Below are 112,267 nucleotides of genomic sequence, written 5' to 3' on the forward strand. Positions count from 1 at the left end.
TGTCATTTTGAACAAGTGAAATCCCAACGAAATAATTACTTAAAACTGAAAAAACAATACCTGGCAACAAAAAATTAAATATGTTATAAGTTGATAATTTACCGATTAACTCAGACATTTAAAAATCCCTCATCATGATTGGCAATATAATCACTAATTAAAAAATTACCCTCCCCGCTTAAAAAAACTACGGTGTTCTACGACAACACCGATGATGGTAATCGAAGTCTGGTCGGTACTGAGGGTTTCATGATCTTCGTTAAGAGGTACAAGCTCGAAGCGTGGCTGACCGTTTTCGTACTCACCACGGGATCGGTACTTTTTGAATGTTGCTTCTTCCTTACCATTGGAGGCGACCACGAAGTCCCCAGCCTTTGGAGCAATATCAGGGTCGACGATGACTAAATCACCTTCTTTAAACTGTGGAGCCATAGAGTCTCCACGCACCCAGAGGCCAAAACCGCAAGGGCCGAGTTCAACTCCCGCTACCACATATTCGACATTGCCATCGAAGGCAGTAGCCTGCTCGCACATCTCACGCCAGTTGCCCGCTTGGACATAGCTAAGAATCGGGATCCGTTTGCCCTGATAGATCACTGCTGGTTCGACGTTGTGATAACCGGGCAAGCTTGTCCCAGTGCTGCTTGCAGCATCGTCACCGAAAAGCAGCCATTCCGGCTTAACTCCAAGAATCTCAGCAAGCCTAACTAGGTTGTTACCTTTCGGCGAGGTGTCTCCTCGCTCCCACTGGCTGATAGAGACGCGGTTAATTCCCAGCCTTTTAGCCAAGGATTCTTGGGTCAAGCCGTGAACTAATCGTTGTGATTTTATGCGCGAATGTATGTTCATGTAAGTTATCTTACACAACGAATGCGTAGCTTTTACTTTCTTTTTTGGTAAGTTTTTGTTGCCTTCGCCCGCAAGCGATCTTACATTTACTTCCATTGAGTATATAAGCCCTGCCGAGAGAGTAAGAAAATGAAAAAACATGACGCAGTTCAGCATTATGGCAGCGTAGTCCAATTAGCTGCCGCCCTAGGTATCAAGCCGCAGTCAGTTTCGCAGTGGGGCGAGACAATCCCCCAAGGTCGCGCCTATCAGCTCGAATTGATGACCGGCGGTCAGCTTAAGGCTGACACCACCGCTCTGCCTGGCCAAGAGCGGGACACACAACGCGTCGCAACAACGGCTACCCCGGCTGATTTTCCGTGTGTGAAGCGAGCCATTGCCGCGGCAAACGCTCTATCTGGCAACGCTTCCTGACAATCCCCCCTGTGTTTGAACCCCCTAAGAAGGATTCATCATGACTACTCGAATCAAACCTATCCGCATCCCCAGTGATGTAAGCCAATTACCGCTTGATTACCCGTTTGGTGATCGGGTCAGCGAAAGCCTAGAGGAGTACGCCAAGCGCCAAGGCTTGACGATTGGAGCCGTTAAAAAGCGTGCCGACCGCGGCCAGTTGCCCATTTTGCAAGACGGCCCGGGCGCACCTCGCGAGGTCAATCTTTACGCCCTGTTCCTGAAAGCCCGTTATCAGGCTGAGCGCTACGTCACCATGACGCTCGCGTGAACCTACAGACACCATAACGGGTCAAGGAGAACTTCACATGTTTACGGATAGCCCCAACAAACATCCGCACTGGATCAGCGCATGCCAACGCTTTGCGGCCAGTCACAACATGGCCGAGATCGCCCAACTAACGGGCATGAATCCGCAGATCCTGCGCAACAAGTTAAACCCCGACCAACCTCACGAGCTGACGGTTGCTGAGTTGATTGCTATTACCCAGGCAAGTGAGAGGGATGAAACCCTGTTCGACGGTGCCCTGTTCTGCTGTGGCCTGACGGCCATTGCCATCCCCGAGCGAGAGAAGGGCCCGAGCCTGGCCCATCAGGTGATTGACACCACGGCCAAGGTGGCCGGACTCGGCGCACAGGCGCTGACAGTGGTGGAGAGCGGCCGCGTCACCAAAGGGCAGCGCAATGCGCTGGTCGGTGCTGCAACGGCAGCCATGGGCAACCTCGCCCTGCTGATCACCGAGATCGAGCACAAATACCAAGCCATTCCCTCTCTGTCTTGTGCGCTGGATATGGCGCGCATGGCGGCCGGGGCTTAGGAGAACCCATGAGACTGATTTGCCCCCACTGTGGTGCCCGCGCCAGCACTCGCACATCCATCCGGATGAGCCCGCTTTGCGGCATCGCCACTTATCAATGCAGCAATGTGGATTGCGGCCACACCTTCAAGGCGGGGTTCGAAATCATCGCAACCATCAGCCCCAGTGCCATGCCCAATCCGGCCATTGTGCTGCCCATTGTCCCGCGCAGGGTGAAAGAGGTGGCCCAGTGACCCCCTCACTGGCCGCCAAATTCTGCGCACAGGTGAAGGAGAAACCAGCATGCAACACACCCAACACGAACCCCGCAACATCGCCGGTCTGACCGCCGAGGAGCAGGTGTTGATGAATACCGCAGGCATTGCGCTGTTGCGGGAGCACCTCAATCGGGCAGGTTCAAACCTCGACGGTGATTGGCTTAATGCGCCCAAGACCAAGCGAGTCGCCATTTGCGCCATCGCTCGCCAGCCGTGGGATTCGCTGATGATGGCGACCCTCTCTGCCCTGCCCTATCAGCAGCGTGAGGCGATCCGCCTTGCGGTGATTGCGCTGGATTATCAGTCGCTGTTTCACAGCGGGTGTGATCCGAAGGTGTGGCACCCATCGGTGAAGGTGACCCCGGCTGAAGTGGCCGAGCGGAAGAAGAGAGAACAGGCCAAACGCCGGCAACTGGATCATGCGGTGAATGTCGCTGGCCAGATTGGCCAAGAAGGCCCGAGAGCAATCGGGCACTAAAAAGCCCGCTTAACGGAGCTGCAACTCCAAGCGGGCCTTTATCAACAACGTATGAGGAAGTCGACATGGCAACTTTAGCGATCCCCTGCGCACTGCGCAACCTTCGCATCCAGCAACGCAAGCTGACGGGCCGATATGGCGCCCGTCTGAGCCAACACCCGGACGGTGTGGCGCTGCTCGAGCGTTCCACCGCACTGGCTTGGGCTTCTCTGTTCAGCCGCATCAACCCCTGCACACCTCAACAAGGAGCCTGACCATGACCGCACAACCGACCCAAATCAATCTGCTCAACCACCATGCCGCCAAGCGCCTGCGCCAGTTGCGGGAACAGTTGAAGCTAAGCCGCCCGAAGTTTGCCGACCTGCTGGGTATTCCACCCACCACGCTCAAGAACTACGAGCTGGGATACCGCGAGATTGGCGGCGGTTTGTTCCTGCTGATTGCCAACCACCCGGAGCTGAAACGGCACATCGACTGGTTACTGACTGGCATCGCCACGCCGGAGGTGCAGCCATGAGACAGATCTTCCACCCCATATCGGAACAAGAAGCGCTAGCCGAGTTGCCGCGCCTTCAACAACGGCTGACCGCCAAAGCTCGCCCTGCCTCTTTTACCTATCGGGGGTCAGAGGGCAAATCCCTGTTAGTCCAGGCGCAGCAGTCATTGCGCTGGCACCAGCTGTTTCACCATCTCAATCGGAGGGCCCGCCCATGAGTGACGCCATCAAGATTGCCAACCAAGCTCCCAAGGTGATCGAGGGTCTGCTAGCCGAGATGTTTGCCGCACGCGCCGAGGATAACCGCATCGCCCTGGGCGCACTCTACTCGGGGAATGAATACATCCAGGTGCAACTGGTGGTGACCAGCAAGCCTGCGGATCTACTCGATGACGATTTGGTGATGGGGGATGAGGCATGAGCACCACGCTGTTCACCCTGGCCAGCCTGAAAGAGTGGCTGGCCCAGAACGAACCGAAACTGCTGCCGACAGCCCCGCTTTGCTGTGGTGGTGAACTCGGTATCTCGATCCGCATCGAGGCAGGCCATATCGCCATCGATGAGCCGGACTTTCAGGCAATAGATGAGGCATGCGATGAGCAACTTCGAACTGTTTGAGCTGGACGCACAACAAGAGCAGAGCGAAGCCGGCCCTGCACATATGCAACCCACCACACCGGTCAGCCAACTGACCACCCACTGGTTTGCCGCCCGCGCCGAGTTTATCGCTGCGGGCAGCGATGCCAGAGGCAACCGGGATCAGGTGGCCGAGCTGCTGGCGCTGGGTGCAATGCGCACCGTCTACTGGTTGGCCGCTGCAAATCTGGAGTTGGCACTAGCCCGGGAAATTGCCGAGTGGTGGGCCGAGTGCGCACCACTGCATGGACAGGGGGAGATCATCAAATGAGCCATGGACTGCAATGGGAGCTCACGCTCCTGCAAGATCGCTGGCAAGCCACCTACCGGGAAGACGAGGCACGGCTGCGCCTTTATCAGCGAGAGCTGGCCCATGCGCGCCGGCTACCTGCCCGCCCCCACGCCAGCATCAAACAGTTGCTGCGCCAATGTGCGGCCGCCCGCCGATTAAAAGAGCATGCCCAAATGAGCGTTCGTGGCTGCCAATCCCACATCAAACAGCTATCCGGTTATCTCTCTGCATGACCAGCAAGACCAAACGCCTGCCGCTGTCGAAAAGAACACTGCGGCAGCGCATCGATACCCTTTGCAACTCTCTGCCCGGCGTCAACTTTGACGCCGCTTTTGCTAGTGACCGCGGCCAGTACGATCTGATCTGGGCCATGCAACTGCTCGATGGGCTCTCCACCGAGTTGACCAAGAACCTGTTCAAGCAGTACATCCGCCGCCGCAAGGATTGCAGCTTTGCCCATTGCCGCTCTGCCAACATCTGGTTGAGGGAGCGAACCAAGTGGGTGCGGATGCAGCTCCAGACCATCCCGGTCGATCCGAAACAGATGCGCGATGACACCGGCCGCAAACAGATTGCCCACCAGTTCGCCAACCAGACCGCGGCCATTTACAAGAACATTGAACGAGGCATCAAAGAGGGTGCCGAAGCGGATCTGCTGCAGACCTGGGAGCTGATGCGCCAGCCTGCAGACCAGTGGGGGTTTATCGGCGATCTGCCGAAGTTCAAATCCGACGCGGTGCGGGATAACTGGATCCTGAGCGTGCTGGTGCGCCTGCTCTCTGCCAAGTGGTGGGAAAAGCGCGTCAACCGCTGCTGGGACAGACTGCAAGAGCATATCAACATTCTGCTCGGCAAAGTGCGCAAGGGTGTATCTGCTTATGTATCGAACGCCACCATGAAGGTGGTGCGCGAACGCAAGCGGGCCATGATGCGCTGGCTGGCCGAGTCGGAAGTGGTCAACGAGCAGTATGACCTGGTCGTGTCGATGAAGGATTGCTGGGAGGCCAGCAACGCCAACCCGGTGAACCGCCGCAACGAAATGATGGTGCGTGCTCGGGGGTTCAATGACTATGCCGAGGAGCAGGGTCATGTGGGGGTCTTCTTCACCTGGACAGCCCCTAGCCGCTTTCATGCCTGGACACAAAAGCACAACGGCAAAGCGGTAGAGAACAAGCGATATCAAGGGGCCACGCCGCGGGAAACCTGCGCCTATCTGGCCAAGCTCTGGAGCCGTGCCCGAGCCGCTCTCAAACGGTGGAACGCCCCCGTTTATGGATTTCGTGTTTGCGAGGCTCACCATGACGGCACCCCGCACTGGCATCTGCTGCTATTTATGCGCCCAGGAGATCGCAACCGGGTGATCGGCATCCTGCAACGCTATGCCCTGACCGATGACCACGAAGAGCTGGTGCGGGATATCAAAGACGCCCCACCCTTTACCGACTTTACTCCTCGCTTTGACTGGAAAGAGATAGACCCGGCCAAGGGGGATGCAGCCGGCTATCTCGCCAAATACATTGCCAAGAACATCGACGGCGCCTACCTGGACGATGACGAAGAGGCTGGCACCGCTGCCGATGAAGGTGCCCTGCATGCCGTGGCCTGGGCCAGTTGGTGGGGCATTCGCACCTTCCAGCAGATCGGAGGCGCTCCGGTAGGGGTATGGCGCGAGCTGCGCCGTATCAGCAACGCCAAGAAAAATGCCGAACTGGTTGGCCCACCAAAGCCAGTGCTGCAAGACCCGCGCTTTGAGGCGGCCCGATTTGCCGCAGATAACGGCATCTTTCGCTGCTACCTGCACGCCATGGGCGGCGCACTGGCAACCCGTGCCGAACACCCCATCAAGCTGGCCCACCTCATTGAGGAGCAGGCCAACAGCTATGGCGAAGACATCAAACGCCTAATGGGCATTACCTCCGCACGCTTTGGCATCAAGACCCGCCTGCAAGGATGGGAAGTGATGCCTGCAGGTACCTATGTTGCCAATAGAACAGCCGAGATTGCAGCGAGGGGGGTTGGGGTTAAGACGGGCGACAGCCCGGCACCTTGGAGCTCTGACAATAACTGTACGCGGCCGGATCCTGTGGCCTTCGCAGACCAGATCATGAGGGAACAATGGGGGTTATCGCCCTTCTCCATCGACCGATTGCGGGCTGGTGCCAGCGTCACGGCGGACGGTTTCACCCTCCGGCTGGAAAATGGCCAAGTAAAATCGAGCCGAGCAACCCCAAGCGAGCCAGATTGGCAGCTAGAAGGCCTGCTGCCTGACGAACAGGATCTGCTGGATGAGTACGCGGTACCGGAAGACGATCCGGACTGGCCAATGCTGGTTGAACTGTGCGGCGAAGTTTACCAAGCACAAGGCCACGCCGAGACGCATCGCTGGATCGAGATGCTGCCACAGCCCTATCAGTCAGAAATGTGGCGGGTGCTGGAGGGGCTGGATGTGCCGGAGTAGATGCAGGAGTGCGAGGAGTGAGGCATGAACAATCAGGAGGTCAAGCGACTAAATCTAGACACTAGTATTAGTCTGGTAATATCATATTCTGAGTATTTGTTCAGTATCAGCTACTAACGCAAGGCTGCATTATACAGGAGACTATATTTTCGTATTTACTCCGCCTTCCATCCAATCACTTTTATGTGTTTCAACCAAAATATTAATTGACAGAAAGGGCTGGTAAAAATTGGACTTCGCGAAAACTGCAAAAAAAAACCCTAAACTAAACGAGTTGTATCAAGAGATTAATGCTTGGAAAGTTATAGTTCCAGAAAAATCATTAGATAACGACAGCGCATGGGGGTCATATATCAATGATAACAACAATGCTGTAATCAGCTACGCCAAGACCGAAAATAAGGAATGTGCACTTGCTCACGAATTGCTTCACTTTTCCATCCAAAAGTCAGGTTATATTAGAATGAAGAGCTCCGCAACCACGCTTCAATCAGTTTTAATGAAGCGACTAGTTGATTGCCTAGATAATGAACTTCAACACCATCGTATGTATGCTCAATATCGTAGTCTAGGGTATACACCCAAGAGTTTCTATAATGATGCAGATTGTCTAGTTGCTCAATATCTTACAGACGTCTTAGATGGCAATAAAATGGAACCTCTAGAGCTTATTCCTGATTACATGACATTGATTGCCCCCGGTGGCTCATTAACCATGAAAGAAAAGCAGAAGTTCTCAGCTATGTTTCGGACCTCTACCTCGGCTCCAGAGGTTTTTGATACCATTGATGGAGCAATCAAGAAATGGACAGAAGCGGCTTCCCTAGATCAAAAATCGGTAGTCTCTTCTATCATATCTTCAATTCCAGGAGAACACTCGACGTGGATCGGTTTTGATAATGGTACAGGTTTTCCTGATTCAGGTTTTTTTGTAGGAAAACCTCTTACCAAGGAAGAGTTCGCTTCACACATGGGATGAAACTGCACATAACAATGTCTTCACTCTATGCCTTGGGCTGGCTTCGCCAGACGTGTTCAGTGGGCGCGTCGGCTAAGGTAGCCCTCGAATAATTTAGGGAACATCAACAAGGATCTCTATTGAGATCTCTGTTTTTGTGAACCAACTGCAGCCCCTCGGGCATTGGTGGCCCCATCAAGCTCAGCGCCAACTAGTTCATGGTCTTGGCAGAGGTGCTTAGAGTATGGGCGAACAACAAGGTTGTCCCCCAAATATGGCTGCACGAAGCATCGGTGCTCTGCCAAAGATGTGTATCAAGTGGAACACTTCACTATAAGCAGCTCGCCGAGCGCCGTGGTATAGCGGGGGCTTAACTGCTCCCGCTTCATCATCCATTCTCGAGTATCTTGGCCGCGGGCCGCGAAGTAGACCTTCCCCAACCGCCCCTGGTTGATCTTGTCGATGACCTGCATCAGCGCCTCGCTGCGTTGGGATGGATGCTGGTCGGCGAACAGGTCGCCCTGCTGCATGTTGGCGGGGGTGAAGTCGGCCAGCATGACGCCCCCTTTCTGGTATCGCTGCTCGTCGCGCCAGATGCGCGGGAGCAGCTCCGGGATCAGGGCCAGCAGCGCCCGGGTGTCATGGGTGGGCATCGCCAGCTTGGTGCTTACCTGGTTGCCGTAATAGGGCTCCCGATCGCTGAACGGGCTGGTGCGAATGAACAGGGTCACGTGCCGGCAGCACATCCCCTCCCCCCGCAGCTTCTCTGCGGCCCGTTCCATGTGGCCGGCCAGCGCCTGGTGCATCGCGCCGATCTGGGTGATGCGCTCGCCGAAGGAACGCGAGCAGATGATCTGCTGTTTGGCCTGGGCCTCTTGCTCCAGCTCGGCACAGGGGAGCCCGCGCAGCTCCTGCACAGTGCGCTCGACCACCACGCCATATCGGCGCCGCAGCGCCTTGGGGTCGGCAGCGACCAGGTCGGCCACCGTCTTGATGCCCTGCACCTCCAGCTTGGCGGTGAGCCGTCGGCCAATGCCCCATATCTCATCCACCGGGGTGATCGCCATCAGCCGGGCACGCCGCGCTTCATCCCGCAGATCCACCACCCCGCCGGTGGCTGGCCACTTCTTGGCGGCGTAGTTGGCGAGCTTGGCGAGCGTCTTGGTGGGGCCAATGCCGACCCCCACGGTCAACCCCGTCCACAGCTGCACCCGTTCGCGAATCTGACGGCCATAGGCCACCAGGTCGCCCGCCCACGACTCGCTCAGTTCGATGAAGGCCTCGTCGATGCTATAGACCTCCACTGCCGGGGCCATTCCCTCCAGAATGGTCATCACCCGGTTCGACATATCGCCATAGAGGGCGTAGTTGCTGGAGAACCAGACCCCGCCCATGGCCTCGAAAAACTGGCGGACCTGAAAGTACGGAACCCCCATCTTGATGCCAAGCGCCTTGGCCTCCGCCGAACGGGCCACCACGCAGCCGTCATTGTTGGAGAGCACCACGACGGGCCGCCCCTTCAAGTCAGGGCGAAACAGCCGTTCGCAACTGGCGTAGAAGTTGTTCACATCGACCAGGGCGACGGCGCAGCGCTTGTTCATGGGGTATCCATCTTGTGTACGACAAAGGCCACCACTCCGAAAATCTCCAGCTCCTGCCCATCGTTGAAATGGATAGGCTGATAGGCGGAGTTGCCAGGGAGCAAAGCCACTGTCGGTACAAGCTGCAGCTTTTTCACCGTGAACTCGCCATCAACCGCCGCAACCACCACGCAGCCGTGCCGAGCCTTGCGGCTGCGGTCGACGACCAGCAGGTCGCCATCGCGGATCCCGTGCTCGACCATGCTGTCACCGGCCGCCCGCACGAAGTAGGTGGCCGCCGGGTGGGCAATACACAGCTGGTTGAGGTCAATGGTCTGCTCGGTATAGTCCTGCGCCGGCGACGGAAAGCCGCAGGCCACCGGGGAGAGGAATAGGGGCAGCTCCAACAAGGGGGCATCAGGAGTGGGTTGAGCAAACATGCGGGATATCTCGATTTGCTGTATAAAAAAACAGTGTAGCAAACAGCCCGGAGAGGATCACCGTTCGGCATTTGGCTCCACATCCCCGAATGCCCGATGACTTTGCAACGCGCCCAGCAGATCCTGGCCGAGAAGCCCGGTCACGTTCAGCCCGCGACCCACAGTGACCGAGACTGGAACAGGTTGCTCCCCCATTTGCACCGCCAGCCTATGACAAAAAGTTGGTAATTGTGACCGGTCACGCACCATAGTGCGTGACCGATCATCTCCATACGGATAACATTGTGGGAGTATAAGTTAGAAAAATGATGGATTTCAGTTTTATAAAGCTGCAACTATCAATAAAACGTTTCATAATAATCAAAATTCAAATAGGCTAATAAAAAATGTTCGAGGAAGTATCAAATTCAATTAAGGCTTATCTGTATGAAAGAGCCGTTAGTCCATTGATGGGAGGTTTCATAATTTCATGGTGCATTTGGAATTACAAGCTTATATTACTTGTAATTTCCGAGACACCAACCCTAGAAAAATTCAGCATAATTAACGATAAGCTTTATTCCACATGGTTCGAGATAATTATCTACGGCCTAGCACTTCCTTTAACTACTACTGCTATATATATTTTTCTTTATCCATACCCTGCAGAGTATGTTTTTAGGTTTACTCAAAAAAGACAGCGCAGACTATCTAATATAAAAAGAGAAATAGAAGGAAGTACTCTACTCTCGATCGATGAAGCTAGAGAAATACGTCATAAACAATACATACTTGAAGAACAATACAACATTGAAATTGACAAAAAGAATAATGAAATTGAAAAATTAAAACAAGATATAATCACCCTAAGCAAAGAAAATAAAGCAACTGACATCGATGTCAGTCAGAAAAAAACAAGGTGGTTATCTGATGATGTTAACTTAAATGAAATAGAAGAAAAAATACTTGTTAACATAGAGAAACATAACATGAGTGAGAATGATATATTAAAAATGCTTAACAATGATGCCAGTGATACGGAAATAAAATATTACATCGGCTCATTAGAAGGTCATGGATTGATAACCCACGATAGAAATAACTCCATAGGTTATGATGTATATTCAATTACACACGAGGGACGAGCCTATATTGTTGAGATTTTAAATAAAGCAAAATGACTAGTTATTAACTAATAATTTTGGGACACCCACCTTTAGGGCTGGGGATTAATAAATAAAGATGGGTGTCCAAGTTTTTTCCCGATGCCCCTGCAGCGTGCCAGCACCTCCTAGCCGACAAGACCCGTCATGTGCAACCCGCCAACTGCGACTGGAACAGGTTGATTCCCCAACTGCCAACAGCAAAAAGTTGGTAATTGTGACCGGTCACGCACTCCAGTGCGTGACCGGCCATGCTCAAGAAGGTAACCTGTTAAGAAGAGCTAACTAAATCTAGTTATCTAGTTATCTAGTTATCTAGTTATCTAGTTATCTAGTTATCTAGTTAGTGCATTTTATATTTTATTGTGAGGTATTTTATTCTGCAAAACCTATCATTGAATCGGACATGAGCCTTTACATTTAGTAGAGAGATAAAAACAAGTGAATATATTCTGTAAAATAATAAACGACACACCCAAAGAAGAAAAATTTTCTGACGATATAAAACAAGAAAGTAAATATAAAAATGATTCGAATATATCTGACATAGATTTGAAAAAAATGTGCTTTGTTGAGTACAAAAGTCAAGCCTATGCATCCTTCTACAATACAGCGATGGAGAAGGACAAAAGTATATTAACATTATCTGTTGCTGGCATAGGTTTTTTGGTTACTCTTTTAAATATATCAAAAACAATAGGTTATGTGAATTATTCGATATTTATATTGGCGTCGCTATGCTTTTTGATTTCAATTTATTGTATTTTAAGTATATTTGACAAAAATGCTGATTACATGCTAGATATAGCTCAAGATAAGGATGTAACACTGAAAGAATACAAATTAAAAAAACTAGATAAGTGGGCAATTAGATCGTTTTATTTGGCGATTATATTATCAATTTTACTAGGGGTTTCAACATCCATTCCATTGTTAAGCAACGAGGATAATGACATGTCAGAAAATAAGCAACCAAAAACGACTTCTGAACTTAGTGTAACCACTGAAAGCTATAGCGGCTCTGTCTGTATTGGAGATAGTTTCGAAGGTATCTCTAATTTAGGTAAAAGTTTAAGTGGATTCAGTGGAGCCAGTTCGCTTCTAGCTCAGACAAACACTCAAGCCCGTACTCAAAGCACGACACCATCAAATACTGGTGGAGCTTCAGGGATGAAGCCTGATTTTTCCTCTCAGAAAAAGGACTAAAAAGCCAACCTTACGATGAAGAACGCGTGGGATTGACTTTACCGTTGCTTGTACGCGAACTTATCACAAACAGGTGACAACTAGATATGAAAAGATCTGACGGAAAATGAAGGATCTCAAAAAAGGATCTGCAAAGCTACACGCGGCCAGTGCTGGCGCGGGGAGCTGATACCCGCCCCCAGCCGTTCACCCGCATGATTTTCCACACATCAAGCGCGCAGGCGAGGCGGGGTCCCGATTGCGCGCGCAGGGTGTTGAGGGGCCTTTCGAGGCTCCGCTCATGCTCGCAGGTGCGCGTGAAGGATCTCGGGAGTGTGGTTACGAAGGGTTGGCCGACAGTGGCCTGTAACGCGACTGGTGAGCTCTGGCTGGATGGGAGCTCGGCCAAAACAAAGCCCCCTGGATAGGGGGCTTTGAATTAAATCATGGAGGAATTTGGAGGAATTCCAATTTGAAGATAGCCAAGGTTTTCAGCTTTGCACTGTCAGATCTGACAGTCGATAGGAGGTGAACCGGATTATCTCCTCCCCTGCCCACTCGTTGAACTGCGCAAAGTTCGCCTTCATGCTGTCGATCTCGTTGACGTCAAACACCTGGGCCGCCTTGGTCACATCCCCAAACCCGCCCGTATTGTTCGGTACGACCCCCATCAGTTGCGGCGGTACCCGATGGGCCGCCAGCTGGTCATCCCGGCTAACCCCCTTGATGGAGAGAAAATCATCCTTGGCCGCAATCTCGGCCACCGGGATTAGCTTCACCGAATCCGCCTTGCCACCCGGGGTGTAGAGCAGCAGGTTGCGGAAGTTGCCCGGCCCCTTGCTGTTTTGTAGCGCCGTCTTGAGCGCGGTGATGTCGCCCTCGTTCTGCAGGGCATCGCTGATGTGAAGAATGAACCCCGCATGACTGCCGTTCTCGTAGTAGCGACGGCGAAACAGGGTAGCCGACTCGTTGAGCAGCGCCGAGTTCAGGCTGGCCACATAGTCGGGGATGCCGTAAATCTCCTGGTTAACGTCCGCCTCCATCACATGCCCCACATCACCGGCGGGCAACTCCACCTCATCCCCAGGCCTTGGCACCCACCAGTAGCGATCCAGGTCGAGGGATCGGCGGGTGTATTTGGCCGGCATCTGGTCATAGCGCAGCGTGCCCCCCAGCCGGTTGCGTACCCGCTGCAGGTGAGCATTACCGAAGATCTCGTAGTCCATCACCAGCCCGGTGAAGGCGGCCAGGCTCAGTTTCGGATGAGGGATAAAACAGCCGCGCAAGATATTGCGCTTCACCTGGATGGCCGAGGCGTGATGCACCGCCGCCCGATAGACCCGCGCCAACCCGTGCAGGCTCAGGGGATGCTCATACCAGCGGCCGTTATGCATCGACTCCAGGTAATCGAACACCTCCCGCTGGGATAACACCGGGATAGCCTCCCCAAACGTAAACGCCTGCACACCGGCAGGCGAGTTGATCTGCTCACTCATCAGTAAATCTCCATAAAGCCGGAATTGGTGCCGGTCTGCCCCTCAAGGGGCTCGTGTAACAGGGCTTGCATGGTTGCCCAGGCAATATCGGCGTGGCTGGTCTCATCAGATCGGCTGGCCTCGAAGGTGGGCAGCTTGCCGCTTTGGGTTACGGCGCGGCGGATGCACATGAACGCCTGGGCCAAGTCGGTCCAGCCGCTGTCGAACTCCAGCCGCCCCTTGTTCATCACATCCTGCGCCTTCATCACCATCCGCATCTTCACGTTGGGGTTGTACTGAATGGCGGTCACCGCCGGATAAAACTGCTTCACCAGCTGATAGACCCCCTCCCCGATCCCGGTGGTATCGATGCCGATATAGGACACGTTATAGCGATCGCAGATGGCGCGAATGGATTTGGCCTGGGCGTCAAAGTCCATCCCCTGCCAGCGGTGGCGCTCCAACACCCGAAACTTGCCGCCGGGCACCAGTGGCGGGGCCAACACCGCGCAGCCGGCACTGTCACCTTTGCCCCCCTTGGCCGGGTCATAGCCGATCCACACTGCCCGGTTGGCCAGCGGCCGCAAGGTGTGGGGCTTGTAGTCCTCCCACACCAGCCAGCTGTCGACCATGCAGCGCTGCAGCGTCGCCAACGGAAACAGACTCTCGGTGTCATCCATGAATTCGCACATCAGCAGGTTGCGGTACTCATCCTCGGAATACTCCCTGCGCAGTTGATCCAGGTCGAACAGGTTGCAGCCGCCGCGCACCGCATCTTCCACCGTGACGATCTGCCGCCACTGGCCATCGGCGCACAGCTTGCCGGCAGACAGATTGGCGTGGCTCAGGTCAATCTCGACCCGGTCGGCCTTGGCCTTGCCGCGGTTAAAGTTGGCGCCAGACCAGAATCCATAAGCGGGATGGGAAAGGCTGGAGGGAGTAGAAATGTAGGTCTGGCGCCACTTCTTGTGCATCGCCATGCCGGAGGCCACCTTGCGGAACTCCAGAAAGCCGTGGATCCAGAAATACTCATCCATGTAGATGTTGCCGTGGTAACTCTGTGCGGTGCGGGCATTGGTACCGAGGAAGTAAAGGTGCGCCCCGTTCGGCAGCACCATGGGGTCACCTTTGAGCTCAACCCCCTCCTCCTTGGCAAACTGGATGATGTACTGCTTGAACATGTGGGCCTGCGCCTTGCTGGCCGACAGGAAAATCTGGTTGCGCCCGGTCACCAAGGCATCAATGAACGCCTCAAAGGCAAAGAAATAGGTCGCCCCGATCTGGCGCGACTTGAGCAGGTCGCGGATCCGGTACTCCTGCCCGGCCCGATACCAGACCCGCTGGTAATCGAACATGGTCGACTCAAACCGCTCGATGAGCCGCTCTTGCTGCTCGGGCTCCACCACGTTGCGCTCGGGGGCCTTCTTCGGCCCCTTGTTGCGGTTGGCCACCTTGGGGTTGAGGTCGGCCTCGTTGCCGCCGTTGCTGTACTTGTTGACCCGGGCGATACGCTCGAGCTGGCGACCCAGCAGGTCAATCTCTTTGAAGTCGCCGCCGCTCTTGGTCTCCTTCATTACCAGCTGGATCATGCGCGCCTCGATGGCGCTATCCACCCGGTCTATCGGTTTGATGTCCTCCCAGCCGTCGCGTTTCTTCCAAGTCGAGACGGTGCCCTCCGGCGTTTGCAGCAACTCGGCAATGGCGCGCAGCGGGTACCCCTGGAAGAACAGGTACATGGCCTGCCGTCTGGGGTCGAGATGAGGAAAGATGATGGGTGCTGTTGTCATGGCGCCAGTCTACCCAGCCGCTACTACCCCAAACGCCCCACTGCCAGTGTGTAGCGCCACCACACACTGGCCCCGGATTGCACGATCCCGCCGCTCACCCAGACCATAACCGCGACATCACTACCCAATTACCAAAGGGATCCCAGCACATGCCTAAGTCCAAATTCTTCCGTGTTGCGGTTGAGGGGGGCACCACCGACGGTCGCGCCATCACCCGCGAATGGATTGAGCAGATGGCCCAGCGCTACAACCAGGCCACCTATGGCGCACGGGTCAATATGGAGCATATTCGGGGCCTCGACCCCAACGGCTTGTTCAAGATGTACGGCGACATCACTGCCGCCAAGACCGAAGAGGTCACCATCGAAGGGGAACAGCGGCTGGCCCTGTTCGTCCAGATTGACCCGACGCCGGAGCTGATCGCGCTCAACAAGAAGCGCCAGAAGGTCTACACCTCCATCGAGATCCACCCCAACCTGAACGAAAAAGGGGCCTACATGATGGGGCTGGCCGTGACAGACAGCCCGGCAAGCCTTGGCACCGAAATGCTGCAGTTCTGCAGCAAGGCCGCGGTCAACCCGCTGGCCGACCGCAAATACCATCCGGAATGCCTGTTTACCGAAGCCCTCGAAACCGTCATCGAGTTTGAAGATGAGCAGGAGAAAGGCCCGGGCCTGCTGGAACGGATCAGCGCCATTTTCACCAGCCACAAGCAGCAATCGACCGCCGATTTCAGCGAGGTGCATCAGGCCGTCGAAGCCGTCGCCAAAGAGGTGACCAGCCTCGATACCGACCTGCAAACCAAGTTCAACGAACTGACTGCCCGGCAAACGGCGACCGCCAACGCCTTGGCCGACCTGACCACCCAGCTCGAGCGCCAGGAAGATTTCAGCCACAAGCGCCAGCCTGCCACCGGTGACGATGGAACCAAGCCAACCAACACCGATTTTTAAGGGACCCCGATAATGCGCAACGATACCCGTCAGCAATTCGAAAAGTACACCAGCCAACTGGCGAGCCTGAATGCCGTCAGCTCGGCCATGGTGCAATTCAGTGTCGAGCCCAGCATCCAGCAAAAGCTGGAAACCAAAATGCAGGAGTCCGTCGACTTCCTCAGCATGATCAACATCGTGCCGGTGGATGAACTCAAAGGGGAAAAGGTCGGCATCGGCATCAATGGCACCATTGCCTCTCGCACCGATACCAGTGGCGGCAAGGCTCGCGTCCCGTTCGACCCGACCGGACTGCAAAACACCAAATACGAGTGCGAAAAGACCAACTACGACACCAGCATCGGTTACGCCAAGCTTGATGCCTGGGCCAAGTTCAAAGACTTCCAGATCCGCATTCGCGATGCCATCGTCAAGCGCCAGGGCCTGGATCGCATTATGATCGGCTGGAACGGCAAACTCGCCGCAAAAGACACCGATCGCGTCCAGTTCCCCATGCTGCAGGACGTCAACATCGGCTGGATTGAGCACACCCGCCATGATGCTCCCGCCCAGGTGATGAGCGAAGGGGATGCGGGTACCGGCCATATCTACATCTACCAGCCCAAGAGTGAAGCCGACACCAAAGAGGGGGATTACGGCAACCTCGACGCGCTGGTGTACGATCTGGTCAACAGCAAGATCAAACCCTGGTACCAGGACGACACCGATCTGGTGGTGATCTGCGGTCGCAAGCTGCTGGCCGACAAATACTTCCCCATCCTCAACGAGACCCGAGACAACCAGAACAAGCTGGCCGGTCAGGTGCTGGTGAGTCAGAAGCAGATCGGCGGCCTGCTGGCGATCCGCGTCCCCTTCGTCCCGGAAGACACCCTGATCGTCACCCGCCTCGACAACCTCTCCATCTACTGGCAGATCGGCGGCCGCCGTCGCCACCTGGAAGAGCAGCCGAGCCTCGACCGCATCGTCAACTGGGAATCCTCCAACGATGCCTACGTGGTCGAGGATTACGACTGCATCGCCGTCGCAGAAAACATCACGCTGGGCGCCAAACCTGCGCCTGCAGGCGGTTAAGGAGCCACGATGACACCTGCACAACGACACACTGCCCGCATCATGGCCGCCCTGCAAGGGGCGGCCAATCCCGAGCAGGATCGCGCCGCCGCCAACCAGTACGAACTCCAGCTGATGCAGTTGGCCGAGCACCGCCGCACCCTCAAGGGTATCCAGAGCCTCGAGCGCAAGATTGACGCCAAACGCACCATGCTGGCCACCTACACACCGTGGATTGATGGCCTGCTGGCCGCCGATCGCGGTGGTCAGGATGACGTCATGGTGACCGTGATGCTGTGGCACCTCGACACCGGCGATCTGGCAGGCGCCCTGCCAATGGCTGATTACGTGATCCGCCACGGCCTCAATACCCCGGACCAGTACGAACGCACCGCCCCCACCCTCATCGCCGAAGAGGTGGCCGACACCGCCATCAAGCTGCAAGAGGCGGGCAATGGCCCGTCCCTGCCATTGCTCAGCAGCTACATGAGCATGCTGGCTGACTGCGACATCTTCGACCAGGTGCGCGCCAAGTTGCACAAGGCGGTGGGCCGCGCCTGTTATGCCGAAGGGCTCAAGGAGCAAGCGGCGGACCACTACCGCCGCGCCATCGAGCTGCACGACAAGGTGGGCATCAAGCGAGAACTGGAAGATCTGGTGCGCGAGATCAAAAAGGATAAAGCCGCCGCCGGCCAGCCCGCCAACGAACCGGCACCGCAGCCGGGCGCAGAGCCTCAATCCGAATCACAGCCACCCGAACAGCCTGACCCCGCCCCCGGCGAGGCCAGCTAACCGAGCGAACCCCGCACCCTGGGCGGCTCGGGCCTGACGAATGCCAGCGGCATACCGGACGGCCCGACCACCGCCCAACATGCGGCGCCACCTCACATCAGGAGCACCATGAGCACCGGATTTTTAGCCACCAACCCGACCCCGGCCGCCACAGAAGAGGGCGAGATCACCAGCGCCCCCTTCTGGCCGGCGATCTCGCTCTGCGCGCTGCGCGACACCGTCCGGCTCGATGGCACCGTCACCACCGCCCGCCTCACCCATGCGGTGATCGACGCCATCACCAGCGTCAACCGGGATCTGGCCCAGTGGCGCAGCGCCAGAGAAAGTGAAGGTCACGCCACCCTGGCCGCCGTCCCCGCCGAGCCCATCAACGGCGAATCGGTACATCTGCACAGCTACCGGCGCGCCGTCTACGCCATGACCCGCGCCAATCTGCTGGAGCGCTACACCGACTACAGCGCCACCGGTGACGGCATCAAAGGGGCCGATGCCAAAGAGATAAGTTCGGATGACCTCTACCGCGATGCCCGCTTTGCCATCCGCGACATCATCGGCACCACCCACACCACAGTGGAGCTCATCTGATGCAACTGCGCAGCCTGCAGGGCGACACCCTCGATCTCATCCTGTTTCGTCACTACGGCTACACCGCAGGCATCACCGAGCAGGTGCTCAACCTTAACCCCGGTCTGGCCGCGCTCGGCCCCATCCTGCCAACCGGCACCCTCATCAACATGCCAGCGGCCCCCACTCAGGCCGAACAGCCGCTGATCCAGCTATGGGACTGACTGTCATGCGACAAAAGAGAACACCGACATGAGCCGCCTCGACGACGAACTCGAACGACTGGCCAACATCAGCGAGCAGCAACTCGCTGCCCGCATCCACGCCGCCCGCATTGCGGGCACAGGCCCCCACTACTGCATCGACTGCGACGACCCGATCCCGCAGGAGCGCCGCGAGGCGATCCGGGGCTGCGAACGCTGCGCCGACTGCCAGACCATCCACGAATTCCAACTCGCCCGCCACTGCGGCAGCAAACGATAGGAGAGCACGATGCCAGAACCGATTTCCTCCAGCGCCGCAACCAGCACCCTCACCGGTCTGGCCTTGCTGTTTACCCTGCCCGGGGTAGATCCCTCCGTCGTGCTCGGCGCACTCACCGGCGCGGTGCTGTTTATCTCGGCCGCCGAAGAGCAGGGGCGCCTGCGCCGGATTGCCCTGTTTGTCGCCTCGTTTGTCAGTGGCCTGCTGCTGGCCGGCTTTACCTGCCAACTGCTGGAGGTACTGCTGCCCGCCAGCGTCCAGGTCAGCAATGCGATCGGCTCGCTGATCGCCTCAGCCATGATGGTGCGCCTGCTGCAGCTCATCATGCGCAATCAAGATCGGCTACTTGAAGCCTTGTTTAACAAAAGGGGGCAACCATGATCCCGACCACTCCGACCGGTGTGTTTATCTACACCGCCCTTTACGCCCTGATCTGCGCCGCCATCTTCCTGCGAGTCATGCTGTTTGACCGCAAAGGTGGCGAATATCGCGCCCTGCCCGCCTGGATGGCATGGCTGCTCTGCGTGCTGTCAGGCTCCATTCCGCTGCGCTTTCTGTTCGGCGGCATTCCGGTGCCAGATCCAGCCGCCTTCGGGCTTGCCCTCTTCCTGCTGTGCGCCGTGCTCAACACCCGCGGCTCTGTGCACCACCTGCTGCCCCGAGGCAAACCGTCCAGCACCGACCATGCCCGGGATATTTACCGGAGGTACCAACCATGAGCCTGAAAAAAGGGGATACCGGCACCGCCGTGGCAGACCTGCAACGCCGCCTCACCACCGCCGGTTATCCGGTGGCTGTCGATGGCTGGTTTGGTGAGGCAACCGAGCAGGCGCTGATAGCCTTCCAGCGGGATTACATGATTGCCGCCATCGGTCAGGCGGGCCAGCGAACCCTGGCAGCCCTGCTTGGCAGTGAACGCGGCAACCAGCTGACCATCAACCACATGCAGGCCAGTGCCGATCTGCTGGCGGTGCCGCTGGCCACCATGGCCACCGTTGCCCAAGTCGAGAGCATCGGTGAAGGCTTCACCCAAGCCATGCGTCCAGTGGTGCTGTTCGAGCGGCATGTGTTCTACAAGCAGCTCACCAAACATCTGGGCAAGGCGGCCGCCGACCAGCTGGCCACCCATTACCCCAACCTGGTCAACCCCAAACGCGGCGGCTATGCGGGCGGCGCAGCCGAGTGGGAGCGGCTGCAACTGGCCATCAGCCTGCATCGGGATGCGGCCATCGAGTCGGCCAGCTGGGGCATGTTCCAGATCATGGGCTACCACTGGCAGCCGCTGGGCTTTGCCTCTGCCAGCGACTGGCAGGCGGCCATGCAGCGCAGCGAGGTCGAACACCTCACCGCCCTGTGCCGCTTTATCCAGCAAGACCCCGCCATGCTCAAGGCACTGCAGGGGCGAAAGTGGGCGGACTTCGCCCGCCGCTACAACGGCCCGGCGTTTAAGGAGAACGACTACGACACCAAGCTGGCCAAGTGGTTTGCGCACTTTACCAAGGTCTATCAGGTGCAGGAGGTGGCTAATGTGGCGTGAGCTGCTGGGCTCGCCCCTCAGCTGGTTGCTGCTTGCGTTGGCTGTCGCCCTTGGTGGCTGGGGCTGGTCAGCCCGCTCGGCGGCCAAGGCCAAAGGGGACGTGACCACCCTGCAAACCAGTCTCAAGGCAGCCGATGAGAAAACCAGAGAGGCCGAGCGGCGCGAGCAGCTTAAAGAGACAGCCATCGCCACCCTCACCCGGGAACTGACCACTCAGGCACAAGCGGCGCAGCAGCTGCAGGGCCAGCTCGACCAGCTGGCGCAGGCTGCTGCTACCCGCGCCGACACCATCAAGAGGCTCAAACGTGAAAATGCAGAACTCAGCGCTTGGGCTGATCGCCCTCTGCCTGACCCTGTTATCAGGCTGCTCCAGCGCCCCGCCCTCACCGGCGCCGCAGATTATCAGACTCACCTGTCCGGCCCCGAGCCCCTGCCAGCTGCCGCCAGCGGCGCCACGCAATAACGGCGACTTGCTCGACCAGCTGAGCCAGACCGAGGCCGCCTGGGCCAGTTGCGCCGCCAAGGTCGATAGCCTCATCACCTGCCAGACACGACAACAACGGAGTGAAGATGGAAAAGCCAAAACAGATCCGTGAGGTGCTGACCCGCTGCGTGCCGCACCTCAAGACCAACCCGGACAAGCTGCACATCTTTATCGCCCCGGGCAATATCGAAAGCACCGGCGCCCGCTCCCTCTCGTTCGAGTGGCAATACCCCCTCACCATCGGTATTGAAGACTTTGCGGGCCACCCGGATCAGATCATGGTTCCGCTGCTGGCCTGGCTGCGCCAACACCAGCCCGAGCTGATGACCAACGATGAGCAGCGCAAGAATGGCATCACCTTCGAAGCCGAATACCTCGCCAACGACCTGATGGATCTCATCATCACCGTCAAACTGACCGAGCGGGTCAGGGTATGGCAGAACGATCAGGGGATAGGCTGGGAACATCTGCCAGAACCGCCGGAAGACCCTTATGACGGCATCACCTGGGAACTCTTTATCAACGGGGAACCGCAGCCATGGCCACCGACGACCTGAACCGGCTGATTAGCTGGGCTGATGCTCTGCTGGCCAGCATGACACCGGTCGCCCGCCGCCAACTGATGGGGGAACTGGCCCGAAACCTGCGTGCCAGTCAGAGCAAACGGATCAGGGCCAACATCCAGCCGGATGGCAGTCCCATGACCCCGCGTAAGCCGCTCAAAAAGCTGGCGAAAAAGCGCGGTGCCACCCGCCGCAAGATGTTTCAGCATCTGGTCAGCCCCCGCTGGCTCAAGGCGACCAGCACCGAGCATCAGGCCGTGGTCGAGTTTGTCGGCTCGGCCAATCGCCTCGCGACCATTCACCAATATGGCCTCAAAGACCGTATCAAGGGCCGCGAGATCAGCTATCCGGCGCGTGAGCTGCTGGGGCTGGAAACCAAGGAGCTCGAGAAGATGGAAGAGATTCTGCTGGAGTTCATGCTCCTAAGTTTTCATTCGCCATAGTATCGGTACAATAGCGGACAAGTTTGAAGCTTGATTGTTCTAACGTAGGGATACATGAAGAAGAGAAAAGAGATCAACTGGATACGCTGGCGCTGGCTAAGGCAGCATCTGAAACACGCACGAAAGTCATCTCTACCTGATGAGCCACAGGCCAAGATTGCCCATTTCATGACCTCTTTTATTGCTGCGATTCCGCTAGTCACTGCAGGACTATATCTATCCGGAATGGCATATCACTATGGTGAATGTTGGGTTTATGGGTTGGATATTGTCGAGTTTCCATGGCCTTCAGACATCATCTTATCTATGGGTTTTTTGCTGTTGTCAGATGCTATAAAGACCTATTTATGGCCGATTCTAGGCATGTTTCTTTGCGTACTATTCATAATTGTGACGTTGTTTTTTTGCATCCGTTTAAGACTTAGGTGGGCGTGGGTATGCCATCGCATATCTTTGTTTAAATATCAAAAAGTGAAGCGATTCTTCCGTAGAAGAGCACATTTACCAGCCCCCAGGCTTTACCTTATCCTCATCTGGATGAAGATTTTTTATGATCGTTTTGCCATATTGGTATTGACACCCATAATCGTATTTTTACTTGCTGTATTTAGCTTAGATGCTGGGAAAACAGCAGCTCAGGAACAAGTAAGAATATTGGAGAGTGGTGTGTTAACCCCTAATAGCAGCAAAGCTATATCTCCCCTGTTGGGAGATATTCCACATATTCGTTTAGTTTGCAATGCTACCTATTGCGCCTACCTTCTCAAAGGTGGAGAAATTAAATTAATCAGGCACGAACAAGTTGAATTAGTACAATGGTTCAAAAAAATAAAACCAAGCTAAATATTAAGATATATTGATCGAACAGTCGTTCACCGAGCAGCTTTCAGTTGGTTCTCCCCCACAAATAAAGAGGAAGCTGCTGATAACCTAACCATACCATGATTCTTCTACCTAGAACCCCAGACAATAACTGACACATTAATCAAGATGTCAATATTTTAAAAATATTTTTTATGAGTTAATATTGGACTGCTTTTATAAAAATGAGATCTTATCATGAGCTTATATAAATTCCAGAATGTTAATGATAACAATTTATCCGCTCTAGACTCATATTCCGCATGGTTTTCAAAACCACAACTTTTTAATGATCCATTTGAAGGTCTATTTATAGAAGAGTTGAGAGAAATAACTGAGACGGAGATTGTTAAAGCATATCAATATTTAGCAAAAAAGCCAGAAAGGAAAAAAAAATTAAAAATACCTCATGGTCAATCCGTTGAGAATTGGCTTACTGAGAGGATGATAAAGACTCCCCTAGTCGTGCGTGAATATATTGTTGATTGGGTGCGTGCAGAAATACACGCCCATCAGGATAGTTTCTATAACTCCGGTGTTTTTTGTTGTATGAGAGAAAAAAATGGAGAAAATCCCATTAACAATCATCTGATGTGGGGGCACTATGGCGATGGTTTAAAAGGCTTCGTTATAGAAATAGACTCTGAAGAATTACCGAACACATTACCTTTTATATCAGATTCAATGTCGCTGACCGAAGTACTATATAAAGACAAACCTCCTGTAATAAATCCTATTGATTACCTCATAAAAAAAACAGAATCAGAGGAAATTAAATTACAAGAGCTCACTAAAATAATTGATGACATCATGAGTACAAAAAACACTCACTGGGAATACGAGAATGAAGTTCGTTTTATCAACCACAATAAAGGAAACGTATTAATTCCCTACAGGGAAAAATCCATAAAGACAATAATACTCGGTTCCAAAATGCCCCGCTGGCAACAAGACACCTTGAAATCGATCACTAAAAATATTGGAGTTGAACGTATAGGCATTGCATCAATAAATCCTAGAGACTATTCGTTAGATATAAAATACTCAATAGTGTGATTTAGAAAAACATCTTCCTATACAGTGTGCCACCCCTTGGCACACTGGCTCCTCCTCGCCTTCTCCGCCATTGCCCAAAACAATGGCCCCATGCAACCGACCCCAACCGAACTCAAACGCCTGATCGACAACCTGATCCGCATTGGCACCGTCACCGCCGTGCGCTCCGGAGAGTGTCGCGTCAAAACCGGCGACATCACCACCAACTGGCGGCCCTATACCACAGAACGGGCCGGAGCTAACCGTACCCGCCATCGCCTGAGCCTGGGCGAGCAGGTGATTTTGCTCTCCGTCAGCGGCGATCTGCGCAATGCCTATATCGTCGGTCGCCTCAATGCTGACCAGTTCCCCGAGCCGTTGGCCGAAGATGACAACCCGGACCTCGACCGCACCGAATACAGCGACGGCGCCATCATCGAATACAACCCGGCAACCGGTGAGCTCAACACCACCGGCATCAAGCAGGCCACTATCGTCGCCAGTGTCAGCGTGACTCTCGATACCCCCAAGACCATCTGCACCAACCAGCTGCAGGCCAAGCGCCTCATCTGTGACACCGCCAAGGTGGGCGACATCGAAGTGACAGAACACGGCCACAAAAACGTGCAGCCGGGCGATGGCCAATCAGGGGGTCCGGTATGAACTGGCTCGGCATGAATGCCACCCATGGCCGCGCCATCAGCGCCACCGACCACATTATCCAGTCGGTGCGTGACATCCTGATCACCCCGGTGGGTTCCCGGGTGATGCGCCGCGACTACGGTAGCGAGCTCTTTTACCTCATCGACATGCCCCAGCATCAAGCCACCCGCCTGCGCCTGATGGCCGCCACTGTGCAGGCCCTTATCAACTGGGAGCCGCGCATCACCGTCACCCGCGTCGATGTGCTGGGCGGCGGCATGGATGGTGCCCTCACCATCGAGCTCACCTGGCAGCGCAAAGATGGCGGAGCGCCCGATTCAAAAACAGAAAGTGCCTCCATCACCATCCCTACAGGAGCAGCCAGTTGAGCACCATCACCCTCTCCCAACTGCCACAACCCGATGTGATCGAGATTCTCGATTACGAGGCCATCCTTGCCGAGCGCAAAGCCTATTTCATCAGCCTCTATCCGGCAGACCAGCAAGCCAGCGTCACCACTACTCTTGCGCTCGAATCCGAGCCCATCACCAAGCTGCTGCAGGAGAATGCCTATCGGGAGCTGATCCTGCGCCAACGCATCAACGATGCCGCCGTCGCCAATATGCTGGCATGGGCCAAGGGGAGCGACCTCGACAATCTGGTAGCCAACTGGAATGTAAAACGCCTCACCATTCAACAGGGTGATCCGAGCGCCACCCCGCCGGTACCCGAAATCAAGGAAGATGACGAAGCGCTGATCCTGCGTGCCCTGATGGCATGGGATGGGCTGAGTGTCGCCGGTCCGACCGGGGCCTATGAGTATTTCGCCCTCTCGGCTGATGGCAAGGTGGCAGACGCCAAAGGTTCAAGCCCATCGGGAGCAGTGGCCATCGTCACCATCCTCAGCACAGAAGGGGACGGCACCGCTGACGCGGCGCTGATCGCCAAGGTGGACCAGGCACTGAGCCACGAAGATAAGCGACCGGTGGCCGACCGGCTTACCGTACAAAGCGCCGGAATTATTCACTACACCATCAACGCTCGGTTGCACGTCAGCAACCAGGGCGCCGAGGCGAATGTGATCCTGCAGGCCGCCCGCGACCGGCTCGCCGCCTTTATCAACCCGCGCCGCCGTATCGGGGTCGAAGTACCCCGTTCAGCTATCGATGCCGCCCTGCATGTGCAGGGGGTGACCAAGGTCGATCTGCCGGGCTGGGCCGATATCACCCCGAGCCCCACCCAGGCAGCCTACTGCACCGCCTTCACCGTGGAGCTGGCAGCATGAACAACCTGTTGCCACCCGGCACCACCCGCACCGAGCGCAATCTGGCCGCCACCGCTGATCAGGCGATGCAGTTACCGATCCCGTTTCGCTCACTCTGGTCACCATGGACCTGCCCCGCCCACCTGCTGCCCTATCTGGCCGCCAGCTGGAGCGTCGACCGCTGGGATGAGAAATGGCCGGAGGCTACCAAGCGCCAGGTGATCGCCAACAGCTACTTCGTCCACAGCCGCAAGGGCACCATCGGTGCCATTCGCCGGGTAGTCGAACCGCTCGGCTATCTGATCCGGGTGCTGGAGTGGTGGCAAGAGACCCCGACCGCCACCCCGGGCACCTTCAAGCTCGATATCGGAGTGCTCGACACCGGCATCACCGAAACCATGTATCAGGAGCTGGAACGGCTTATCGCCGACGCCAAACCCATGACCCGCCATCTGACGGGGCTGGCCATCAGCATGGAAATCCGTGGCCCGCTCTATCTGGGGGCCGCCTGCTACCTGGGCGACGAGCTGACCATCTACCCCTACAGCCCAGAGACTATCGAGATCCGTGGCCAGCAGTGGCACGGCGGCGCCCTGCACACCCTCGACACCCTGACCATTCACCCGCAACAGACAGGAGGTGCCCATTAATGAGTGCCATCTATTTCGCTATCCCCACCCATGCGGGACAGGCCAAAATCGCCAACGCCATCGCGCTGGGCGTACCGCTCAAAATCACCCAGATGGCGGTGGGCGACGGCAACGGCCTGCCGGTCACCCCGAACCCAGCACAGACCGTCCTGGTGCGGGAACAACACCGTGCCCCCCTCAATACCCTGTTTCAAGACCCGCTCAATCCGGCGCAACTGGTGGCCGAGCAGATCATCCCCGAGAACGTTGGCGGATGGTGGATCCGCGAGGTGGGCCTGTTCGATGATACGGGCACCTTGATCGCCATTGCCAACAGCCCGGACACCTACAAGCCCCAGTTATCGGAAGGCTCTGGCCGTACCCAGACCATCCGTATGGTGCTGATCGTCAACGATACCAGCGCGGTGGAGCTCAAGATTGACCCAGCAGTGGTGCTGGCCACCCGCAAATACGTCGATGATGTGATGAAGGCACACAAGGAGAGTCGCGGTCACCCTGACGCCAGCGAAGCGGCCAAGGGATTCTCCCGCTTCGCCACCCAGGTAGAGGTGAATGAAACGGTCACTGCGAATCAAAAAGCAGATGCAGTGGTGACGGTGAAAACTCTATGGGGGTGGGTGAAGCAGGCCAGCGAGAATGTGCTGGGGATGATGAAGGTTGCGACAGCATCCCAAACAACAGCAGGGACGGCAGACGATGTCGCTGTGACACCGAAGAAATTGAAGTTGGGATTTAACTTCATTGCCAGCTCGAATGGGTTTATTGCATTTCCATCATGGCTAGGTGGTTTTATTATCCAGTGGGGGAACATCCCATCCATCGCAGCCGGAGCAAGTGCAGTGATTACTTATCCAACCGTATTCCCTAACACTTTATTTGCCACGATCCCTATCGCAGGTTCTAACGGATGCATCAATGCGATATTGAGTGCTGGTGGAGGAAACGCATTAGCCAGCTTTCAAGCAAACAACAACCTGCCTGGCGCTATGACTACTGGTATGGGTGTTTATCTTGCCGTAGGGAGATAACGTATGAAAACAGTATTTTATTCAAAATCGCTCCTTGGCTTTATTTTTGATAAGTCTGTCGAAGATGCGGTTGAAATACCTTATGACGAATATCAACGCCTCCTTGAGTCTCAGTCAGATGGGTTTCAAATAGTTCCAGATAAAAACGGATATCCTGAATTGGTTGCACAGAGTCAGCCCTCAGTAGAAGAAAAGACCATTCGTGAGCAATCTATGCGGATAACTGAAGCAAACCAGCAGATCGCCATCATCAAACCCGCCGTCGATGGCGGCTACGCCAAGCCGGAGCACACCGAGCTGCTGGCAGACTGGCTGCGCTACCGCTACGAGCTGACGCTGGTGCCAGAACAAACCGGCTGGCCTGATAAACCGCAATGGCCAGCCGAACCGGACAAGGTCATCTAACCACCCACCAACGCAACCACCCTGCCCTGTGCGGGGTGTTTGGTTACTGCCGCCCATCACCCCATTGTCACCGCCTCTCCAGTGTATCCACGCCAGATACACTGGCCGCCGCTCGCCTGCGATCCCCTGCCCCTGCATCCTGACCCTGTTCACATCACCTGCATTACCTACGCAAAGAATGCTCCGTCCGGACAACAGGAGAACCTATGGCACTGGACCAATTCCACCACGGCGTGCGCGTCGTCGAAGCGACCGACGGTACCCGTACCATCCGCACCGTCGCCACGGCGGTGATCGGCATGGTCTGCACCAGCGAAGACGCCGACGCCACCTACTTCCCCCTCGACAAGCCTATGCTGATCGCCAACCTGCCGGCAGCCATCGCCAAAGCGGGCAGCGAGGGGAACCTGAAACGCTCGCTGCAAACCATCTATGACACCGTCAACACCATCGTTATCGCCGTGCGCGTGGCCAAAGGCGCAGATGCAGCAGCGCTGACCAGCAACATCATCGGCACCATCAAGCCCGATGGTAGCTACACCGGCCTCAAAGCACTGGAGCGGGCCACCCCGGCCACCGGCGTCAAGCCGCGCATCCTCTGCGTGCCGGACAACTGCACCCTGCCGGTGTCCACTGCGCTGGCGGGCATGGCCAAGAAACTGCGCGCCTTTGCTTATGTACCGACCATCGCCGAGACCGTCGAAGCCGCGCTGGCCTACCGTGAAAACTTCTCCAGCCGTGAGCTGATGCTGGTGCATGCCGACTGGACGGCGTGGGACGTTGCCACCAATGCCAGCATCAAGTTCGATGCCTGCCTCAAGGCCGCCGCCATGCGGGCGCTCATCGACAAAGAGATTGGCTGGCACAAGACCCTGTCGAACGTCGGCGTGACCGGGGTCGATGGCATCACCAAAAACCTGTTCTGGGATCTGCAAGACCCCGACACCGAGGTCGGCTTGCTCAACGCCAACGAAGTCACCGCCCTGATCCGCTCTGATGGCTTTCGCTACTGGGGCAACCGCACCTGCTCAGATGATCCCCTGTTCGCCTTCGAGAACTACACCCGCACCGCCCAGATCCTGGCTGACACCATGGCCGAGGCGCACATGTGGGCCAACGACAAGCCGCTGCACCCTTCCCTGGTCAAAGACATCGTCGAAGGGATCAAGGCCAAGGGGCGCGAGCTGGTGAACGGCGGGTACTTGCTCGGGTTTGACTGCTGGTACAACGAGGAGCTCAACGACAAGGACACCCTCAAGGCGGGCAAGCTACGCATTGATTACAACTACACCCCGGTGCCGCCACTCGAAGACCTCGGTTTCATCCAGCGCATCACCGACCACTACCTGATCGACTTCGGCGCCCGCGTCGCGGCCGCAGCATAAGGAGCCCCCATGGCACTGCCACGCAAATTCAAACGCCTGAACGTCTTTCTCAACGGCGAGAACTGGGTGGGTGAAGCGGAAGATTTCACCCCGGCCAAATTGACCCGCAAGTTTGAAGCCTATCGCGGCGGCGGCATGGGCGGCGCCGTCAACATCGACATGGGATTCGATGACAGCGCCCTCGATGTCTCGTTCACCTTCGGCGGCTATGGCGAGCCCCTGCTGCGCTGCATGGGGGAACCCAAGGCCGACGGCACCATGGTGCGCTTTGCCGGCTCGGTGCAGGGCGACGACACCGCCGAGGTGGTACCCGTCGAGATCATCTGCCGTGGCCGCTTCAAAGAGCTCGACCGCGGCACCCTCAAGGCCGGTGACAACTCCCAGGCAAAGGTCGGCATGGTCAACACCTACTACAAGGAGACCATCAACGGTCAGGTGATCCATGAAATCGACCTCATCAACATGATTGAGATCGGCCCCGATGGCATCGACCGCATGGCCGAACACCGCAAAGCCATCGGCCTCTAACCCCTTCCCTCATCCAATGGGCGGTCCTTATCCAACCAATAAGTGCCGCCCTCACCACATCACCAGGAACCGACACCATGGAAAACAAAACCGTTACCCTCGACCAAGCCATCCAGCGCGGCGACACCACCCTCACCGAGATCCAGTTGCGCAAACCCAAGGCGGGCGAAATGCGCGGCCTCAATATGACCGATGTGGTGCAGATGGACGTCAACGCCCTCACCAAACTGCTGCCCCGCATCACTACCCCCATGTTGACCGAAGCCGAGATCGGCAACATGGATCCGGCTGACCTGATGCAGCTGGGCAGCGAGGTAAGCGCTTTTTTGGTACCGAAGAGAATGGCCTACCTCATTGCGTAGACGAGGTGATGGCCGATCTGGCCATCATCGCCCACTGGCCGCCGTCCGAGATGGCGGCCATGGAGATCAGCGAGCTGATGGGCTGGCACCAGCGCCTCGTTGAGACTCACAACCGCATCAACGGGGTAGAACAACAATGAACCCTCTCAAACTGCAAATCCTGCTTAACGGGATCGACAAGCTCACCGCTCCCCTCAAGGCAGCCAGCGGCCAGAGCCGTATCACCGCCAAAGATCTGGTCGACACGAAAAAGCGCATCAAGGAGCTGGAAGCCCAGAGCGGCCAGATTGATGGCTATCGAACCCTCGGCCAGCAGATTGGCGCAACCCGCGCCCAGCTGACCCAGGCCCAGCGCGACGCCCAGCAGATGGCCCAGCAATTCGCCAAGCTCGAACAGCCAACCAAGGCCATGACCCGCGCCATGGAGCAAGCCAAGCAGAAGGTGCGCGACCTCTCCCAACAAGAGCGGGAAATGGTCGCCCGTCACGGCAGCCTGAAACGGGCCATGAGCGAGGCAGGCATCAACAGCAAACAGCTGGGCCAGCAGCAGCGTCAGCTCAAGAGTGATCTCGCCGCCGCCAACAGCCAGCTGGACCAGCAGCGGGCCAAGCTGGGGCAACTGGCCGACCAGCAAAAACGCCTTAACCAGATCAAAACCAATTACGACAAAACCATGTCGATGCGCGGCACTCTGGCGGGCTATGGCGCAGCGGGCATGGCCACCGGGGCCGCTGCCATCTACAAGGGCACCAATATCGCGGGCAAGGCGATGGGCTTTGATGTCGATATGTCCAAGGTGCAGGCGATCACTCGGTTGAGCAAAGAGAGCCGCGAACTGGCCGCCCTGCGGGCCCAGGCACGGGAGCTCGGCGCCAATACCGCCTTCACGGCGGGCGAAGCGGCGCAGGGCCAAGGCTTTTTGGCCATGGCAGGTTTCACCCCCAAGGCAATCCGTGACGCCATGCCCGGGGTGCTCGATATCGCCAAGGCGGGCGGCGTCGAGATTGCCGCTGCTGCCGATATCGGCTCCAACATCCTGACCGGCTTCAAGCTGCCGGCCAACCAGATGACCCGCTTGGGGGATGTGATGGTCGGCACCTTCACCCGCGCCAACGTCGACTTGCAGATGCTGGGTGAAACCATGAAATACGTGGGGCCGGTAGCGGCAGGGCTCGGGGTTGACCTTGAAACCGCCTCCGCCATGGCGGGCAAGCTGGGGGATGCGGGTATTCAGGGCAGCATGGGCGGTACCGCGATCCGCGCCATTCTCGGCCGGTTGGCCTCCCCGCCCAAGGCCGCGAATGATGCGCTGGCCGCCCTCAACGTCAAGACCGCCGATGCGGCGGGCAACCTGCGCTCGCTGCCAGATATCCTGGACGAGCTCTACAAGAAAACCAGCAAAATGGGGGACGCCACCCGCTCGGGCTACTTCAAGGCCATCGCCGGCGAGGAGGCATTTGCCGCCCTGACCGTGCTAACCGAGCAGGCCGGTTCCGGCAAGCTGCAGGAGCTCATCGCCACCTTGAAGCAAACTCAGGGGGAAGCAGGCAAGGTCGCCAAAGTGATGGCCGATAACGCCATCGGCGACCTGGACAACCTTACCTCCGCCTGGGACGACGTAGGCATCCAGATGATGGAGACCGAGAACGGCCCACTGCGCGGCATTATCCAAAGCATCACCGAGATCATCCAGGTCACCGGCGACTGGATGCGGGCCAACCCAGAGCTGACCTCTACCCTGACCCGTATCGCGGCGGTCACCGCCGTAACGGCTGCTGCTGGCGGGTCACTGTTGCTGATTGTGGCCGGTCTGCTGGGGCCACTGGCTGCCATCAAGATGGGGCTTTCAACCCTGCTGGTCTATGGCGGCCCGCTACTGACCTTCATCAAGGCGCTGACCATGGGCATGGTCAGGCTCGGCATTGCCATGCTCACCACCCCGATCGGTTGGTTCATCATGGGGATTGCGGCGATCGCAGCTGGGGCCTACCTGCTCTACAAAAATTGGGATGGGGTCACCAAGTGGTTCAGCGAACTCTGGGCACAGTGCAAGGCCCCTGTTCTCGCCTTCTGGGAACTCCTGAAAGAGCTCTTCTCATGGACCCCCATCGGCATGCTGATCATGCACTGGAACGAGATCTGGGCCTTCTTCGATACCCTGCCAGCAGGGGCAGCCAACAAGGGTAAAGCAATCATCGACGGCCTGATTGGCGGCATCAGTGCCAAGTGGGAGAGCTTGAAGAACAAGATCAAAGCCCTCACCGACCTGCTGCCGGACTGGATGAAGGGGGGCGGCTCGGTCACCGCCAACGTCAATCCATCCGGCTACCTCACCGGCAACTACAACACCCCGGCCATGGCGGGCGGTTCGGGATACGGCCCGCGCATCGTCACCCCGGTGCGACCAGTGGCCCGAGGCAACAGCACCACCCAGATCCACGCCCCGATCAGTATCACCCAGCAGCCGGGACAATCAGCCACCGATGTGGCGCAAGAGGTGCGCCGCGAACTGGACCGACGCGAACGGCAGGCGGCTGCCAGTGGCCGTGCCTCCCTGACCGACCGCAACTAAGGAGCAACCACCATGATGATGACCCTGGGCTGGTTCGTGTTTATGCGCTCGACCGTGGCCCCGCAATCTCAACAAGACGAAAAATCATGGCGCCACCCGGGCAATAACCGGGTCGGCGCCCGCCCCTCATATCAGTACCTCGGGCCAGATGACGAGCTCAGTCACTTAAGCGGGGTGCTCTATCCAGAGCTCACCGGCGGCCCAGTCTCCCTCGATATGCTCAACAGCATGGGTGACAGCGGCCAAGCCTTCCCCCTGATCCAGGGCGATGGCGTGATGCGAGGCTCGTTCGTGATAGAGGGGATCAGCACCACCCGCAGCGAGTTCTTTCAAGATGGCAGCGCCCGAAAAATCGAGTTCAGCATCAAGCTCAAGCGGGTCGATGACAACGACAGCTCCCTCGGCAATACCCTGCTCGGCCGCACTGCGGGCAACCTGCTCGGTCGATTGGGCGTTGGCAAGCTGCTGAACACCGTGGGCGGTAAAGTCGGGGGGCTGCTCTGATGGGGGCATTCGACCAGTTCGGTACCCGCTTGGCTGAAAACCTTGGTATCACCAGCCAGCTGGATGCCCTGAGCCAGCAGCATCCGGCGCCCGCCTATCAGGTGCGGGTCGATGGCAGCGATATCTCGGGCACCCTACGCCCGCGCCTGATGCACATGACCATCACCGATAACCGGGGCTTTTCGGCCGATACCATCGAAATCGCCCTCGATGACAGCGACGGCAAGCTGGCCATGCCGCGCCGTGGGGCCACCCTGCAAGCCAGCATCGGCTGGCAAGGCGGCCCCCTGGTCGATAAAGGCACCTTCAAAATTGACGAGGTGGAACACGGCGGCGCACCGGATGTGCTCACCATCAGAGGCAAATCGGCAGACCTGCGCGGGGGCATGAACAAACTGCGCGAGCGCAGCTGGCACTTCGAAACCATCGGCGCCATCGTGGAGCAGCTTGCCGCCCGCTATGGCCTGATCCCAAGCGTTGGCGACGCCTTCAAGGGGATGGTGATCGACCACATCGACCAGACCAACGAGAGCGATCTGGCCTTTCTCACCCGCTTGGCCACCGAGCAGGATGCCATCGCCACCGTCAAATCTGGCCGCCTGATGTTCATCAAGGCGGGCAACGGCACCACCGCCAGCGGCAAGCCTCTCCCAGCCATCACCATCACCCGCCAGGACGGCGATCAGCACCAGTTCTCGGTGGCAGACCGCGATGCATACACCGGTGTCATCGCCTACTGGCAAGACAACAAAGCCGCCGAGAAGAAGAAAATCGAGGTGAAGCGCATGCGGAAGACCAAACCGAAAGAGGAACGGCCGCTACCGCCGGGCGTGGTGGTCAACAAGAAGGAGAACGAGCTGCTGGTTGGCGACAGTGAGAACGTCAAGGAGCTGCGTCACGTTTACGCCAGTCAGAGCAACGCCATGCGCGCCGCCCGGGCTGAGTGGGAAAAGCTGCAGCGCGGCGTGGCCGAGTTTCAGATCACCCTGGCCAAAGGCCGACCCGAGCTCTACCCGGAACAACCCACCACGGTCAGGGGATTCAAACCACAAATCGACGAGGCTGACTGGCTACTCACCCAGGTGGTACACGACCTCACCGACCAGGGCTACACCAACCGCCTGCAACTCGAAGTGAAACTGGCAGAGCTGCCGGAGTGACCACATAGATAAAAAAGCGTGGACATAATGTGGACATAAGAAAGGAAAAATTTATATAAAACAGAGAGTTACAGATACAAAAAAGGAGGCCTGAGCCTCCTTTTAGCGTTTATAACAGAACTGGATTAAACCAGAGCTGCTTTAGCTTTTTCAACCAGGGCGGTGAAAGCCATTTTGTCGTGAACGGCGATATCGGACAGGATCTTGCGATCGATCTCGATAGAAGCCTTCTTCAGACCGTTGATCAGACGGCTGTAGGACAGACCGTTCTGACGGGCTGCAGCGTTGATACGCGCAATCCACAGCTGACGGAACTGACGCTTTTTCTGGCGACGGTCACGGTAGGCATACTGACCAGCTTTGGTTACCGCTTGTACCGCTACGCGGTAAACACGGGAACGGGCGCCGTAGTAACCTTTGGCGGCTTTCATTACTTTCTTGTGACGAGCTCGAGCAGTCACACCACGTTTAACTCTTGGCATTTTTCACATCCCCCCTTATGCGTACGGCAGACAAGCGACAACACGTTTGTGGTCGGCAGCAGAAACCATGAATTTCGGCCCCAGCTGACGCTTACGCTTGCTGCTCTTCTTGGTCAGGATGTGACGCAGGTGGTTGTGCTTGCACTTGAAGCGACCCGAGCCAGTCTTTTTGAAGCGCTTTGCAGCACCCCGGTTGGTTTTCATCTTCGGCATTTCATACTCCGCATTGTGAGTGACAACAAAATCGCAAGGCGAACCAACTCATGGGGCAAGCCCCATGAGTCAATTTCTTGTGGGCCTTAAGATTTCTTCTTAGGTGCGAGGACCATCACAGCTTGACGGCCTTCGACTTTCGGGAACGACTCAACTACGGCCAACTCTTCCAGATCGTTCTTGACGCGCTCCAGAACCTTGATACCAAGATCCTGGTGTGCCATTTCACGACCACGGAAGCGCAGGGTGACCTTAGCCTTGTCCCCGTCTTCCAGAAAGCGAACCAGGTTGCGTAGTTTTACCTGATAGTCGCCTTCGTCAGTGCCAGGACGGAATTTGATTTCCTTGACCTGGACGACTTTCTGCTTTTTCTTCTGTTCTTTGGTTGTTTTGCTCTTTTCGTAGAGGAATTTGCCGTAATCCATGATCCGGCAAACGGGCGGCTCAGCATTTGGACTGATCTCTACCAGATCAACTCCGGCCTCTGCGGCCAAGTTCAGAGCATCCTGAATGGAGGTGATGCCAATGGCTTCACCATCCAGACCAGTCAGACGAACTTCTTTCAGACGGATCTCTTCATTGATCCGGTGAGCGCGGGCTTGCGGTTGCTTGCCCAGTTTTTTTCCGCCTTTTATAGCTTATTCCTCCACTTTCTTTTGTCCGCGGGTCTGAACTTCCTGGGTCAACAGAGCGATGAACTCTTCAACAGGATAAGTGCCCAGGTCAGCCCCTTTACGAGTCCGTACTGCAATCTTACCGGCTTCAACTTCTTTATCGCCGCAGACCAGCATGAAAGGTACTCGCTTCAAAGTATGCTCGCGGATTTTAAAGCCAATCTTCTCATTTCTCAAGTCCGCTTTTGCGCGAAGGCCCGCATCATTCAATGCTTTGGCTACTTTCACCGCATAATCGGCCTGATTGTCCGTGATATTCATGACCACAGCCTGAGTCGGTGCCAACCAGGTCGGGAACAGACCGGCGTACTCTTCAGTCAGAATACCGATGAAGCGCTCGATAGAACCCAAGATAGCCCGGTGGATCATCACAGGTACATGGCGATCGTTGTTTTCGCCCACATAAGTGGCACCCAGACGACCAGGCAGGGCAAAGTCGAGCTGCACGGTACCACATTGCCACGCACGATCAAGGCAATCGTGCAGGGTAAATTCAATTTTGGGACCGTAGAACGCCCCTTCACCCGGCTGCAGATCGTACTTCAGACCGTTGAGTTCCAGCGCTTCGGCCAGGGCTTTCTCGGCACGATCCCACATCTCGTCGGAGCCGATACGCTGCTCGGGACGAGTGGAGAGCTTGACCACGATGTTCTCGAAGCCAAAGGTACCATAGACGTCATAGACCATACGAATACAGCCGGAGACCTCTTCCATGATCTGCTCTTCGGTACAGAAGATGTGAGCGTCATCCTGAGTGAAGCCGCGCACCCGCATCAGACCGTGCAGGGAACCGGACGGCTCGTTGCGGTGGCAGGAACCAAACTCGGCCATCCGCAGCGGCAGATCGCGGTAGGACTTCAGACCCTGGTTGAAGATCTGGACGTGACCCGGGCAGTTCATCGGCTTGATGGCGTACTCGCGGTTTTCGGACTGGGTGGTGAACATGGCCTGGGCATACTTCTCCCAGTGACCTGAACGCTCCCACAGGACGCGGTCCATCATGAACGGACCTTTCACTTCCTGATAGTCGTACTCTTTGAGCTTGCCGCGGATAAAGGTTTCCAGCTCACGGAAGATGGTCCAGCCATCGTTGTGCCAGAACACCATACCGGGTGCTTCTTCCTGCATGTGATACAGGTCGAGCTGCTTGCCGATCTTGCGGTGGTCGCGCTTGGCGGCCTCTTCCAGACGCTGCAGATAAGCCTTGAGCTGCTTCTTGTCAGCCCAGGCAGTACCGTAGATACGCTGCAGCATCTTGTTGTTGGAGTCGCCACGCCAGTAGGCGCCGGACATCTTCAGCAACTTGAAGTGGTGGCAGTGACGCATGTTGGGCACGTGCGGGCCACGACACATGTCGATGTACTCTTCGTGATGATAGAGACCTAGCTGGTCATCACGGGCAATGTTCTGATCCAGGATTTCGACTTTGTAAGACTCGCCGCGCGCCTCGAATACATCGCGCGCTTCTTGCCAAGAGACTTTCTTCTTGATGACGTCGTAATCCTTGGCTACCAGCGCCAGCATGCGCTCTTCCAGGGCAGCCAGATCTTCATCGGTCAGGGTACGGTCAAGATCAACGTCATAGTAGAAGCCGTTGTCGATGACAGGACCGATGGCCATCTTGGTCTGGGGCCAGAGTTGCTTGATAGCATGACCCAGCAAGTGGGCGCAGGAGTGGCGCAGGATGTCCAGACCTTCTTCGTCTTTGGCGGTGATGATGGCCAGCGCAGCATCGGCTTCGATCAGCTCGCACGCATCTACCAGTTCACCGTTTACCCGACCGGCAATGCACGCCTTGGCGAGACCGGGACCGATGTCCGCAGCCACATCCATGACGGAAACAGAGTGGGCAAATTGACGTTGGCTGCCGTCAGGCAGAGTAATGATTGGCATTATGTGTTTCCTTATACAGTGGTGACCCCTACCAAAGGTCACATGCGGGATGGAAAAGAGATTCAAAAAGGTGATGTTTTGGTTCTCCACAGCACTTTGCGAAGACGGCCTGACACGTAAACCACATGTCTAACGTGACAAACCAAGCCAAAACGGCCCCATGCTACCAGAAGTCGGGCGTGCTGTATCGGATTTGCAGATATTTTCTACAGTCAAATGAGTCGCCTACCGACTATTCACCAAGCAGGGATTGCCAGTTGAAGTCAAAGTCACTGCTCCCCTCCTCTGCCAGCGCCAGCTCTTGCAGCACCTGAAGCGCCAGCTTGTTGCCCTTTTGTGCCGCCAGAAAGAGCCACTGTTTCGCCTGAGGCAAATCGACCCTGCCGCTGACCCCCATCAGATGAAGTACACCGACTTTCAGCATGGCCGGGACATCGCCATTGCGGGCAGCCTGATCCATCCAGTGAAAGGCTTGGCGCAGATCTCGCTTGACCCCAACACCGCGCAGATAGAGCTCTGCCAGCCGATATTGGCCGAAGGGATCCCCTGCCTGCGCCGACTGCAGATAGAAGCTGATGGCCTGATGGATATCCTGCTCGCGCCCCTGCCCCACCTCATGGCTCCAGCCCATCAAGGCTTGCGCCCGGGGTTGCCCCTGCGCCGCCAGTGGCGACCAGATGCGGGTCGCCTCATCGAAGTGACCTGTACGCCAGGCACGGTTGGCGGCAGCCATCTCCTGCTCGGTGGAGAGCGGAAGCAGACGCCAGATAACCAGCGCAATCAGACCGATAAATAGCCAACGGGAAGTGGTGGGGCTCATGATAATTTCCGTGATCCAGTTCTCATTTCGTCTATGTAAACGAAATGTAGCGCCGCAATCAAGCAAGAGATCCCTGCAACAACCCTTTTTGCACCCGGTCGATCAGCAGTTGTTGTCATTTATCCGGTGCACCTGCAAAATTACTGTATGTATAAACAGTGTTGGTGCACACCATGGCAGGACGAGGCAGTCCCCACAATATCGATCACCGTTTTAGCGGCCCCCTTGTCGAAGCGATCGATGACGGCTGGCAATCGTCCGATTGGGATGCCGCTTTCACTCCTTCTGTGCCTGGCACCGAGGTGCGGGAGATCGATGCACGCAGCATCATCAGCTATAACAGCTCGCCGGATGTCCCCTTTGGTCGCTCCATCAACCCCTATCAGGGGTGCGAACACGGCTGCATCTACTGCTATGCCAGACCCAGCCATGCCTATCTGGAGCTCTCCCCCGGCCTCGATTTCGAGAGCAAGCTGTTTGCCAAACGCAATGCAGCCGACCTGCTGCGCCGGGAGTTTGCCAAACAGGCCTATCAGCCACAGACCATCTTCATTGGCGCCAATACCGACCCCTATCAACCCATCGAGCAGCGCTATCGCCTCACCCGGCAGTTGCTGGAAGTGATGCTGGCCCACCGCCATCCGGTCGGGCTCATTACCAAGAGCGCCATGATCTTGCGCGACCTCGATCTGTTGACCGAGCTGGCCAGAGAGGGACTGTGTCAGGTGATGGTATCGGTGACGACCTTGAACGAAACCCTGCGCCGACAGCTGGAGCCCCGCGCCAGCACGGGTGCAGGCCGCTTGAAAGTGATCGAGAAGCTGGCCAACGCTGGCGTGCAGGTGGGGGTACTGGCCGCCCCCATGATCCCGCGGCTCAATGAACCGGAGCTGGAGCAGATCATCAAATCGGCTGCCGAGGCTGGCGCCAGTTGCGCCGATTACATCCTGCTACGGCTGCCCCACGAGCTGGCGCCGCTATTTGGTGACTGGCTCGATACCCACTATCCGGGCCAGAAAGAGGCTATTTTGAATCAGTTGCGAGCCAGCCGCGGTGGCGGGCTCAACAGTACCGCCTTCGGTACCCGCATGCGCGGTGAGGGGCACTTTGCCGATCTGCTGGCCCAGCGCTTTCGCCTCATCAGCAAGCGCCTCGATCTGGGCAAACGCCATATTCAGCTCAGGCTGGATGGGTTTATCCGTCCCGGGGAGCAGCTGTCGCTCTTCTAATCCCCTGCTCACTCCCTTCACACATCAGGCGTGCCAAGAGGTTGAGAGGAAGGCCTGCCGCAACACATCCTGTGGAAACCCCGCTTTTCAGAATTTTCCAACGGAGTAGCCATGTCACGTCAGGATCGCGCTATCCGGTAAAGAGAGGGCTAACGCCTTAGCCTGCGCGCTGATCCCGCCCCTGTTGCACCATTTCAACCGGCAGTCGCGAGGGTTCATGGGCCACTTCGTGCTCATCCTCTTTATACTGCGGCACCTCTGATTCGCCCCATACCCGGCTCCACCAAATTTCCCACGTGATCCAACTGGTCATATGCAGCTCCTGACGGTGAAGGTGATGGCAACAACGCACCACTCGCCTGGCAGGATAGCTGCTGGGAATGACAGGGAAATGACAAAAAAATCACTTGTAAAAAGGCAACTGGCCGTGACAAGGAAAAGCCGAAATAGCTCACATAATCGGCGAAATCATCCTGAAAGCGGTCACAAATCTGCAGGTTGTGGATTGCAGCACATCCTGTTCCCGCCAAAGCTGGCTTGCCCATTCAGGCATCTATAAAAACAGGGACACAATAATGAAACACACAGCGGGAATATGGGCGATCGCAGGCATGCTGATCGCCCCCTTGGCGCAAGCCGACGTCATACTGCACGCCTTCAACTGGAAGTACAGTGAAGTGACTGCCAAAGCCGATCTTATCAAGTCGGCCGGTTACAAACAGGTACTCATCTCGCCGCCTCTCAAGTCATCAGGCAACGAATGGTGGGCCCGTTACCAGCCGCAGGATCTGCGCCTTGTCGACTCCCCTCTTGGCAACAAGCAGGATCTCGAGCAGCTGATCGCCGCCATGAAGGCGCGGGGCATCGCCGTCTATGCCGATGTGGTGCTCAACCACATGGCCAACGAAAGCTGGAAACGCAGCGATCTCAACTACCCCGGCAACGGGCTGCTGCAGAGCTACGCCAGCAACCCGGCCTATTTCGAGCGCCAGAAACTGTTTGGCGATCTGGGGCAAAACCTCCTCTCCGGTCAGGATTTTCATCCCGAAGGGTGCATCAGTGACTGGAGCGATCCGGGTCATGTCCAGTATTGGCGACTCTGTGGCAGTGCCGGTGACAAGGGGCTGCCGGATCTGGATCCCAACAACTGGGTAGTGAGTCAGCAACAGGCCTATCTCAAAGCACTCAAGGGGATGGGGATCAAGGGTTTTCGGGTCGATGCGGTCAAACACATGAGCGATTACCAGATCAATGCCTTGTTCACCCCCGAAATCAAACAGGGGATGCACGTGTTTGGCGAGGTGATCACCACTGGGGGCGCAGGCAGCACCGATTACGAGCGCTTTCTCAAACCCTACCTCGACAGTAGCGGTCAGGGAGCCTATGACTTTCCGCTGTTTGCCTCCCTGCGTGGCGCGCTGGGGTATGGCGGCAGCATGAACCTGCTGGCGGATCCGGGCGCCTACGGTCAGGCGCTACCGGGCAGTCGCGCCGTCACCTTTGCCGTGACCCACGACATCCCCACCAACGACGGCTTCCGCTATCAGCTCTTAAGCCAGACTGACGAGAAGCTGGCCTATGCCTACCTGCTCGGCCGCGATGGTGGCTCGCCGCTGGTCTATTCGGATCACGGCGAGACCCAGGCCAAGGATGGACTGCGCTGGCAGGATTACTACCAGCGCGCCGATCTCAAGGGGATGATCCGCTTCCACAATGCGGTGCAGGGTCAACCGATGCAGTTGATCGGCAGCGGTGACTGCTTCGTGCTGTTCAAACGGGGCAAACAGGGGCTGGTCGGCATCAACAAGTGCGACTATGAGCAGGAGTATTGGCTCGATACCGCCAGGTTCGAGATGAACTGGTATCGCAACTATCGTGACGTGCTCGACCAAGGTGCCGTGGTCAACGTGCAGAGCCAGTGGGTACGGGTCGCCATTCCCGCCCGCAGCGCCAGAATGTGGCTGCAGGAGTGATCAGGCCAGCACCCGGCCCTACTTTCATCTGCCTGTCATAAAAAGCAGACAAATAAAAAGAGCGACCACCAGGGTCGCTCTTTTTGCTCAGAGACGTTGCTCGGGTAACAGGTGACGATTACTCGTCGCCCGCTTCCCCAGCATCGACCGCATCAGTGCCGGTCGCGGTATCGGTACCTTCAGATACCTCACCGTCAACGGCCAGTGCGTCGTTCTCGTCTTCATCGCTCTCGGCGATGCGCTGCAGGCCAACCACGGTCTCATCTTCACCGGTACGGATCAGACGGACACCGCCGGTGTTACGGCCAATGACGCTCACCTCGGCAACACGGGTACGCACCAGGGTGCCGCCGTTGGTGATCAGCATGATCTGGTCGGTATCTTCGACCTGGATCGCATCGATCACCTTGCCATTACGCTCATCCACCTTGATGGAGATAACGCCCTGGGTACCACGGCTCTTGGTCGGGTATTCTGCCAACGCTGTCCGCTTGCCGTAACCGTTCTCGGTGGCGGTGAGGATGGCACCTTCGCCGCGCGGAACGATGAGGGAAACCACCTTGTCACCGGCGCCCAGCTTGATGCCGCGTACACCGGCGGCGGTACGACCCATGGGACGCACGCCCTTGAAGGTGCCCTTGCTTTCGGTGCCTTCGCCGTTGTCGTTGCCATCATCGTCATTGCCGGCATCGTCGTCGGTTTCAACATCATCGCTGACATCGGCATCAGCGCGACCGCTGCCTTCCGCGAAGCGAACAACTTTGCCCGCGTCGGAGAAAAGCATGATCTCGTTGCTGCCGTCGGTGATATCCACCCCGATCAGCTCATCGCCCTCTTTGAGGTTGATGGCGCGGATACCGGAGGAGAGCGGACGGCTGAAGTCAGAGAGGCTGGTCTTCTTCACGGTACCGTTGGCGGTGGCGAAGAACACATACTTCTCGGCGTCATATTCCTTCACCGGCAGGATAGCGGTGATACGCTCACCCTCTTCCAGCGGCAGCAGGTTGATGATCGGACGACCACGGGCGCCACGGGACGCTTCCGGCAGCTGGTAAACCTTGAGCCAGTAGACCTTGCCACGGGTGGAGAAGCACAGAATGGTGTCGTGGGTGTTGGCCACCAGCAGACGCTCCACAAAGTCCTCTTCCTTGATCCGCGTGGCCGACTTGCCACGACCACCGCGGCGCTGGGCCTCGTAGTCGGAGAGCGGCTGATACTTCACATAGCCCTGGTGAGACAGGGTAACCACCACGTCTTCCGGGGTGATCAGATCTTCGATGTTGATCTCGGCACTGGACATGCTGATCTCGGTGCGACGCTCGTCGCCATACTGCTCACGCACGGCCAGCAGTTCATCGCGGATCACTTCCATCAGACGAGCCGGGCTCGCCAGGATGTGCAGCAGCTCGGCGATCAGATCCAGCAGAGATTGGTACTCTTCCAGGATCTTCTCGTGCTCGAGGCCGGTCAGCTTGTGCAGACGCAGGTCAAGGATGGCCTGGGCTTGCTGTTCGGTCAGGAAGTATTGACCTTCACGGATACCGAACTCGGGCTCCAGCCACTCGGGCCGTGCCGCGTCGTCACCCGCTTTTTCCAGCATGGCGGCCACGTTGCCGAGTTCCCAGCCCTTGGCAACAAGGCCCGCTTTCGCGTCGGCCGGGGTCGCGCTGTGACGGATCAGCTCGATGATGGGATCGATGTTGGCCAGCGCAACCGCCAGACCTTCCAAAATGTGTGCCCGATCCCGCGCCTTGCGCAGTTCGAACACGGTCCGGCGAGTCACCACTTCACGGCGGTGCAGCAGGAACGCATCCAGGATCTCTTTAAGGTTCATCACCTTGGGCTGGTTGTTATCGAGTGCCACCATGTTGATGCCGAACGTGGTCTGCATCTGGGTGTGCTTGTAGAGATTGTTCAGCACAATCTCGCCGGACTCGCCGCGCTTGATTTCGATAACGATGCGCATGCCGTCTTTGTCAGACTCATCGCGCAGGGCACTGATGCCTTCGATCTTCTTCTCTTTGACCAGTTCGGCGATCTTCTCGATCAGTCGAGCCTTGTTCACCTGATAGGGGATCTCGTGAACGATGATGGTCTCGCGACTGGTCTTCTCGTCCACTTCCACTTCAGCTTTGGCCCGCACATAGATGGAGCCACGACCGGTACGGTACGCCTGCACGATGCCGGAACGACCGTTGATAATGCCGCCGGTGGGAAAATCCGGGCCGGTGATGTAGGTCATCAGCTCGTCAATGGTGAGGTCGCCGTTTTCGATCAGCGCCAAGCAGCCATTGACAATCTCGGTGAGGTTGTGAGGCGGAATGTTGGTCGCCATGCCCACCGCAATACCGGAGGAGCCGTTGACCAGCAGGTTGGGAACCTTGGTAGGCATGACCGCCGGGATCATCTCAGTGCCGTCATAGTTCGGCACCCAGTCCACGGTCTCTTTGTCCAGATCGGCCAGCAGCTCGTGGGAGATGCGGGCCATCCGCACTTCGGTATAACGCATCGCCGCGGCGCTGTCGCCGTCGACTGAACCGAAGTTGCCCTGACCATCGACCAGCATGTAACGCATGGAGAAATCCTGCGCCATCCGGACAATGGTGTCATACACAGCGATATCGCCGTGCGGGTGATATTTACCGATTACGTCACCGACCACACGGGCCGATTTTTTATAGGGCTTGTTCCAGTCGTTCCCCAACTCGTTCATAGCAAACAGAACGCGGCGGTGAACCGGTTTCAAGCCATCACGCACATCCGGCAGAGCTCGTCCTACGATCACGCTCATGGCGTAATCAAGATAGGAACTCTTGAGCTCTTCTTCGATGTTGACCGGCGTGATCTCTCTGGCCAGATCGCTCATAGAAAGCCTTATCCCTAATTAGTTGTTCTTTGGCTTAAACAGCGCGACATGGTAACACACTGAGCCAAATACCTTAAGCCACAAATCGGGTATCAGATCGGGCTGGTGTGACAAAGTCCGTCCGTTATAATGCCCGCCAGGACAATAGATTGCGCCCATGACTCAGAAGCGGGCGCCCTGCCACAGGATCTTCGAAAAATGAACAGTGATGCCAATGTCGATCTGACAGAAATCGCCAAGTTTGAAGCCATCGCCTCCCGCTGGTGGGACATGGAAGGTGAATTCAAACCCCTGCATCAAATCAATCCGGTACGCCTTGACTGGATCACCGACAAAAGTGGCGGTCTGTTTGGCAAGCGCATGCTCGATATCGGCTGTGGTGGCGGCATCCTCTCCGAGAGCATGGCCCGCCGTGGCGCAAGGGTCACCGGCATCGACATGGGCAAGGAGCCCCTCGGCGTCGCCCGCCTGCACGCCCTGGAGCAGGGTGTCGAGCTCGAGTACCGCCAGATCACTGCCGAAGCCCATGCCGCCGAAGTACCGGGCCAGTATGACGTGGTCACCTGCATGGAGATGCTGGAGCATGTGCCGGACCCCACTTCCGTGCTGCGCGCCATCGCCACCTTGGTGCGCCCGGGCGGCCGGGTGTTCGTCTCCACCATCAACCGCAACCCCAAATCCTATCTGATGATGATCATCGGGGCCGAATACCTGATGAAGATGGTGCCCAAGGGTACCCACGATCACAAAAAATTCATCACCCCGGCCGAACTGTGTCGCATGGGTGAAGCGGCTGGCCTGCTGGTGCGGGACATGAGCGGCGTCCACTACGCCCCGCTCACCAACCAGTTCAAGCTCGGCAAGAATGTCGACGTCAACTATATGGTTGAGTTTGTCCGCCCGGAGCACGGTTGATGAGCGCCTCTCACCCTCTGCCCCTGCGCGGTGTGCTGTTCGATCTGGATGGTACCCTGCTCGACACAGCCCCGGATCTGGGGGCCGCAGTCAACCACGTGCTGATCAGCGAAGGTTTTGCGCCCCTCTCTGACGACATCATTCGTCAGACCACCTCCCACGGAGCGCTCGGGCTGCTGAAAGCGGGCCTCGGCGACGAACTGCTTGAAGAGCTGGGGGCCACGCGCCTGCGCAATGCCCTGCTCGACTACTACGCGGCCAATCTCTGCGTCGGTACCCGTCCCTATGAGGGAATGGTGGATCTTATCGAGTGGCTGGATGAAAAACAGCTCCCCTGGGGCATCGTCACCAACAAGCCGGGCTTTCTCACCGAGCCGCTGCTGGCGGCCCTGCCAGAGCTTGCCAGCTGCGGCGTCACTGTCAGTGCCGATACCCTGCCGGTACGCAAGCCCGACCCCGCCCCCATGTTCTTTGCTTGTGAGAAGCTGGGGGTCGAGGCGGCTCACTGCCTCTATGTGGGGGATCATGTGCGGGATATCGAAGCAGGCCGCAATGCTGGCATGCGCACCGCGGTCGCTGGCTGGGGCTATCTCAATGATGAGGAAGATCCCGCCCAGTGGGGCGCCGATCTGCAGTTTGATACCGTGCAGGCCCTGCACCACTGGCTGCGCTATGAGTTGACGGCCAAGGCGTAACGCGCAGTCTTACCGGCTGACATGCGAAAACGGGGGCGAAGAGACTCTCCGCCCCTTGCATCTCTTCCTTTACGCTCCTGCGTTCTGCGCCACCATCACTCGTCTATTCATGGATAATAAAGGCAGCTTTCTGCCTGTTGGATACCCATTTGACAAGCTCGCAGCCGTCACAAAGCGGCCACAAACCACCCTCATCTGATGCAAAGCCCTTGCCACGCTGAGCCCGCGGCTGCGACAACTGGACAGCTTTTGACCCTTGTTGCATAAGGGATAATCAGCCGCCGTTTGCTAGTAAAAAGCCCCCCATTTCGCAAGCAAAAAAAGTTATTTAAATTTTCCATCTTCGATCGGGAGACTTGCATTTAGCGGAGCGGACGAATGAAAACCCGCTCACTGTGAGTGGTCACTAACTGATGGGGTAAGACTCACAATTTATCCACAGCTCGTCACTTATCCACACATTGCAATGGCGGGCTGACCTCACTATCTTGTAGCTCGAACTTAAAATAACACTACATCTTGTGATTCATCGCACAATCTCTACCCAACTCCCGCACACCGCCGGGGCCTGGGTGGCGCCATTGTGCGATGGTTTTTCGGGAATCAACTGAAGGTCATCAGCCAATGAACTTGTTTGTGACGAAGCGTAACGGACACAAAGAACCCATCGATCTGGATAAAATTCACCGCGTGCTGGACTGGGCCGCCGAAGGGCTCGACAACGTGTCGGTCTCCCAGGTAGAGCTCAAATCCCACATCCAGTTCTATGACGGTATCCGTACCGCCGACATTCACGAAACCATCATCAAGGCGACGGCTGACCTCATCTCCGAGCAGACCCCAGACTACCAGTACATGGCAGCCCGTCTGGCCATCTTCCACCTGCGCAAGAAGGCCTACGGCCAGTTCGAACCGCCCCACCTCTACCAGCACGTGGCTCGTCTGGTGGACATGGGCAAGTACGACAAGCACCTGCTGGAAGACTACACCCAGGCCGAATTCGAAGAGCTGAACACCCATCTGGATCACTGGCGCGACATGGATTTCTCCTACGCGGCAGTCAAACAGCTGGAAGGCAAATATCTGGTCCAGAACCGCGTTACCGGCGAGATCTACGAGAGCCCGCAGTTCCTCTATATGCTGGTTGCGGCCTGCCTCTTCTCCAAGTATCCGAAAGATACCCGTCTGGACTACATCAAGCGCTTCTATGATGCGGTCTCGACCTTCAAGATCTCCCTGCCGACCCCAATCATGAGCGGCGTGCGCACCCCGACCCGTCAGTTCAGCTCCTGCGTACTGATCGAGTGCGATGACAGCCTGGACTCCATCAACGCCACCGCCAGCTCCATCGTGCGTTACGTTTCCCAGCGCGCCGGTATCGGCATCAACGCTGGGCGCATCCGCGGTCTGGGCAGCCCCATCCGTGGTGGCGAAGCGTTCCACACCGGTTGCATCCCCTTCTACAAATACTTCCAGACTGCCGTGAAGTGCTGCTCCCAGGGCGGCGTGCGAGGCGGTGCGGCCACCCTGTTCTACCCGCTGTGGCACACCGAAGTAGAAAGCCTGCTGGTACTCAAGAACAACCGCGGCGTGGAAGAGAACCGTGTTCGTCACATGGACTACGGCGTGCAGATCAACAAGCTGATGTACCAGCGCCTCATCAAGGGCGGTGACATCACACTGTTCTCCCCGTCCGATGCGCCGGGCCTGTACGACGCCTTCTTCGCCGATCAGGACAAGTTCGAAGAGCTCTACGTCAAGTACGAGCAGGATCCGGCCATTCGCAAGAAGACTCTGAAAGCGGTAGACCTCTTCTCCCTGATGATGCAGGAGCGTGCCGGTACCGGTCGCATCTACATCCAGAACGTGGATCACTGCAACACCCACAGCCCGTTCGACCCGAGCGTCGCGCCGGTACGCCAGTCCAACCTCTGCCTCGAGATTGCGCTGCCGACCAAGCCGCTCAACAACATCGACGACGAGAGTGGCGAAATCGCCCTGTGCACCCTCTCCGCCTTCAACCTCGGTGCCATCGAGAAGCTGGAAGATCTGGAAGAGATGGCCGATCTGGCCGTGCGTGCCCTCGATGCCCTGCTCGACTATCAGGATTACCCGATTGCCGCCGCCAAGAAGGGCAGCATGGGTCGTCGCACCCTGGGGATCGGCGTCATCAACTACGCCTACTACCTGGCCAAAAACGGTGCCCGTTACTCCGACGGCTCCGGTCTGGCCCTGACTCACCGCACCTTCGAGGCCATCCAGTACTATCTGCTGAAAGCCTCCGTGCAGCTGGCCCGCGAGTTCGGCCCCTGCCCGCTGTTTGGCGAGACCACCTATGCCCAGGGCATCCTGCCCATCGACACCTACAAGAAGGATCTGGATGCGCTGTGTAACGAGCCGCTGCATCTGGATTGGGAAAGTCTGCGTGAAGAGATCAAGTCCGTGGGCTTGCGTAACTCCACCCTGACCGCCCTAATGCCGAGCGAGACCTCCAGCCAGATCTCCAACGCCACCAACGGCATCGAGCCGCCACGCGGCCTGGTCTCAGTCAAGGCCTCCAAAGACGGCATTCTCAAACAGGTGGTGCCCGAGTATGATCGCCTGAAAGATCAATACGAATTGCTCTGGAAGCAACCGAGCGTTGACGGCTACCTGCAGCTGGTCGGTATCATGCAGAAGTTTGTGGATCAGGCGATCTCCGCCAACACCAACTACGACCCTGCCCGTTTCGAAGGCAACAAGGTCCCGATGAAACAGCTGCTCAAGGACTTGCTGACCGCCTACAAATACGGCCTCAAGACCCTGTACTATCACAACACCCGTGATGGTGCAGACGATGCCCAGACCGATCTGCAAGATGACGGTTGCGCTGGCGGGGCTTGCAAAATCTAAGTCACGGCAAGAACTGATAACCGGGCGGGAGCGACAAGCTCCCGCTCTCCTGTTTTCTCTATTCACATATTCTGGTAACCATGGCCTATTCAACTTTCTGCCAAACCCAAAACGACCAGCTCAAAGAGCCGATGTTTTTTGGCCAATCGGTCAACGTAGCCCGTTATGATCAACAAAAGCACGAAGTGTTCGAGCGGCTGATCGAGAAGCAGCTCTCCTTCTTCTGGCGCCCGGAAGAGGTGGATGTCTCCCGTGATCGCATCGACTATCAGGCCCTGCCGCCCCACGAGCAGCACATCTTCATCTCCAACCTGAAGTACCAGACTCTGCTGGACTCCATTCAGGGCCGCAGCCCCAACGTGGCACTGCTGCCGCTGGTCTCCATTCCTGAGCTGGAAACCTGGATTGAGACCTGGGCCTTCTCCGAGACCATCCACTCTCGCTCCTACACCCATATCATCCGCAATATCGTCAACACCCCCGCCCAGGTGTTCGACGACATCGTGACCAATGAGCAGATCTTGAAGCGCGCCGGCTCCATCAGCCACTTCTACGACGATCTGATCGAAGCGACCGCCCTCTACAACCTGCACGGTGAAGGGACCCACACCGTCGCAGGCCGCGAAGTGACCATCACATTGCGCGAGCTCAAGAAGAAGCTCTATCTGTGCCTGATGAACGTCAACGCGCTGGAAGCAATCCGCTTCTACGTCAGCTTCGCCTGCTCCTTTGCCTTCGCCGAGCGTGAACTGATGGAAGGCAACGCCAAGATCATCAAGATGATCGCCCGCGACGAAGCGCTGCACCTCACCGGCACCCAGCACATGCTGAATCTGATGCGCACCGGCCAGGATGACCCGGAGATGGCCGAGATCGCCGCCGAGTGCGAACAGGCCTGCTTCGAGATCTTCAAGGAAGCAGCCATTCAGGAGAAAGAGTGGGCCGAGTACCTGTTCCAGGACGGCTCCATGATCGGCCTGAACAAGGACATCCTCTGCCAGTATGTGGAGTACATCACCAACCTGCGCATGAGCGCAGTCGGCCTGCAGCCAGCCTTTGCCGGCACCAAGCAGAACCCGATCCCCTGGATCAACACCTGGCTGTCATCCGACAACGTACAGGTCGCCCCGCAAGAGGTAGAGGTCAGCTCCTATCTGGTCGGTCAGATCGACAGCGAAGTCAATGCCGATGACCTGGGTGATTTCGAGCTGTGAGCGACGCCACCAACACGCTAACCCCTGCCCCGCACGCGCCTGCCGAACAGCATGCGGTCGTGGCACCACGGGTACATACCCGGGATGGTGCCGTGCTGCACGCCCATCCCGACGAAAGCGTGTTGGAGACCCTGGAGCGCCACGGTCATCATGTGGAGTTCCAGTGTCGCAGCGGCTATTGCGGCGCCTGCCGCACTCCGCTGATAGCCGGCAAGGTGCACTATCCTGCGGTGCCGCTGGCATTTGTCGCCCAGGGGGAGTGCCTCCCCTGCTGCTGCAAGCCGGTCGGCGCCATCCGGCTGGATATCCAGAAGAGCTGACGCAGCCACCAGCTGCCACTCTCACAAAATAGAAAGCCGCCGGAGCAATCCGGCGGCTTTTTTTGTCTCTTCACATTACTCGGGCGCCCGATGACAGACGCCCAACCCCTCAGAGGATTACAACCAGGGAGCGGCAGTCGGCCCGTGGTGCAGGCCCAGCTTCCAGACCCGGCCAAAGTGCTTGTAGTGACCGGCTGCGACACCGGCCTTCTCGCCCATGCCATGGTAGAGGTCGAGGTGCCCCTTCTTCACCGCCCCGCCCACATCCAGCGCAATCAACAGCCGCAGCTGGTGCTTGCCGGTCCAGTTGCCCTCTTTGTCGAGCAAAGGGACTTCAGCGAGGATCGGGGTACCCATCGGCAGCAGGGTCTTGTCGGCGGCAACAGCCGCCAGCGGCAGCAGCGGGATACCGGCTGCACCAATCACATCATTGGTGGGGCGGCGCTCGAAGAAGACATAGGAGGGGTTCTGCTCCACCAGCTCCTTGACGCTCTCCTCCGGCTGTCGGTTGGCCCACTCCTTGATGGCCTTCATCGACATCTGCTCTTTGGGCACTTCACCGCGATCGATTAACACCCGGCCGATACTCACGTAACCGTGACCGTTCTTGCCGCTGTAGCCCAGATATTGCAGCCGATCGTCATCCCCGTAATGGACAAAGCCCGAGCCCTGCACATCCATCAGGAAGTTGTCTATAAGGGATTTGCTGTAACCCAGCTCCAGCCCGCGATTGGCCAAGGCCCCCTGATGGATCTCGGCCCGGGTCGGACAGCGACCGCCACATTTGGGCATGGCATAGATGGGATATTTGTACTTGGCATCCGGGCGGTGGCGCACCTCCAGCACCGGCGGCGAGTAGTAACCGGTAAAGAGCACGTTGCCCATGCGATCGGCACCGCCCAGCTGGGCCAGGCTGATACCGTAACGGGTGATGTCGGCAGGGTTGCCACCGCCCGCGACCCAGCGGGAGAGCTGGTGATAGAGCTCGCCATAACGGCGGGTCATCTTGCCGGAGCGCTCCAATACCAGTCTGCTTTGCTGGCCAAACTTGCTGTAGTCGGCACGCGCACGGCTATTGACCCGCTCCACCCTCACCAGATCCTCTGGCAAGGTCCCGTCCAGATACTGCTTGCCCAGATTTTCCGGCACCTCGCAGTTAAGAAAGCATCTGTTGTCGGTCTGCTTTTTGGGCACTTCTGCTTTGTCAGAGTTGCCCGCACAACCGGCCAGTCCCAGCACTGCGGCGGTCAGCCAGTACGCGTGTTTGTTCATATGTCCTCATATAACGCCAAGAGCCATGCTCGGCGGGGAAGATGCCAAATTTGCAGGGGGAAAGCAAACGACATCAATCACTTGAAGAGGGATTTCGCCAAAGGTGACAGCTGGGTTATAACAAGGTGACAGGATGTGCGAGGTGATGGATGGAACAGCTCGAGATCTTCCCGCTGCAGAGCCCCTGCATCGGGGTCTGCGAAGTGAACAACAAGGGCTACTGCAAAGGGTGTTTGCGCAGCCGTGAGGAGCGTTTCAACTGGCTCGCCATGACCACCGCCCAGCAGCAGGATGTAATGCGTCTGTGCCGGGATCGCAAACGCCGGGTCGAGGCTGCGCGGCGCAAGGCACAGGAAGGCGCGCTCAATGAACCGCAAGCACAACCCGGCTGGGATTTTTAAGCGTCTCCCATAGACCACCCTACTCCCCGATACCCACCCCCGCGATCCGGGCCAGTTCACTAAACGCCACAAACAGATGATAAAACGTGCTGGCTGGCGCATGAGAGGTCAGCGGCTTTCCCTCGCTATCTACTTGATCAATCCATTGTCCAGGCTGTGCGGGCAACAGGTAGTAGTGGAAGATCCGCGCAACTACCTCGCGGATCTGACAGGCGGTAGCCTCATCCCCCTGTTGCTCATAGGTCGCCAGGAGTGCTTTCAAATGTTCGGTCTGGCACCAGAGCCGGCTGGTATCGCGATAGGGTTGCCCATCATCGGTCAGCTCATCGATCACCAGCCCGGTTTGCCCGTGCCCGTGGCGGATGGCAAAACGGGTCAATATCCCGATTGCCTCGTCAATCTCGGTGCTGGTTGGCTGGATTTCCCAGCTGCTGGCAAGAGTCCGGTAGCGTGCCAGCAGCCAGCACCACTCGTAGTGATGACCCGGGTCGATAAGACGGGAATCGGCATGACGCACCAGCAGCGCGTCATCGAAAAACTCGCGCAGTAAACCGGGCTCCAGAAAACGCTGACGAAACAGCCGATACAGCGCGGTTGCCCGCTGCTGCCATATCACATCATCAAAGCTGTCTGCCGCTACCAGCAGCGCCTCGAACAGATGCATATGGGGATTTTGGCTGCGCAGTGGGCCAGATGGCCAACTGGAGTGGAATCCACCGTGCAGCGGGTCCAAAAAGAGTTGCTCAATGGTCTGATAGCGCGACTCGGCCTGTTGTTGCCAGCGTGGATCGCCACTCAGACGATAGAGCCAACACTCAGCCAGCAGGGCAAACGCGTATTCATAGCTGCAGACTGATGCGTCAGCAATCGAACCATCCCGATTAATGGAGAAAACGCTATGCCCCGCCCCATCGTCAAAATGACCCATACCGACCAAAGCAGAACGCTCGGCAAGGGTGCGCCCGTCGTACCACCCCAGCAGGGTGGCGTGGCTGAACACATAGATCTGGCGGCTCTGTACCCGAAAACGGGTCGGCTGCCACAAAGGCTGGCCAGCACTATCCAATCCCTCGGCAAACAGACCACGCTCGGGGTCAACCCCCTGCGCGCCCCAAAGGGGCAGCGCCTCGGAGACCAGCCAGCGATGGCAACGCTGTGCGGCCTCAGTCACCTCGATATGCATAAATTACCTCTCGCAACGGCGATAAAAAGGGAGAGCCAGGCTCTCCCTTTGTTGACCAAATGGCCTTGACCCCATCAGAACAGACCGATGGCAACCCCGACAAAGGCCAGCACCAACAGCCCGAGCATCGCTTTGACCGGCGAAACGTTGCGCTTGGCCATCAAATACCAGGTACCCAGCACCACCACCAGCGGCATCAGTTTGGGGAAGATGCCATCCAGCATGCTCTGCACCTGGATATTGACCCCATCCGAGGTGACAAAATCGAGTCCGGTTGAGAGGTTGACATAACTGGCCGCCACCCCGCCCATCACAAAGACCCCAAGCAGGGAGAGCGCCTCGCGCAGCTTGGCCGACTCGGAACTGACCAGAGACTCCACCGAACCAGTGCCCAGCTTGTAGCCCTTCATAAACAACATGTAGGAGCCAGTAATGGCGATGGCGTTGAAGCTGATGATGTAAAACAGCGGCCCCAGCACACTCCCCCCTGCCGCCAGCGCCATCCCGATACTGAGCAGAATGGGCACCAGCATACCGGGGATCATGGAATCACCGATGCCAGCGATGGGGCCCATCAGGCCGACCTTGAGGGTGTTGATGGTCTCACCGTCGATCTTCTCGCCATTGGCCCGCTTCTCTTCAAGCCCGACTGCCAACCCATTGATAATGGCGCCGATCTGGGGCTCGGTGTTGTAGAAGGAGGCATGGCGTTTCATCGCCTCCATCCGTTCAGCCTTGCCGGGATAGAGCTTCTTGAGCGCCGGCATCATGCCGAGGCAAAATCCGAACGATTCGAGTCGCTCGAAGCTCATTGAGGAGAGGTTGTACATCATCCACGAACGCCAGCAGGCACGCAGATCCCGTGAGGTAAGAGCAACCGGCTGCTTGGCCGCCAGTTCCCCTGATTGCAGCTCTGTGTTCATCAGAATTCATCCTCATCATCGGTTTGGGTGGCAGCACGGGCAGCGACTGCAGGGCGTGGTTCCGGCTTGTAGTTATAGTGAATGAGCGCCAGCAGGGCCCCAATCATCACCAGCCCCACCATGTTGAGCTTGAGAAAAACGATGCCGACAAAACCCACCAGGAAGTAGATCAGCATGCTGTTCTGTTTGATGATCTGCTTGAGCAAGATGGCAATGCCGACTGCAGGCAGAATGCCGCCCACCACCGTCATGGTACGGATCACAAGCTCAGGCAGGCTGTTCATGAAGCCTTCGATGTACTGGTTGCCAAAATAGACGGCGATAAAGGTGGGCACGAAACGCAGTACGAAGTTGCTGACCTGCGGGAAGATGGCGCTGTTGAGATAAACCCCCTTTTCATCCCCCTGTTCCATCGCCACGTCTGCTCTGTGGTTCCAGTAGGAGTTGAACACCATCATGAAGTTGAAGAGGATGGTCCCGGCGATGCCGATGGTGGCGGCAATGGCCACGGCAACTGACGGCTCCTTGCCCGACATGACGCCGAGGGCTATGGCCGGAAAGGCGACGAAGTTGAGATCCGCCGGCATGGAACCGCCCGGCGTCACCATGGCGATATAGACCGCCTGCACCGCCACCCCGATGAGGATCCCGGTCTGGATATCACCGAGGATCGCCCCTACCAGCATGCCCGAAACCAGCGGACGGGTAATGGTGTACCAGCCCCCGGTCAATCCCAGCAGCCAGGGGCTGCTGAGGGCACCGAGATAACAGAGTATCCCGATGAGAGTTGCTTCCAGAAACATGATGTTTGCTCCCTATTTCAGCTTTTTCTGGGCATCCGCCCAGCTGTAGTGGCTGGCGTCCGGCACCAGCCGAAAGTCAATCTCGTGGCCAAGGCTGGCCAGATAGTCAAAGGCGGCGATCTCCTGCGCCGTCACCGACTGGTTGGGGCCTATGGTGGTAGTCTGCTCGCGGGCACTCATGGGCCCGACGTTGATCTTGCCGTTGAGATTATCCAGGGAGATCCCGGCGGCGCACAGGCGCTGCAGAGTGACCGGCGACTTGCCAATCACGAAGTAGCGTTTGTCACTGGCGATCACCTTGGGCAACTTGGTAATGGCGGTAGCCACATCAAACAGCCACACCTTGGTGTCCGACACAGCCCCCGTCATCACCTGAGAGAGCAGCGGATCGGCCGCCACCTCATCATCGATCGCGACGATACCGTCACAAGGAAGCTCTCTGGCCCAGCGGGTCACCAACTGACCGTGGATCACCCGATCATCAATGCGTACAAATGAAATCGCCATCTCGCTCTCCTAGAAGTGGTCATCTTGCTGGTGTGCCGCCGGGGCCGCGATCACCATGGATTCCAGTGCCTGCGCCAGCAACTGGCGGGCCGCCTCGTGTACATCGGTCGCAGCAAGCCAGTCGGCACTCATCAGCAGCATGGGAAAATTAACCCCGGTCACCACGGCTACCGGCTGCGGCCATGCGGAATCAAATGCAAAGCGGCATGCCACGTTGTAGGGGGTGCCGCACTCCATGTCGCACAGCACCAACACCCCGTCAGCCCCCGCGCCATGACGGCGCAGGGTCTGTTCAAACTCGGCGCGAAACGCCTCTATTCCTCCCTCTTCGGTCAGAGAAACTGTGGCTACGGCGGGCAACTCGCCGTAGACCATATTGGCGCTGGCCAGCAGGGCCGGCGCCAGTGAACCATGGGTTGCGATAAGGATCCTCAGCATCTCCGGTTACCCCCTCACAAAGGCTTTGATGGTGGCAATGGTCTGCCCTTCACTCTCGCCACTCGGGCGGATACGATAGCGCCCTACCGACGCCGGTACGATGAAGGTCTCGGCATAGTGCACCACGAAGGGGGCGAAGGCGTTGTCCGGGCTATCTACCGTTGCCTCCCGACCCTCTATCAGGTTGAGCACTTGTACAGTGCCGCCGGTGTCGTGCTCTACCGGCACGCTGAACCAGTGGCGACGAGTCTCGATAAATTCCCGCTCATGCAGTCCAGTGCGCTCTTCACGCCACCCTTCCCCTTCAGCGATGGGCTCAATGCAATTGACCAGATTTCGCTCGGTCCAGTCGGTATCCCGATCCCACTGGATCACCTTGCTGCCATGCTCCAGATGGATGGGGCGCGGAATGCCGTCGAGCCCGACCCGGCCCCAGTCCCACAGTTTGAAGGTGAAAATGTAGGGGGTAGCGCTGATCTCAAGTACCATGGCGCCCTCTCCCGAGCAGTGGACGGTTCCAGCCGGGATCAGGAAGTGATCGTGCTTGCGGGCCGGGAAGCGGTTGATGAAGCGCTCGTCGTCGAAGGGCTTCTCACCGCGCTGGGCGGCAGCCAGATCCGCCAGCATCTCCTGCGGGTCGATACCGTTACGGGTGCCGAGGTAGACGCAGGAGTCCGGCTTGGCATCGAGCAGGTAGTAGCTCTCGTCCTGGGTGTAGTGCATGCCGAACTCCTGCTGGATGTATTCGGTCAGCGGATGCACCTGCAAACTGAGCGGCTGCCCCCCAACCGTATCGAGAAAATCGAACCGGATCGGGAACTCGGCGCCAAAGCGGGCGTGTACCAGCTCCCCAAGCAGGGCTTTTGGCTGGCACAGCACCAGGTTTTGCGACGGGATCTCTACCCGCACCTCGCCAAAGCGCAAGTAGAGGCTGTTCTCCTCGGGCACACAATCAAAGCACCAGGCGTAGTTGGGTTGGGCTGGGTCCAGATCACACACCTGCTTCATCCACTGCCCGCCCCAGACCCCAGGATCGAAGAAGGGAACAACCCGGAACGGCTGGCGCGCCGCCTGATGCAACCCTTGTTGCAGTGCCGCCCCCGTTACCATGGTCGGCTTGTCCCTGGTGTTGGTGTCGAGCAGGAAATCGATGGTGGGTAGCTGGGCCAATTTATGGCGGTCAAACACCCGCCATTCGATGAAGAAGGCGCGCTTGTAGCGGCGCAGTATGTCCTCTTCGGTGTTATCAGCGCCCCAGTTGCCAATCTCTTTACGGCGCAGACGCTGCTGGATCTCCCAGCGGGCAAGATCGGCATAGACTCGCACATTCCCTTTCGCCACCAACGAGGCGCCGCAGCCCATCACCACCACCAGACCTTCGGCTATCTCTGCGACCTGCTGTTGCAGGCGCGCCAAGGCGACCGGGTCAAAAAACTCCACCATCTTGTGGGGTGCCAGCACGCCAAAGACCCTGTCATCGGTGATGAAACGATCCAGCATCGCCAGCACTTTGGGTTCGGGCAGGCGCGCCTGTTCCACATCAATGAGTGTGTGAGGCCCGAATCTGGTCAGCAGCTGGGTGCGTAGCTCGGTCTGATCCACACCGTGATAGCAGTCGATCACCAGTACCACTTTCGCCTTGTCTTGCCCGTTCACTTTGGCTTGCAACTGATGGGCAATCTCATCCCATCCCGCACAGGCGGACCGCTCATATCCAACAACGGTCACTTCTGGATATTTGTCGTAGTTGGAAACGTAACTCGAATGAATCATTGGCTTGCTCTCTCGTTGACACCTACGACAGAGATAAATCGATTAACCCGTTAACCACAACCTGATAAACACGATTAACCTCAAACATTGGGATATATCATCGGCATGGGCGGTGAAATTCGTGATCAACCGCTCACTTGCAACCTTCTCTCATCTGAAATCAAGGTTAATCGATATATCTTGATGGCACGATCATGACTGGACCCACACCATGAGCAATGTGACTGTTGCCGATATTGCCCGCCACTTGGGCGTTTCCACCGCCACCGTCTCCATGACCCTGCGCAACAAGGGACGCATTTCCGACCACACTCGCCAGCGGGTACTCAAGGCCATCGACGAGCTCGGCTATGTTTACAACCAGACTGCCGCCAACCTGCGCAACAAGAGCAGCAATCAGGTTGGCCTGTTGCTGCACGACATTACCAACCCTTTCTATGCAGAGATGACGGCGGGACTGAGCCGGGAGATGGAGCATCACGATCTGATGCTGTTTCTTGCCAACAGCGAGGAGTCGGCGACAAGGCAGCAGCAGTTTATGGATTCGCTGCAACGCAACAGCGCCGCCGGCATGGTGATCTGCGCTGCCCAACCTACGCCCCACAGTTTTTTCGAGAGCCTGCAGCGGCGCCATATGCCTACCATTCTGGTGGTGCGACCGGTGCCGGATGTGGCGATCGACTTTGTCGGCACCGACAACTTTCTCGGTTGCCAGCTGGCGACCGAGCACCTGTTGAAACTCGGCCACCGTCATATCGCCTTTGTCGGGGGCTCCCCCACCTCCATCAGCCGCTCCCAACGCCTCGGTGGTTATATGAGCAAGCTGCTCGAACACGGCATCTCGCCCAAACCGGAGTGGATCATCGGTTGCGGCGCCAGCCGGGTAGAGGGCACCCGCGCCATGACGGCGCTGCTGGAGCAGCACCCCGAGGTGACGGCGGCGGTCTGCTATCAGGATGTGGTGGCGCTCGGCGCCATGCTGGCGCTACGCAAACAGGGGCGGCTCATCGGCCAGAACTTTGCTCTGGTGGGTTTTGACGATCTGCCTGAAACCGCGTTAGTCGAACCGGCGCTCACCACCGTCTCGGTGGCGGCGCGGGAGATCGGCCGCAAGGCGGGCGAGCTGCTGCTTGAGCGAATGGCCGGCAACGACGAGCCAGCCAAGAGCATCATTCTGCCCCCTACCCTGGTGGTGCGCCAATCTTGCGGCAGCCCCTAGCGGGCCGCCGCCAGCTCCGATTTACATCCCTTGCTGATCGCTGGTCACGAGGCGGGGCGTGCCATCTTCTCCGGCCAGCACCCGAACGGCAAAGCCGCGTGCGCCCATCACTTTGTAGTCGTGACCTGCGACAGCAGGCCAGACCGCCAGCGCCGAGAGCTGCGTCTCGCCAGTGTTGACGAGTCGATGGGCCACATGGCCAGGGATATGGTGAACGCTGCCGGCAAAGACCTGCTCCAGCCGGCAGACACCGGCCATATCCTGCAGCAGCAACAACCCCTGCCCGCACAACCCGAAGTAGTATTCCGCCTGCTCGGCGCGAGCATGGATATGACCGCGGGTCATGAAAAACTCCTGCCCGACCTGACCAGCCTCCAGATAGGTCACCCCCATGTTGAGATCCCCCTCGCCACCATTGCCGGGCAGCATGGTGACCCGATAGAGCGGGGTCTCGGGCGAGAGCTCGGCCTCGGCGTGCGGGTCGGCAAAAAGCCCCTGCAAGTCAGCCAGGGTGGTGCTCTTCTCAACCAGTTCGGCGCCACCGATCTTGCCGGTCGCAAAATTGAGCATGGGGGGGATCATGGGTGTCATCATCTGCTCCTGGGTATCGGGTTATCGGCGGGCGCAGGTGCGCCCCAAGCACCTCACGCTAGAGGGTTAATCCATTAACCACAAGCAAAACAGCGCTTGAATTCTTCCCTTTATCCGGCAATAAAAAAGCGGCCCGCAGGCCGCTCTTGGTTATGACGTGTTGCCGGGGGGCAAGGCTTATGCGGTGGCCAGCTTGGCCTGCTCTTCACCTCGTTTGAGCATGGCGTAGGAGACACCGGTCAACAGCGAGCCTGCCGCAATCGCCACGATATACATCATGACGTTGCTAATGGCGTGCGGAATGAACAGCACGAACAGGCCGCCGTGGGGTGCCATCAGCTCACAGCCGAACAGCATGGAGAGCGCACCGGTCAGGGCGCCGCCGACCATGCAGGCCGGGATGACCCGCATCGGATCCTTGGCGGCAAACGGAATGGCCCCCTCGGAGATAAAGCACAGACCCAGTACGAAGGATGCTTTGCCCGCTTCCTGCTCCGCCTTGATGAACTTGGTACGGGCCAGGAAGGTGGCGATCCCCATCCCCAGTGCCGGCACCATACCGGCGGCCATCACAGCAGCCATGGGGGCATAGGTTTTGGAGGCCAGCAGGCCGACACCGAAGGCGTAAGCCGCCTTGTTGACCGGGCCGCCCATGTCAAAGCACATCATGGCACCGATGATTACGCCCAGCAGCACGGCGTTGGCAGAGCCCATGTTGTTGAGGAACTCGGTCATGGCATTCATGATGCCGGCCACCGGGCCACCCACCACGTAGATCATCACCAGGCCGGTAAAGAGGCTGGCAAACAGCGGAATGATCAGGATGGGCTTGAGTGCTTCCAGGGTCACCGGCAGGCGCACCTTGTCGCTCAGGTACTTGGCGCTGTAACCGGCCAGGAAACCGGCCACGATGCCGCCGAGGAAACCGGCGCCCAGCGAGCTCGCCAGCATGCCGCCGATCATGCCGGGGGCGAGACCCGGGCGGTCAGCGATGGAGTAGGCAATGTAACCGGCCAGCACCGGGATCATCAGGGCGAAGGCGGAGCCACCACCGATCTTCATCAGGGCCGCAGCCAGAGTGCCTTCCACCTTGAACGCCTCAATACCGAACACGAACGAGAGCGCGATAATCAGGCCGCCCGCCACCACCATCGGCAGCATGAAGGAGACCCCGGTCAGCAGGTGCTTGTAGGGGCCGGCTTTTTCCTCTTTCTTGGGCAGGCTGGCACCGCTGTGGCGATAGAGTGTCGCCTCGTTCCACGCCTTGTCGAGTTCGGCACGGGTTTTCTTGAGCGCCGCGCCCGTGCTGGTACGATAGACCGGCTTGCCGTCAAAACGGGCCATGTCCACTTCGATGTCGGTGGCGAGGAATACCAGATCGGCAGCGGCAATCTCCTCGGCGGTCAGGGCATTTTGGGCACCAACCGAGCCTTGGGTCTCGACGCGGATCTGGTAACCCAGCTGCTTGGCCATGGTCTCCAGCGCTTCTGCCGACATAAAGGTGTGGGCAACGCCAGTCGGGCACGCTGTCACTGCCACGATGCGCTTGCCAGCAGCGGCCGGTTTGGCGGCAGCAGGCGCGGCTTGATGGCGATAGAGGCTGGCGCCGCTGTCGGCTGCTTCCAGCAAGGCAGCCGGATCCTGCAGGGCGAGATCCATGCTGCCCTGATAGATACGCTTGCCATCATAGGCGGCGAGATCCACCGGGGCACTGGCGACAACCAGCACCAGATCAGCGGCGGCAATCTGCTCTTTGTTCGGCACCTGGCGCGGCTGCACGCTGGAGCCGACGTCGAGGGTGAGCTCCCAGCCAGCCAGTTTGGCCTGCTGTTCTATCCGTTTTGCAGCGAGAAAGCTGGTGGCAATGCCCGCCGGGCAAGCCGTAACCAAGATTGCTTTCATTGGGCATCTCCTGAGTTTTCCATTGAGGGGGTATGGCATTGAACCGGTGCCAGCGCATCCAGACGCTCTACGCGCACCTGTTCAAGTAAGGGGTTGAGCACATTGATATCGTCAAAGCCGACCGCAACCTGACTGACCGCCAAGGCCGAGACGGCGGTGGCCAACCGCAGGGTCTGCTCCGGCGTCCAGCCAAGGCTCAGACCATGGGCAAGACCGGCCACCAGGGAATCGCCAGCACCGACCGTGCTGACCACCTGCATCCGCGGCGGAATGGCCTGCCAGACGGCATCTGTGGCAAACCAGATGAGGCCATCGGCGCCGTTGGAGATCACCACGTTGGGGATGCCGCTTGCCTGCAGCGCGCGGGCACACTCGGCCTGCTCGCTCAGGGTCTTAATGGGGCGGCCTGCCCACTGGCTCAGCTCCTCCAGATTGGGTTTGACCAAGGTCGGCGCCGCCTTGATCCCTTCGGTTAAGGCTGCACCGCTGCAATCAAAGATCACCTGCTTGCCCTTGGCCTTGAGCAAGCGGATCAGATGGGCGCAGTAATCGGGGGCCACCCCTTTGGGCAGGCTGCCCGCCAGCACGAACCACTCTGCATGCGCAGCCAATTGGTCGATGGTCTGCTCCAGCTCGCTCACCTCCCCTTGCTGGATGGTGAGCCCCGGCAGGTTGAGATCGGTGACCCGACCAGACTGCTCGGAGATCTTGACGTTGATGCGGGTGCTGCCCGCCACGCGCACAAAGTGATCATCCAGCGCCCGCTCTGCAAACAGGGAGACAAAGCTCTGCTCATTGTCTGCGCCCAGCCAGCCGGTCACGCCCACCTCACGGCCCAAGTCCTTGAGCACCATGGCGACGTTGATCCCCTTGCCTGCCGCGCGCAGGTTGGCCTCGCTCACCAGATTCACCTCGCCAAGGCTCATCGCCTCGAGGCGGGTGGTGAGATCGAGGGCGGGGTTGAGGGTGATGGTGACAATCTTCATCAGTGTGCCCCCTCGCCGAGACCAGCGGCGATCGCCTCACCGATCCCCTTGAGGGCGGCTTCGGCATCCACCCCTTCGGCGCGAAACGCCAGACGGTGACCACACTTGACGCCAAGGCCGATCACCTTCATCAGGCTCTTGGCGGAGACCGCTTCGCCGCTACCATCCAGATTGGCAACCCGGATGTCGGATTCAAACTCTTTGGCCACCTTGACCAGCATGGCGCCGGGACGAGCGTGCAAGCCGTGGGGGTTGATGATGGTGAAAGTCTCGGCAAGACCGCTCGCCGGCCCCGACTGCAACATGGTCAGCCCGTCGCTGCCGGCAAGAGTGGCGAGCTGACCTGCGGCGGCCAGTTTGGCCAGATTCTCAAGTTGCGGCAGATGGCCGCTATCTGCGGCGCACAGTAGCAGCATGGCGCTGACCGGCAGCTCCCCTGCGTGAAGTTCGCTGCTCGGGGTGGCCAGCACCCAGCCAGTCTGGGCCGCTTGTGCTCGAGCGAGCCAGACGCCCTCGCCCAGATAGGCGGGATCGCTTGCCAACAGGGCGCTCACCATGGCGGCATCGCCCCAGCCCGCAGACTTGGCGCGGGCGGCCGCCCCCAGCAACAGCTGGTCGCGATCATCGGCCGGGAAGTCAGCCAGGGTCAGGTATTGCACCTCTTTCGCGGCAGTGGCGCCAGTCAGGATGTTGATGATGGTGTCGGCATCGGTGGCCTCTTTGAGCTGAGCTGCCGCCTGCTCGTCACCCAGCACATGGGTGAGCTGGCGCAAAATGCCCAGATGCTCGTCGGACTTGGCGGCGATGCCGATGGCGACATAGGCGATCTGCCCCTCATCCCACTCGATACCATTGGGGAACTGGGCCACCATGACGCCTGTGCTCTTCACCAGATGACGGGTATCGGTGGTGCCGTGGGGAATGGCGATGCCACTGCCAAGATAGGTGGCATGCTGCGCTTCACGGGCCAGCATCCCATCCACATAGCCCGCTTCCACCAGACCGGCTTCGGTCAGTTTGCCTGCCAGCATGGCAATGGCGTCCGACTTGGTTGCCACCGACTGTCCCAGCAAGATCTGCTCTCGCGCCAACTTCAACATAGAGACTCTCCATCAGGTTCCGGCCGCGCCGGTACGTCACAATTGAACATTCGGGTAACTCGCCAGCTGACAATAGACCCGAACACGGTTGACTGTGATCGGAGCCCGATTTTCAGGCCACTGGGTCTCTTCGTTGCTGACAGGCTGAATCGTTTCACTTACACTCAGACTGAATCGTTTCAGCGAATTGTTCAAGTACCCACAAAGAGTGCTTTTCAATGATATGATCCCGCGCACACTTTTCGGTGCCCTCACCCGGCAGTGACCGTGGGCCTTGCAACTCAAACAGAGCCAATATGATGAAACTGGATGAAATCGCCGCCCTCGCCGGTGTCTCGCGCACCACGGCAAGCTATGTGATCAATGGCAAGGCCGATCAATACCGCATCAGTCAGGCCACCCGCGACAAGGTGATGGCCGTGGTCACCGCCCATAATTACCAGCCGGACAGCCGCGCAGCCTCCCTGCGTGGCGGCCAGACCAAGACTCTGGGCTTTATCCTGCCCGACCTTGAGAACGCCAGTTACGCCAAACTGGCCAAACGGCTGGAACAGGGGGGCCGGGCGCAGGGCTATCAGCTGCTCATCGTCTGCTCGGAAGATGAGCCCGCCACCGAAAAAGAGCTGGCCCAGATGCTGGTGAGCCGCCATGTGGATGCCCTGCTGGTGGCCAGTTGCCTACCGCCGGACGACCCCTTCTACGGCAAATTGCAGGCGCAAGGCAGCCAAATCCTCGCCATCGACCGGGCGATGGCAGCCGACAAGTTCGTCACCGTCGCCAGTGAAAACGAGAAAGCGAGCTTTGATCTCACCAGCTCCCTGCTCACCCCGAACTTACGCCATATCGCCTTGATCACCGCGCTGCCAGCACTCACGATCAGTAAGGAGCGCAAAGCCGGTTTCGAGCAGGCGGTCGCCAGTCACAGCGCGGCTCGCCACCTGTGCGAGGGGGATCACTTCTCTCGCCTTGAGGGGTATCGCCTGATCAAAGATCTGCACCAGCAGCTGGGTCAACTGCCCGAAGCGCTAATCACTACCTCCTATATCCTGATGGAGGGAGTACTCGACTACCTGTTGGAGCAAGAGATCGATATGAGCCAGCTCGCCATGGCCACCTTCGGGGACGATCGCCTGCTCGACTTCCTCCCTTTTGGCATCAACTCCCTGCCCCAGCAGCACGACGCGCTGGCGAGCCAGGCGCTGGATCTGGCGCTCAAGGCGGTGAACGGCGAATACCAGAGCGGGCTGCACTATGTGAGCCGCACCCTCAAGCGCCGCCGCTAACCTGCTCGAAGCAGACCCGATTTGCTGTCAATGGGTGGGTAAAACGAACAGATGACAATAAGGCTGCCAGGATTGGCAGCCTTATTATTTTTCCCCACAACCCTACCCGCCCGTTTTGCTTTCTCTACCGTCTGGCCGGGCCTCCACACTCCTTTCACCCCGCAACTAAACGCCAACGCCACGACAAGGCACTCCCCCATCCGTGCTGCAACCACTTGGCTGACCTGTATCAATGAGCCCCTGCCAATCATTTTTTCGGTGCTTTTTTCTGCAATCAGCTACCGCTGTCATCATTTATTTCCACTTGTTGCCACAAGCCAGCACAAGATCCGCATAAAAGGGGTTGTTTCCGCTATTTTGATCCGCTAACGTGGCAACCATCTTTTACAACTGACAGGTTTTAGGTACAGATGTTCCCGTTCCGATATTGCTAGCCTCCGGCCCTATCACCGGAGGCACCTTCTGATAACGCCAATCGGCCCCCTCTTGTTGACGTCACTGCTGACATCGCCTGTTTGCACTGACACCGCTACGTTCGGATGGATAACATGAATACCAAAACCCTGGGTTGTACCCTGTTGATTGCCGGCACCACCATAGGCGCCGGCATGCTGGCCCTGCCGCTGGCCTCCTCCTCCCTCGGCGGCCCCGCCACCCTGATGTTGATGGTCGGCCTCTGGGCCCTGATGGCCTTCACCGCCATGCTGCAAGTAGAGGCAAGCCTCAACACCGGCAAGTGGTACCTGCACCAGCTGGCGGATCATCTGCTCGGCCCCTGGGGCAAGCGCATCGCCTCCTTCTGTATCCTGATGCTGTTCTACTCGCTGGCCTCCGCCTACATCAGCGGCGGCAGCAGCCTGCTGGCACAGGCGCTGGCCGATGCGGGCATGACCCTAACCCAGGAGCAAGCTGCCTGGGCCTTTACCCTGCTGTTTGGCGGCATGGTCTGTGTCGGTACCCGATCGGTGGATTACCTCAACCGGCTGATGTTCACCGTCAAACTGGTGATCATGGTGGTGGTGCTGGCGTTGCTGCTGCCCCGCACCGAAGGGCAGCATCTGCTCTCGATGCCGCTGGGTCAGGGCCTGTTGCTGGCGGGCCTGCCGGTCATCTTCACCTCGTTCGGCTTTCACGGCTCCATTCCGAGCGTGATGCTTTACCTCGGTGACTGCCCCAAGCAGTTGCGTCGGGTCTTTGTCTGGGGCTCAGCACTGCCGCTGATCCTCTACGTGCTGTGGCAGGTGGCGATCCTCGGTCTGCTCGGCCAGCAAGCCCTGCTGCAAACCGGCGGCGCGCTGGACAGCCTGCTGGCCAACGTCGGCAAGCTGGTGAGCTGGCCTGCGTTTAATCAGGCGATGCACCTGTTTGCCGATCTGGCACTCGCCACCTCCTTCCTCGGGGTAACGCTGGGGCTGTTCGACTTTATGGCCAAGGCAACCCGCCGCAAGGACAACTGGCAGGGCCGCACCCAGACTGGCCTCATCACCTTCGTGCCGCCATTGCTGTTTGCCCTCTACTTCCCGCAGGGCTTTATCATGGCGCTGGGCTACGCAGCCATTGCGCTGGCGATCCTCGCGGTACTGCTGCCGGTGGCGCTGGTATGGCAGAGCCGCAAACAGGCGCCTGCCCACCACTACCGCGTCCCGGGTGGCGTGGTGGCGCTGGGAGTGGCCGCCGCCATGGGCGTGCTGATCGTCGGCGTCCAGATCAGCGTCAGCCTTGGAATGCTGCCAGCGCTGTAATCCCCGATACTGAATGCCCCAAATAGCAAAGCCCCGCCAATTAACTTGGCGGGGCTTTGTGTTGGTGAGATCGTTAAAAAGTGCATGTTAATCTTCAAAGGGTTAAGATACCTAAAAATAATCGCTAGTAATATTTCCCACCAAGTTGATTTACTAGCTGCTCCTTCGATATAGCTTTAACCATACCTTTTTTACTCTCTGGATCAAATTGTAATAGCAGCCAAACTAAATCCGTTCCAAAATCAAAATAAACTGGTTTCGTTGCTTGAGACCACTTAGCAAATATCTTACTGCGACCATACCATCTCAACATACGTAGAGAAGTATCTTCTGTATGAGCTGCACCAACACTTAAACCAAAATTTATTCTATCGAAATCATTTTTACAACCATCTACTATCCAGATCATTTTATTATAAAACGTCTCTCTTAAACGAGCTTCCTCGTCTTTTATCGAATAGCTCTGCATTTCAATAACCACACCATTAGTAAACACATCTGCGATATGTTTCTCATTAGTGATCGGTTGGCTGAATACTATTTCCTGTGACTCTACTGGAAAATAACTTTTCCATTTTCGATGCCATTCTCCCTCATTTTCCCACCAAGGGTCACAGTTTACTTTTGATTTATGAGCCCAATGATGCACTTTGAAACGACCACATTTTGCAATTGTTTCACTTCCACAACAGATGCATATACCTAACCCACCTTTAAATGCCTCTTTTTTAACATGGTCTACAATTGCAAATTTCATAGTGCCTCTTATTTATTCAGACCAAAATAGATGGCCCAAAAAAACGTATTTACCCATCCCATTTAAATAAAATTTCACCTACTTATCTCACCATGAAAAACTGACCGCCATTAATATCAGGATAAAAGCAACCACATAGAATCGCTTCATGTAAGCAATATTAAGTTATATTAATATTGATACAACCATCCGATACAACTCACTTGTTTTTCATGGCACTGGATAGGAGCCGTGTGTACATACAGGGTATCAAACGCAAACCAATTTAGTGAGCATAAAGTTATCTACAGCTCTGATTTAAAACTGTTTTTTGATGGAGATCAGTTTTATGATACTAACGAAATGAAAGAATTATATTTAGTTCGCTGATGCAGATACAACTTATATCCACCTCTAGATGCACTCATCCATGTAACTCTCTCGCCCCCCATCTGTCGAACAAACAACATACGCCATCTAACCCCCCCCAAACCTTCGGCTATATACCGACCTTTTTACTACCCAACCCTGAATAATCAGTTCAAAAACCGTTCATGCCCCTTCGCTACACTGCCTGCTCGTTTATCGCTATCAGGAGTTTGAAAACAGTGATGTTGCACCTCAAGAAGAGCACCCTTGCCCTCATCCTGCTTGCCGCCAGCGGCGCACTTAGCGCCGCCGAAATCGCCAACAACAATATTACCGAGGCGGAGATCAAGGCCGCGCAGGATGGTTGGGGCGCGGCGCTTATCAAGATCAGCGATGATTATCGCGCCGGTGGGATTGAGCGCGCCAAGGCGACCGCCGAGTCGGTGCTCGATAGTGCTTATGGCTACCAGCAGGGGCCGGTGCTGTTCAAACCCACCCTGGCCGGTGGCGAGCAGACCTTTCGCACCAACCGCGAGGGGGCGCTGGCCTACTTTGTCGGCAACAACAGCGCCTACCCCACCGACAAAGGGTTCGCCCTGAAAAACTGGCAGAGCTATCGCTATGACAATGCCGCCGTCTATATCAACGGCGACATGGCGCTGACCATGGGCAAGGTGCATCTGGTAGATCGCGATAACAAAGAAACTACAGTCGACAAGACCTGGGGTTTCAAGAAGGGGGATGATGGCAAGGTGCGTATCGTGCTACACCACTCCTCCCTCCCTTACGAGGGGTAATGACGGGGCGCAGCCCACCATCAACACGGTCAAAATACAGCCCTGCCACCTCGGCAGGGCTGTTTGTTTTGCGCCTGCGCTTGGCCGATGGCGAGTGAGTGGATGACGGTCGTGCTAAGGCAGTTTGCTGCTACCCTCAAGGCAAGCCATTGAGATGCCGAGAATATCGCGTCTCTGAACACCAGCCACTCGATATCATCACACAAGGAGCCAGATACCATGACCATACTGCCTGTTTACGCGGCCCTGCTCGCCCTGCTGTTTGTGTTGCTGAGCATTCGAACCATTCGCACCCGTCATAGCCGCAAGGTGGCGCTGGGGCATGGGGATGACCCCGCCATGTTGCGCGCCATGCGGGTGCATGCCAACTTTGCCGAGTATGTCCCCCTCGCCCTGCTGCTGATCTATTTCGTCGAAACCAGCAACCAGACCCCCTGGCTTATCCATCTGCTGGGGAGCGCCTTACTGCTTGGCCGCCTCTGCCACGCCTTTGGCATGAGCCGCACGCCGGAGAACTTCCGTTATCGGGTGGCGGGAATGGGGCTGACCTTCACTGTGATCCTGGTGAGCGCGGCCCATATCCTGATCACGGTGCTGCTCCTCTGACCCGGCCGTCACGAATAGCTGGCGAAGCGGTCTGCCAGCCATCCCCATCGGCTATTCTTCACTGCACAGATAGTCGCAACAGTGCTGCTTAAACAAGCCCGATTCAGGAGTACAATATGAAGTGGATTGGCTAGTTACTGCTTGTCGGGCTGACTCCCGTTGCCCACGCAACCCCGCTAAAGCTGGCGGCAGCGGTCGAACACACTGCGATATTGCGCCCTTTTATTCATGACTGGTTTGGCCGGGCCGGCATCGACTTTCAGTTGATCCCCTGCACCTATGCCCGCTGCGAAAAGTTGATTGAGGCAGACCATGCCGTCGATGGCGATATGGCCCGGATCAAGGGCTTTGATCAGACCTATCCCCACTTGCTGCAGATCGGTGCCCCCATCTCGGAGGCGGCGATTTATGGTCAGCCAAGGGATAACCCGAGCTGGCCCCCTGCCAAGGGTACCGTGATTGGCTGCCTGCGTGGCATCCAGTGGTGCGAGCGCTTCCTCGGCGACTATCAGGTCATCTGGTTGAACGATGAGAAGCAGGGGCTTGCCCAACTGCATCGAGGCAAAGTGGATTGGCTCATCAAGATGCGCCCCGCCTCTCAACCTGCACTGGGGTTCCCCTGGCAGAAGATCACCAAAGAGCAGGTCTTTCTCTACCTCGATAAAAAGCACCGGGCGGAAATTGCGGCCCTGCTCAAGGTACAGCTGGCGTTTATCAATAACGGCCGCTGGCTGGCGATGCAAAAGCAGTACCTCTCCGCCATCTAGCGCTGCTCTCGCAGCACCACACAGTGCCGATTGCATGGCCGAAAAAACAAAAAGCCCTGCCAGATTGGCAGGGCTTTTCAGTCAACCGCATAGCTGGGGAGTCAAACTCCCGAGCCGCTTACTGGTTGTGGGTAGAGCGACGTGGACGACGGGCCTGAGCCGGTTTGCCAGCGCCATCAGCCGGACGCTGACCACCTTGCGGCTTGGGCTTGCCACCGTTACCGGTACGTGCACCACCCGCATTGCCATTGGAGGCGGAACGACCGGCACCTTGACGCTGGCCTTGACCTTGCGGACGCGGCGCACGGCGCTGCTCGCTCGGATCGCGGGGCTCTTTGCGCAGCGGCGCGCCGATACCACGGGCGATGTTGTCGAGGGTCTCGCGGGAGGCTTCAAAACCGGCTACCTGCTCGCACGGGATGTTCTGCTTGGTCAGACGCTCGATCGCCTTGATAAGCTTCCCTTCATCGGCTGCAACCAGGGAGATGGCGTGACCGGCAGCACCGGCACGACCGGTACGACCGATGCGGTGAACGTAATCTTCCGCCACGTTCGGCAGCTCGAAGTTCACTACCTGCGGCAGCTTGTCGATATCGAGGCCACGGGCCGCGATGTCGGTCGCCACCAGCACCTTGACGCTACCATCCTTGAAACCGGCCAGTGCACGAGTACGGGCACCCTGGCTCTTGTTGCCGTGAATGGCGGCGGCGCTGACGCCGTTCTTGTCGAGGGTTTCGGCAACGCGGTTGGCCATGTGCTTGGTACGGGTAAAGACCAGTACCTGCTGCCAGTTGTTGCTGGTGACCAGATGGCTCAGCAGCGCAATCTTGTTGGCCTTGTCGCACGGGTGCACCAGCTGCTCGATACGCTCGGCGGTGCTGTTGCGCGGGGCCACTTCGATCACCGCCGGGTTATCCAGCAGACCGGTGGCCAGTTCGCGGATCTCGTCGGCGAAGGTGGCAGAGAAGAGCAGGTTCTGACGCTTCTTCGGCATCAGGGCCAGGATGCGGCGGATGTCGCGAATAAAGCCCATATCGAGCATGCGATCCGCTTCGTCCAGTACCAGGATCTCAACCTCGTCAAACTTGACGGCGTTCTGGTTGTAAAGATCCATCAGGCGGCCAGGACAGGCCACCAGCACGTCCAGACCACGGCGAGTCGCCATCATCTGCGGATTGATGCTGACACCGCCGAACACCACGTGGCTGCGCATCGGCAGGTGTTTGCCGTAGTTACGCACGCTCTCGCCCACCTGGGCGGCCAGCTCGCGAGTCGGGGTCAGCACCAGCGCACGAATGCGGTTCGGAGAGACCTTGCGCTTGCTCTCCATCAGACGTTGCAGCATCGGCAGGGTAAAGCCTGCGGTCTTGCCGGTCCCTGTTTGGGCCGCCGCCATCAGATCGCGGCCAGCCAGAACGGCGGGGATCGCTTGCTGCTGAATGGGAGACGGGGTGTCGTAGCCTTGTTCGGCAACGGCACGCAACAAGGGTTCGGCCAGACCGAGGGAAGTAAAACTCATAATTACCTGCTAGAGATAGGGGCGCCGGGGATTTGTGGTGGGGCTCCTCTGCTGAGCCGATGCCATCTCACAAGATCTGGGCCTATTGAGAAAACAACGATTTCCCCGGGGAGCAGAGCAAAGGGGAAAGAATAGAGGCGCAGTCTAACGGAGTTGTCCGGGATAAACGAGAAAAATGTGATGCTCCTCCCAGCACGAACAGAAAATCCCCCTCCTGCCCCCCGAATAATCCCGTTGATTGATGTCGCACGCACCACACTATTAACTGGCAACACAATATCTGCCCTCGCAGGCATGACTCGCGGGGCAAAAGCACGGGATAGAAGAACACAATAACGAGGTTTAGCTATGACCACGCCATATCGTCCCCGCGGCAGCTGGCAGGCAAGGATTGGCCTGCTGCTTCTGCTGCTAAGCCCTATGCTGCAGGCCAGTCAGACCCTGACCGTGGCGTGGAGTCACTGGCCCCCCTTCAGCCAAATCAACAACCGGGGTGAGCTGGATGGGCTGGATGTCAGCCTGACCCGCCAGATCCTCACCCAGGCGGGCTTTGCCCCCAAGTTTCGCGAACTTCCCTGGGCGCGGGCACTGCATCTGGTAGAGCACGACCAGCTGGATGTGGCGATGGCCGCCCTCCCCCTGCCGGAGCGCCAGAGCTATGCCCGCTTCTCGACCCCCTACCGCCAGAGTGCCTATGTGCTGCTGAGCAATGACCCTATCCCGGGCCATCAGGATCGCTGGGCGCAGCTCGATAACCTGTCCGCGTTGTGCAACGAGAAAGGGCTCAAGATAGGCAAGTTGCGCGGCACCCGCCCCATGCATCAGATGGATAGCTGCCCGGCGCTTAAAATGGCGACCGAATACAACGCCGATGAGCGGATGATCGATCTGCTGCTGGCTCGCCGCCTCGATGGCATCATCATGGAGTGGCAATATGCTCGGTACCGGCTGGCCCAGCTGGGGGCCGAAGAGTTTATCAGCTGCCAACTGTTGCTACACCACCAGCCGGTCAGTCTGATGTTTGCCAAAAACAGCGTGAGCGAAGAACAGATCCTCAAAGTCAACGAGGCCATTCATGCCTTGCCCAACCCCCACAACAAGTTCTCCCCCCCAAGGTGTCGCCTCAATGCCGATCCGGGCGCCGCGGATCTGCTGACCCGCACCCTCCGCAAGCAATGATGGGATAAGCCGCCACCTGAAATAGCAAAGGCGACCCGAAGGTCGCCTTTTTGGTATTGCCGAACTTGTTCCCCAAACAGGGAGCGATCAGTCGATGAGCAGCAACAGCGATCAGCGCAGTTGCGGGGTATGGGTCAACACCCCCTGATTCTGGGCGCGATGGCGCAGCAGATGATCCATCAACACCAGCGCCAGCATGGCTTCGGCGATGGGCACGGCGCGGATGCCGACACAAGGATCGTGACGACCCTTGGTGACCATCTCGATAGCCTCGCCTTCGGTATTGATGGTCTTGCCCGGCACAGTGATGCTGGAAGTCGGTTTGAGCGCCATGCTCACCACGATATCCTGACCCGACGAAATCCCACCCAGAATGCCGCCCGCATGGTTACTGGCAAAGCCCGCCGGGGTCATCTCGTCGCGATGCTCGGAGCCTTTTTGCTCCACTACCGCAAAGCCGTCACCGATCTCCACCCCTTTCACCGCATTGATGCCCATCATGGCATGGGCGATATCGGCGTCTAGGCGATCAAACACCGGCTCACCCAGGCCCACCGGCACATTGCGCGCAATGACCTGCACCTTGGCACCGATACTGTTGCCCTCTTTTTTCAGGTCGCGCATGTATTGATCCAGTTCTTCCAGCTTGCCCGCATCGGGGAAGAAGAAGGGATTCTGCTCGATCTGCGCCGCGTCAAACGCCTCAGCCTTGATGGGGCCGAGCTGGGAGAGAAAACCGGTGATCTCGATGCCATGCACCTGTTTGAGGTACTTCTTGGCAATGGCACCCGCCGCCACCCGCATCGCGGTTTCGCGGGCGGAGGAGCGACCGCCGCCGCGATAGTCCCGCTGACCATACTTCTGGTGGTAGGTGTAGTCAGCGTGACCCGGCCGGAACAGATCCTTGATATCGGAGTAATCCTTGGAGCGCTGATCGGTATTCTCGATGAGCAGCCCGATGGAGGTGCCGGTGGTCTTGCCCTCGAACACCCCGGAGAGGATCTTCACCTCATCCGGCTCGCGGCGCGGCGTGGTGTAGCGGGAAGTGCCCGGCTTGCGCCGATCCAGATCCCCCTGCAGATCCGCTTCGCTGATCTCCAGCCCAGGCGGGCAGCCATCAACCACGGCGCCCAGCGCCAGGCCGTGGCTCTCGCCAAAGGTGGTGACCCGAAAGAGTTGACCAAAACTGTTCCCTGCCATGCGCGCTCCTGCTTAGTTCTTGTAGATGGCGAAATGATCCTGATACTGCACCAGCTCGTCACGGGTCATTACAAAGACGCCGTGACCGCCGTTTTCGAATTCAACCCAGGTAAAGGGGATCTCGGGGAACTGGGCTTCCAGATGGATCATGCTGTTGCCCACTTCGACCACCAGCACGCCATTATCCTTGAGGAAATCTGCCGCATGGGCCAGCAGACGTTTGGTCAGCTTGAGACCATCGGAGCCGGACGCCAGCGCCAGCTCAGGCTCGTGACGGAATTCATCCGGCAGATCCGACATATCTTCGGAGTCAACATAGGGTGGGTTGGAGACGATGAGGTCGTACTTGTCGCCCGCCGGCAGATCGCGGAACAGATCGGAGCGGATCGGAATGACCTGCTGCTCCAGCCCATGATCGTTGATATTGCGCTCGGCCACGTTCAGCGCATCGATGCTGATGTCGATGGCATCCACTTCCGCTTCCGGGAACTCGTGGGCCATGATGATGGCGATACATCCAGAGCCGGTGCACAAGTCCATGATCCGGGTCGGTTCATGTTTGAGGAAGGGCGCGAAACGGTTGGCCACCATCTCCGCAATGGGGGAACGGGGAATGAGCACCCGCTCGTCCACGTAGAACTCCCAACCGGCATACCAGGCCTTGTTGGTCAGGTAGGCGGCCGGTACCCGCTCCTGTACGCGGCGGATAATCAGTTCGGCGATACGGTGACGCTCGCTGCTGGTCAGACGGGAGTGGCGCATGGCCGGGTCTACATCCGGTGGCAGATGCAACGCGGGCAGTACCAGCTGCACAGCTTCATCCCAGGCGTTGTCGGTTCCATGACCGTAAAAAATCCCGGCGTCGTTGAAACGACTCATGGCCCAACGCAACATGTCCTGGATGGTGTGCATCTCGGCAACCACCTCATCGATAAATATCTTGTCCAAATCCACCTCCAAGTCGAGTAATATCCGGCCCGAGCCCCGTTTACGTTGCGGGCAAGACGCATACCTAATACATGAGCATCTGATGAAAAAAACGCCCTCACCGACAGACGAGGAAACCCTGCTGTTCCGCGATGCGATAAAAGGTACCCGGAAAATCAAGCAAGATACCATAAGGGCCGAGTTACGCCCGGTCAAGCAGAAACGCGAATTGCGCGAAACCCGCGAAAAGCTTGGGGTTGACCACTATTTCAGCGATGAGTATCAGCCCCATCTCGACGATGATGGGCCGACCCGTTACGTGCGGGAAGATGTGTCAAAATTTGAGCTGAAAAAGCTCAAACGGGGCATTTATCCGCCGGAGATCTATCTCGATCTGCACGGCATGAACCAGCAGCAGGCAAAACAGGAGCTGGCGGCCCTGCTCACCCTCTGCCAGAAAGAGAACATTCACGTCGCCTCGGTGATGCACGGCATCGGCAAACATATTCTCAAGCAGCGCATCCCCAGCTGGCTGGCCCAGCACCCCAATGTGCGCGCCTTCCATCAGGCCCCCCGCGAATGGGGTGGCGACAGCGCCATTCTGGTGTTGCTGGATATCGAAGAGTAGTTAGCCAAACGACCACACTATACTGAATATCAATATGTTATTCGCCGTGGAGGTCGCATGTTTACACAGGGTTCCCATGCCGACATAAAGTCATCTCTCGACGCCATCGGCGCCGCCGTGGCGGTGTTCAGCCTCGACAAGGATGATCACTTTGTGCTGGTCTCTGCCAACGATACCTTTGCCAAGGCGTTCGAGCTGGATGTCCTTGGCAGCATTGGCAAACAGCTGAGCGAGATGTTTCCCCGCTACATCACCAATACCATCGAGCCGCCAATGCACGAATGTGTGCGCATGCAGACCGGGCTCGAGAGCGAGCTGCCCATCGACAGCCTGTCGCGCACCAGTTGGTGGCGCTTTATTCTCTCCCCGATCATCCCCGAGCAGGCACGGATCAACCGGATCATCGTCACCGCCATCGACATCACCGCCAGGATGCAGCTGGAAGAGGCGCTCACCACCAGTCGTCGTCGCTTCGAGGCAGTGGTCAACTCCGCCTATGACGGCATCATCAGTGTCAGCAGCGAGTCACGCATCGAGCTTATCAATACCGCTGCCTGCGAGATGTTCGGCATCGACGAGAGCTATCTCGGCAAGCGGCTGGAAACCCTGCTGCCACAGCGTTTTCGCGCCAATCACGAAACCTATTTCAAAGCCTTCAGCAGCTCCCCCATCAATTCGCGCCCGATGCATGCCCGCGCCTCGGTGATGGGTCTGCGCCGAGACGGCAGCGAATTTCCGCTGGAGGTGACCATCGCCAAGATCAATCTGGGCCCGACCACCGAGATGACCGCCATCTTGCGGGATATCTCGGAGCGAGCCCGACTGGTGGAGGAGTTGAAGGTCGCCGCCACCACGGATCCCCTGACCGGCATTGCCAACCGGCGCCGCTTCAACGAGCTGGTCAACGCCGAAATGCAACGCTGCCAGCGTTTTGGCCATACCATGAGCCTGCTGCTGATCGATATCGACCACTTCAAGGAAGTCAACGACACCTTTGGCCATCAGCAGGGAGATCTGGCGATCCTGAGTCTGGTGAAACGGATCAGCAAACAACTGCGGGAGGTGGACATGCTGGGTCGCTGGGGTGGCGAAGAGTTTATCGTGCTGCTGCCGGAAACCTCCCTCGAGCTCGCCTGGGCCAGCGCCGAGCGGATCAGGCTCGCCATCGAATCCCAGCACCATGCACTGGAGGGGGCTCTTGAGATCTCCCTCACCATCAGTATCGGGATCAGCGCCAGCAAGGGTAGCCATGACACTGTAGAGAAGATGGTTAGACGAGCCGACACCGCCCTCTATCTGGCCAAAAAGCAGGGGCGCAACTGCTGCCGCAAAGAGGAGCAGGAGCCGACTTAAGGACGCACGCCCCTGCCCTCTGATGACACTGCTAATCTGTGCCTGCAGCGATAACCAACCGCAACGAATACAAAAGACAGCGCTACTCTCTTCGGTAGCGCTTTTTCTCGTCATGCTTTTGGTGCACTTTTCAATCACAACCATCAAGGGGACGGCTAAAGCGCAGTGGGCCACCATCAGCCAGAGAGAGCCTCACCGACAGCATGCCGCCGTTAGGCAATTGCCACTCGAAAAAGTCATCAAAACCGGCAATCGTTACGGCGCGGATCACCTTGGCGACCACACCATGCGCCACCAGCAGTATCCACTCCCCTTGCATGGTCGAAGCAAGTTCCGTGAGTCCCTGCGAGACCCGGGCAATCACCTCATCAATGGTTTCACCACCGGGAGGAGCTTCAGCCCAGCGCCGGGTGATATTGCGCGCCCACAGTTCGGGATAGCGTGTTCTTGCCTCTACCTGCGTCAGCCCTTCAAACAGGCCGACATCCCGCTCACGAAAGGCAGGCACAAGCTCCACAGCCAATCCCAGCTGACGAGACAAGATGGCAGCGCTCTCCCTTGTTCGCAGCAGGGGAGATGCCAGCAACCGATCAAACGGCGGCTCTGTCACTGCTACCTTCTCAGCCAGCTGGGATATCTGGCGCACGCCATCGTCGTTGAGCCCGATATCCAGCGCGCCCTGATAACGCCCTTCCGCATTGGCCTGCGTCTCTGCATGGCGGATAACCACCAGTTCCATGGTGCACTCCTCTTTCCTGCTATCTGCTTAGTGATTAAACCGCATGCGACTTCCCATTCGGATAACGAGACGACAATCCCCATTCATCTGCGTACCTTAACAACTATTTTAAATCGAGCAAGATTACCTCGCTCGCAGTAAAAAACATCCGCCGAACTACATACTCTCATCCGTAAACGAATAGATACACATGACTTTTACATCCAATATGTTCATTTCTCATTCTGAGAAATAAATAGCGAGCCGGGTGATGCCATGAGTTGATAGATGGGAAGAATAAACCCCCTCATAATAAATGCGAGAGGGATGGCGTCATGGGTGTGTTCTTCGAACCCATCGTTTAGCAAAACATCACACAACGTTTTTGAATATTACTAAGCTGCAAAGTTCAAACATTAACCCCAGCCATCAATAAAGTTTGACATGGCCGTTTACATCACTTTAAACGGGAAAGAAATGTTGGCCAAAAAAATACAGTTTCCCCTCCAGATTGATGAATCTTTTTTTAATCGCTGCCACATATCCCCCCAACGCAAAAATATATTACAAGGGGGCTAAGCCCCCTCTCCTTATCAATCAATGGATGGACTATCTCTTATTATTGGGTCGTCACCAACTCCCAGGGGCCGCCTTTGGCGGGATCATCCCCCTGGGTCCACCATTTGGCCTGATAGACGGCGCCCTTGTAGCTCACCTTGCTGCCAGCGGTATAGACCTTGCTGGCATCCCAGGCAGGCTGACCATCAACCGGCGGGTCAACCGGATCGACCGGGGCAGGATCAAGCTTGGCGACGATCCGCACTTTCGGCCAGTTGGCGTGGGAGCCGTAGAAGTTGGTCACGCACTTCTCGTAATCACCCGGCACCAGCGCAGAATAAGCGGTCTGGAAGCCCACCAGCTCGCACTCGAAGGAGTAACCGCCCGGGCGATCCGGATAATATTTCCAGTTGCCATCCCAGTTGGTGTAGAGCACGTCGGTAGCGCCGTTGAGATTGAGGCTGCCATAGGGAGTCTGCTGCCAGCAGGTGTTCTTCTCATCCGCCTTGATCGGGATCTGGTAGTGGTTGGCCAGCCCTTCCCAGTAGCGGATGCGATTGACCGGCTGCCCCTTGTCCTTGTTCTGCTCGCCACACTCGATGCCGCCGTTGATGACGTTGATGGTTGTGCCAAAGCCATAGCCGATACCGGCGTCAGCTTCCCGTTTGGAGGGTACCCAGGTACGATCAATCACGTGCAGCATGGCCGGTTTCGGGGCCTGCGGGGTGAGGAAAAACCAGATGGCAGAAGCGAGGTTAAGCCAGGAGTCCGCCACCAGCCCCGGGTTGTTGAGCAGCACGGAGGCATCGCCATCAAACATCGCCTCGGAGAAGGCACCGTAGTTGAAGTGGTAAGAAAGCTGCTTGGCGCCGCGGCCGAAGTACCCCTGACCCGTGCTGCATGGCCACTTCTTGTTCTGCCAGTCGTTCTGGCCGCAGCCTGTGGTGTAGCCGGTCTGTCCCTCTGACCAGCCCATCTCCCGCACATGCACCAGCGCCTGTTGCCACTCCTCCAGCCCCAGCGGGTTGTCGGAAATATTGTCCTTGGAAATATGGCCCCCCGTCTCCTGAGAGAAGTGGGCAAAGGCGGTCACGATGGATTTTTTACAGATCGCATCAGAATCACGCCCGTCAGTATATTCGCCACAGAACGCAGGGAATTTACCGATGGCTCGCAAGAAGCGGACATAAGTATATTCCGGCGCTGCCATCTGGGTTAAATATTCCCATTCAGGTTGGGGAAATACCCGTTCAACCCGTTTTACGTTGTCAGGATTGCTTGCCAGACCCGGTTCAATGGCATCAACGATTTTATTTGACCGGGTCGCCAATGCCTTAGCCCATATTGCATACATGGGATTAGCCGTCTTGGTTTTTTCCATGGCTGCCAGATCCGGGGCCGCAATTACATATCCTCCCGCATTTTGCGGATCGGGTTGAATATTCATGGCTGCACTCATTGCGGCATAGCTTGGCAATGCGCAGGCGGCAGCGATCAGCCAGGCACAACGCTTGGGTTTGAACATGTTTATCGTCCTTGTTTGAATTAATGCGTTCCAAGAGTAGGTGTTTCAACAACTAAATTCACGATGAGAATTAAGAAATGAGCAGAATTTGTGAGCCATTTCACCTTGTGATATTCAGTGCAGCTGAAACAAAGCAAAAGAACCCAAACGAAAACGCCAGAGCGTGATCTTTCGCCCATTTTTAGAACAGTTGAGACAGCCAGGTGACCTGCCATACAGTCATTGTTCGTGATGAAAAAAATGGCTGACAGGCTCAACCTGTCAGCCATCATCAATGTTCAAGAAAAATGCTCAAAATAGCCGGATGTCAGGCACGCACGGCACGGATCAGGATATTGCGCGGGGTCATGGGTTTGGCACAAAACTCCCCCACTTCGACCCGATAGCCCTGCTCTTGCAAAAAGAGCGCGCGATCCAGCGCCAGCCAGATCTCGAGGGGACGGCGAAACAAATGACGCACCAGCTCCATGCGGGCGACATCGCCAAAGCGACGCTCCCCGTGTTCCAACCAGGCGGAATAGTCGAGCCCGGCGGGCAGCACAATCCCTTTGCGCTCGGAAGCCCAAACGCAGAATGCCTCGAAGGTGCCGGTCAGCAGGCTCTTTTGCATATTGGGCACCGGCAGATACTCATCCACCCCGCGCACCTGACGCTGCAGGCAGTCAAACCCGAGCCGCCACACCACTTCCTGCTCCCGCAGGCGGGCGATCCGCGCACCGCCAGTGACCGTCTCCTGTAGCGGCAACTTGAGATCCGCCTTGCTCAACACCAGCTCGCTGGCGCTGGCCGCGGCTGACAGCGGGCGATAGTGGCTGGTACGGATCAGGTGGTAACAACAGGGAGAGATGGTCACTCCGCGGGCACTGCGCTCGGCCACCCGCTCCAGCAGATGGGTGTGCAGCTCGCCGCAGGCATGGAGTGCTATGGCGTGATGTTCGGGGGCGATCAGCACCGCCGATTCGGGTGCAAAGGCATCGGCGCAGGTAAAGGTCATATTGGCACCATCCCGCTCGGCCAGCAGCCGACCATCGTCACAAAGCTGATCTTGCAACTCCAGACTGAGGATCGGAGCCTGTCGATGAAGTGATACCAGCCGCCCAAGGTGGCCCTTACCGGCACACCACTCCAGATAGGGGCCCTGATGGGCAGGCAGACAGGCGGTGAACGACTCGATCTGAGCCTGCTTGCGCCCCGGCATATGCAGCGCCATCTCCTTGCTGCAGGTGATGGGCTCCGGGGTAAACGGGGCAAGCTGGCTGAGTTGCTGCAGCTCGGCTCCCTCGGCAATCCAGGGGGCAAGCAGACTGCTGAGGGCGCCCATATCTGCATCGAGCTCCGCCAACTGGCCGAGCGTCAGCCCATTGAGCAACGCCGCCAGTTCGGGCGCCTCATCGGCAAAGGCCATGGTCAAATGATGATATGGCTGATATTGCCACCAGCGTCGGTAGCGGGTGAGCAGTCGATCCAGTTGTTGAAAACGTTGAGCCAGCACGAATGCCCCTGCCTTGCAGTCAAAAAGGAGGCTCATTCTAGCGATCCCGCTTCAAATTGCACTCTCAATACCTGACGATCAGCGCCGCGCAACAGCACGGCCAACCCTGTGAGCCAGGGCAGACCTGACAAAGTGCGGGGTTTTATGCTATATTCCGCCCCCTCTTTCACGCGCCCCGCCCAACGCGGGTCGCTTTACACTAGCTATGGGACCAACAACATGACCATCAACGCCATTCTGCAAGCGCGCGCGGGCGCCAAGTGTGAACTGTGCAGCGCCGAGCAGGCGCTGACCGCCTTCGTGGTGCCTCACTCCCCCGCCAGCGACGATGATCACAGCGTTGCTATCTGTGACACCTGCCGTGGTCAGCTGGAACAACCGGATACCCTGGTGGTCAACCACTGGCGTTGCCTGAGCGACAGCATGTGGAGCCAGGTGCCTGCGGTGCAGGTGATGGCATGGCGCCAGCTGAAAGCACTCTCCGGCAAGGGTGAAGTGTGGGCTCAGGATCTGCTGGACATGATGTACATGGAAGATGAAGCCAAGGCCTGGGCTGAAGCTGGTATTGCTGACGAAGATGATGACAGCGTACCGACCGTTGACTCCAACGGCGCCGTGTTGCAAGAGGGCGACTCCGTCACCCTGATCAAGGATCTGGACGTGAAAGGCGCTGGTTTTACCGCCAAGCGCGGCACATTGGTCAAGGGCATCCGTCTGACCAACAACCCGCTCCATATCGAAGGCAAGGTCAACGGCGTGCAGATCGTACTGGTTGCTGCCTACCTGAAAAAGGCCTAAAGCCAAGGGCGATTGCTCTGCTGTCTGCTGCCAGAGCACAAGCACAACGAAAAAGGATGGCGTGGCGCTATCCTTTTTTATGCCCGCTTGCCGAAAACGGCCAACCTGAGCCCATAACAGGCCAGCCAAAGCAACAAGGCGCATCCGGATGGATGCGCCTTGTTTACATGGCCTATGCCGTTTTAACCGACAGCAGGAACGGTCACTCAGGAGGAGAGTTTGCCGTCCAGCTCGGCAATTTTCGCAGACCAGTAGGCCGGACCGGTTTCGTGGATATTGTTGCCTTCGGAGTCGACCGCAACGGTCACCGGCATATCTTCCACTTCAAACTCGTAGATCGCTTCCATGCCGAGATCGGCAAAGGCAACCACGCGGGCCTTCTTGATGGCCTTGGCCACCAGATAGGCGGCGCCACCAACGGCCATCAGATAAACAGCCTTGTGCTGCTTGATGCTCTCGACGGTTTTCGGGCCACGCTCGGATTTGCCGATCATGCCGATAAGGCCAGTTTCACCCAGCATCATATCGGTGAACTTGTCCATCCGGGTGGAGGTGGTGGGACCTGCCGGGCCGACCACTTCGTCGCGCACCGCATCGACCGGGCCAACGTAATAGATAAAGCGGTTGGTGAAATCGACCCCTTCAGGCAACCCTTCGCCATTTTTCAGCATGTCGGCGATACGCTTGTGGGCGGCGTCGCGACCGGTGAGGATCTTGCCGGAGAGCAGCACGGTATCACCGCTCTTCCAGCTGGCCAGTTCGGCCTTGGTGATGCCATCGACGTTGACGCGGCGCACGTTGCCACCCGCTTCACGGGTGATCTCCGGCCAGTCACTCAGTTTCGGCGGAGTCAGTTCGGCAGGGCCTGAACCATCCAGCTCGAAGTGAACGTGGCGGGTCGCGGCGCAGTTGGGGATCATCACCACCGGCTTGGAAGCGGCGTGAGTCGGCGCAGATTTCACCTTCACATCCAGCACCGTGGTAAGGCCGCCCAAACCCTGGGCACCGATCCCCAGCTTGTTGACCTTGTCGTAGAGTTCGACCCGCAGCTTCTCTTCAGTGGTTTGCGGGCCACGGGCGATCAGCTCCTGAATGTCGATGTGCTCCATCAGGGCCTCTTTGGCCAGCACCGCCGCTTTCTCGGCGGTACCGCCGATGCCGATGCCCAGCATGCCGGGTGGACACCAGCCTGCGCCCATGGTCGGCACGGTTTTCAGTACCCACTCGACGATATCGTCAGAGGGGTTGAGCATCACCATCTTGGATTTGTTCTCGGAGCCGCCGCCTTTGGCCGCGATGCTCACTTCCACCTTGTTGCCGGGGATCATGTCGATATGCACCACGGCAGGGGCGTTGTCTTTGGTGTTTTTGCGACTGCCGGCCGGATCGGCCAGCACGGAGGCGCGCAGCGGGTTGTCAGGATTGGTGTAGGCACGACGGGTCCCTTCGTCCACCATCTCCTGCACTGTCATGTCGCTGTCCCACTGGACCTGCATGCCAATTTTGACGAAACAGGTCACGATACCGGTGTCCTGGCAGAGCGGGCGATGACCTTCGGCGGACATGCGGGAGTTGATCAGGATCTGGGCCAGCGCATCTTTGGCGGCCGGGTTGGCCTCACGGTCATACGCCGCTTTGGCAGCCTGAACAAAATCCAACGGGTGGTAATAGGAGATGTACTGGAGGGCATCTGCGATAGAATCGATGAAATCCTGTTTTTTTATAATGCTCATATCATCCTCACTGGTCCTTGTCTCTGCCACGGAGCAGGGCAAGGGCTTCCATATGATGGGCCGTGCTGACGTGCTGGCTAAAAACTATCAACCAACAAAAAACGAACGACACGGCAGTTTTTTCTTAAGTCACCGACACCTATGATACGCTTGCCCACCAGCACCGACTAGGGTTCGGGAACCAAACTGTTGCCTGTGTAACATAAAATGACGCCAACACTTCATATCCATCATCTAGACCATAGTGCTGAACTCCATCAGCTTTTTGCCCGCCTGCAACATCAGCCGTGGGCCATGTTGCTGGAATCGGCGGGACCACTCGGTGCCGATAACGGCTTTGATATCATCACTGCCGATCCGCTGGCGACCCTCGAAACCCGTGGCGAGGTGACCACTCTGCGTGTCGGAGCGAATATCAGCAAACACCACGAAGATCCCCTCGCCCTGCTGGCCCATACCCAGCAACAGCTGCTGGGGGAGCTGGATCTGTGTGCCACTCACCTGCCCTTTATTGGCGGCGCCCTCGGCCTGTTTGGCTATGATCTGGGCCGTCGCTTCGAGCGACTGCCAGTGCAGGCCGCCGCCGATATCGCGGTGCCAGACATGGCGGTAGGTATCTACGACTGGGCGCTGCTGCGCAATGTGGCGACCGACGACTGGCAGCTTGTGCACTGGGGGGATAAAGCGGGCCTTGCCAAGCGGCTGGCCTGGCTTGAACAGCAGCAGGCCAAACCGGCCCCCACTTTTGCCTTGCAGGGGGCGTGGCAGAGCAATATGAGCCGCGCCGAGTATGGCGAGAAGTTTGCCCGCATTCAGGAATATCTCGCCGCGGGGGATTGCTACCAGATCAACCTGACCCAGCGTTTCAGCGCCCCCTATCAGGGGGATGAGTGGCAGGCCTACTGCCTGCTGGCAACCGCCAACAAGGCCCCCTTCTCAGCCTTTATCCGTCTGCCGGAGAGCGCGCTGCTGAGCCTCTCCCCCGAGCGGTTCCTGCTGCTTGATGGCCGTCATATCGAGACCAAACCCATCAAGGGCACTCGTCCGCGCCACCCTGATCCGGCCATCGATCGGCAAGTCGCGCTGGAGCTGGCGCAGGCGGACAAGGACAGATCAGAGAATCTGATGATCGTTGATCTGCTGCGCAACGATATAGGTCGGGTCAGCCGGCCTGGCTCGGTCAGCGTGCCTCATCTCTTTGCGGTGGAGTCGTTTCCGGCGGTACATCATCTGGTCTCCACCATCCACGGTGAGCTGGATGCACACTGGCAAGGGGTCGATCTGCTGCGGGCCTGTTTCCCGGGTGGCTCCATCACCGGCGCCCCCAAGATCCGCGCCATGGAGATCATCGAAGAGCTGGAGCCCCAGCGCCGCAACGCCTATTGCGGCAGCATCGGCTATCTCAGCCAGCATGGCCGGATGGATACCAGCATCTGCATTCGTACCCTGATCGCCGAAGCGGGTCGCCTGCACTGCTGGGCCGGTGGCGGCATCATCGCCGACTCCGATACCGACAGCGAATATCAGGAGACCTATGACAAGGTCGCCCGCATCCTGCCGCCGCTGTCGGCGCTTTAACCCTCCCCACTGTCAGGTCAACGCACAGGAGAGCTCCCCGCCATGGATCGCCACGAACTGCTGACCCGCTTCCAGTTGCAGCGACCCGCCCCGGCCCATCGCCTCGCCATTGGCGGGCTCAGCCCGGCTGCGGTGTTGATCCCGGTGGTGATGCGCGATGAGGGGCTCAGCGTGTTATTGACCCGGCGCAGCCCCCGGCTGCGTCATCATGGGGGGCAGATCAGCTTCCCCGGCGGGCGACAGGATCCCGGCGACGAAAACCTGATTGCCACAGCGCTGCGGGAGACCGAAGAGGAGCTCGGCATTCCGGCCCGGCTGATTGAAGTGATCGGCACCCTCAACCCGCTCAATACGGTGTCACGATTCGAGGTGCTGCCTGTGCTGGGGCTGCTCGATGGCAACTATCCCCTCATTCTGAGTCCGGATGAAGTAGATCACGCCTTCGAAGTGCCGCTAACCCATCTGCTGGATCGGCGCAACCACATCCCCCTGACCCTTTCCAGAGGGGGGAAAGCGCACACCATCTACTGGATCCCCTGGCAACAGCACTTTATCTGGGGGGCTACCGCCAGCATGATCAACCAGCTAGCCCAGCACCTCGCAAAATAACAATTTACCTACATTTGACTGAGCGAGATTTAATCATTAACACTAAAATAACGTGCCAATTGATAAACAATAATTGAATTTTTCTTGTTTTGATCACATTTCCATAAGAAAGTGCGGTTTTTCGTGCCGTAAAGATGAATTTGATCAACATTTTTGATTAGAAAAACCGTATCCTTGCGCCGACTTAATAAGAACCACACATTCGGGGTGAGATAGATGTCAAACACAGTCACTGGCACGCAGGGAGTTGCGGCGTCAACAGAGCAAGGGATCCGCTCTACTCAAACCACTCGTTGGGAAAAACGCGACTCTACCTGGGTCATCAGTCTGTTCGGGACCGCGGTTGGCGCGGGGATCCTGTTCCTGCCGATCAACGCGGGTATGGGCGGTTTCTGGCCGCTGGTCGTCATGGCGCTGCTGGTAGGTCCCATGACCTATCTGGCACACCGTGGTCTGGCCCGCTTCGTGCTCTCCTCCAAAAAGCCAAATGCAGACATCACCGAAGTGGTGGAAGAGCACTTTGGCGTGGGGGCCGGTAAATTAATCACCCTGCTCTACTTCTTCGCCATCTACCCCATCGTGCTGATCTACGGCGTAGGCATCACCAACACCGTCGAAAGCTTCATGGTCAACCAGCTGCAGATGAGTGCCCCGCCGCGCTGGATCCTCTCCATCGTGCTGATCATGGGCATGATGTCGGTGATGCTGGCCGGTGAAAAGCTGATGCTGAAAGTGACCGAGCTGCTGGTTTATCCGCTGATCGCCATTCTGGCCGGTATCTCTTTGTACCTCATTCCGGACTGGACCGGCGCCGCGCTGGAGCAAGTGCCCTCTGCCAAAGATTTCGCCACCACCCTGTGGCTGACCATCCCGGTACTGGTCTTCTCCTTCAACCACAGCCCGGCCATCTCCAGCTTCTCCCTGGCCCAGCGCCGCGACCACGGCGATCAGGCTGTCGAGAAAGCCGATGCCATCCTCAAGCGTACCGCCATGGTGCTGCTGGGCTTCGTGATGTTCTTCGTCTTCTCCTGCGTCATGAGCCTGACACCGGCCCAGCTGGCAGAAGCCAAGGCCCAGAACATCGCCGTGCTCTCCTATCTGGCGAACCAGCATGCCAGCCCCATCATCTCCTACTTCGGTCCGTTGGTTGCGTTCGTAGCCATCGTATCCTCCTTCTTCGGCCACTATCTGGGTGCCCGTGAAGGTCTGAAAGGGATGATCGTGCAGAACATGCGCAAGTCTGGCAAAGAGCCGAACGCCAAGAAAGTCGAGATGTTCATTATCGCCTTCTTCATCCTGACCCTGTGGGGCACTGCCATTGCCAACCCTTCCATCCTGGGCATGATTGAATCCTTGGGCGGCCCGATCATCGCTACCATCCTGTTCATCATGCCGATGTACGCCATCAAGCGCGTACCGGCTATGGCGAAATATCAGGGCCATATCAGCAACGTCTTCGTTGCAACCATGGGCATGATCGCCATCTCCGCCATCCTCTATCAGCTGGTCGGTTAATCCCCTACCTGCCGCTGATAGCAAAAAGCCAGCCGAACACTCGGCTGGCTTTTTTTATTGCGTTGTCCCGTCCTGAATAGTCTTGCCACTCATCACGCAGTTATTGCAGCCACAGCACCTGAACTCACACAACAACCAAGGAAACAACCCTTATCCGGCAACCACATCATGATGTTTCAGGGCTTCGCACCGAACCTCGACCAACAAAAATGCCAGTCGGGTAAGCGACTGGCATCTCTTGATAAACACGCACTATCTCTGGCTGATTAGAGTGGTTGCGCTTCCAACAGGAACGGCGTGATCCCGTTGATTTCGGGAATACCGAGCACCAGAGTGTCTTTCTGACCATTGCTACCCGGTTTCATGGTCAGATATGCAGTGACACTGGCGTTGCGATCGGCAAATTCGCGCATCCTTTTTTCCCAGAGCCCCTCATAAATTTTTCCCTCTTTGATATCAGCAGGCCCTGTCAAGGTATTGAAACTGCATGACCGATTGTTCCAACCAGTCAACGTCAGCTTGTTCAAACCTTGAGTGTTGGCCTCTGTCTCACCGCTTACAGAACACCCTTCTTTAAACAGGATGGTCAGCTTGATCCCCAAACCATTGTTGCTGCGCTCGGTTTTGAAATCTTGAAACAGTGCACTCTCCCCAAGGTTGTACCAGGAGTCCGCGTTGATAGGCGCAGTGACCATCGGCTGCAATGCCACTTGGCCGCCCCAATTCTGAATAGTGAGTGCAGAATCGATTTTGGCTTTGACGGGTCGATAATCGAGTACCCAGAGTGACTGGCTGCTTCCCGCCGTATCTGGCACAGACGCCACCTTGACCAACCCATCGACATTGGTATTGGACTTTTGCTCAGCCGAGTCGAAGGTACTGGGTTGGCTTTTGTTCACCAGCAACGACAACGTCAGTGGGTAACCCTCACCTTTATTCAGAGAAGAGAAGCCTTGAGGGAAGGTATAAGTGCTGACTGTGGCACTTCTTTTCTCAGCAATGTTCATCGCCCAACCCGTGCCCTCTGTGGACGCCGGATAGACAAGACTGACCGCACGATAACTGTCGTTGACCGGACGGTTGATTAACTGCCCCTGAGCGTCCATCAGGACGGGGAGATAGACGCCAGCCACCGGCAGCGCCCTCGGTTGCGGCTCCGGTGGCGTGGTACCACCACCACCACTATCTCCGCCACCACCACCGCAACCAACCAAACCTAATGCACCAATAATTGCCCACGAAAGCGTAGTTTTTTTCATTATTTAATCTCGTTTTTTAGCCTGAACCTTATTATTCCGCAGCTATTTTAACGGGGCAGCACCCGCACTGTCTGTCGGCTATTTGTAACCAAACATTTCATCAAAATGAATGTTTTCTTGCGCACTCCTCTCCTCAACACATTTAGGCCCGCTGATATAAAAAGCCCCTCACAGAGAGGGGCTGAATCGAAAAATCGAGCTACCGGCTCACGCCTCGCTGCTGGGCAGCGCGGAAGGTTCCAGCAGGGTTTCATCTTCGGCCATGCAAGCAGCGGCGGTGAACAGCACGTCGGTGGAGCTGTTCAGCGCCGTCTCGGCAGAATCCTGCAGCACGCCGATGATAAAGCCGACTGCTACCACCTGCATGGCGATGTCATTGCTGATGCCAAACAGGCTACAGGCCAGCGGGATCAGCAGCAAGGAGCCGCCCGCCACACCGGAAGCGCCACAGGCACTGATGGTGGCGACCACGGAGAGCAGAATGGCCGTTGCCATGTCCACTTCCATCCCCAGGGTATGTACCGCCGCCATGGCGAGCACAGTGATGGTGATAGCGGCACCCGCCATATTGATGGTGGCACCCAGCGGGATGGAGACCGCGTAGGTATCTTTGGGCAGGCGCAGTTTTTCACACAGCGCCATGTTGACCGGAATGTTGGCGGCAGAGCTGCGGGTAAAGAAGGCGGTCACGCCGCTCTCTTTGAGGCAGGTCAGCACCAGCGGATAGGGGTTGCGCTTGATCTTCCAGAAGACGATCAATGGGTTGACCACAAAGGCGATAAACAGCATGCAGCCGATCAGCACCACCAGCAGTTGAGCATAGCCAAACAGGGCATCGAAGCCGGTCTCTGCCAGAGTGGAGGCAACCAGACCCAGGATCCCGAGCGGAGCACAGCGGATCACCGCTTTCACGATGGCGGAGACACCGTGAGACAGGTCAGTGATGAGCGCCTTGGTGCTCTCGTTGGCATGGCGCATAGCGATACCCAGACCGATGGCCCACGCAAGGATCCCGATATAGTTGGCATCCATCAACGCCTTGACCGGGTTGGTCACCACGTTGAACAGCAGGGTCTGCAGTACCTCGGTGATCCCGCCGGGCGGGGTGATCTCGGCAGTATTGGCCACCAGATGGAGGTTGGAGGGGAACAGGAAGCTGGCAATCACCGCGACCACGGCCGCAGAGAAGGTACCAAACAGGTAGAGCGCCAGCAGCGGGCGAATATTGGTCTTCTGACCCTGTTTGTGACCAATGATGGCCGCCATCACCAGTACGAATACCAGCAGCGGAGCTACCGCTTTCAGTGCACCAACGAACAGACTGCCAAGCAGACCTGCCGTTTTCGCCCACTCGGGCGCAAACAGTGCCAGCAAGATACCGAATACCAGACCAACCAGGATCTGGCTGACCAGGCTGGTGCTATTGACCAGCCGAAGGAGGGGGTGTTGTTGTGTCATCAAAAAAGTCCCTAAGCACCGTAGTGCATGAATCATGAGTCCTGTCTGCAACCACTCATCGGGAGACCCCTGTCGCCCGAATGTGGTGTCTGTGGCCAGCCTTCTGTCGGGCCGATCCGCCAGTCACCGGATTGCATGACGGAATATCCCATTCGCCATCTTTTTTTTCCAGAGACTCACCAAAAAATATCCCGTTTCCATCACAAAAAACCGCAACAAAACCTTAACTACAGCGCAACCACCCATTTTTGTACGTTTTATCGACACTCTCTGCCCTCACCCTCACGACCATTCCTGTGTCACCCGTGACCGGCATCGCTGTGCTATCATCCCCCATTTGCCGCGGAGCCTTGCCATGATCCCATCCCTGCTCAACCAATATTTTGGTTTCTCCGCACTCAGGCCAGGTCAGGAAGCGGTGATCAGCCGGGTACTGGCAGGTCAGAGTGCCGCCGCCATCTTTCCCACCGGCTCCGGCAAGTCCCTCTGTTATCAACTGCCGGCCCTCGTCCTGCCTCACCTGACCCTTGTTATCTCGCCGCTGCTGGCGCTGATGCACGATCAGCTCGCCTTCCTTAAAAGCAAGGGAATAAGCGCCGCAACCCTCGACTCAAGCCAGAGCCCGGAGGAGAGCCGACGAGTGATGCAACAGGCACTGGATGGCCAGCTCAAGATCCTGATGATCTCGGTGGAGCGACTCAAGAACGAGCGCTTTCGCCGCTTTATCCAGCAAGTGCCGCTCTCGCTGCTGGTGGTTGACGAAGCCCACTGTATTTCTGAGTGGGGCCACAACTTTCGCCCCGACTACCTCAAGCTGCCGAGCTATCGCCATGACCTGAAGATCCCGCAGGTGTTGCTGCTGACGGCCACCGCCACACCGGCGGTGATTCAGGATATGCAGACCAAATTCGGCATCGCGCCGGAGGGGGTCGTGGTCACCGGTTTCTATCGCCCCAATCTTGATCTGGCGGTCATTCCACTGTCGCCCGACGCGCGGGATAGCTGGCTCACGCAGGAGCTGGCCAACGATCCGGCGGCCCCCACCATCGTCTACGTCACCTTGCAACACACCGCAGAAGCCTGTGCCGAGCAACTCATTAGAGAAGGGATCAACGCCCGCGCCTATCATGCCGGACTCGACTCGGCGCTGCGCAGCCAGATCCAGCACGACTTCATGGCGGGCAAGGTGGACTGCATCGTCGCCACCATCGCCTTTGGCATGGGGATCGACAAAGCGGATATCCGGCGGGTCATTCACTACGATCTGCCCAAATCCATCGAGAACTACAGTCAGGAAATTGGCCGCGCCGGACGGGATGGCCAGCCATCGCGCTGTATTGTGCTGGCCAACCAGAGCCAGCTGCCGGTGCTGGAGAACTTCGTCTACGGCGATACGCCGGATTTGAGTGCCATCCTCCAGCTCCTTGCCATCATCAAGCAGAGCGGGAACGAGTGGGAATTCACCCTGCTGCGCCTCTCCAACGACACCAATATCCGCCAGTTGCCCCTTAAAACCCTGCTGGTCTATCTGGAGATGGCAGGCATCATCACCCCGGCCTATAGCTACTACGCCGACTACCGCTTCAAATTTGTGCTGGATAAAGGCGAGATAGTGAGCCGTTTCAATCCGGATCGCCGCCAGTTTCTGGAGCAGCTGTTCGCCTGCGCTCCACAAGCGCGCAGCTGGTGCACCATGGACTTTGACGCCCTCTGGCAGGGCTATCAGGGGGAGCGGCAGCGGGCCGTTGCGGCGCTCGACTACCTGCAGCAGCAAGGCTGGATCGAACTCGAAAGCAAACAGATGACCGAGGTCTACCGGATCAACCGTCAGGGGTGGGACAACGAGCAGGAAGCAAAAGCCCTGCACGCACTGTTCCTGCAAAAAGAGCAGAGCGAGCTGGCAAGACTGCAAGCCATGCTCAACTTTTTCACCTCAAGTGAGTGCCTGAGCCACCGCCTCGCCCGCTATTTTGCCGATGAGGTGGCGCCGGTTCATTGTGGCCACTGTTCGGTTTGTCGCGGCGAGGTGGCGCATCTCCCGCCCCTGCCCTCGCTGACCATGCCAAACGAGACGGGGATCCGCGCCTGGTGCGATCCGCTGATTGCCAAGACAGGTTCCGTGGATGCTCGTGTTCTGGCCCGTTTCCTGTGCGGTATCGCCACTCCGCTGACCAGCCGGATCAAGGCCAAATCGCTGGCGGGCGCAGGCCAGTTGGCCGCGCACCCGTTTGCCAGCGTCCTGGCGGCAGTGCAACAAGCCTACCCTTGCTAGGTGAGTGCTGGCGGCTTCAATAGCCACCAGCAGAAACAAGCATTTATAGACACAGAAAAAGAAGACCCTCGCGGTTGCGAGGGTCAAGCCAACGGAAACGTGCTTAAACAGAGCTTGGTGAGGCAACAGTCAACTCTCTTGCTAAAGCATCTTGCTGCTCACACCTCGCCAATCTAGGGCACTCAAATTGTAGCGTCAATGTAAAAATTAGAGCCAAAACTCCAAAAAAAGTGATTTACGTTGACGTTCACGTAATTACATTCTCATCCATAACCCCGCCAACCCGCAGCCCCATTGCCTTTCGTCAAACCCCTTAATCTTTTCGCAATAAGTTCCCTCTTTCCCATAAACATTTATTTTTTATGTCTTTGACATTTACCTCACTATCGTGGCAAAAATAATTTAACAGTCAGTAACATAGCGGTGTTGTTGACTGACCCTCCCCGCACAAGGATCGGGCAGGTTTCTTCAGAATTTAACCTATCAACCGTGATGGATTACTGGAGTCTGTTGACTAGGCTTTAAAAGCGCACAACACAAAAGCAGTCATCCACTTTTTTCAGGGTAAGCGACTATAACGAGGGCAAAGTTATGGGCATATTCGAGCATTACCAACAGCGATATGAAAAAGCGAGAGAAGAGGAATATACCATCCAGGAGTTCCTGGATATGTGTAAGCAGGATAAAGCCTGCTACGCCTCCGCAGCCGAACGTCTGCTGACCGCCATCGGTGAGCCGGAGATGGTAGACACCTCAGCCAACCCCAGACTGAGCCGACTCTTCTCCAACCGCGTCGTGGCACGCTATCCCGCCTTCAAGGATTTCTACGGGATGGAAGAGGCTATCGAACAGATCGTCTCCTACCTCAAACACTCCGCCCAAGGGCTGGAGGAGAAGAAACAGATCCTCTATCTGCTGGGCCCCGTTGGCGGCGGTAAATCCTCGCTGGCAGAGAAACTCAAATCCCTGATGCAGAAGGTGCCCATCTATCGCATCAAGGGCTCACCAGTCAATGATCACCCCTTCTGCCTGTTCGATATCGAAGAGGATGGGGAGATCCTGGAGAAAGAGTACGGCATCCCGCGCCGTTACCTGCGTCCCATCATGTCCCCCTGGGTGGCCAAACGCCTGCACGAGTTTGGCGGCGACATCACCAAGTTCAAGGTGGAGAAAGTCAATCCTTCCATTCTCGATCAGATTGCCATCGCCAAAACGGAACCGGGTGATGACAACAACCAGGATATCTCCTCACTGGTCGGCAAGGTCGATATCCGCATGCTGGAGCACTTCGCCCAGGATGACGCCGATGCTTACTCCTACTCAGGCGCGCTGTGTAAAGCGAACCAGGGGGTTATGGAGTTTGTGGAGATGTTCAAGGCGCCCATCAAGGTGCTGCACCCGCTGCTGACAGCAACCCAGGAGGGTAACTACAACGGCACCGAGGGGCTCTCCGCCCTCCCCTTTGACGGCATTCTGCTGGCCCACTCCAACGAATCCGAGTGGCAGCAGTTCCGCAACAACAAGAACAACGAGGCCTTCCTCGACCGGGTTTATATCGTCAAGGTCCCTTACTGCCTGCGCGTCTCGGAAGAGGTGAAGATCTACGAAAAACTGTTGGTCAACAGCGAATTGACCGAGGCCAAATGCGCTCCGGGCACGCTCGAGCTGCTGGGCCAGTTCTCTGTGTTGTCACGGCTGAAAGAGCCGGAAAACTCCAGCATCTACTCCAAGATGCGGGTCTATGATGGCGAGAGCCTCAAAGACACCGATCCCAAGGCGAAGAGCTATCAGGAGTATCGCGACTACGCCGGTGTGGACGAGGGGATGAATGGTCTCTCTACTCGCTTTGCGTTCAAGATCCTCTCCCGCGTCTTCAACTTCGACCACGCGGAAGTGGCCGCCAACCCGGTGCATCTCTTCTATGTGCTGGAGCAGCAGATCGAGCGCGAGCAGTTCCCGCAAGAGCTGCACGATCGCTACCTTGAGTTCATCAAGGGCTATCTGACCCCGCGCTATGTGGAGTTCATCGGCAAGGAGATCCAGACCGCCTATCTCGAGTCCTACTCCGAGTACGGTCAGAACATCTTCGATCGCTACGTCACCTACGCCGACTTCTGGATCCAGGATCAGGAGTACCGTGACCCCGAAACCGGCCAGCTGTTTGACAGAGCGTCTCTCAACAGCGAGCTGGAGAAAATTGAAAAACCCGCCGGGATCAGCAACCCGAAGGATTTCCGCAACGAAATCGTCAACTTCGTGCTGCGTGCCCGGGCCAACAATGCAGGCCGTAACCCCAACTGGACCAGTTACGAGAAGCTGCGCACCGTGATCGAGAAGAAGATGTTCTCCAACACGGAAGAGCTGCTGCCGGTTATCTCCTTCAACAGCAAAACCTCGGCCGAGGAGCAGAAGAAGCACGATAACTTTGTCGAACGGATGATGGAGAAAGGCTACACCCGCAAACAGGTGCGACTGCTCTCCGAATGGTATCTCAGGGTACGCAAGTCATCCTGACCCTGACTGTTCAAGGGGGAGTTATGGCGCATTTTATCGACCGCAGGCTCAACGGCAAAAACAAAAGCGCTGTCAATCGGCAGCGCTTCATCCGCCGCTACAAGAAGCAGATAAAACAAGCGGTCTCGGATGCTGTCTCCAAGCGCAGCATTCAGGACGTAGACAAGGGCGAGAGCATCAGCATCCCGACCAAGGATATCGGCGAGCCCCATTTTCATCAGGGGCACGGCGGTAAACGGGAGATGGTGCATCCCGGCAATGATCAGTTCGTCTCCGGCGACAAGATTGACCGTCCCAAAGGAGGGGGCGGCGGACAGGGTTCCGGCGAGGGACAGGCATCCAATCAGGGGGAAGGGGCCGATGATTTTGTGTTCCAGATCTCCAAGGATGAGTATCTCGATCTGTTGTTTGAAGATCTGGAGCTGCCCAGGTTGCAGAAAACCCAGCTCAATCAGCTGATGGAGGTGAAAACCTATCGGGCGGGCTACACCTCCAACGGGGTGCCCGCCAACATCAACGTGGTGCGTTCCCTGCAAAATTCGCTGGCACGTCGCATGGCGCTGCAAGCAGGCAAGAAACGCCAATTGCATGAACTGGAAGATCGGCTGGCCCTGCTGGCCACCGATCCCAACGAACACTTTGCCGAAATAGCCCTGCTCGAGAAGGAGATCAGGGAGCTGAAACGACGGATCGATGCGGTACCGTTTATTGACACCTTCGATCTCAAGTTCAACAACTTCGTCAAACGGCCCGTCCCTTCCAGTCAGGCGGTGATGTTCTGTCTGATGGATGTCTCGGGCTCCATGGATCAGGCCACCAAGGAGATGGCCAAGCGTTTCTATATCCTGCTCTATCTGTTCCTGAGCCGGACTTACAAGAACGTCGAGGTGGTCTATATCCGCCACCACACCCAGGCCAAGGAGGTGGACGAACACGAGTTCTTCTACTCCCAGGAGACCGGCGGCACTATTGTCTCCAGCGCCCTCAAGATGATGAATGACATCATCAACGAGCGTTACCCCGCCAACCAGTGGAACATCTATGCGGCGCAGGCGTCGGATGGTGACAACTGGGCTGATGACTCGCCGCAATGCCGGGAGATCCTGGTGCGGGACATCATGCCAAGGGTGCGGTACTACTCCTACATCGAGATCACTACCCGTGCCCACCAGACCCTATGGCACGAATATGAGTCGGTAGCCAGCCAGTTCCCCCACTTTGCGATGGAGCACATTCGCAAGGTCGAGGATATCTATCCGGTGTTCCGCGAGCTGTTCAAGAAACAAGCGGCGTGAGGAGGTCACATGATCGAAACAGAAAAACGTGTAGCGCCACTGGATGACGGACCAGACTGGAACTTCGATCTGCTGGAGACCTATCACCAGGAGATCGCCCGGGTCGCCCGTTTCTACAAACTGGACACCTACCCCAACCAGATCGAGGTGATCACCGCCGAGCAGATGATGGATGCCTACTCCAGCGTCGGCATGCCTATCGGCTATCAGCACTGGTCGTTCGGCAAGCGCTTTATCCATACCGAGCGCAACTACAAGCGCGGCCAGATGGGGCTGGCCTACGAGATCGTCATCAATTCCGATCCCTGCATCGCCTACCTGATGGAGGAGAACACCATGCCGATGCAGGCACTGGTGATGGCCCACGCCTGCTACGGTCACAACTCCTTCTTCAAGAACAACTACCTGTTCAAGGCCTGGACCGATGCCTCCTCCATCATCGACTACCTGCTGTTCGCCAAGAACTACATCACCCAGTGCGAAGAGAAGCACGGTATCGAGGCGGTGGAGCAGTTGCTCGACTCCTGCCATGCCCTGATGAACTTCGGGGTCGATCGCTACAAGCGTCCCCAGAAGATCTCGATGGCCGAGGAGAAACGGCGTCAGAAGGCACGGGAAGATTATCTGCAGACTCAGGTCAACGAGCTGTGGCGTACCCTACCCAAGCAGCATAAAGCCGCGGGGGTAGAGGACAGGCGCTACCCCGCCGAGCCCCAAGAGAACATTCTCTACTTCATCGAGAAGAATGCCCCCTTGCTGGAGCCCTGGCAGCGGGAAGTGGTGCGCATCGTGCGCAAGATCAGCCAGTATTTCTATCCGCAAAAGCAGACCCAGGTGATGAACGAGGGGTGGGCCACCTTCTGGCACTACACCATCCTCAATCACCTCTATGACGAGGGCAAGCTGAGCGATCGCTTCATGATGGAGGTGCTGCACAGCCACACCAATGTGGTCTATCAACCGGCTTACAACAGTCGCTACTACTCGGGGATCAACCCCTATGCGCTGGGGTTTGCCATGTTTACCGACCTGCGCCGCATCTGCGAGAACCCGACCGAGGAGGATAGATACTGGTTCCCCGACTATGCCGGCAGCAACTGGGTCGAAACCCTCCACTTTGCCATGCAGAACTTCAAGGACGAGAGCTTTATCAGCCAGTTCCTGAGTCCCAAGGTGATGCGCGACATGAAGCTGTTCGCTATTGATGACGATGATCTGAAGAACTATCTGAAGGTCTCCGCCATTCACAATGACGAAGGCTATCGTCAAGTGCGCAATACTCTGTCGGCCCAGTACAACCTCAGCAATCTGGAGCCCAACATTCAGGTGTACAACGTCGCCGTGAAGGGGGATCGCTCCCTTACCCTGCGCTATGTGCCCCACAACCGCATCCCCCTTGGCGACTCTCGCCATGAGGTGCTCAAACACCTCCATCAACTGTGGGGATTCGACGTGGTGCTGGAGCAGGATAACGGCGAGCTGCCACCCGATATCATAGGTCGTTGCCCGGAGCGCAAACCGGGGATCTGATCCGTGACGTGATATCTCGACGGCCCACTTCAGTGGGCCGTTTTTTATCAGCGTTTGCCTCTGCCTGCATCATCGCAGCACAACCTGAACAAATCACAACATAGAAAGAGGCCCGCATGGTCTGCGGGCCTCTTTGCCTTGCGTTCGATCAGCAGCAGTTATCAGTAGAAGGTCTGCTGCTCTGCGGCCATCGCCTTGAGACGGGCACAGGGGGCGAACCGGTCGCCGTGGCGCTTCTGGTAATACTCCAGACGGCCAACCAGATGATCGATCCCGAGCGTGTCCATATAACGGAACGGGCCGCCAAGGAAAGGCGGGAAACCAATGCCGAAGATGGCGCCGATATCGCCATCACGGGCCGACGCCACCACACCGCTATCCAACGCCATGGCCGCTTCGTTGAGCATCAGCAACACGCAGCGCTCGGCGATTTCCTGACGAGCCAGCTTGGCAGACGGCTTGATACCGAGCACGCCATAGACGCTCTCGTCCACCGTCTTCTTGCCCTCTTTGCCGGTCAGCTTGTTACGCGGTGCCGCCTTGCCATAGAGGTAGAAGCCCTTGCCATTCTTCCGTCCCTTGCGATCGTTTTGCAGCAGCTTGTCGAACGCCTTGGGCGCCTGGAACTGCTCGCCGCCCAGCTCTTTCTCGAGGATTGGGGAGATCTTGGCGCCCACATCGATACCGACCTCATCGAGCAAGGTGATGGGGCCAACCGGGAAGCCAAAGTCCAGCAGCGCGCTATCCAGCACCTCTACCGGCTCCCCTTCCAGCACCAGTCGCGCCGCTTCATTCATGTAGGGCGCCAGGATGCGGTTGACGTAGAAACCGGCTTCGTCCTTCACCACAATAGGCGTTTTACCCTGAGCACGGGCAAAAGCCAGGGTGGTGGCGACCGTCTCGGCACTGGTGCCAGCGTGGGGGATGATCTCCGCCAGTGGCATCTTGTCCACCGGGCTGAAGTAGTGCAGCCCCACGACTCGCTCTGGGTGCGCCGCCTCTGCCGCAATCTGGTTGATGGGCAGAGAGGAGGTATTGGAGGCAAACACTGTGTGCTCACCGCACTCACGCTCTACGTCTTTCACCATCTGGTGTTTGAGCGCGAGATCTTCAAACACCGCCTCCACCACCATGTCGACCCGGTGGAAACCGGAGTAATCGAGGGTGCCGGTCAACAGGCTCATCTGCTTTTCCAGCTCGCTGCGCAGAATGTGACGACGCTTGAGCTTCTTGGCCAGAATGTCATAGCTGTAGCGCATGGCATTGCCGATGCCACTACTTGCCACATCCTTGATCCGCACCGGCACGCCCGCCTTGGTAGCTGTGACGAACGCAATGCCGCCCCCCATCAGACCACCGCCCAGCACGGCGGCATGGGCCACCTTGCGCGGCTCGGCCCCCTGATAGGTGACCTCTTTCTTCATCTCGGTGGTGGCAAAGAAGATGGAACGCAGGGCCGCAGACTCGGCTGTCATCACCAGCTCGCCAAAGTGGCGGCATTCAGCGGCCAGACCGGCTTTCATCCCCTCCTCCACGCCTATGCGCACCACCTCGAGGATCCGCTCCGGCGCCGGGTAGTTGCCACGGGTCTTGGCTTTCACCCCCTTGCTGGCTTGATCGAACAGCACCTTGCGACCCAGCTTGTTGGTCTCCAGCACCTTGCCCTGCAGATCCCGTTTCAACTGATGGCGCGGTTTGCCCTTCTTGGCCAGCTTGATGGCGGCATCCAGCAAAATGGACGGCGGCACCACATCGTCCACCAGCCCCAATTTCTTGGCTTGTTTGGCCCGCACCTGCTTGCCGGTCAGCATCAGATCCAGCGCCTTGGCCACCCCGATAAGGCGCGGCAGACGCTGGGTACCGCCAGAGCCCGGCAGCAGGCCAAGCTGCACTTCCGGCAATCCCAGCACAGATTTGCCATGATCGGTCACCACCCGACCATGACAGGCCAGCGCCAGCTCCAACCCGCCTCCGAGGCAGGGGCCGTGAATGGCGGCGATCACCGGAATGGTCAGCCCCTCGATCTCGGCAAAGATCTCCTGCCCTTCTCGTGACAGGGTCTCGGCATCCTTGGCACTGGTGCAGGCGGCCAGCATGGTAATGTCAGCGCCGGCGATGAAGGAGTCCTTCTTGCCGGAAGTGATCACCAGACCGATCAAATCCTTGTTGCGTTTCACTTCGGCCAGCACGGTGCGGATCTCCTCCACAAAGGCGGCCTTCAGGGTATTCATGCTCTCGCCCGGCACATCCATGGTGAGGATGCCGATGCCATCTTTGCGAACATCCAGCGAAAAAGTCTTAGCGCTCATCATTCAACCTCCAACACCATAGCCACGCCCAATCCACCCGCCGCACAGGCGGTGTTGAGCCCCAGTCCCCCGCCGCGACGACGCAGCTCGTGCAGGGTCTGGGTGATCATCCGCGCACCGGTCGCGGCAAAGGGGTGGCCATAGGCCAGCGAACCGCCGAGGACGTTGAACTTCTCCATGTCCACCTCGCCGATGGCCTGATCGCGGCCCAGCTTGTCACGGGCAAACTCGTGGCTTGAGAACATCTTGAGGTTGGCCAGCGTCTGGGCGGCAAAGGCTTCGTGCATGTCGATCAGGGTCAGATCGCTGAGCGTGATACCGGCTCTGTCCAGCGCCAGCGGCGTAGCGTAGGAGGGCCCCATCAGCATGTCTTGCCACACATCGATGGCCGAGAAGGCGAAGCTGCGGATATAGCCAAGCGGTTCGAGGCCCAGCTCTTTCGCCCGACCTTCGCGCATCAACAGCACGGCAGCGGCACCATCGGTCAGCGGGGTGGCGTTGGCTGCAGTGACTGTGCCATGGACTCGGTCAAACACCGGCTTGAGCTTGGCGTAGCTCGCGAGATCCGAGCTTTCACGGATATTGTTGTCCCGCTCGAGCGGCGACTTGTAAGGCGGTACATGAGCGGTAAACACCTCACCGCTGAGCTTGCCATCGGCCCAAGCCTGCGCGGCCAGGGTGTGGGAGCGATGAGCCAGCGCATCTTGCGCCTCGCGGCTGATCTGGTGGCTCTTGGCCATCTGCTCAGCGGTCTGCCCCATGGAGAGGCCGGTCGAATATTCCGCCACGGCAGGCGGCACCGGCAGCAGGTCCTTGACCCTCAATGTCCGCAGAATATTGAAGCGCTGCTGCAGATTACGCGCCTTGTTGAGATCCACCAGGGCGCGGGCCAGCTTCTTGCTCACTCCGATAGGCAGTACGGAGGAGGAGTCAGCGCCGCCGGCGATGGCGATGTCTACCGTACCGGCCATGATGGATTCGGTGACGTTGGCCACCGCCTGAAAGCTGGTGGCGCAGGCGCGGGAGACGCTATAGGCATCGGTATTGACGCTCATGCCGGTACCGAGCACGATCTCGCGGGCAATATTGGGGGCTTCCGGCATCTGAACCACCTGACCAAACACCAGCTGGTCGATAAGCTTGGGATCGAGATCGGTACGGGCGAGCATCTCGCTCACCACCAGTTTGCCGAGATCGACTGCAGGCACGCCATGAAAGGCGGTGGCCTGCTTGGCAAAGGGGGTACGCAGCCCCGCCACGACGGCAATCCGTTCGCCCTGGCGAGTCGTCAGTTTCAATGGCTGTTTCATCCTGGCTCCTTGGTTTAAAAGGCAGAGGTCTGACCTCATTGCGCCACATCTTAACAATCCAATCACAAGTTTCATACAGCTGATTGAAACTAAATTAAGCACGGCAAGGCCCCTTTGCTCGCCCTTGGGAAGCAACTGGAGTATAAAAAGATCAACTTCCATAAAAACAACGGGTTTATCGCATGGCAGCGGCCGAGTTCAGAGCACTTAGGGACTATCTTGGCAGTCAGATACTGGGGCAGGAGGAGCTAATCGAAGGGCTCCTGATTGCCCTGTTATGTGAAGGACATGTGTTAATCGAAGGGGCCCCCGGGCTGGCCAAAACCCGCGCCGTCAAGGCGCTCGCTGGCGCCGTCGAGGGACGCTTTGCCCGTATCCAGTTTACCCCCGATCTGCTTCCTGCCGATCTCACCGGCAGCGAGGTGTTTCACCCGCAGGATGCTAGCTTTGTATTCCAGCCCGGCCCCCTGTTCAACCATCTGGTGCTGGCGGACGAGATCAACCGGGCGCCGGCCAAGGTGCAATCTGCACTACTGGAAGCCATGGCCGAACACCAGATCACCGTGGGCAAAAAGAGCTGGCGGCTGCCACCTCTCTTTATGGTGGCCGCCACCCAGAACCCTATCGAGCAGGAGGGAACCTATCCCCTGCCGGAGGCGCAGCTCGACCGCTTTCTGCTCAAGTTGATGGTGGATTACCCGAGCCCCACCATGGAGCTCGCCATCTTGCAGCTCAACGCCAGCGGGGAACAGCTTGGTGCGGCGCCAGTGACCCTGAGCCAGACCACCTTGCAACGTGCCCGCAGCGAAGTGCTGGCGGTGACCATGCAAAGCCGACTGGAGCACTATCTGGTGGAGCTGGTCTGCGCCACTCGCCCGGGCAGCGGCCTGTGCCCTGCCCTTGAGCCACTGATTGCCGTGGGGGCCAGCCCCCGCGCCACACTTGGGCTGGCTCGCTCCGCCCGCGCCCGCGCCTGGCTCGCCGGACGTGATTATGTGCTGCCGGAAGATATCCAGCTGCAAGCCTATCCTGTGCTGCGCCACCGCCTTATACCCAGCTATCAGGCACTGGCCGACAATCTGGATAACGATATCCTGATCGCCCAACTGCTGGATCAGGTGCCATGCCCCTAGATCCCGGTCTGCATCCCGATATCGCCCTGTCGCTGCCACGGCTGCTCAATATCCGGCTATGGGCCAAGGCCAGGAAGCCACCTCACGCAGGCAGAAGCAGCAGCGAACGCGGCAAACCGGGCCGCTCTCCCGGACTCACGTTTCGAGAGCTGCGCGCCTATCAGGCGGGTGACGAGGTACGCCATATCGACTGGCGAGTGACCGCACGCCTCGGTCGTCCCTATACCCGCCTTTATAGCGAGGAGCTCGATCAGGCGCACTGGTTGCTGCTCGATCTCTCTCCTGCCATGTATTTCGGCTCTACACGGCAGCTCAAGGCACGACTGGGGTGCGAGCTGGCAGCCGCCCTGATCTGGCAAGGGGAGCAGCAGCACAACACCCTGATCTGCCACGGGCTTATCCCCCATCACCAGAGCCAGCGCGGCAGCGTGCTGCCCCTGCTAGAATCCCTCTGCCATCACTACCAGCAAGGGCTGGCACGCCGCCCCCTCTCTCACTCGCTGGCCGACACCTTGTCCGGCGTGAAGCTACCTCACGGAGCCAAGCTGACGATCATCACCGATCACAGACCCTGCGAGTCGGTACTCTGTCAGCAATTGCAACTGCTCTCCCGCCGCCACGATATTCACTATTGGCAGATCCGTGACCCCCTCGAGGCAGCCCTTCCCTCTAATGGCCAACTGCCGGTGGCCATTGATCGGCCAGGGCAACACTATCAGGGCTGGCTGGATGGGGGCCATGCCGGTTTCTCCCGCCGCTACCAGCAAGCTGCCGAACAGCAACTGACCCACGGCAAGCAGCAGTTGCTGCCGCTGGTACAGCGCCTCTACCTGCTCGATAACGGCCAGACGCTGCAACAACAGTGGCAGGAGGGGTTATGTCATCAGGGATGATCTCCCCCGCCGAGCTCGACAGCGCCAGTCCCGCCTCCGAGGCCATCACTCCGCCATTGGCCGCCCTGATGCGCGACATCCACCCTGGGCCGGATCTGATTGAACAGAGTCTTGATCCCAGAGTGCAGGCGCTATTGTGGCTCCTGATCGCCGGTTTTCTTCTGCTGCTGCTCGTCCTGATTGCCAAGAGGGTGATACGTTACCGCCGCTGGTGTCGCCAGCTGGAGGGGGATCCGGCGCTGCTGGTGGTGCAAATACAGGAGGCCCTGCGTCATGAAGCGCTACAGCGCTGGCCCGAGGCGCGCCAACTGCAAGGTGAGGCGTGGCTCGCCTTCATCGATCGCCACGGCGGCAGCGATTTTAGCCAGTTCTCGTCTCACTGGAGCAGTTGGCTCTATGGCAGCCAGAACCCGACTCGCGAGCAGTGCGAACAACTCCGGCAACATTATCGCCGTTGGGGTCAAACCCTCTTCTTCCAGCTCGCCCCCCGCTCGAGGCGTAAAACCGCGCGGAGGCATCCATGATCCTGGCCTGGCCCTGGTTTGCGCTGGCGCTGGTGCTGCCCTTGCTGGTGCGCTTCGGCTTGCCGCCCCTGCGCCACGGCTATCTGGCTCACCCCGGGTTTGCGCTGCTGCGTCCTCAGGCCGGATTACCGCTCTGGCGCGCCATGCTGCTCTGGTGCGCCCTTATCCTCGCCCTCTGCCGCCCCCAGTGGTGGGGAGAACCGGTTATTCAATATGAAGGGAGTCGGGATCTGCTGCTGGCGGTGGATCTGTCAGACAGCATGCGCACCCCTGATATGCTCGATAACGGCGAGCAGCAAGCACGGCTGACTGCGGTGCGCCAGCAGATCAAGGCGCTGCTCGCCAAACGGGCCGGAGACAGGGTGGGCCTCATCGTCTTTGCCGATCACGCCTATCTGCTCTCTCCCCTCACTCAGGAGATCCCTGCGTTGTTGACCTTGAGCGACGAGCTCGATTTTGATCTGGTCGGCCGAACCACCGCCCTTGGCGAAGCAATCCAGCTGGCACGTCAGCATGGGGATCCGGGTCGCCCCACCGCCCTGCTGCTGGTCACTGATGGCCGCAATACCGCAGGCAATGCCGACCCGCTGCAGGAGGCCAAACTCGCCGCGGCACAGGGAATAAGGATCTACACGCTGGGGGTCGGGGCCGATCCCGATACCTTTATCCAACCCTACGATGAGGCGGGCAGCGGTCAGGCCGATCCCAGCAGCGAACTGGACGAGCCGCTCCTGAAAGAGCTGGCACAGACAGGCCAAGGGCGTTACTTTCGGGCACGCACCCAAAGCGATCTCGATGCCATCAACGCGACTCTCAATGCCCTTGAACCTGCCCCCATGCCGATTGCCCAGTACCAGCCGGTGATCGAGCTCTACCCCTGGCCGTTGGCACTGCTTTGTGGCTTGCTGCTTCTGCCGTCAGGGCACGGCAGGCTGGAGTTTCGCATGGTGCGTAGCTGGCTGACACGAGGTGCACGCAGATGGATCTGATCTTGCTCCGCCCCCTGTGGCTGATCGCACTCATCCCCTGGCTCTGGCAAGGGTGGCGCCAGCGTCGCCAGCCCCCGCTGCTCGCACCTGCGATGCAGGCTTATCTGCTGCCAGCCTCACGTCCTCAGCGCCCCTGGCTCTGGCTGGCAGCCCTGCCCGTGATTTTGGCCCTGAGTGGCCCCGCACTGCGCGGCGAGCTGCAACAGCAGCCTGCGGCGCCGCTCGATATCTGGCTGCTCGACTTGTCACGCTCGATGACCGCCACCGACCTCAAACCGGATCGGGCGACCCGGGTCAGATGGCAGTTGCAGCAGCTGCTGCGCCACGCCAAGGGTGAACGCATTGCGCTGATCCTCTACGCAGGCGATGCCTACCTCGCCATGCCGCCCACCCGGGATCATCAGGCCCTTTCGCTGCTGCTGCCCGACTTGCGCCCCGATATCATGCCGTTGCAGGGCAGCAACCCGGCACGGGCGGTGGAACTTGCCATGAAGCAGCTGGCCCCTGGAGAACAAGCCCGTCTGCTGCTGATCACCGACGACCTCACCCAGAATCAGATGACCCAAATCGCCGCCCTGTGGCCCTGTCAGCAACGCCTTCTTTGCCGCGACACCCAGTCGGCACGCCTCGATATTCTGCTTGCCAGCAGCGGTCAACCGGCCCCCATGCCCGCCATTCCGGCCAATGAGTTGGGGTTTGCCACCCGCATGCCCGCGCAGTTGCCCGCCCCCGATAGTCAGGCCATTGCCGCACTGGCCAATCGCCTCGGCGGTGAGCTGCAATGGCTTGATAGCGATGTCCCTCACTTTGCACCGCTGCCCACCACCACCTCGGCCCTCACCCCGGCACCACTGGATCTTGGCCCCTGGCTGCTGATCCCCTTGTTACCACTGGCCTTGCTGGCCAGAGTCGGCGCCCGGTTGATGATGGCGCTGATGGTGGGAGCTCAGCTGCTTGCGCCACAAGATCTGCAAGCAACAGAGAGGGGGGATCTGCAAGCGATGCAGGCTTATCAAGAGGGGGATTTTCAGCGGGCGGCCCGCACCTTCAACGATCCAGTCTGGCGCGGCAACGCCTGGTATCGGGCTGGTGCCTACCGGCAAGCCATCGCAGCCTATCAGGAAGCGACGAGCGCCACCGCCCACTACAACCGCGGCAATGCCCTGCTGCAACTGGGGGAGTTTGCGGCCGCCAAAGAGGCCTATCTGGCCGCTCTGGCGCTTGAACCCGGCCATGAAGATGCGCTCTATAATCTCTCTCTGTTGCAAGGCGGAGCGGCTGCTGCTCCCGATACCAGCAACAGCAAGCAGCCCAAGCCATCGGCTGAACAGCAGGCAGCAGCAATGCCCCTGCCACCCTCTCCCCCGGTGTTGCTGCTGGAACAGCGACTGCGTAAAGAGGCGCTGCGCCGGGACCTTATCAAGGTGGAGGAGCCCTGGTGACGCGGGCAGGATGGGGGCTGTTGCTCGCACTGGCGAGTCCACTTTGCTGGGCCCTGCCCCCTCGGGCAGAGCTGCTGCCGGGGGCCGATCCCAGCGATTGGCTGCTGATCATCGAAGCGGATGGCGAGCGCCAGAGCAGCGAACTGGAGATCACCCCCTTACTGCGCCAGTTTGCAGTGGGCAGAGTGACCATGAGCCGGGTCACGACCCCGGTACAACAACTGACTCGCTGGCAGATCCCGCTGCACCAGAGCGACTCACCCGCTTATACAAAGGTGGTGATTGCCCCGCTCAAGCTGGGAAATGAGTTCACCCCCTCGCTCACCCTGCCATTGAGAGAGGTGAACACAGTGGCGCTGCCACAACCCGCAGCCCCCTCGCCCCTCGAGATGCAGGCCAGCCTTGATCATCAGGGCCCGCTCTATCCCGGCCAGCCGGTGATCTACCGGTTGACACTGTGGCTGCCTACCAGCATGCAAAACCCGGCCCTGAGCGAGCTCAGCTCTGCCCACTTCACCATCCGTCGCCTCGGTAGCGACGAGTGGATCGCCCCTGCTCAGGCAGGTCTGCCCGGCAGGCTCACCCGCAGCTGGCTTATTCAGGCAAAAGCGCCGGGACTCTGGTACCTCGACTCACCCCGCTTGCAGGGGCAGCTCACGCCGCAAGGGGGCAAGCCGCAAAAACTCTCGGCCCGTGCGGCACCGCTAGAGGTGAGGATCGACAAAGCCCCCGCCACACCGGTGGCCACCCGGCTGACTCTGAGTCAACGGCTTGAAACGGCCTCCACGGGGGAAGTGGGTGAACCACAGATCCGTATCCTCACCTTGACCATGGAGAATGGTGACAGCGGCCAGATACAGCTTGCCCACCTGATGGCCCATCAACTGCCAAACGGCATACAGGCACATCCCGATGGCGAGCAACAGCAGGAGCGTTACCGAGATGGCAAGCTGTTGTTTGAGCGACAGTGGCGCCAGACTCTGGTCGCGGAGCAGAGCGGTGACTACCAGCTTCCCCCCATTGATCTGCCCTGGTTTAATACCCAAAGCGGCCGGATTGAGCAGGCCAGCCTGCCTGCCATCACGCTGACGTTTCAGGCAACAACAAATCGGCAACCTAATCAGCAGACATCGCAGGTGGCACTGCGAGAAAGCCTTTGGTGGGTCGTGCTGGCCGTGGCGCTGCGTACGCTATGGCGCCACTGGCCCCGCTGGCGCGCCTTCTATCAACTGCAACGTGCCCTTGCCCAACACCAGCCGGATGCCAGTCGCAAGGCACTGATCCGATGGGCGACCTTGCGCTGGCAGGTCTCCTATTATCAATTAGGCCAGTTGCCCGACGCTGGGCATAATCGGCTCGGCAACGCGCTCGCCGCACTCGAGCGAGCCTGTTTTGCACGGCCCTCTTCTGGCCCGCCCATCGAGTGGCGCGCTCTGGCGCGTACCCTCAGGGCTGATGAAACGGACGGTATTGCATACCTGATTTACCTGCTGGCGCTCGGGAGTTCCCGCTCCCGCCGCTACGCGCCCTGACAAGGATTGCCCTATGGCACTGCTGTTTTTTAGAAAAAAACGTGCTCAGCAGCATATTGGTGGAAATGATCCGGCCACTTCGCCGGTCTCTGATCCCATGGCTGACAAACAAACCAAATTTGAAGCACTGGTTCATGCACTGCATGGCGATCTCTACCGGTATGCCTACTGGCTGACCCGGGACCCCAACGTGGCGGAAGATCTGGTGCAAGAGACCTTCCTTCGTGCCTGGAAGGCTATCGACACCCTGCAGGATGACAAGGCGGCCAAGGGGTGGCTGATCACCATCCTCAGACGGGAGAACGCCCGCCGCTTTGAACGTAAACAGCTGGAGCTGGTGGATCTCGACGATCACCCTCAACCCCAGCACGATGCGCTGCACAGCGAACAGGAGATGGAGAACGAGTGGTTGCACCGTCACATCGCCCGGTTGCCCGAGGAGTATCAGGAGCCACTGCTGCTGCAAGTCGTGGGAGGATTCAGTGGTGAGGAGATTGCCGAGATGCTCGGCCTCAACAAGAACACCGTCATGACCCGACTGTTTCGCGCCCGCAACCAGATCAAGGAGGCGATGGAGCAGAAGAACCAAGCAAGAGGACACGGACATGGATGAACTCGAATTTCGCCGCAACGCCATGATCCAGCCCAACGATCAACAACCGGACTTTCTCAAAACCGCTGAAGCAAGCCAGGCCAATCGGAACTACCTCGACGAGATGAAGCAGTTCGACAGAAGCCTCAAGCGTGCCATGCAGGTAGAGGTTCCCGCCGGACTGGCCGAGCGGATCCTGCTCAGGCAAGCCATGCTGCAAGACAGTGATGCGCCAGATGATATGCCGCCATCACGACCCCTTGGCACGGCGCCAGTCAAGCTCCGGACATCAACATTCTGGCGCCAGATCGCCCTGGCTGCATCGGTCGCCTTCCTGCTGGGAATGAGCACCCGCTGGATCACGCTGCCAGAAACGGCTCCTGCGGCCCTCTCCCTCGCACAGGTGGCGATGGCTCATGTCTATGGCGAAGAACCCTTTATTGAAGGTGTCGATGAGCAGGTCAATCTGCATAACATCAATGCCAAGATGGAGAAGTATGGCGCCACCTTAAGCGGGATGGATGGGCTCAAGGTGACCTATGTCAATCACTGCTCGTTTTATCAGGGACCAGCCTTGCACATGGTGATCCAGGGAAAGATGGGGCCAGTCACTCTCTTTTTAGTGCCCAAACATGTGCCATTAACCCTGCAACAGGCCACCTTTGAAGATGGCACCCTCAAAGGGGAGATAGTCCAGCTCAAAGGCGCCAATATGGTACTGATTGGCGAGATGAAAGAGCCACTTGCCCCCGTTGCCAACGCCCTGCAGTCACGTCTGCAGTGGGACATTTAACATCGCTGGTTAACAACCTCAGAACCATCCTCAATAGCAGGCGGCGGTCACGAGCCGCAGCCTGTTCCCTCCCTGTTTACTCCCCTTTGTCACTCATTTGCCTCAAGATTTCGAAAAATTGACAAAATTATTTTTGTGACGGAGATCGGCAATCCAGGTCAATATTCCGCCTTTAGACCCTGAAAATGATGAATTAAACAGCAAGTTAAAACAAATGATTAACACATCGATCACTTTTATGTATTCTGCTGTCACTGGTCTGATTTCTTACCTCCTACCAGATCCATAGAATCACGCCAGAATTGATTGGGAAGAAGCTGAAATAAAAACGGATTTTGTCGAGGTTTGCATTGAACGTGCAGCCAATATCGGCAAAAAAATCTGCCTACAAGAGAGAACACCATGACGACAACTATTTTCAAGAAGAGCCTGATTGCCGCCACCATCGCGCTGGCCACCGGTCAAGTCCATGCTGCGGCATTCCAGTTGAACGAGCACTCGGCCTCCGGTCTGGGTCGCGCCTATGCCGGTGAAGCAGCTATTGCCGACAACGCCTCCGTTCTGGCCCGTAACCCGGCCGCCATGACCACCTTCGACAAGATGGCAGTTTCTGTCTCCGGCACCTACATCAAACCGGATGTCGATGTGGATGGTGCTGTTTACGCTGGCGCGAACAAAATGGCTCCAGCCAGCGAAAGTGGCATTGCTCCGGCAGCCTTCGTTCCCGCCTCCTACTTTATTCAGCCGCTGAATGACCAGTGGGCTTGGGGTATTGGCATCTTCTCCAACTACGGTCTCTCCACCGAATACTCCAAAACCTTCCCGGCTGGTGCCGGTGCCGGTGATACCGAGTTGATGACCTTCAATATCAACCCGAACATTGCCTATCGTGTCAACGAACACTTCAGTGTCGGTGCTGGTATCAACGCCGTTTACGGTGCCGCCGAACTCAACCGCTATGCCGGTCTGCTGGGCCCGCTGAACCCACCTAGCCAAGGTGGCCCGCTGCCGACAGATACTCGTCTGGCTCATCTGAAAGGCGACACCTGGGGCTTTGGCTGGAACGTTGGTACCCTGTATGAAGTCAATGAAAACCATCGCTTCGCACTGACCTACCGTTCACAAGTCGATATGAGCTTTGACGGTGATTTCCAAGGCGCAAGCTCACTGAATCGCACCGTGGATGGCAACCTGAAGCTGGATCTGCCTGCACAAGCCGAGTTCGCCGGTTACCATCGCCTGAGCCCGCAGTTTGCTGTTCATTACTCTGTAAACTGGACTGACTGGAGCGCCTTCCAGGAGCTGAAAGCAACCAGCAGCCAATGTGCTGGCGGCGTATGTCTGCAAAAAGATGAAAAGTTCAAAGACTCTACTCGCTACTCCATCGGTGGTACCTGGTATATCAATCCGGCTTGGGAAGCACGTCTGGGCTTCGCCTATGACAACACCCCGATCGAAGCTGACTACCGCAGCCTGAGCATTCCCGACTCAGACCGTATCTGGTACAGCGCCGGTGCCACCTACCATATCAACACAGATATGAGTGTTGACTTTGGTATGGCTTATCTGGACGGCAAAGAAGTTGACGTCAACGAAGGTCTGCGTAGCCACTCCGACAGCCTGCGTTGGAAAGGTACTTCCCACGGCAACGCCTTCCTGGCTTCTGCCCAGTTCAACATGAAGTTCTGATTATTGATAGAATTGAAAGAGCGCCGTCAGGCGCTCTTTTTTTGTCCTAAGTAGCCATTTCAGCGCACACATGTAGCACACACCTGTTTATTTTTCTTTTTTAATCAAGCTATTAGAATGCATCCTTCCAGCATTTAATCTTGTTTTATCCAGATACTGGCCATTACCGTTGCCTTACTGGTCATACCATATAAAATCCTGCCTCCATTCATATGACCGATTGAACCTTCGGGTAACAGCAAGGATTTTGCCATGCATCCCATCATCAAACCGTCCGCCATCGCCCTGCTGGTGATCGCGGGTCAGACTCATGCCGCCGGGTTCCAGCTGGCTGAACAGTCCGCTACAGGCCTGGGACGCGCCTTTGCCGGTGAGGCAGCCATCGCGGATAACGCCAGTGTGCTCTCCCGCAATGCAGCAGCCATGACCCGCTTCGATCAGATGGCGCTCTCTGGCGGAGTCATCTATGTCAGTCCTGACGTCAATATTGAAGGTAACACCCGCTTGCCGACCAAAGCCGGTATCGTCACCTCCGATGCCAGTGCACACGATATCGCCGCCGCAGCCTGGGTACCCAACGCCTATCTCATCATTCCACTCAACGAACAGTGGCGACTCGGCTTCTCGGCGACCTCTTACTACGGTCTTGGCGTCAAGATGCCGGATAACTACAGCGCGGGACACTTTGGTAATGTCTCCGATATCAAGACCATGGATCTGGGTACCTCACTCGCCTATCGCATCAATGAGATGTGGTCAATTGGTGCCGGGATCTCTGCTATTCAGGGCGAAGGCGAAGTCGGTGGCACCTTCCCTTCTCGCAACCTGATCGCAAAACATTTGCAAGGGGATGGCTGGGCATGGGGCTGGAATGTCGGCACCTTGCTGGAGTTGTCCGAACAAACCCGAATTGGCCTCTCCTACCATCACGATGTCACTTTGACCCTCTCGGGAGATGCTATCGTGGGCCGACCCAATGCAGATGGTTCCGTTACCGAGATCAGAGATACCGGTAGTCTGGATCTGCCGTTGCCAGCGACGGCAGAGTTGGCGGCGTTCCATCAGCTGACTGACAAGCTGGCTTTCCACGGCAGCCTGAACTGGACCAACTGGAGCAAATTCGTTCAGTTGGAAGCTGATCTCAACAATTTGCAGAACATGCACATCAAGGACGAGCACTGGGAAGATAGCTGGCGCTACGCCATCGGTATGACCTATCAGGTCACTCCCAAATGGCAACTGCGCTCC

Annotated in this window: 114 protein-coding genes (2 of these 114 cut by a window edge); 78 read left to right on the top strand and 36 right to left on the bottom strand. The window is 57.8% G+C overall.

Annotated features, from left to right (window positions below; all coding sequences use genetic code 11):
- Together ACTG2T_RS20735 and ACTG2T_RS20740 are read right to left on the bottom strand one after the other, a co-directional pair.
- Positions 1 to 118, bottom strand: partial view of a hypothetical protein gene (locus ACTG2T_RS20735; RefSeq protein WP_330124276.1) — the start only. The gene continues 386 nt to the left of window position 1, outside the view; the window shows 118 of its 504 coding nt (coding positions 1-118); its start codon is at positions 116 to 118; its stop codon lies beyond the left edge, outside the window.
- 47 nt (positions 119 to 165) lie between these two features.
- Positions 166 to 849 (bottom strand): LexA family protein, encoded by a 684-nt coding sequence (locus tag ACTG2T_RS20740; RefSeq protein ID WP_330124368.1) that lies wholly within the window; start codon positions 847 to 849, stop codon positions 166 to 168.
- A 129-nt stretch (positions 850 to 978) separates the two neighbouring features.
- On the opposite strand from ACTG2T_RS20740, the gene ACTG2T_RS20745 reads away from it, so the two are divergent.
- From ACTG2T_RS20745 to ACTG2T_RS20805, 13 genes are all read left to right on the top strand, one after another.
- Positions 979 to 1,263, top strand: a complete 285-nt coding sequence (locus ACTG2T_RS20745) for a Cro/CI family transcriptional regulator (RefSeq protein WP_330124277.1) — start codon at positions 979 to 981, stop codon at positions 1,261 to 1,263.
- Positions 1,264 to 1,303: 40 nt separating this feature from the next.
- On the top strand, positions 1,304 to 1,573 hold the full coding sequence (locus ACTG2T_RS20750) for a DNA-binding protein (RefSeq protein WP_213387180.1): 270 nt from the start codon (positions 1,304 to 1,306) through the stop codon (positions 1,571 to 1,573).
- A gap of 37 nt (positions 1,574 to 1,610) precedes the next feature.
- A complete protein-coding gene (locus ACTG2T_RS20755; protein WP_330124278.1) occupies positions 1,611 to 2,120 on the top strand; it encodes a phage regulatory CII family protein in 510 nt (169 codons plus the stop codon).
- 8 nt (positions 2,121 to 2,128) lie between these two features.
- A complete protein-coding gene (locus tag ACTG2T_RS20760; RefSeq protein ID WP_005351998.1) occupies positions 2,129 to 2,353 on the top strand; it encodes an ogr/Delta-like zinc finger family protein in 225 nt (74 codons plus the stop codon).
- Between the two features lie 49 nt (positions 2,354 to 2,402).
- Positions 2,403 to 2,855: a hypothetical protein gene (locus ACTG2T_RS20765; protein WP_330124279.1), complete on the top strand. Its 453-nt coding sequence runs from the start codon at positions 2,403 to 2,405 to the stop codon at positions 2,853 to 2,855.
- 65 nt (positions 2,856 to 2,920) lie between these two features.
- Positions 2,921 to 3,109, top strand: a complete 189-nt coding sequence (locus ACTG2T_RS20770) for a hypothetical protein (protein WP_058056131.1) — start codon at positions 2,921 to 2,923, stop codon at positions 3,107 to 3,109.
- A 2-nt stretch (positions 3,110 to 3,111) separates the two neighbouring features.
- Positions 3,112 to 3,372 (top strand): helix-turn-helix domain-containing protein, encoded by a 261-nt coding sequence (locus ACTG2T_RS20775; RefSeq protein WP_005352009.1) that lies wholly within the window; start codon positions 3,112 to 3,114, stop codon positions 3,370 to 3,372.
- A 193-nt stretch (positions 3,373 to 3,565) separates the two neighbouring features.
- Complete coding sequence (locus ACTG2T_RS20780) at positions 3,566 to 3,772, top strand: hypothetical protein (RefSeq protein ID WP_129503801.1); 207 nt, start codon at positions 3,566 to 3,568, stop codon at positions 3,770 to 3,772.
- On the top strand, positions 3,769 to 3,969 hold the full coding sequence (locus ACTG2T_RS20785; protein ID WP_216989365.1) for a hypothetical protein: 201 nt from the start codon (positions 3,769 to 3,771) through the stop codon (positions 3,967 to 3,969). The genes ACTG2T_RS20780 and ACTG2T_RS20785 overlap by 4 nt, the downstream gene beginning before the upstream one ends.
- Complete coding sequence (locus ACTG2T_RS20790) at positions 3,947 to 4,258, top strand: hypothetical protein (protein WP_201889344.1); 312 nt, start codon at positions 3,947 to 3,949, stop codon at positions 4,256 to 4,258. Before ACTG2T_RS20785 ends, ACTG2T_RS20790 begins: the two co-directional genes overlap by 23 nt.
- Positions 4,255 to 4,512, top strand: a complete 258-nt coding sequence (locus ACTG2T_RS20795; protein WP_019445400.1) for a hypothetical protein — start codon at positions 4,255 to 4,257, stop codon at positions 4,510 to 4,512. The genes ACTG2T_RS20790 and ACTG2T_RS20795 overlap by 4 nt, the downstream gene beginning before the upstream one ends.
- On the top strand, positions 4,509 to 6,737 hold the full coding sequence (locus ACTG2T_RS20800; protein ID WP_330124280.1) for a replication endonuclease: 2,229 nt from the start codon (positions 4,509 to 4,511) through the stop codon (positions 6,735 to 6,737). The genes ACTG2T_RS20795 and ACTG2T_RS20800 overlap by 4 nt, the downstream gene beginning before the upstream one ends.
- Positions 6,738 to 6,966: 229 nt before the next feature.
- Positions 6,967 to 7,716, top strand: a complete 750-nt coding sequence (locus tag ACTG2T_RS20805) for a hypothetical protein (protein WP_330124281.1) — start codon at positions 6,967 to 6,969, stop codon at positions 7,714 to 7,716.
- 293 nt (positions 7,717 to 8,009) lie between these two features.
- Here ACTG2T_RS20805 and umuC read toward each other — a convergent pair whose 3' ends face one another.
- Positions 8,010 to 9,296, bottom strand: coding sequence for a translesion error-prone DNA polymerase V subunit UmuC (gene umuC / locus ACTG2T_RS20810; RefSeq protein ID WP_330124282.1), 1,287 nt, complete (start codon positions 9,294 to 9,296; stop codon positions 8,010 to 8,012).
- A complete protein-coding gene (gene umuD, locus ACTG2T_RS20815) occupies positions 9,293 to 9,715 on the bottom strand; it encodes a translesion error-prone DNA polymerase V autoproteolytic subunit (RefSeq protein ID WP_330124283.1) in 423 nt (140 codons plus the stop codon). The genes umuC and umuD overlap by 4 nt, the downstream gene beginning before the upstream one ends.
- 386 nt (positions 9,716 to 10,101) lie before the next feature.
- Between umuD and ACTG2T_RS20820 the strand changes: the two genes are divergently transcribed.
- Entirely contained in the window at positions 10,102 to 10,875 is a 774-nt protein-coding gene (locus tag ACTG2T_RS20820; RefSeq protein ID WP_330124284.1) for a hypothetical protein, read from the top strand.
- Between the two features lie 423 nt (positions 10,876 to 11,298).
- The gene (locus tag ACTG2T_RS20825) at positions 11,299 to 12,063 is read left to right on the top strand and encodes a hypothetical protein (protein WP_330124285.1); all 765 of its coding nucleotides are present in this window, start codon (positions 11,299 to 11,301) and stop codon (positions 12,061 to 12,063) included.
- A 470-nt stretch (positions 12,064 to 12,533) separates the two neighbouring features.
- Here the strand turns inward: ACTG2T_RS20825 and ACTG2T_RS20830 are convergent, their stop codons facing one another.
- Both ACTG2T_RS20830 and ACTG2T_RS20835 read right to left on the bottom strand, forming a co-directional pair.
- The gene (locus ACTG2T_RS20830; RefSeq protein ID WP_013723865.1) at positions 12,534 to 13,538 is read right to left on the bottom strand and encodes a phage portal protein; all 1,005 of its coding nucleotides are present in this window, start codon (positions 13,536 to 13,538) and stop codon (positions 12,534 to 12,536) included.
- Positions 13,538 to 15,304 (bottom strand): terminase ATPase subunit family protein, encoded by a 1,767-nt coding sequence (locus tag ACTG2T_RS20835; RefSeq protein ID WP_330124286.1) that lies wholly within the window; start codon positions 15,302 to 15,304, stop codon positions 13,538 to 13,540. The genes ACTG2T_RS20830 and ACTG2T_RS20835 overlap by 1 nt, the downstream gene beginning before the upstream one ends.
- 149 nt (positions 15,305 to 15,453) lie before the next feature.
- Between ACTG2T_RS20835 and ACTG2T_RS20840 the strand changes: the two genes are divergently transcribed.
- The 28 genes from ACTG2T_RS20840 to ACTG2T_RS20975 all read left to right on the top strand — a co-directional run bounded on the left by ACTG2T_RS20840 (position 15,454) and on the right by ACTG2T_RS20975 (position 34,569).
- Positions 15,454 to 16,257 (top strand): GPO family capsid scaffolding protein, encoded by an 804-nt coding sequence (locus tag ACTG2T_RS20840; protein ID WP_139746584.1) that lies wholly within the window; start codon positions 15,454 to 15,456, stop codon positions 16,255 to 16,257.
- 12 nt (positions 16,258 to 16,269) lie between these two features.
- Complete coding sequence (locus tag ACTG2T_RS20845; RefSeq protein ID WP_330124287.1) at positions 16,270 to 17,328, top strand: phage major capsid protein, P2 family; 1,059 nt, start codon at positions 16,270 to 16,272, stop codon at positions 17,326 to 17,328.
- 9 nt (positions 17,329 to 17,337) lie between these two features.
- The gene (gpM, locus tag ACTG2T_RS20850) at positions 17,338 to 18,099 is read left to right on the top strand and encodes a phage terminase small subunit (RefSeq protein WP_330124288.1); all 762 of its coding nucleotides are present in this window, start codon (positions 17,338 to 17,340) and stop codon (positions 18,097 to 18,099) included.
- A 108-nt stretch (positions 18,100 to 18,207) separates the two neighbouring features.
- A complete protein-coding gene (locus ACTG2T_RS20855; protein WP_330124289.1) occupies positions 18,208 to 18,684 on the top strand; it encodes a head completion/stabilization protein in 477 nt (158 codons plus the stop codon).
- The gene (locus ACTG2T_RS20860; protein ID WP_005352059.1) at positions 18,684 to 18,887 is read left to right on the top strand and encodes a tail protein X; all 204 of its coding nucleotides are present in this window, start codon (positions 18,684 to 18,686) and stop codon (positions 18,885 to 18,887) included. Before ACTG2T_RS20855 ends, ACTG2T_RS20860 begins: the two co-directional genes overlap by 1 nt.
- Before the next feature lie 28 nt (positions 18,888 to 18,915).
- Positions 18,916 to 19,146: a TraR/DksA C4-type zinc finger protein gene (locus ACTG2T_RS20865; protein WP_019445413.1), complete on the top strand. Its 231-nt coding sequence runs from the start codon at positions 18,916 to 18,918 to the stop codon at positions 19,144 to 19,146.
- A gap of 9 nt (positions 19,147 to 19,155) precedes the next feature.
- On the top strand, positions 19,156 to 19,527 hold the full coding sequence (locus ACTG2T_RS20870) for a putative holin (RefSeq protein WP_005352066.1): 372 nt from the start codon (positions 19,156 to 19,158) through the stop codon (positions 19,525 to 19,527).
- Positions 19,524 to 19,865 carry a phage holin family protein gene (locus tag ACTG2T_RS20875; RefSeq protein ID WP_013723873.1) on the top strand — a complete coding sequence of 114 codons (342 nt, stop codon included), beginning with the start codon at positions 19,524 to 19,526 and terminating at the stop codon, positions 19,863 to 19,865. Before ACTG2T_RS20870 ends, ACTG2T_RS20875 begins: the two co-directional genes overlap by 4 nt.
- Positions 19,862 to 20,683 carry an N-acetylmuramidase family protein gene (locus tag ACTG2T_RS20880; protein ID WP_330124290.1) on the top strand — a complete coding sequence of 274 codons (822 nt, stop codon included), beginning with the start codon at positions 19,862 to 19,864 and terminating at the stop codon, positions 20,681 to 20,683. The genes ACTG2T_RS20875 and ACTG2T_RS20880 overlap by 4 nt, the downstream gene beginning before the upstream one ends.
- On the top strand, positions 20,673 to 21,146 hold the full coding sequence (gene lysB, locus ACTG2T_RS20885) for an Rz-like lysis system protein LysB (RefSeq protein ID WP_330124291.1): 474 nt from the start codon (positions 20,673 to 20,675) through the stop codon (positions 21,144 to 21,146). Before ACTG2T_RS20880 ends, lysB begins: the two co-directional genes overlap by 11 nt.
- Positions 21,037 to 21,279, top strand: coding sequence for an Rz1-like lysis system protein LysC (gene lysC / locus ACTG2T_RS20890; RefSeq protein ID WP_254127601.1), 243 nt, complete (start codon positions 21,037 to 21,039; stop codon positions 21,277 to 21,279). Before lysB ends, lysC begins: the two co-directional genes overlap by 110 nt.
- Positions 21,254 to 21,724, top strand: a complete 471-nt coding sequence (locus ACTG2T_RS20895) for a phage tail protein (RefSeq protein ID WP_330124292.1) — start codon at positions 21,254 to 21,256, stop codon at positions 21,722 to 21,724. Before lysC ends, ACTG2T_RS20895 begins: the two co-directional genes overlap by 26 nt.
- Positions 21,706 to 22,173 (top strand): phage virion morphogenesis protein, encoded by a 468-nt coding sequence (locus ACTG2T_RS20900; protein ID WP_330124293.1) that lies wholly within the window; start codon positions 21,706 to 21,708, stop codon positions 22,171 to 22,173. The genes ACTG2T_RS20895 and ACTG2T_RS20900 overlap by 19 nt, the downstream gene beginning before the upstream one ends.
- Before the next feature lie 54 nt (positions 22,174 to 22,227).
- Positions 22,228 to 23,016, top strand: a complete 789-nt coding sequence (locus ACTG2T_RS20905; protein WP_330124294.1) for a hypothetical protein — start codon at positions 22,228 to 22,230, stop codon at positions 23,014 to 23,016.
- 216 nt (positions 23,017 to 23,232) lie between these two features.
- On the top strand, positions 23,233 to 24,090 hold the full coding sequence (locus ACTG2T_RS20910; RefSeq protein WP_330124295.1) for a DUF2971 domain-containing protein: 858 nt from the start codon (positions 23,233 to 23,235) through the stop codon (positions 24,088 to 24,090).
- Positions 24,091 to 24,180: 90 nt separating this feature from the next.
- Complete coding sequence (locus ACTG2T_RS20915; protein WP_330124296.1) at positions 24,181 to 24,732, top strand: phage baseplate assembly protein V; 552 nt, start codon at positions 24,181 to 24,183, stop codon at positions 24,730 to 24,732.
- Positions 24,729 to 25,100 carry a GPW/gp25 family protein gene (locus ACTG2T_RS20920; RefSeq protein WP_330124297.1) on the top strand — a complete coding sequence of 124 codons (372 nt, stop codon included), beginning with the start codon at positions 24,729 to 24,731 and terminating at the stop codon, positions 25,098 to 25,100. Before ACTG2T_RS20915 ends, ACTG2T_RS20920 begins: the two co-directional genes overlap by 4 nt.
- Positions 25,097 to 25,996, top strand: a complete 900-nt coding sequence (locus tag ACTG2T_RS20925; RefSeq protein WP_330124298.1) for a baseplate J/gp47 family protein — start codon at positions 25,097 to 25,099, stop codon at positions 25,994 to 25,996. Before ACTG2T_RS20920 ends, ACTG2T_RS20925 begins: the two co-directional genes overlap by 4 nt.
- Positions 25,993 to 26,625 (top strand): phage tail protein I, encoded by a 633-nt coding sequence (locus ACTG2T_RS20930; protein ID WP_330124299.1) that lies wholly within the window; start codon positions 25,993 to 25,995, stop codon positions 26,623 to 26,625. The genes ACTG2T_RS20925 and ACTG2T_RS20930 overlap by 4 nt, the downstream gene beginning before the upstream one ends.
- A complete protein-coding gene (locus ACTG2T_RS20935; RefSeq protein WP_330124300.1) occupies positions 26,625 to 27,653 on the top strand; it encodes a phage tail protein in 1,029 nt (342 codons plus the stop codon). Before ACTG2T_RS20930 ends, ACTG2T_RS20935 begins: the two co-directional genes overlap by 1 nt.
- 3 nt (positions 27,654 to 27,656) lie before the next feature.
- Positions 27,657 to 28,058, top strand: coding sequence for a tail fiber assembly protein (locus tag ACTG2T_RS20940; RefSeq protein WP_330124301.1), 402 nt, complete (start codon positions 27,657 to 27,659; stop codon positions 28,056 to 28,058).
- A 206-nt stretch (positions 28,059 to 28,264) separates the two neighbouring features.
- Positions 28,265 to 29,443 carry a phage tail sheath protein gene (locus ACTG2T_RS20945; RefSeq protein ID WP_439973817.1) on the top strand — a complete coding sequence of 393 codons (1,179 nt, stop codon included), beginning with the start codon at positions 28,265 to 28,267 and terminating at the stop codon, positions 29,441 to 29,443.
- Positions 29,444 to 29,452: 9 nt separating this feature from the next.
- The gene (locus ACTG2T_RS20950; RefSeq protein ID WP_330124302.1) at positions 29,453 to 29,971 is read left to right on the top strand and encodes a phage major tail tube protein; all 519 of its coding nucleotides are present in this window, start codon (positions 29,453 to 29,455) and stop codon (positions 29,969 to 29,971) included.
- A 77-nt stretch (positions 29,972 to 30,048) separates the two neighbouring features.
- Entirely contained in the window at positions 30,049 to 30,333 is a 285-nt protein-coding gene (locus ACTG2T_RS20955; RefSeq protein WP_019445430.1) for a phage tail assembly protein, read from the top strand.
- An 8-nt stretch (positions 30,334 to 30,341) separates the two neighbouring features.
- The gene (locus tag ACTG2T_RS20960; protein ID WP_330124303.1) at positions 30,342 to 30,473 is read left to right on the top strand and encodes a GpE family phage tail protein; all 132 of its coding nucleotides are present in this window, start codon (positions 30,342 to 30,344) and stop codon (positions 30,471 to 30,473) included.
- Positions 30,470 to 32,905, top strand: a complete 2,436-nt coding sequence (locus ACTG2T_RS20965; protein ID WP_330124304.1) for a phage tail tape measure protein — start codon at positions 30,470 to 30,472, stop codon at positions 32,903 to 32,905. The genes ACTG2T_RS20960 and ACTG2T_RS20965 overlap by 4 nt, the downstream gene beginning before the upstream one ends.
- 12 nt (positions 32,906 to 32,917) lie before the next feature.
- A complete protein-coding gene (locus ACTG2T_RS20970; protein WP_005352106.1) occupies positions 32,918 to 33,409 on the top strand; it encodes a phage tail protein in 492 nt (163 codons plus the stop codon).
- Entirely contained in the window at positions 33,409 to 34,569 is a 1,161-nt protein-coding gene (locus tag ACTG2T_RS20975; RefSeq protein ID WP_330124305.1) for a phage late control D family protein, read from the top strand. The genes ACTG2T_RS20970 and ACTG2T_RS20975 overlap by 1 nt, the downstream gene beginning before the upstream one ends.
- A gap of 125 nt (positions 34,570 to 34,694) precedes the next feature.
- On the opposite strand, the gene rplT is transcribed toward ACTG2T_RS20975, so the two are convergent.
- The 5 genes from rplT to ACTG2T_RS21000 all read right to left on the bottom strand — a co-directional run bounded on the left by rplT (position 34,695) and on the right by ACTG2T_RS21000 (position 38,651).
- Positions 34,695 to 35,051, bottom strand: a complete 357-nt coding sequence (gene rplT / locus ACTG2T_RS20980; RefSeq protein ID WP_005336687.1) for a 50S ribosomal protein L20 — start codon at positions 35,049 to 35,051, stop codon at positions 34,695 to 34,697.
- 15 nt (positions 35,052 to 35,066) lie between these two features.
- A complete protein-coding gene (gene rpmI, locus ACTG2T_RS20985) occupies positions 35,067 to 35,264 on the bottom strand; it encodes a 50S ribosomal protein L35 (RefSeq protein WP_005336688.1) in 198 nt (65 codons plus the stop codon).
- An 86-nt stretch (positions 35,265 to 35,350) separates the two neighbouring features.
- Positions 35,351 to 35,899 carry a translation initiation factor IF-3 gene (gene infC, locus ACTG2T_RS20990; protein ID WP_026034907.1) on the bottom strand — a complete coding sequence of 183 codons (549 nt, stop codon included), beginning with the start codon at positions 35,897 to 35,899 and terminating at the stop codon, positions 35,351 to 35,353.
- Between the two features lie 3 nt (positions 35,900 to 35,902).
- Positions 35,903 to 37,831 (bottom strand): threonine--tRNA ligase, encoded by a 1,929-nt coding sequence (gene thrS / locus ACTG2T_RS20995; RefSeq protein ID WP_330124306.1) that lies wholly within the window; start codon positions 37,829 to 37,831, stop codon positions 35,903 to 35,905.
- 232 nt (positions 37,832 to 38,063) lie between these two features.
- Positions 38,064 to 38,651, bottom strand: a complete 588-nt coding sequence (locus tag ACTG2T_RS21000) for a tetratricopeptide repeat protein (protein ID WP_236323248.1) — start codon at positions 38,649 to 38,651, stop codon at positions 38,064 to 38,066.
- 173 nt (positions 38,652 to 38,824) lie between these two features.
- Here ACTG2T_RS21000 and ACTG2T_RS21005 point away from each other — a divergent pair, with 173 nt between their 5' ends.
- A complete protein-coding gene (locus ACTG2T_RS21005; RefSeq protein WP_330124307.1) occupies positions 38,825 to 39,880 on the top strand; it encodes a PA0069 family radical SAM protein in 1,056 nt (351 codons plus the stop codon).
- Between the two features lie 157 nt (positions 39,881 to 40,037).
- On the opposite strand, the gene ACTG2T_RS21010 is transcribed toward ACTG2T_RS21005, so the two are convergent.
- Complete coding sequence (locus ACTG2T_RS21010) at positions 40,038 to 40,193, bottom strand: hypothetical protein (RefSeq protein WP_162895351.1); 156 nt, start codon at positions 40,191 to 40,193, stop codon at positions 40,038 to 40,040.
- A gap of 262 nt (positions 40,194 to 40,455) precedes the next feature.
- Between ACTG2T_RS21010 and ACTG2T_RS21015 the strand changes: the two genes are divergently transcribed.
- Positions 40,456 to 41,853 (top strand): alpha-amylase family protein, encoded by a 1,398-nt coding sequence (locus ACTG2T_RS21015; RefSeq protein WP_330124308.1) that lies wholly within the window; start codon positions 40,456 to 40,458, stop codon positions 41,851 to 41,853.
- 118 nt (positions 41,854 to 41,971) lie between these two features.
- Here the strand turns inward: ACTG2T_RS21015 and gyrA are convergent, their stop codons facing one another.
- Entirely contained in the window at positions 41,972 to 44,719 is a 2,748-nt protein-coding gene (gene gyrA, locus ACTG2T_RS21020) for a DNA topoisomerase (ATP-hydrolyzing) subunit A (protein WP_330124309.1), read from the bottom strand.
- 198 nt (positions 44,720 to 44,917) lie between these two features.
- Between gyrA and ubiG the strand changes: the two genes are divergently transcribed.
- The 5 genes from ubiG to yfaE all read left to right on the top strand — a co-directional run bounded on the left by ubiG (position 44,918) and on the right by yfaE (position 50,755).
- Positions 44,918 to 45,634: a bifunctional 2-polyprenyl-6-hydroxyphenol methylase/3-demethylubiquinol 3-O-methyltransferase UbiG gene (gene ubiG, locus ACTG2T_RS21025; protein WP_103252039.1), complete on the top strand. Its 717-nt coding sequence runs from the start codon at positions 44,918 to 44,920 to the stop codon at positions 45,632 to 45,634.
- Positions 45,634 to 46,329, top strand: a complete 696-nt coding sequence (locus ACTG2T_RS21030) for an HAD family hydrolase (RefSeq protein ID WP_103252038.1) — start codon at positions 45,634 to 45,636, stop codon at positions 46,327 to 46,329. Before ubiG ends, ACTG2T_RS21030 begins: the two co-directional genes overlap by 1 nt.
- Before the next feature lie 624 nt (positions 46,330 to 46,953).
- Positions 46,954 to 49,221, top strand: a complete 2,268-nt coding sequence (gene nrdA / locus ACTG2T_RS21035; protein ID WP_019838757.1) for a class 1a ribonucleoside-diphosphate reductase subunit alpha — start codon at positions 46,954 to 46,956, stop codon at positions 49,219 to 49,221.
- An 80-nt stretch (positions 49,222 to 49,301) separates the two neighbouring features.
- Complete coding sequence (gene nrdB / locus ACTG2T_RS21040; protein ID WP_330124310.1) at positions 49,302 to 50,435, top strand: class Ia ribonucleoside-diphosphate reductase subunit beta; 1,134 nt, start codon at positions 49,302 to 49,304, stop codon at positions 50,433 to 50,435.
- On the top strand, positions 50,432 to 50,755 hold the full coding sequence (gene yfaE / locus ACTG2T_RS21045; protein WP_330124311.1) for a class I ribonucleotide reductase maintenance protein YfaE: 324 nt from the start codon (positions 50,432 to 50,434) through the stop codon (positions 50,753 to 50,755). The genes nrdB and yfaE overlap by 4 nt, the downstream gene beginning before the upstream one ends.
- Before the next feature lie 117 nt (positions 50,756 to 50,872).
- Here yfaE and mltA read toward each other — a convergent pair whose 3' ends face one another.
- Positions 50,873 to 52,027, bottom strand: coding sequence for a murein transglycosylase A (gene mltA / locus ACTG2T_RS21050; RefSeq protein ID WP_439973818.1), 1,155 nt, complete (start codon positions 52,025 to 52,027; stop codon positions 50,873 to 50,875).
- Between the two features lie 149 nt (positions 52,028 to 52,176).
- Between mltA and ACTG2T_RS21055 the strand changes: the two genes are divergently transcribed.
- Positions 52,177 to 52,428 carry a DUF1289 domain-containing protein gene (locus tag ACTG2T_RS21055; RefSeq protein ID WP_330124313.1) on the top strand — a complete coding sequence of 84 codons (252 nt, stop codon included), beginning with the start codon at positions 52,177 to 52,179 and terminating at the stop codon, positions 52,426 to 52,428.
- 19 nt (positions 52,429 to 52,447) lie between these two features.
- On the opposite strand, the gene ACTG2T_RS21060 is transcribed toward ACTG2T_RS21055, so the two are convergent.
- From ACTG2T_RS21060 to ACTG2T_RS21085, 6 genes are all read right to left on the bottom strand, one after another.
- A complete protein-coding gene (locus ACTG2T_RS21060) occupies positions 52,448 to 53,611 on the bottom strand; it encodes an AGE family epimerase/isomerase (RefSeq protein WP_330124314.1) in 1,164 nt (387 codons plus the stop codon).
- Between the two features lie 74 nt (positions 53,612 to 53,685).
- A complete protein-coding gene (locus ACTG2T_RS21065; RefSeq protein WP_064341275.1) occupies positions 53,686 to 54,534 on the bottom strand; it encodes a PTS system mannose/fructose/sorbose family transporter subunit IID in 849 nt (282 codons plus the stop codon).
- Entirely contained in the window at positions 54,534 to 55,337 is an 804-nt protein-coding gene (locus tag ACTG2T_RS21070; RefSeq protein WP_330124315.1) for a PTS mannose/fructose/sorbose/N-acetylgalactosamine transporter subunit IIC, read from the bottom strand. The genes ACTG2T_RS21065 and ACTG2T_RS21070 overlap by 1 nt, the downstream gene beginning before the upstream one ends.
- A 12-nt stretch (positions 55,338 to 55,349) precedes the next feature.
- A complete protein-coding gene (locus tag ACTG2T_RS21075; RefSeq protein ID WP_330124316.1) occupies positions 55,350 to 55,844 on the bottom strand; it encodes a PTS system mannose/fructose/N-acetylgalactosamine-transporter subunit IIB in 495 nt (164 codons plus the stop codon).
- A gap of 9 nt (positions 55,845 to 55,853) precedes the next feature.
- Positions 55,854 to 56,282: a PTS sugar transporter subunit IIA gene (locus tag ACTG2T_RS21080; RefSeq protein ID WP_330124317.1), complete on the bottom strand. Its 429-nt coding sequence runs from the start codon at positions 56,280 to 56,282 to the stop codon at positions 55,854 to 55,856.
- Between the two features lie 6 nt (positions 56,283 to 56,288).
- Positions 56,289 to 58,055, bottom strand: a complete 1,767-nt coding sequence (locus tag ACTG2T_RS21085) for a class I mannose-6-phosphate isomerase (RefSeq protein WP_330124318.1) — start codon at positions 58,053 to 58,055, stop codon at positions 56,289 to 56,291.
- A gap of 211 nt (positions 58,056 to 58,266) precedes the next feature.
- On the opposite strand from ACTG2T_RS21085, the gene ACTG2T_RS21090 reads away from it, so the two are divergent.
- The gene (locus ACTG2T_RS21090) at positions 58,267 to 59,274 is read left to right on the top strand and encodes a LacI family DNA-binding transcriptional regulator (protein WP_330124319.1); all 1,008 of its coding nucleotides are present in this window, start codon (positions 58,267 to 58,269) and stop codon (positions 59,272 to 59,274) included.
- Between the two features lie 21 nt (positions 59,275 to 59,295).
- On the opposite strand, the gene ACTG2T_RS21095 is transcribed toward ACTG2T_RS21090, so the two are convergent.
- The 4 genes from ACTG2T_RS21095 to fruB all read right to left on the bottom strand — a co-directional run bounded on the left by ACTG2T_RS21095 (position 59,296) and on the right by fruB (position 63,853).
- Positions 59,296 to 59,868, bottom strand: coding sequence for a glucose-6-phosphate isomerase family protein (locus ACTG2T_RS21095; RefSeq protein WP_252353535.1), 573 nt, complete (start codon positions 59,866 to 59,868; stop codon positions 59,296 to 59,298).
- A gap of 174 nt (positions 59,869 to 60,042) precedes the next feature.
- Positions 60,043 to 61,767 (bottom strand): PTS fructose transporter subunit IIBC, encoded by a 1,725-nt coding sequence (gene fruA, locus ACTG2T_RS21100; protein WP_330124320.1) that lies wholly within the window; start codon positions 61,765 to 61,767, stop codon positions 60,043 to 60,045.
- Positions 61,764 to 62,753 (bottom strand): 1-phosphofructokinase, encoded by a 990-nt coding sequence (gene pfkB / locus ACTG2T_RS21105; protein WP_330124321.1) that lies wholly within the window; start codon positions 62,751 to 62,753, stop codon positions 61,764 to 61,766. Before pfkB ends, fruA begins: the two co-directional genes overlap by 4 nt.
- Entirely contained in the window at positions 62,753 to 63,853 is a 1,101-nt protein-coding gene (gene fruB, locus ACTG2T_RS21110) for a fused PTS fructose transporter subunit IIA/HPr protein (protein WP_330124322.1), read from the bottom strand. Before fruB ends, pfkB begins: the two co-directional genes overlap by 1 nt.
- 296 nt (positions 63,854 to 64,149) lie before the next feature.
- On the opposite strand from fruB, the gene cra reads away from it, so the two are divergent.
- Together cra and ACTG2T_RS21120 are read left to right on the top strand one after the other, a co-directional pair.
- On the top strand, positions 64,150 to 65,136 hold the full coding sequence (gene cra, locus ACTG2T_RS21115; RefSeq protein ID WP_199251945.1) for a catabolite repressor/activator: 987 nt from the start codon (positions 64,150 to 64,152) through the stop codon (positions 65,134 to 65,136).
- Between the two features lie 548 nt (positions 65,137 to 65,684).
- Positions 65,685 to 66,878, top strand: coding sequence for an aromatic amino acid transport family protein (locus ACTG2T_RS21120; RefSeq protein WP_158110041.1), 1,194 nt, complete (start codon positions 65,685 to 65,687; stop codon positions 66,876 to 66,878).
- Positions 66,879 to 67,002: 124 nt separating this feature from the next.
- On the opposite strand, the gene ACTG2T_RS21125 is transcribed toward ACTG2T_RS21120, so the two are convergent.
- Positions 67,003 to 67,635 (bottom strand): competence protein CoiA, encoded by a 633-nt coding sequence (locus ACTG2T_RS21125; protein ID WP_330124323.1) that lies wholly within the window; start codon positions 67,633 to 67,635, stop codon positions 67,003 to 67,005.
- A gap of 590 nt (positions 67,636 to 68,225) precedes the next feature.
- Between ACTG2T_RS21125 and ACTG2T_RS21130 the strand changes: the two genes are divergently transcribed.
- From ACTG2T_RS21130 to ACTG2T_RS21140, 3 genes are all read left to right on the top strand, one after another.
- Positions 68,226 to 68,780, top strand: a complete 555-nt coding sequence (locus tag ACTG2T_RS21130) for a hypothetical protein (protein WP_330124370.1) — start codon at positions 68,226 to 68,228, stop codon at positions 68,778 to 68,780.
- Between the two features lie 219 nt (positions 68,781 to 68,999).
- Positions 69,000 to 69,386 (top strand): MAPEG family protein, encoded by a 387-nt coding sequence (locus tag ACTG2T_RS21135; RefSeq protein WP_330124324.1) that lies wholly within the window; start codon positions 69,000 to 69,002, stop codon positions 69,384 to 69,386.
- A gap of 212 nt (positions 69,387 to 69,598) precedes the next feature.
- Positions 69,599 to 70,153, top strand: a complete 555-nt coding sequence (locus tag ACTG2T_RS21140) for a hypothetical protein (protein WP_330124325.1) — start codon at positions 69,599 to 69,601, stop codon at positions 70,151 to 70,153.
- A 118-nt stretch (positions 70,154 to 70,271) separates the two neighbouring features.
- Here ACTG2T_RS21140 and ACTG2T_RS21145 read toward each other — a convergent pair whose 3' ends face one another.
- On the bottom strand, positions 70,272 to 71,672 hold the full coding sequence (locus tag ACTG2T_RS21145; protein WP_005333194.1) for a DEAD/DEAH box helicase: 1,401 nt from the start codon (positions 71,670 to 71,672) through the stop codon (positions 70,272 to 70,274).
- A gap of 348 nt (positions 71,673 to 72,020) precedes the next feature.
- On the opposite strand from ACTG2T_RS21145, the gene ACTG2T_RS21150 reads away from it, so the two are divergent.
- Entirely contained in the window at positions 72,021 to 72,851 is an 831-nt protein-coding gene (locus ACTG2T_RS21150) for a substrate-binding periplasmic protein (protein ID WP_330124326.1), read from the top strand.
- A 111-nt stretch (positions 72,852 to 72,962) separates the two neighbouring features.
- Here ACTG2T_RS21150 and aroC read toward each other — a convergent pair whose 3' ends face one another.
- On the bottom strand, positions 72,963 to 74,051 hold the full coding sequence (gene aroC / locus ACTG2T_RS21155) for a chorismate synthase (RefSeq protein ID WP_151285658.1): 1,089 nt from the start codon (positions 74,049 to 74,051) through the stop codon (positions 72,963 to 72,965).
- A 12-nt stretch (positions 74,052 to 74,063) separates the two neighbouring features.
- Positions 74,064 to 74,999, bottom strand: a complete 936-nt coding sequence (prmB, locus tag ACTG2T_RS21160) for a 50S ribosomal protein L3 N(5)-glutamine methyltransferase (RefSeq protein ID WP_005360393.1) — start codon at positions 74,997 to 74,999, stop codon at positions 74,064 to 74,066.
- Between the two features lie 82 nt (positions 75,000 to 75,081).
- Between prmB and smrB the strand changes: the two genes are divergently transcribed.
- Both smrB and ACTG2T_RS21170 read left to right on the top strand, forming a co-directional pair.
- Positions 75,082 to 75,606 carry an endonuclease SmrB gene (gene smrB / locus ACTG2T_RS21165; protein ID WP_005333198.1) on the top strand — a complete coding sequence of 175 codons (525 nt, stop codon included), beginning with the start codon at positions 75,082 to 75,084 and terminating at the stop codon, positions 75,604 to 75,606.
- A 57-nt stretch (positions 75,607 to 75,663) separates the two neighbouring features.
- Complete coding sequence (locus tag ACTG2T_RS21170; protein ID WP_201976636.1) at positions 75,664 to 76,959, top strand: sensor domain-containing diguanylate cyclase; 1,296 nt, start codon at positions 75,664 to 75,666, stop codon at positions 76,957 to 76,959.
- Positions 76,960 to 77,089: 130 nt separating this feature from the next.
- On the opposite strand, the gene ACTG2T_RS21175 is transcribed toward ACTG2T_RS21170, so the two are convergent.
- The 3 genes from ACTG2T_RS21175 to ACTG2T_RS21185 all read right to left on the bottom strand — a co-directional run bounded on the left by ACTG2T_RS21175 (position 77,090) and on the right by ACTG2T_RS21185 (position 81,288).
- Positions 77,090 to 77,698, bottom strand: coding sequence for a histidine phosphatase family protein (locus ACTG2T_RS21175; RefSeq protein WP_330124327.1), 609 nt, complete (start codon positions 77,696 to 77,698; stop codon positions 77,090 to 77,092).
- 598 nt (positions 77,699 to 78,296) lie between these two features.
- Complete coding sequence (locus tag ACTG2T_RS21180; protein ID WP_330124328.1) at positions 78,297 to 79,760, bottom strand: chitinase; 1,464 nt, start codon at positions 79,758 to 79,760, stop codon at positions 78,297 to 78,299.
- 307 nt (positions 79,761 to 80,067) lie between these two features.
- Positions 80,068 to 81,288 carry a methyltransferase gene (locus tag ACTG2T_RS21185; protein ID WP_330124329.1) on the bottom strand — a complete coding sequence of 407 codons (1,221 nt, stop codon included), beginning with the start codon at positions 81,286 to 81,288 and terminating at the stop codon, positions 80,068 to 80,070.
- Between the two features lie 183 nt (positions 81,289 to 81,471).
- Between ACTG2T_RS21185 and ACTG2T_RS21190 the strand changes: the two genes are divergently transcribed.
- Entirely contained in the window at positions 81,472 to 82,050 is a 579-nt protein-coding gene (locus ACTG2T_RS21190; protein WP_005333203.1) for a PhnA domain-containing protein, read from the top strand.
- A 206-nt stretch (positions 82,051 to 82,256) separates the two neighbouring features.
- On the opposite strand, the gene ACTG2T_RS21195 is transcribed toward ACTG2T_RS21190, so the two are convergent.
- Positions 82,257 to 83,783 carry a fumarate hydratase gene (locus ACTG2T_RS21195; RefSeq protein ID WP_005351759.1) on the bottom strand — a complete coding sequence of 509 codons (1,527 nt, stop codon included), beginning with the start codon at positions 83,781 to 83,783 and terminating at the stop codon, positions 82,257 to 82,259.
- A gap of 294 nt (positions 83,784 to 84,077) precedes the next feature.
- On the opposite strand from ACTG2T_RS21195, the gene pabB reads away from it, so the two are divergent.
- The 3 genes from pabB to ACTG2T_RS21210 all read left to right on the top strand — a co-directional run bounded on the left by pabB (position 84,078) and on the right by ACTG2T_RS21210 (position 87,485).
- Positions 84,078 to 85,361, top strand: a complete 1,284-nt coding sequence (gene pabB, locus ACTG2T_RS21200; protein ID WP_330124371.1) for an aminodeoxychorismate synthase component I — start codon at positions 84,078 to 84,080, stop codon at positions 85,359 to 85,361.
- Positions 85,362 to 85,403: 42 nt separating this feature from the next.
- Positions 85,404 to 85,970: a CoA pyrophosphatase gene (locus tag ACTG2T_RS21205; RefSeq protein WP_005351753.1), complete on the top strand. Its 567-nt coding sequence runs from the start codon at positions 85,404 to 85,406 to the stop codon at positions 85,968 to 85,970.
- 216 nt (positions 85,971 to 86,186) lie between these two features.
- Complete coding sequence (locus ACTG2T_RS21210) at positions 86,187 to 87,485, top strand: serine/threonine transporter (protein ID WP_106843342.1); 1,299 nt, start codon at positions 86,187 to 86,189, stop codon at positions 87,483 to 87,485.
- Between the two features lie 266 nt (positions 87,486 to 87,751).
- On the opposite strand, the gene ACTG2T_RS21215 is transcribed toward ACTG2T_RS21210, so the two are convergent.
- Both ACTG2T_RS21215 and sstT read right to left on the bottom strand, forming a co-directional pair.
- Entirely contained in the window at positions 87,752 to 88,744 is a 993-nt protein-coding gene (locus ACTG2T_RS21215) for a hypothetical protein (RefSeq protein ID WP_113739491.1), read from the bottom strand.
- A gap of 207 nt (positions 88,745 to 88,951) precedes the next feature.
- On the bottom strand, positions 88,952 to 90,202 hold the full coding sequence (gene sstT / locus ACTG2T_RS21220) for a serine/threonine transporter SstT (RefSeq protein ID WP_005351744.1): 1,251 nt from the start codon (positions 90,200 to 90,202) through the stop codon (positions 88,952 to 88,954).
- 355 nt (positions 90,203 to 90,557) lie between these two features.
- Here sstT and ACTG2T_RS21225 point away from each other — a divergent pair, with 355 nt between their 5' ends.
- The 4 genes from ACTG2T_RS21225 to ACTG2T_RS21240 all read left to right on the top strand — a co-directional run bounded on the left by ACTG2T_RS21225 (position 90,558) and on the right by ACTG2T_RS21240 (position 97,813).
- The gene (locus ACTG2T_RS21225) at positions 90,558 to 92,474 is read left to right on the top strand and encodes a RecQ family ATP-dependent DNA helicase (protein WP_330124330.1); all 1,917 of its coding nucleotides are present in this window, start codon (positions 90,558 to 90,560) and stop codon (positions 92,472 to 92,474) included.
- A gap of 591 nt (positions 92,475 to 93,065) precedes the next feature.
- The gene (locus tag ACTG2T_RS21230) at positions 93,066 to 94,988 is read left to right on the top strand and encodes a PrkA family serine protein kinase (protein WP_033113275.1); all 1,923 of its coding nucleotides are present in this window, start codon (positions 93,066 to 93,068) and stop codon (positions 94,986 to 94,988) included.
- 23 nt (positions 94,989 to 95,011) lie between these two features.
- The gene (locus tag ACTG2T_RS21235) at positions 95,012 to 96,283 is read left to right on the top strand and encodes a YeaH/YhbH family protein (protein ID WP_182963796.1); all 1,272 of its coding nucleotides are present in this window, start codon (positions 95,012 to 95,014) and stop codon (positions 96,281 to 96,283) included.
- A 9-nt stretch (positions 96,284 to 96,292) separates the two neighbouring features.
- The gene (locus tag ACTG2T_RS21240) at positions 96,293 to 97,813 is read left to right on the top strand and encodes a SpoVR family protein (RefSeq protein ID WP_019445117.1); all 1,521 of its coding nucleotides are present in this window, start codon (positions 96,293 to 96,295) and stop codon (positions 97,811 to 97,813) included.
- 161 nt (positions 97,814 to 97,974) lie between these two features.
- On the opposite strand, the gene fadJ is transcribed toward ACTG2T_RS21240, so the two are convergent.
- A complete protein-coding gene (fadJ, locus tag ACTG2T_RS21245) occupies positions 97,975 to 100,122 on the bottom strand; it encodes a fatty acid oxidation complex subunit alpha FadJ (RefSeq protein ID WP_182963860.1) in 2,148 nt (715 codons plus the stop codon).
- A complete protein-coding gene (gene fadI, locus ACTG2T_RS21250; RefSeq protein WP_330124331.1) occupies positions 100,122 to 101,432 on the bottom strand; it encodes an acetyl-CoA C-acyltransferase FadI in 1,311 nt (436 codons plus the stop codon). Before fadI ends, fadJ begins: the two co-directional genes overlap by 1 nt.
- Before the next feature lie 182 nt (positions 101,433 to 101,614).
- Here fadI and ACTG2T_RS21255 point away from each other — a divergent pair, with 182 nt between their 5' ends.
- The 10 genes from ACTG2T_RS21255 to ACTG2T_RS21300 all read left to right on the top strand — a co-directional run.
- The gene (locus ACTG2T_RS21255) at positions 101,615 to 102,565 is read left to right on the top strand and encodes an AAA family ATPase (RefSeq protein WP_115522093.1); all 951 of its coding nucleotides are present in this window, start codon (positions 101,615 to 101,617) and stop codon (positions 102,563 to 102,565) included.
- On the top strand, positions 102,556 to 103,458 hold the full coding sequence (locus tag ACTG2T_RS21260) for a DUF58 domain-containing protein (RefSeq protein WP_330124332.1): 903 nt from the start codon (positions 102,556 to 102,558) through the stop codon (positions 103,456 to 103,458). Before ACTG2T_RS21255 ends, ACTG2T_RS21260 begins: the two co-directional genes overlap by 10 nt.
- The gene (locus ACTG2T_RS21265) at positions 103,443 to 103,982 is read left to right on the top strand and encodes a DUF4381 domain-containing protein (RefSeq protein WP_330124333.1); all 540 of its coding nucleotides are present in this window, start codon (positions 103,443 to 103,445) and stop codon (positions 103,980 to 103,982) included. The genes ACTG2T_RS21260 and ACTG2T_RS21265 overlap by 16 nt, the downstream gene beginning before the upstream one ends.
- Positions 103,979 to 104,971 carry a VWA domain-containing protein gene (locus ACTG2T_RS21270; RefSeq protein WP_330124334.1) on the top strand — a complete coding sequence of 331 codons (993 nt, stop codon included), beginning with the start codon at positions 103,979 to 103,981 and terminating at the stop codon, positions 104,969 to 104,971. The genes ACTG2T_RS21265 and ACTG2T_RS21270 overlap by 4 nt, the downstream gene beginning before the upstream one ends.
- Positions 104,962 to 106,413: a VWA domain-containing protein gene (locus tag ACTG2T_RS21275; protein ID WP_330124335.1), complete on the top strand. Its 1,452-nt coding sequence runs from the start codon at positions 104,962 to 104,964 to the stop codon at positions 106,411 to 106,413. The genes ACTG2T_RS21270 and ACTG2T_RS21275 overlap by 10 nt, the downstream gene beginning before the upstream one ends.
- 20 nt (positions 106,414 to 106,433) lie before the next feature.
- Positions 106,434 to 107,945 (top strand): hypothetical protein, encoded by a 1,512-nt coding sequence (locus ACTG2T_RS21280; protein WP_330124372.1) that lies wholly within the window; start codon positions 106,434 to 106,436, stop codon positions 107,943 to 107,945.
- Positions 107,946 to 107,958: 13 nt separating this feature from the next.
- Positions 107,959 to 108,558, top strand: coding sequence for a sigma-70 family RNA polymerase sigma factor (locus ACTG2T_RS21285; RefSeq protein ID WP_005333245.1), 600 nt, complete (start codon positions 107,959 to 107,961; stop codon positions 108,556 to 108,558).
- Entirely contained in the window at positions 108,551 to 109,330 is a 780-nt protein-coding gene (locus tag ACTG2T_RS21290; protein ID WP_330124336.1) for a DUF3379 domain-containing protein, read from the top strand. The genes ACTG2T_RS21285 and ACTG2T_RS21290 overlap by 8 nt, the downstream gene beginning before the upstream one ends.
- A 402-nt stretch (positions 109,331 to 109,732) precedes the next feature.
- Positions 109,733 to 111,019 carry an outer membrane protein transport protein gene (locus tag ACTG2T_RS21295; protein WP_330124337.1) on the top strand — a complete coding sequence of 429 codons (1,287 nt, stop codon included), beginning with the start codon at positions 109,733 to 109,735 and terminating at the stop codon, positions 111,017 to 111,019.
- Positions 111,020 to 111,271: 252 nt separating this feature from the next.
- A protein-coding gene (locus tag ACTG2T_RS21300) for an OmpP1/FadL family transporter (RefSeq protein ID WP_330124338.1) crosses the window boundary here: on the top strand, positions 111,272 to 112,267 show its 5' portion. It continues 273 nt past the right edge of the window; only the first 996 of its 1,269 coding nucleotides appear in the window; it begins with the start codon at positions 111,272 to 111,274; its stop codon lies beyond the right edge, outside the window.

It is taken from the genome of Aeromonas sp. 75A (assembly GCF_051919425.1).
GTDB lineage: Bacteria > Pseudomonadota > Gammaproteobacteria > Enterobacterales > Aeromonadaceae > Aeromonas > Aeromonas veronii.

Bases quoted from the DNA above. Each gene is read 5' to 3' on its own strand.
- ACTG2T_RS20790 (WP_201889344.1), top strand. From the start codon at position 3,947: ATGAGCAACTTCGAACTGTTTGAGCTGGACGCACAACAAGAGCAGAGC.
- ACTG2T_RS21060 (WP_330124314.1), bottom strand. From the start codon at position 53,611: ATGCATATCGAGGTGACTGAGGCCGCACAGCGTTGCCATCGCTGGCTG.
- aroC (WP_151285658.1), bottom strand. From the start codon at position 74,051: ATGGCAGGGAACAGTTTTGGTCAACTCTTTCGGGTCACCACCTTTGGC.
- ACTG2T_RS20975 (WP_330124305.1), top strand. From the start codon at position 33,409: ATGGGGGCATTCGACCAGTTCGGTACCCGCTTGGCTGAAAACCTTGGT.
- ACTG2T_RS21000 (WP_236323248.1), bottom strand. From the start codon at position 38,651: ATGAGCCCCACCACTTCCCGTTGGCTATTTATCGGTCTGATTGCGCTG.
- ACTG2T_RS20835 (WP_330124286.1), bottom strand. From the start codon at position 15,304: ATGACAACAGCACCCATCATCTTTCCTCATCTCGACCCCAGACGGCAG.
- ACTG2T_RS20930 (WP_330124299.1), top strand. From the start codon at position 25,993: ATGAACAACCTGTTGCCACCCGGCACCACCCGCACCGAGCGCAATCTG.
- ACTG2T_RS20800 (WP_330124280.1), top strand. From the start codon at position 4,509: ATGACCAGCAAGACCAAACGCCTGCCGCTGTCGAAAAGAACACTGCGG.
- nrdA (WP_019838757.1), top strand. From the start codon at position 46,954: ATGAACTTGTTTGTGACGAAGCGTAACGGACACAAAGAACCCATCGAT.
- ACTG2T_RS21265 (WP_330124333.1), top strand. From the start codon at position 103,443: ATGTCATCAGGGATGATCTCCCCCGCCGAGCTCGACAGCGCCAGTCCC.
- ACTG2T_RS20965 (WP_330124304.1), top strand. From the start codon at position 30,470: ATGAACCCTCTCAAACTGCAAATCCTGCTTAACGGGATCGACAAGCTC.
- ACTG2T_RS21015 (WP_330124308.1), top strand. From the start codon at position 40,456: ATGAAACACACAGCGGGAATATGGGCGATCGCAGGCATGCTGATCGCC.
- gpM (WP_330124288.1), top strand. From the start codon at position 17,338: ATGACACCTGCACAACGACACACTGCCCGCATCATGGCCGCCCTGCAA.
- ACTG2T_RS20795 (WP_019445400.1), top strand. From the start codon at position 4,255: ATGAGCCATGGACTGCAATGGGAGCTCACGCTCCTGCAAGATCGCTGG.
- ACTG2T_RS21010 (WP_162895351.1), bottom strand. From the start codon at position 40,193: ATGACCAGTTGGATCACGTGGGAAATTTGGTGGAGCCGGGTATGGGGC.
- pabB (WP_330124371.1), top strand. From the start codon at position 84,078: ATGTTGCTGGAATCGGCGGGACCACTCGGTGCCGATAACGGCTTTGAT.
- ACTG2T_RS20760 (WP_005351998.1), top strand. From the start codon at position 2,129: ATGAGACTGATTTGCCCCCACTGTGGTGCCCGCGCCAGCACTCGCACA.
- ACTG2T_RS21270 (WP_330124334.1), top strand. From the start codon at position 103,979: ATGATCCTGGCCTGGCCCTGGTTTGCGCTGGCGCTGGTGCTGCCCTTG.
- umuD (WP_330124283.1), bottom strand. From the start codon at position 9,715: ATGTTTGCTCAACCCACTCCTGATGCCCCCTTGTTGGAGCTGCCCCTA.
- ACTG2T_RS21225 (WP_330124330.1), top strand. From the start codon at position 90,558: ATGATCCCATCCCTGCTCAACCAATATTTTGGTTTCTCCGCACTCAGG.
- ACTG2T_RS20855 (WP_330124289.1), top strand. From the start codon at position 18,208: ATGAGCACCGGATTTTTAGCCACCAACCCGACCCCGGCCGCCACAGAA.
- ACTG2T_RS21180 (WP_330124328.1), bottom strand. From the start codon at position 79,760: ATGTTCAAACCCAAGCGTTGTGCCTGGCTGATCGCTGCCGCCTGCGCA.
- ACTG2T_RS20940 (WP_330124301.1), top strand. From the start codon at position 27,657: ATGAAAACAGTATTTTATTCAAAATCGCTCCTTGGCTTTATTTTTGAT.
- ACTG2T_RS21095 (WP_252353535.1), bottom strand. From the start codon at position 59,868: ATGATGACACCCATGATCCCCCCCATGCTCAATTTTGCGACCGGCAAG.
- ACTG2T_RS21210 (WP_106843342.1), top strand. From the start codon at position 86,187: ATGTCAAACACAGTCACTGGCACGCAGGGAGTTGCGGCGTCAACAGAG.
- ACTG2T_RS20935 (WP_330124300.1), top strand. From the start codon at position 26,625: ATGAGTGCCATCTATTTCGCTATCCCCACCCATGCGGGACAGGCCAAA.
- ACTG2T_RS20765 (WP_330124279.1), top strand. From the start codon at position 2,403: ATGCAACACACCCAACACGAACCCCGCAACATCGCCGGTCTGACCGCC.
- ACTG2T_RS21150 (WP_330124326.1), top strand. From the start codon at position 72,021: ATGACCACGCCATATCGTCCCCGCGGCAGCTGGCAGGCAAGGATTGGC.
- ubiG (WP_103252039.1), top strand. From the start codon at position 44,918: ATGAACAGTGATGCCAATGTCGATCTGACAGAAATCGCCAAGTTTGAA.
- ACTG2T_RS20845 (WP_330124287.1), top strand. From the start codon at position 16,270: ATGCGCAACGATACCCGTCAGCAATTCGAAAAGTACACCAGCCAACTG.
- smrB (WP_005333198.1), top strand. From the start codon at position 75,082: ATGAAAAAAACGCCCTCACCGACAGACGAGGAAACCCTGCTGTTCCGC.
- ACTG2T_RS20905 (WP_330124294.1), top strand. From the start codon at position 22,228: ATGAAGAAGAGAAAAGAGATCAACTGGATACGCTGGCGCTGGCTAAGG.
- cra (WP_199251945.1), top strand. From the start codon at position 64,150: ATGATGAAACTGGATGAAATCGCCGCCCTCGCCGGTGTCTCGCGCACC.
- ACTG2T_RS20875 (WP_013723873.1), top strand. From the start codon at position 19,524: ATGATCCCGACCACTCCGACCGGTGTGTTTATCTACACCGCCCTTTAC.
- ACTG2T_RS21235 (WP_182963796.1), top strand. From the start codon at position 95,012: ATGGCGCATTTTATCGACCGCAGGCTCAACGGCAAAAACAAAAGCGCT.
- ACTG2T_RS21175 (WP_330124327.1), bottom strand. From the start codon at position 77,698: ATGGAACTGGTGGTTATCCGCCATGCAGAGACGCAGGCCAATGCGGAA.
- mltA (WP_439973818.1), bottom strand. From the start codon at position 52,027: ATGAACAAACACGCGTACTGGCTGACCGCCGCAGTGCTGGGACTGGCC.
- ACTG2T_RS20740 (WP_330124368.1), bottom strand. From the start codon at position 849: ATGAACATACATTCGCGCATAAAATCACAACGATTAGTTCACGGCTTG.
- gyrA (WP_330124309.1), bottom strand. From the start codon at position 44,719: ATGAGCGATCTGGCCAGAGAGATCACGCCGGTCAACATCGAAGAAGAG.
- ACTG2T_RS20895 (WP_330124292.1), top strand. From the start codon at position 21,254: ATGGAAAAGCCAAAACAGATCCGTGAGGTGCTGACCCGCTGCGTGCCG.
- ACTG2T_RS20960 (WP_330124303.1), top strand. From the start codon at position 30,342: ATGGCCGATCTGGCCATCATCGCCCACTGGCCGCCGTCCGAGATGGCG.
- ACTG2T_RS20910 (WP_330124295.1), top strand. From the start codon at position 23,233: ATGAGCTTATATAAATTCCAGAATGTTAATGATAACAATTTATCCGCT.
- ACTG2T_RS21170 (WP_201976636.1), top strand. From the start codon at position 75,664: ATGTTTACACAGGGTTCCCATGCCGACATAAAGTCATCTCTCGACGCC.
- ACTG2T_RS21090 (WP_330124319.1), top strand. From the start codon at position 58,267: ATGAGCAATGTGACTGTTGCCGATATTGCCCGCCACTTGGGCGTTTCC.
- fadI (WP_330124331.1), bottom strand. From the start codon at position 101,432: ATGAAACAGCCATTGAAACTGACGACTCGCCAGGGCGAACGGATTGCC.
- ACTG2T_RS21005 (WP_330124307.1), top strand. From the start codon at position 38,825: ATGGCAGGACGAGGCAGTCCCCACAATATCGATCACCGTTTTAGCGGC.
- ACTG2T_RS21205 (WP_005351753.1), top strand. From the start codon at position 85,404: ATGGATCGCCACGAACTGCTGACCCGCTTCCAGTTGCAGCGACCCGCC.
- ACTG2T_RS21085 (WP_330124318.1), bottom strand. From the start codon at position 58,055: ATGATTCATTCGAGTTACGTTTCCAACTACGACAAATATCCAGAAGTG.
- ACTG2T_RS20745 (WP_330124277.1), top strand. From the start codon at position 979: ATGAAAAAACATGACGCAGTTCAGCATTATGGCAGCGTAGTCCAATTA.
- ACTG2T_RS21185 (WP_330124329.1), bottom strand. From the start codon at position 81,288: ATGAGCCTCCTTTTTGACTGCAAGGCAGGGGCATTCGTGCTGGCTCAA.
- thrS (WP_330124306.1), bottom strand. From the start codon at position 37,831: ATGCCAATCATTACTCTGCCTGACGGCAGCCAACGTCAATTTGCCCAC.
- ACTG2T_RS20945 (WP_439973817.1), top strand. From the start codon at position 28,265: ATGGCACTGGACCAATTCCACCACGGCGTGCGCGTCGTCGAAGCGACC.
- ACTG2T_RS20770 (WP_058056131.1), top strand. From the start codon at position 2,921: ATGGCAACTTTAGCGATCCCCTGCGCACTGCGCAACCTTCGCATCCAG.
- nrdB (WP_330124310.1), top strand. From the start codon at position 49,302: ATGGCCTATTCAACTTTCTGCCAAACCCAAAACGACCAGCTCAAAGAG.
- umuC (WP_330124282.1), bottom strand. From the start codon at position 9,296: ATGAACAAGCGCTGCGCCGTCGCCCTGGTCGATGTGAACAACTTCTAC.
- ACTG2T_RS20950 (WP_330124302.1), top strand. From the start codon at position 29,453: ATGGCACTGCCACGCAAATTCAAACGCCTGAACGTCTTTCTCAACGGC.
- ACTG2T_RS21195 (WP_005351759.1), bottom strand. From the start codon at position 83,783: ATGAGCATTATAAAAAAACAGGATTTCATCGATTCTATCGCAGATGCC.
- fruA (WP_330124320.1), bottom strand. From the start codon at position 61,767: ATGAAAGCAATCTTGGTTACGGCTTGCCCGGCGGGCATTGCCACCAGC.
- ACTG2T_RS21275 (WP_330124335.1), top strand. From the start codon at position 104,962: ATGGATCTGATCTTGCTCCGCCCCCTGTGGCTGATCGCACTCATCCCC.
- ACTG2T_RS20780 (WP_129503801.1), top strand. From the start codon at position 3,566: ATGAGTGACGCCATCAAGATTGCCAACCAAGCTCCCAAGGTGATCGAG.
- ACTG2T_RS21075 (WP_330124316.1), bottom strand. From the start codon at position 55,844: ATGGCGATTTCATTTGTACGCATTGATGATCGGGTGATCCACGGTCAG.
- ACTG2T_RS21145 (WP_005333194.1), bottom strand. From the start codon at position 71,672: ATGAGTTTTACTTCCCTCGGTCTGGCCGAACCCTTGTTGCGTGCCGTT.
- ACTG2T_RS21260 (WP_330124332.1), top strand. From the start codon at position 102,556: ATGCCCCTAGATCCCGGTCTGCATCCCGATATCGCCCTGTCGCTGCCA.
- ACTG2T_RS20750 (WP_213387180.1), top strand. From the start codon at position 1,304: ATGACTACTCGAATCAAACCTATCCGCATCCCCAGTGATGTAAGCCAA.
- lysB (WP_330124291.1), top strand. From the start codon at position 20,673: ATGTGGCGTGAGCTGCTGGGCTCGCCCCTCAGCTGGTTGCTGCTTGCG.
- ACTG2T_RS21065 (WP_064341275.1), bottom strand. From the start codon at position 54,534: ATGAACACAGAGCTGCAATCAGGGGAACTGGCGGCCAAGCAGCCGGTT.
- ACTG2T_RS21030 (WP_103252038.1), top strand. From the start codon at position 45,634: ATGAGCGCCTCTCACCCTCTGCCCCTGCGCGGTGTGCTGTTCGATCTG.
- ACTG2T_RS20755 (WP_330124278.1), top strand. From the start codon at position 1,611: ATGTTTACGGATAGCCCCAACAAACATCCGCACTGGATCAGCGCATGC.
- ACTG2T_RS21190 (WP_005333203.1), top strand. From the start codon at position 81,472: ATGACCATCAACGCCATTCTGCAAGCGCGCGCGGGCGCCAAGTGTGAA.
- ACTG2T_RS20970 (WP_005352106.1), top strand. From the start codon at position 32,918: ATGATGATGACCCTGGGCTGGTTCGTGTTTATGCGCTCGACCGTGGCC.
- ACTG2T_RS20830 (WP_013723865.1), bottom strand. From the start codon at position 13,538: ATGAGTGAGCAGATCAACTCGCCTGCCGGTGTGCAGGCGTTTACGTTT.
- ACTG2T_RS21125 (WP_330124323.1), bottom strand. From the start codon at position 67,635: ATGAAATTTGCAATTGTAGACCATGTTAAAAAAGAGGCATTTAAAGGT.
- ACTG2T_RS21240 (WP_019445117.1), top strand. From the start codon at position 96,293: ATGATCGAAACAGAAAAACGTGTAGCGCCACTGGATGACGGACCAGAC.
- ACTG2T_RS21215 (WP_113739491.1), bottom strand. From the start codon at position 88,744: ATGAAAAAAACTACGCTTTCGTGGGCAATTATTGGTGCATTAGGTTTG.
- rpmI (WP_005336688.1), bottom strand. From the start codon at position 35,264: ATGCCGAAGATGAAAACCAACCGGGGTGCTGCAAAGCGCTTCAAAAAG.
- ACTG2T_RS21055 (WP_330124313.1), top strand. From the start codon at position 52,177: ATGGAACAGCTCGAGATCTTCCCGCTGCAGAGCCCCTGCATCGGGGTC.
- ACTG2T_RS21120 (WP_158110041.1), top strand. From the start codon at position 65,685: ATGAATACCAAAACCCTGGGTTGTACCCTGTTGATTGCCGGCACCACC.
- ACTG2T_RS20915 (WP_330124296.1), top strand. From the start codon at position 24,181: ATGCAACCGACCCCAACCGAACTCAAACGCCTGATCGACAACCTGATC.
- fruB (WP_330124322.1), bottom strand. From the start codon at position 63,853: ATGTTGAAGTTGGCGCGAGAGCAGATCTTGCTGGGACAGTCGGTGGCA.
- fadJ (WP_182963860.1), bottom strand. From the start codon at position 100,122: ATGAGCGCTAAGACTTTTTCGCTGGATGTTCGCAAAGATGGCATCGGC.
- ACTG2T_RS20840 (WP_139746584.1), top strand. From the start codon at position 15,454: ATGCCTAAGTCCAAATTCTTCCGTGTTGCGGTTGAGGGGGGCACCACC.
- rplT (WP_005336687.1), bottom strand. From the start codon at position 35,051: ATGCCAAGAGTTAAACGTGGTGTGACTGCTCGAGCTCGTCACAAGAAA.
- ACTG2T_RS20900 (WP_330124293.1), top strand. From the start codon at position 21,706: ATGGCCACCGACGACCTGAACCGGCTGATTAGCTGGGCTGATGCTCTG.
- ACTG2T_RS21295 (WP_330124337.1), top strand. From the start codon at position 109,733: ATGACGACAACTATTTTCAAGAAGAGCCTGATTGCCGCCACCATCGCG.
- ACTG2T_RS20880 (WP_330124290.1), top strand. From the start codon at position 19,862: ATGAGCCTGAAAAAAGGGGATACCGGCACCGCCGTGGCAGACCTGCAA.
- ACTG2T_RS20920 (WP_330124297.1), top strand. From the start codon at position 24,729: ATGAACTGGCTCGGCATGAATGCCACCCATGGCCGCGCCATCAGCGCC.
- ACTG2T_RS20870 (WP_005352066.1), top strand. From the start codon at position 19,156: ATGCCAGAACCGATTTCCTCCAGCGCCGCAACCAGCACCCTCACCGGT.
- ACTG2T_RS21135 (WP_330124324.1), top strand. From the start codon at position 69,000: ATGACCATACTGCCTGTTTACGCGGCCCTGCTCGCCCTGCTGTTTGTG.
- ACTG2T_RS21070 (WP_330124315.1), bottom strand. From the start codon at position 55,337: ATGTTTCTGGAAGCAACTCTCATCGGGATACTCTGTTATCTCGGTGCC.
- ACTG2T_RS21285 (WP_005333245.1), top strand. From the start codon at position 107,959: ATGGCACTGCTGTTTTTTAGAAAAAAACGTGCTCAGCAGCATATTGGT.
- sstT (WP_005351744.1), bottom strand. From the start codon at position 90,202: ATGACACAACAACACCCCCTCCTTCGGCTGGTCAATAGCACCAGCCTG.
- ACTG2T_RS20820 (WP_330124284.1), top strand. From the start codon at position 10,102: ATGTTCGAGGAAGTATCAAATTCAATTAAGGCTTATCTGTATGAAAGA.
- ACTG2T_RS21080 (WP_330124317.1), bottom strand. From the start codon at position 56,282: ATGCTGAGGATCCTTATCGCAACCCATGGTTCACTGGCGCCGGCCCTG.
- ACTG2T_RS20785 (WP_216989365.1), top strand. From the start codon at position 3,769: ATGAGCACCACGCTGTTCACCCTGGCCAGCCTGAAAGAGTGGCTGGCC.
- ACTG2T_RS21290 (WP_330124336.1), top strand. From the start codon at position 108,551: ATGGATGAACTCGAATTTCGCCGCAACGCCATGATCCAGCCCAACGAT.
- ACTG2T_RS21230 (WP_033113275.1), top strand. From the start codon at position 93,066: ATGGGCATATTCGAGCATTACCAACAGCGATATGAAAAAGCGAGAGAA.
- ACTG2T_RS20775 (WP_005352009.1), top strand. From the start codon at position 3,112: ATGACCGCACAACCGACCCAAATCAATCTGCTCAACCACCATGCCGCC.
- ACTG2T_RS20865 (WP_019445413.1), top strand. From the start codon at position 18,916: ATGAGCCGCCTCGACGACGAACTCGAACGACTGGCCAACATCAGCGAG.
- ACTG2T_RS21130 (WP_330124370.1), top strand. From the start codon at position 68,226: ATGTTGCACCTCAAGAAGAGCACCCTTGCCCTCATCCTGCTTGCCGCC.
- ACTG2T_RS21255 (WP_115522093.1), top strand. From the start codon at position 101,615: ATGGCAGCGGCCGAGTTCAGAGCACTTAGGGACTATCTTGGCAGTCAG.
- pfkB (WP_330124321.1), bottom strand. From the start codon at position 62,753: ATGAAGATTGTCACCATCACCCTCAACCCCGCCCTCGATCTCACCACC.
- ACTG2T_RS20860 (WP_005352059.1), top strand. From the start codon at position 18,684: ATGCAACTGCGCAGCCTGCAGGGCGACACCCTCGATCTCATCCTGTTT.
- ACTG2T_RS20955 (WP_019445430.1), top strand. From the start codon at position 30,049: ATGGAAAACAAAACCGTTACCCTCGACCAAGCCATCCAGCGCGGCGAC.